The sequence below is a fragment of the Duganella paludis genome (assembly GCF_054461335.1).
The window spans coordinates 5,277,736-5,393,078 of the sequence record NZ_CM136922.1 but is presented as its reverse complement, the minus strand read 5'-3'; the positions used below and the strand labels follow the sequence as shown (position 1 = coordinate 5,393,078).

General features: G+C 64.6%; 76 protein-coding genes and 2 tRNA genes (2 of these 78 only partly in view). 32 read left to right on the top strand and 46 right to left on the bottom strand.

Annotated elements, in window-relative coordinates; translation table 11 throughout:
* From selD to ACXZ1M_RS23735, 3 genes are all read left to right on the top strand, one after another.
* Nucleotides 1-128, top strand: partial view of a selenide, water dikinase SelD gene (gene selD, locus ACXZ1M_RS23745; RefSeq protein ID WP_459050066.1) — the end only. It extends 919 nt beyond the left edge of the window; the window shows 128 of its 1,047 coding nt (coding positions 920-1,047); its start codon lies beyond the left edge, outside the window; its stop codon occupies nt 126-128.
* 355 nt (nt 129-483) lie between these two features.
* Nucleotides 484-2,172 carry a 2-isopropylmalate synthase gene (gene leuA, locus ACXZ1M_RS23740; protein WP_459050065.1) on the top strand — a complete coding sequence of 563 codons (1,689 nt, stop codon included), beginning with the start codon at nt 484-486 and terminating at the stop codon, nt 2,170-2,172.
* Nucleotides 2,173-2,365: 193 nt separating this feature from the next.
* Nucleotides 2,366-3,913, top strand: coding sequence for a methyl-accepting chemotaxis protein (locus tag ACXZ1M_RS23735; RefSeq protein ID WP_459050064.1), 1,548 nt, complete (start codon nt 2,366-2,368; stop codon nt 3,911-3,913).
* Nucleotides 3,914-3,916: 3 nt separating this feature from the next.
* On the opposite strand, the gene ACXZ1M_RS23730 is transcribed toward ACXZ1M_RS23735, so the two are convergent.
* Nucleotides 3,917-4,438 carry an RrF2 family transcriptional regulator gene (locus ACXZ1M_RS23730; RefSeq protein WP_459050063.1) on the bottom strand — a complete coding sequence of 174 codons (522 nt, stop codon included), beginning with the start codon at nt 4,436-4,438 and terminating at the stop codon, nt 3,917-3,919.
* 118 nt (nt 4,439-4,556) lie between these two features.
* On the opposite strand from ACXZ1M_RS23730, the gene ACXZ1M_RS23725 reads away from it, so the two are divergent.
* The gene (locus ACXZ1M_RS23725) at nt 4,557-5,768 is read left to right on the top strand and encodes an NAD(P)/FAD-dependent oxidoreductase (RefSeq protein ID WP_459050062.1); all 1,212 of its coding nucleotides are present in this window, start codon (nt 4,557-4,559) and stop codon (nt 5,766-5,768) included.
* Here the strand turns inward: ACXZ1M_RS23725 and egtB are convergent.
* Nucleotides 5,765-6,955: an ergothioneine biosynthesis protein EgtB gene (gene egtB, locus ACXZ1M_RS23720; protein WP_459050061.1), complete on the bottom strand. Its 1,191-nt coding sequence runs from the start codon at nt 6,953-6,955 to the stop codon at nt 5,765-5,767. The genes ACXZ1M_RS23725 and egtB overlap by 4 nt on opposite strands.
* A gap of 2 nt (nt 6,956-6,957) precedes the next feature.
* Nucleotides 6,958-7,893 carry an L-histidine N(alpha)-methyltransferase gene (gene egtD, locus ACXZ1M_RS23715; protein WP_459050060.1) on the bottom strand — a complete coding sequence of 312 codons (936 nt, stop codon included), beginning with the start codon at nt 7,891-7,893 and terminating at the stop codon, nt 6,958-6,960.
* A gap of 130 nt (nt 7,894-8,023) precedes the next feature.
* Here egtD and ACXZ1M_RS23710 point away from each other — a divergent pair, with 130 nt between their 5' ends.
* The 6 genes from ACXZ1M_RS23710 (at nt 8,024) to ACXZ1M_RS23685 (ending at nt 12,509) form a co-directional block, all read left to right on the top strand.
* Nucleotides 8,024-8,884: a putative selenate ABC transporter substrate-binding protein gene (locus ACXZ1M_RS23710; protein WP_459050059.1), complete on the top strand. Its 861-nt coding sequence runs from the start codon at nt 8,024-8,026 to the stop codon at nt 8,882-8,884.
* 13 nt (nt 8,885-8,897) lie between these two features.
* The gene (locus tag ACXZ1M_RS23705) at nt 8,898-9,716 is read left to right on the top strand and encodes a phosphonate ABC transporter ATP-binding protein (RefSeq protein WP_459050058.1); all 819 of its coding nucleotides are present in this window, start codon (nt 8,898-8,900) and stop codon (nt 9,714-9,716) included.
* Nucleotides 9,713-10,561, top strand: coding sequence for a PhnE/PtxC family ABC transporter permease (locus tag ACXZ1M_RS23700; protein WP_459050057.1), 849 nt, complete (start codon nt 9,713-9,715; stop codon nt 10,559-10,561). Before ACXZ1M_RS23705 ends, ACXZ1M_RS23700 begins: the two co-directional genes overlap by 4 nt.
* On the top strand, nt 10,558-11,364 hold the full coding sequence (gene phnE / locus ACXZ1M_RS23695) for a phosphonate ABC transporter, permease protein PhnE (protein ID WP_459050056.1): 807 nt from the start codon (nt 10,558-10,560) through the stop codon (nt 11,362-11,364). The genes ACXZ1M_RS23700 and phnE overlap by 4 nt, the downstream gene beginning before the upstream one ends.
* The gene (locus ACXZ1M_RS23690) at nt 11,364-12,041 is read left to right on the top strand and encodes an ABC transporter ATP-binding protein (protein WP_459050055.1); all 678 of its coding nucleotides are present in this window, start codon (nt 11,364-11,366) and stop codon (nt 12,039-12,041) included. Before phnE ends, ACXZ1M_RS23690 begins: the two co-directional genes overlap by 1 nt.
* Nucleotides 12,042-12,221: 180 nt before the next feature.
* Nucleotides 12,222-12,509 (top strand): hypothetical protein, encoded by a 288-nt coding sequence (locus ACXZ1M_RS23685; RefSeq protein ID WP_008447145.1) that lies wholly within the window; start codon nt 12,222-12,224, stop codon nt 12,507-12,509.
* A 101-nt stretch (nt 12,510-12,610) separates the two neighbouring features.
* On the opposite strand, the gene ACXZ1M_RS23680 is transcribed toward ACXZ1M_RS23685, so the two are convergent.
* On the bottom strand, nt 12,611-13,213 hold the full coding sequence (locus ACXZ1M_RS23680; RefSeq protein ID WP_459050054.1) for a YdeI/OmpD-associated family protein: 603 nt from the start codon (nt 13,211-13,213) through the stop codon (nt 12,611-12,613).
* Between the two features lie 113 nt (nt 13,214-13,326).
* Here ACXZ1M_RS23680 and ACXZ1M_RS23675 point away from each other — a divergent pair, with 113 nt between their 5' ends.
* Entirely contained in the window at nt 13,327-14,853 is a 1,527-nt protein-coding gene (locus ACXZ1M_RS23675; RefSeq protein WP_459050053.1) for a DUF1800 domain-containing protein, read from the top strand.
* A gap of 10 nt (nt 14,854-14,863) precedes the next feature.
* Nucleotides 14,864-16,036, top strand: coding sequence for a DUF1501 domain-containing protein (locus tag ACXZ1M_RS23670; RefSeq protein ID WP_459050052.1), 1,173 nt, complete (start codon nt 14,864-14,866; stop codon nt 16,034-16,036).
* 6 nt (nt 16,037-16,042) lie between these two features.
* On the opposite strand, the gene ACXZ1M_RS23665 is transcribed toward ACXZ1M_RS23670, so the two are convergent.
* On the bottom strand, nt 16,043-17,749 hold the full coding sequence (locus ACXZ1M_RS23665) for a putative bifunctional diguanylate cyclase/phosphodiesterase (RefSeq protein WP_459050051.1): 1,707 nt from the start codon (nt 17,747-17,749) through the stop codon (nt 16,043-16,045).
* A 46-nt stretch (nt 17,750-17,795) separates the two neighbouring features.
* Nucleotides 17,796-18,032, bottom strand: coding sequence for a helix-turn-helix domain-containing protein (locus tag ACXZ1M_RS23660; RefSeq protein WP_459050050.1), 237 nt, complete (start codon nt 18,030-18,032; stop codon nt 17,796-17,798).
* A gap of 60 nt (nt 18,033-18,092) precedes the next feature.
* Between ACXZ1M_RS23660 and ACXZ1M_RS23655 the strand changes: the two genes are divergently transcribed.
* Nucleotides 18,093-20,414 carry an FdhF/YdeP family oxidoreductase gene (locus ACXZ1M_RS23655; protein WP_459050049.1) on the top strand — a complete coding sequence of 774 codons (2,322 nt, stop codon included), beginning with the start codon at nt 18,093-18,095 and terminating at the stop codon, nt 20,412-20,414.
* Here ACXZ1M_RS23655 and ACXZ1M_RS23650 read toward each other — a convergent pair.
* The 10 genes from ACXZ1M_RS23650 to ACXZ1M_RS23605 form a co-directional block, all read right to left on the bottom strand.
* Nucleotides 20,411-23,038, bottom strand: a complete 2,628-nt coding sequence (locus ACXZ1M_RS23650; RefSeq protein WP_459050048.1) for a hypothetical protein — start codon at nt 23,036-23,038, stop codon at nt 20,411-20,413. The genes ACXZ1M_RS23655 and ACXZ1M_RS23650 overlap by 4 nt on opposite strands.
* A gap of 138 nt (nt 23,039-23,176) precedes the next feature.
* Nucleotides 23,177-23,986, bottom strand: coding sequence for a formate dehydrogenase accessory sulfurtransferase FdhD (fdhD, locus tag ACXZ1M_RS23645; RefSeq protein ID WP_459050047.1), 810 nt, complete (start codon nt 23,984-23,986; stop codon nt 23,177-23,179).
* Nucleotides 23,987-24,041: 55 nt separating this feature from the next.
* On the bottom strand, nt 24,042-24,815 hold the full coding sequence (locus ACXZ1M_RS23640; protein WP_459050046.1) for a GNAT family N-acetyltransferase: 774 nt from the start codon (nt 24,813-24,815) through the stop codon (nt 24,042-24,044).
* Between the two features lie 95 nt (nt 24,816-24,910).
* Nucleotides 24,911-25,456: a hypothetical protein gene (locus ACXZ1M_RS23635; protein ID WP_459050045.1), complete on the bottom strand. Its 546-nt coding sequence runs from the start codon at nt 25,454-25,456 to the stop codon at nt 24,911-24,913.
* A 38-nt stretch (nt 25,457-25,494) separates the two neighbouring features.
* The gene (locus ACXZ1M_RS23630) at nt 25,495-25,869 is read right to left on the bottom strand and encodes a response regulator (RefSeq protein ID WP_459050044.1); all 375 of its coding nucleotides are present in this window, start codon (nt 25,867-25,869) and stop codon (nt 25,495-25,497) included.
* Nucleotides 25,869-28,526 carry an ATP-binding protein gene (locus ACXZ1M_RS23625; RefSeq protein WP_459050043.1) on the bottom strand — a complete coding sequence of 886 codons (2,658 nt, stop codon included), beginning with the start codon at nt 28,524-28,526 and terminating at the stop codon, nt 25,869-25,871. The genes ACXZ1M_RS23630 and ACXZ1M_RS23625 overlap by 1 nt, the downstream gene beginning before the upstream one ends.
* 13 nt (nt 28,527-28,539) lie before the next feature.
* Nucleotides 28,540-29,313, bottom strand: coding sequence for a substrate-binding periplasmic protein (locus ACXZ1M_RS23620; RefSeq protein WP_459050042.1), 774 nt, complete (start codon nt 29,311-29,313; stop codon nt 28,540-28,542).
* A 13-nt stretch (nt 29,314-29,326) separates the two neighbouring features.
* Entirely contained in the window at nt 29,327-30,778 is a 1,452-nt protein-coding gene (locus tag ACXZ1M_RS23615) for a Ppx/GppA phosphatase family protein (protein ID WP_459050041.1), read from the bottom strand.
* Nucleotides 30,779-30,876: 98 nt separating this feature from the next.
* Complete coding sequence (locus ACXZ1M_RS23610; protein ID WP_459050040.1) at nt 30,877-32,061, bottom strand: GGDEF domain-containing protein; 1,185 nt, start codon at nt 32,059-32,061, stop codon at nt 30,877-30,879.
* Nucleotides 32,062-32,073: 12 nt separating this feature from the next.
* Nucleotides 32,074-32,349, bottom strand: coding sequence for a hypothetical protein (locus ACXZ1M_RS23605; protein ID WP_459050039.1), 276 nt, complete (start codon nt 32,347-32,349; stop codon nt 32,074-32,076).
* 93 nt (nt 32,350-32,442) lie between these two features.
* Between ACXZ1M_RS23605 and ACXZ1M_RS23600 the strand changes: the two genes are divergently transcribed.
* Together ACXZ1M_RS23600 and ACXZ1M_RS23595 are read left to right on the top strand one after the other, a co-directional pair.
* Nucleotides 32,443-33,180 (top strand): fused MFS/spermidine synthase, encoded by a 738-nt coding sequence (locus tag ACXZ1M_RS23600; RefSeq protein ID WP_459050038.1) that lies wholly within the window; start codon nt 32,443-32,445, stop codon nt 33,178-33,180.
* Nucleotides 33,181-33,312: 132 nt separating this feature from the next.
* A complete protein-coding gene (locus ACXZ1M_RS23595) occupies nt 33,313-36,165 on the top strand; it encodes a bifunctional diguanylate cyclase/phosphodiesterase (protein ID WP_459050037.1) in 2,853 nt (950 codons plus the stop codon).
* Here ACXZ1M_RS23595 and ACXZ1M_RS23590 read toward each other — a convergent pair.
* Nucleotides 36,077-36,676, bottom strand: a complete 600-nt coding sequence (locus ACXZ1M_RS23590; RefSeq protein ID WP_459050036.1) for an SET domain-containing protein — start codon at nt 36,674-36,676, stop codon at nt 36,077-36,079. The two genes, ACXZ1M_RS23595 and ACXZ1M_RS23590, sit on opposite strands and share 89 nt — an antisense overlap.
* A gap of 106 nt (nt 36,677-36,782) precedes the next feature.
* Here ACXZ1M_RS23590 and ACXZ1M_RS23585 point away from each other — a divergent pair, with 106 nt between their 5' ends.
* Nucleotides 36,783-38,123 (top strand): serine hydrolase domain-containing protein, encoded by a 1,341-nt coding sequence (locus ACXZ1M_RS23585; RefSeq protein ID WP_459050035.1) that lies wholly within the window; start codon nt 36,783-36,785, stop codon nt 38,121-38,123.
* On the opposite strand, the gene ptsJ is transcribed toward ACXZ1M_RS23585, so the two are convergent.
* Nucleotides 38,104-39,408 carry a MocR-like B6 salvage transcription factor PtsJ gene (ptsJ, locus tag ACXZ1M_RS23580; protein WP_459050034.1) on the bottom strand — a complete coding sequence of 435 codons (1,305 nt, stop codon included), beginning with the start codon at nt 39,406-39,408 and terminating at the stop codon, nt 38,104-38,106. The genes ACXZ1M_RS23585 and ptsJ overlap by 20 nt on opposite strands.
* 68 nt (nt 39,409-39,476) lie before the next feature.
* On the opposite strand from ptsJ, the gene ACXZ1M_RS23575 reads away from it, so the two are divergent.
* Both ACXZ1M_RS23575 and ACXZ1M_RS23570 read left to right on the top strand, forming a co-directional pair.
* On the top strand, nt 39,477-40,370 hold the full coding sequence (locus ACXZ1M_RS23575; RefSeq protein WP_459050033.1) for a dihydrodipicolinate synthase family protein: 894 nt from the start codon (nt 39,477-39,479) through the stop codon (nt 40,368-40,370).
* The gene (locus ACXZ1M_RS23570; protein WP_459050032.1) at nt 40,367-41,644 is read left to right on the top strand and encodes an MFS transporter; all 1,278 of its coding nucleotides are present in this window, start codon (nt 40,367-40,369) and stop codon (nt 41,642-41,644) included. Before ACXZ1M_RS23575 ends, ACXZ1M_RS23570 begins: the two co-directional genes overlap by 4 nt.
* Here the strand turns inward: ACXZ1M_RS23570 and ACXZ1M_RS23565 are convergent.
* Nucleotides 41,625-41,894 (bottom strand): KTSC domain-containing protein, encoded by a 270-nt coding sequence (locus tag ACXZ1M_RS23565; protein WP_459050031.1) that lies wholly within the window; start codon nt 41,892-41,894, stop codon nt 41,625-41,627. The two genes, ACXZ1M_RS23570 and ACXZ1M_RS23565, sit on opposite strands and share 20 nt — an antisense overlap.
* 19 nt (nt 41,895-41,913) lie before the next feature.
* Nucleotides 41,914-42,945: a LacI family DNA-binding transcriptional regulator gene (locus ACXZ1M_RS23560; protein WP_459050030.1), complete on the bottom strand. Its 1,032-nt coding sequence runs from the start codon at nt 42,943-42,945 to the stop codon at nt 41,914-41,916.
* Between the two features lie 141 nt (nt 42,946-43,086).
* On the opposite strand from ACXZ1M_RS23560, the gene gudD reads away from it, so the two are divergent.
* Nucleotides 43,087-44,418 (top strand): glucarate dehydratase, encoded by a 1,332-nt coding sequence (gene gudD / locus ACXZ1M_RS23555; RefSeq protein WP_459050029.1) that lies wholly within the window; start codon nt 43,087-43,089, stop codon nt 44,416-44,418.
* Between the two features lie 130 nt (nt 44,419-44,548).
* A complete protein-coding gene (locus tag ACXZ1M_RS23550) occupies nt 44,549-45,322 on the top strand; it encodes a flagellar brake protein (protein WP_459050028.1) in 774 nt (257 codons plus the stop codon).
* Here ACXZ1M_RS23550 and ACXZ1M_RS23545 read toward each other — a convergent pair.
* Nucleotides 45,319-46,389, bottom strand: coding sequence for an alpha/beta fold hydrolase (locus ACXZ1M_RS23545; protein WP_459050027.1), 1,071 nt, complete (start codon nt 46,387-46,389; stop codon nt 45,319-45,321). The two genes, ACXZ1M_RS23550 and ACXZ1M_RS23545, sit on opposite strands and share 4 nt — an antisense overlap.
* Nucleotides 46,386-46,865, bottom strand: a complete 480-nt coding sequence (locus tag ACXZ1M_RS23540) for an acyl-CoA thioesterase (protein ID WP_459050026.1) — start codon at nt 46,863-46,865, stop codon at nt 46,386-46,388. The genes ACXZ1M_RS23545 and ACXZ1M_RS23540 overlap by 4 nt, the downstream gene beginning before the upstream one ends.
* Nucleotides 46,866-46,974: 109 nt before the next feature.
* Between ACXZ1M_RS23540 and ACXZ1M_RS23535 the strand changes: the two genes are divergently transcribed.
* Both ACXZ1M_RS23535 and ACXZ1M_RS23530 read left to right on the top strand, forming a co-directional pair.
* The gene (locus ACXZ1M_RS23535; protein WP_459050025.1) at nt 46,975-48,297 is read left to right on the top strand and encodes a M16 family metallopeptidase; all 1,323 of its coding nucleotides are present in this window, start codon (nt 46,975-46,977) and stop codon (nt 48,295-48,297) included.
* A gap of 4 nt (nt 48,298-48,301) precedes the next feature.
* Complete coding sequence (locus ACXZ1M_RS23530; RefSeq protein WP_459050024.1) at nt 48,302-49,711, top strand: M16 family metallopeptidase; 1,410 nt, start codon at nt 48,302-48,304, stop codon at nt 49,709-49,711.
* Here the strand turns inward: ACXZ1M_RS23530 and ACXZ1M_RS23525 are convergent.
* From ACXZ1M_RS23525 to ACXZ1M_RS23495, 7 genes are all read right to left on the bottom strand, one after another.
* The gene (locus ACXZ1M_RS23525; protein ID WP_459050023.1) at nt 49,689-53,210 is read right to left on the bottom strand and encodes a response regulator; all 3,522 of its coding nucleotides are present in this window, start codon (nt 53,208-53,210) and stop codon (nt 49,689-49,691) included. The genes ACXZ1M_RS23530 and ACXZ1M_RS23525 overlap by 23 nt on opposite strands.
* 75 nt (nt 53,211-53,285) lie before the next feature.
* A complete protein-coding gene (locus tag ACXZ1M_RS23520) occupies nt 53,286-53,651 on the bottom strand; it encodes a hypothetical protein (RefSeq protein ID WP_459050022.1) in 366 nt (121 codons plus the stop codon).
* 117 nt (nt 53,652-53,768) lie between these two features.
* Nucleotides 53,769-53,909 carry a hypothetical protein gene (locus ACXZ1M_RS23515; protein WP_459050021.1) on the bottom strand — a complete coding sequence of 47 codons (141 nt, stop codon included), beginning with the start codon at nt 53,907-53,909 and terminating at the stop codon, nt 53,769-53,771.
* Between the two features lie 191 nt (nt 53,910-54,100).
* Nucleotides 54,101-54,238 carry a hypothetical protein gene (locus ACXZ1M_RS23510; RefSeq protein ID WP_459050020.1) on the bottom strand — a complete coding sequence of 46 codons (138 nt, stop codon included), beginning with the start codon at nt 54,236-54,238 and terminating at the stop codon, nt 54,101-54,103.
* A 126-nt stretch (nt 54,239-54,364) separates the two neighbouring features.
* Nucleotides 54,365-66,220 carry a hypothetical protein gene (locus ACXZ1M_RS23505; protein ID WP_459050019.1) on the bottom strand — a complete coding sequence of 3,952 codons (11,856 nt, stop codon included), beginning with the start codon at nt 66,218-66,220 and terminating at the stop codon, nt 54,365-54,367.
* A 195-nt stretch (nt 66,221-66,415) separates the two neighbouring features.
* On the bottom strand, nt 66,416-67,120 hold the full coding sequence (locus ACXZ1M_RS23500) for an SIMPL domain-containing protein (protein WP_459050018.1): 705 nt from the start codon (nt 67,118-67,120) through the stop codon (nt 66,416-66,418).
* A gap of 79 nt (nt 67,121-67,199) precedes the next feature.
* The gene (locus ACXZ1M_RS23495; RefSeq protein WP_459050017.1) at nt 67,200-86,513 is read right to left on the bottom strand and encodes an Ig-like domain-containing protein; all 19,314 of its coding nucleotides are present in this window, start codon (nt 86,511-86,513) and stop codon (nt 67,200-67,202) included.
* A 185-nt stretch (nt 86,514-86,698) separates the two neighbouring features.
* On the opposite strand from ACXZ1M_RS23495, the gene ACXZ1M_RS23490 reads away from it, so the two are divergent.
* A complete protein-coding gene (locus ACXZ1M_RS23490) occupies nt 86,699-87,202 on the top strand; it encodes a DUF2059 domain-containing protein (protein ID WP_459050016.1) in 504 nt (167 codons plus the stop codon).
* Between the two features lie 3 nt (nt 87,203-87,205).
* Here ACXZ1M_RS23490 and ACXZ1M_RS23485 read toward each other — a convergent pair whose 3' ends face one another.
* The 5 genes from ACXZ1M_RS23485 to ACXZ1M_RS23465 form a co-directional block, all read right to left on the bottom strand.
* Complete coding sequence (locus ACXZ1M_RS23485; protein ID WP_459050015.1) at nt 87,206-87,745, bottom strand: UPF0149 family protein; 540 nt, start codon at nt 87,743-87,745, stop codon at nt 87,206-87,208.
* A 74-nt stretch (nt 87,746-87,819) separates the two neighbouring features.
* Nucleotides 87,820-87,909 (bottom strand) — tRNA-Ser (locus tag ACXZ1M_RS23480).
* A 41-nt stretch (nt 87,910-87,950) separates the two neighbouring features.
* Nucleotides 87,951-88,040: transfer RNA gene (locus tag ACXZ1M_RS23475), tRNA-Ser, on the bottom strand.
* Between the two features lie 69 nt (nt 88,041-88,109).
* A complete protein-coding gene (gene serS, locus ACXZ1M_RS23470; protein WP_459050014.1) occupies nt 88,110-89,399 on the bottom strand; it encodes a serine--tRNA ligase in 1,290 nt (429 codons plus the stop codon).
* Between the two features lie 90 nt (nt 89,400-89,489).
* The gene (locus ACXZ1M_RS23465; RefSeq protein WP_373991471.1) at nt 89,490-89,690 is read right to left on the bottom strand and encodes a hypothetical protein; all 201 of its coding nucleotides are present in this window, start codon (nt 89,688-89,690) and stop codon (nt 89,490-89,492) included.
* 255 nt (nt 89,691-89,945) lie between these two features.
* Between ACXZ1M_RS23465 and ACXZ1M_RS23460 the strand changes: the two genes are divergently transcribed.
* Nucleotides 89,946-90,362 (top strand): hypothetical protein, encoded by a 417-nt coding sequence (locus tag ACXZ1M_RS23460; protein WP_459050013.1) that lies wholly within the window; start codon nt 89,946-89,948, stop codon nt 90,360-90,362.
* On the opposite strand, the gene ACXZ1M_RS23455 is transcribed toward ACXZ1M_RS23460, so the two are convergent.
* Nucleotides 90,359-91,192: an alpha/beta fold hydrolase gene (locus tag ACXZ1M_RS23455; protein WP_459050012.1), complete on the bottom strand. Its 834-nt coding sequence runs from the start codon at nt 91,190-91,192 to the stop codon at nt 90,359-90,361. The genes ACXZ1M_RS23460 and ACXZ1M_RS23455 overlap by 4 nt on opposite strands.
* Before the next feature lie 120 nt (nt 91,193-91,312).
* Between ACXZ1M_RS23455 and ACXZ1M_RS23450 the strand changes: the two genes are divergently transcribed.
* Nucleotides 91,313-91,588: an autorepressor SdpR family transcription factor gene (locus tag ACXZ1M_RS23450; protein ID WP_459050011.1), complete on the top strand. Its 276-nt coding sequence runs from the start codon at nt 91,313-91,315 to the stop codon at nt 91,586-91,588.
* The gene (locus ACXZ1M_RS23445) at nt 91,585-92,166 is read left to right on the top strand and encodes a hypothetical protein (protein WP_459050010.1); all 582 of its coding nucleotides are present in this window, start codon (nt 91,585-91,587) and stop codon (nt 92,164-92,166) included. Before ACXZ1M_RS23450 ends, ACXZ1M_RS23445 begins: the two co-directional genes overlap by 4 nt.
* 172 nt (nt 92,167-92,338) lie before the next feature.
* On the opposite strand, the gene ACXZ1M_RS23440 is transcribed toward ACXZ1M_RS23445, so the two are convergent.
* The 3 genes from ACXZ1M_RS23440 to ACXZ1M_RS23430 all read right to left on the bottom strand — a co-directional run bounded on the left by ACXZ1M_RS23440 (nt 92,339) and on the right by ACXZ1M_RS23430 (nt 96,768).
* Complete coding sequence (locus ACXZ1M_RS23440) at nt 92,339-93,643, bottom strand: replication-associated recombination protein A (protein ID WP_459050009.1); 1,305 nt, start codon at nt 93,641-93,643, stop codon at nt 92,339-92,341.
* Between the two features lie 76 nt (nt 93,644-93,719).
* Nucleotides 93,720-94,352 carry an outer membrane lipoprotein chaperone LolA gene (lolA, locus tag ACXZ1M_RS23435; protein WP_459050008.1) on the bottom strand — a complete coding sequence of 211 codons (633 nt, stop codon included), beginning with the start codon at nt 94,350-94,352 and terminating at the stop codon, nt 93,720-93,722.
* Nucleotides 94,353-94,362: 10 nt separating this feature from the next.
* Entirely contained in the window at nt 94,363-96,768 is a 2,406-nt protein-coding gene (locus ACXZ1M_RS23430; protein ID WP_459050007.1) for a DNA translocase FtsK, read from the bottom strand.
* Between the two features lie 212 nt (nt 96,769-96,980).
* On the opposite strand from ACXZ1M_RS23430, the gene trxB reads away from it, so the two are divergent.
* The 3 genes from trxB (at nt 96,981) to ACXZ1M_RS23415 (ending at nt 99,337) form a co-directional block, all read left to right on the top strand.
* Nucleotides 96,981-97,934 (top strand): thioredoxin-disulfide reductase, encoded by a 954-nt coding sequence (trxB, locus tag ACXZ1M_RS23425; RefSeq protein ID WP_459050006.1) that lies wholly within the window; start codon nt 96,981-96,983, stop codon nt 97,932-97,934.
* 4 nt (nt 97,935-97,938) lie between these two features.
* Entirely contained in the window at nt 97,939-98,610 is a 672-nt protein-coding gene (locus ACXZ1M_RS23420; protein ID WP_459050005.1) for a Smr/MutS family protein, read from the top strand.
* Between the two features lie 91 nt (nt 98,611-98,701).
* Nucleotides 98,702-99,337, top strand: coding sequence for a trimeric intracellular cation channel family protein (locus ACXZ1M_RS23415; RefSeq protein ID WP_459050004.1), 636 nt, complete (start codon nt 98,702-98,704; stop codon nt 99,335-99,337).
* Nucleotides 99,338-99,394: 57 nt separating this feature from the next.
* Here the strand turns inward: ACXZ1M_RS23415 and ACXZ1M_RS23410 are convergent, their stop codons facing one another.
* From ACXZ1M_RS23410 to ACXZ1M_RS23380, 7 genes are all read right to left on the bottom strand, one after another.
* Nucleotides 99,395-102,451, bottom strand: a complete 3,057-nt coding sequence (locus ACXZ1M_RS23410; RefSeq protein WP_459050003.1) for a TonB-dependent receptor — start codon at nt 102,449-102,451, stop codon at nt 99,395-99,397.
* Nucleotides 102,452-102,552: 101 nt separating this feature from the next.
* Complete coding sequence (locus tag ACXZ1M_RS23405; RefSeq protein WP_459050002.1) at nt 102,553-104,109, bottom strand: tryptophan halogenase family protein; 1,557 nt, start codon at nt 104,107-104,109, stop codon at nt 102,553-102,555.
* Nucleotides 104,110-104,433: 324 nt separating this feature from the next.
* Nucleotides 104,434-105,864 carry a sulfatase family protein gene (locus tag ACXZ1M_RS23400; RefSeq protein ID WP_459050001.1) on the bottom strand — a complete coding sequence of 477 codons (1,431 nt, stop codon included), beginning with the start codon at nt 105,862-105,864 and terminating at the stop codon, nt 104,434-104,436.
* A gap of 16 nt (nt 105,865-105,880) precedes the next feature.
* The gene (locus ACXZ1M_RS23395) at nt 105,881-108,298 is read right to left on the bottom strand and encodes a TonB-dependent receptor (RefSeq protein ID WP_459050000.1); all 2,418 of its coding nucleotides are present in this window, start codon (nt 108,296-108,298) and stop codon (nt 105,881-105,883) included.
* Nucleotides 108,299-108,391: 93 nt separating this feature from the next.
* Nucleotides 108,392-109,807 carry an aryl-sulfate sulfotransferase gene (locus ACXZ1M_RS23390; RefSeq protein ID WP_459049999.1) on the bottom strand — a complete coding sequence of 472 codons (1,416 nt, stop codon included), beginning with the start codon at nt 109,805-109,807 and terminating at the stop codon, nt 108,392-108,394.
* A gap of 167 nt (nt 109,808-109,974) precedes the next feature.
* Nucleotides 109,975-110,313 (bottom strand): P-II family nitrogen regulator, encoded by a 339-nt coding sequence (locus ACXZ1M_RS23385; RefSeq protein ID WP_008447011.1) that lies wholly within the window; start codon nt 110,311-110,313, stop codon nt 109,975-109,977.
* Nucleotides 110,314-110,430: 117 nt separating this feature from the next.
* Nucleotides 110,431-112,485 (bottom strand): NAD(+) synthase, encoded by a 2,055-nt coding sequence (locus ACXZ1M_RS23380; protein WP_459049998.1) that lies wholly within the window; start codon nt 112,483-112,485, stop codon nt 110,431-110,433.
* A gap of 92 nt (nt 112,486-112,577) precedes the next feature.
* Between ACXZ1M_RS23380 and ACXZ1M_RS23375 the strand changes: the two genes are divergently transcribed.
* Nucleotides 112,578-113,714, top strand: a complete 1,137-nt coding sequence (locus ACXZ1M_RS23375) for a GNAT family N-acetyltransferase (protein ID WP_459049997.1) — start codon at nt 112,578-112,580, stop codon at nt 113,712-113,714.
* Nucleotides 113,715-113,826: 112 nt separating this feature from the next.
* Nucleotides 113,827-114,420: a Crp/Fnr family transcriptional regulator gene (locus ACXZ1M_RS23370; RefSeq protein ID WP_459049996.1), complete on the top strand. Its 594-nt coding sequence runs from the start codon at nt 113,827-113,829 to the stop codon at nt 114,418-114,420.
* 110 nt (nt 114,421-114,530) lie between these two features.
* Here ACXZ1M_RS23370 and ppa read toward each other — a convergent pair whose 3' ends face one another.
* On the bottom strand, nt 114,531-115,070 hold the full coding sequence (gene ppa, locus ACXZ1M_RS23365; RefSeq protein WP_459049995.1) for an inorganic diphosphatase: 540 nt from the start codon (nt 115,068-115,070) through the stop codon (nt 114,531-114,533).
* A gap of 125 nt (nt 115,071-115,195) precedes the next feature.
* Here ppa and ACXZ1M_RS23360 point away from each other — a divergent pair, with 125 nt between their 5' ends.
* Nucleotides 115,196-115,343, top strand: partial view of an MBL fold metallo-hydrolase gene (locus tag ACXZ1M_RS23360; RefSeq protein WP_459049994.1) — the 5' portion only. The gene runs 914 nt beyond the window's last position; only the first 148 of its 1,062 coding nucleotides appear in the window; it begins with the start codon at nt 115,196-115,198; its stop codon lies beyond the right edge, outside the window.

Sequence of the window (115,343 nt, the reverse complement as noted above, 5' to 3'; positions counted from 1 at the left end):
GCCTGCTGGTCTCCTGCGACGCCGCCAGCGTGGACGAAGTGCTGGCCCTGTTCCACCGCGAAGGCTTCGGCGAAGCCGCCGTCATCGGCCGCATGGCCGCAGGCGCAGCGCGCGTCACCGTCGCCTGACGGCGATACCAAAACGACAACCCGCCAATTTCGCTTGACGACTGCGGCGGGGATCGCTTACATTCTAGGAATGACCTCGCATCTGCACCTATCCGCTTTCCTGCTATCGCCTGCCAGCGCCCTATCGCTAGCAGCGCGTCTACTAGCACGCGTTTAATCCGCGTCCCTGTTGTACCCCGTGCCGGCCACAAGCCGCACCCGCCTCAAACATCCAGGAAAGTTGTACCGATGCTCCCAGCCTTGTCGCTACTGCTAAAACTACCGATCGGTTGCCGCGCCTAGTATCCCGTGGCCGCGCCGCAGCCCTTTGCCACATCGTTTAGCACACCCCCATTTTAGATCCAGGAGCATTCCCATGATGTTGCAGAACCCAGCGAGCAAATACCGCGCCTTCCCCGCCGTCCAGTTGACCGACCGTACCTGGCCGAACGCCATCATCAGCAAGCCGCCGATCTGGATGAGCACCGACCTGCGCGACGGTAACCAGGCCCTGATCGAGCCAATGAGCATCGAGAAAAAACTGCGCATGTTCGACCTGCTGATCAAGATCGGCCTGAAGGAAATCGAAGTGGGCTTCCCTTCCGCGTCGCAGACCGACTTCGACTTCGTGCGCAAGCTGGTGGAAGAAAAGCGCATTCCGGACGACGTCACCATCATCGTGCTGACCCAGTCGCGCGATGAACTGATCCGCCGCACCGTCGAATCCTGCCTCGGCGCCAAGCGCGCCATCGTCCACCTGTATAACTCGGTGGCGCCGGTATTCCGCAAGGTGGTCTTCGGCATGTCGCGCGAAGAGATCACCAACATCGCCACCACCGGCGCCAAACTGGTGAAGGAACTGACCGCGCAACATCCGGACACCGACTGGGGCTACGAATACACGCCGGAATCGTTCTCCACCACGGAGCTGGACTTCTCCAAGCACATCTGCGACGCCGTCATCGCCATCTTCGAGCCGACGCCGTCCAAGAAACTGATCATCAACCTGCCGTCGACCGTGGAATGCAGCACGCCCAACGTCTACGCCGACCAGATCGAATGGATGTCGCGCAAGCTGACGCGCCGCGATTCGCTGATCATCTCCGTCCACCCGCACAACGACCGCGGCACCGCCGTGGCCTCGGCCGAACTGGCCGTGATGGCCGGCGCCGACCGCGTTGAAGGCTGCCTGTTCGGCAACGGCGAACGCACCGGCAACGTCGACCTGGTCACGTTGGCGCTCAACCTCTACACCCAAGGCGTTCATCCTGGCCTGGACTTCTCCGACATCGACGAAGTGCGCAAGGTGGTCGAAGAGTGCAACCAGTTGCCGGTCCACCCGCGCCACCCGTACGTGGGCGACCTGGTATTCACCGCCTTCTCCGGTTCGCACCAGGACGCGATCAAGAAAGGCTTCGCCAAGCAGGTCGAAGGCGCGCTTTGGGAAATCCCGTACCTGCCGATCGACCCGCAAGACCTGGGCCGCAGCTACGACGCCGTCATCCGCGTCAACAGCCAATCGGGCAAAGGCGGCATGGCCTACTTGCTGGAGCAGGACTTCGGCCTGGTGCTGCCGCGCCGCCTGCAGATTGAATTCAGCCGCGCGGTGCAGGCGGTGGCCGACCAGACCGGCCTCGAAATCACCTCCGAAGGCATCTACGACATCTTCAACAAGGAATACTTCGAGCAGAGCTCCCCGTACGCCTACCAATCGCACAAGATGGTGGAAGACACCAGCAGTGACGAGCCGGTGCAGATCGACATCGCCATGATCCATCGCGGCGCGCCACTGGCGCTGCAAGGCGGCGGCAACGGCCCGATCGACGCCTTCGTCGACGCGCTGGGACTGGACATCAAGCTGATGGACTACCACGAGCACTCGATCGGCTCGGGCGCCAACGCCAAGGCGGCCTGCTATGTCGAACTGCGCCTGGCCAACGGCCCGACCCTGTTCGGCGCCGCCATCGACAGCAACATCCTGACCGCGTCCTTCAAGGCAGTCCTGAGCGCGGTCAACCGCCAACTGGTGCGCACCGAAGCGGCCGAAGGCAAAGTAGCAGCCTAAGCATTCGGGGTCAGTTCCGACATTCGGACACGAGCCCTGCCGTAGCGTGCGCTACGGCAGGGCTCGTGTCCGAATGTCGGAACTGACCCCGAACTAACGTCCCGTCCGCGCAACACCTGGCGCAAGACTTTTTTCCGCACCGCACCATTCAAGTTATACTGGTTTCTCGTTTTTTGTGACGAGGAGTCGGTTCATGATGTTCTCCAATCTCAAGATAGGCGCCCGCCTGGGTCTCGCCTTCGGCGCGGTGCTGCTGTTGATGGCGGTGCTGATCGCCACCGGCCTGCAGCGGCTCGGCAGCATCGGCGCCCTCAATCGCACCATCATCGAGGACGACTGGGTAAAGGCCGAAGCGGCGGCCACCGTCAGCACCACCACCCGCGCCAATTCCGCGCTCACGCTCGAACTGTTCACCACCGACCTGCCCGCGCGCACGGAGCAGATCCGCGCCGAGATGGAGGTAAACAAGAAGACCATCTCCACCGCCCTCGACACGCTGGACAAGCTGCTCGTCACCGATGACGGCAAGGCCCTGCTGGCGCGCATCCGCGCCGAACGCAAGGCCTACGTCGGCTCCTTCACGCAAGTGGGCAAGATGCTGGCCGACAGCCAGCGCGACGCCGCCCTTGATCAACTGCGCGCCGACATGCTGCCCAAGCTCACGCGCCTGCAGGATAGCGTGCGCGAATTGAACGAAATGCAGAAAGCCGCCGTCGCCCACAACGGCGAACTGGTGATACACGATATCTCGACCGCGCGCCAGGTGATGGCGTGGCTGGGCGTGGTGGCGCTGGCCCTCGGCCTGGCGTTCGCCTGGCGCGTCACGCGCTCGATCACCGATCCTATCGGCAGCGCGCTGCAGATGGCGCGCGCGGTGGCCGCCGGCGACCTGACGCGCAACATCAGCAGCAAGCAGCGCGACGAGATGGGCCAGCTGCTGCAAGCGCTGGGGCAGATGAACGACAACCTCGCCAACATCGTCGGCCGCGTGCGCAGCGGCACCGGCGCCATCAACACGGCGTCGGCGGAAATCGCCAGCGGGAATATGGACCTGTCCTCGCGCACCGAGCAGCAAGCCAGTTCGCTCGAAGAGACGGCGGCCTCGATGGAGGAACTCACCAGCACCGTCAAGCAGAACGCCGCCAACGCGCATGAGGCCAACGCGCTGGCGCAAACCGCCACCGAAGTCGCGCAGCGCGGCGGCGCGGTGGTGGCGCAGGTGGTGGACACCATGAACGCCATCAACGACTCCTCGCGCAAGATCGTCGACATCATCAGCGTGATCGACGGCATCGCCTTCCAGACCAATATCCTGGCGCTCAACGCGGCGGTTGAAGCGGCGCGCGCCGGCGAGCAGGGACGCGGCTTTGCGGTGGTGGCGACGGAAGTACGCACGCTGGCGCAGCGCTCGGCCAGCGCCGCCAGGGAGATCAAGGCCCTCATCGACGATTCGGTGGACAAGGTGGCGGCCGGCGCGCAGTTGGTCGGCGTGGCCGGCACCACCATGGACGAAGTGCAGGACAGCGTGCGCCGCGTCACCGCCATCGTCGGTGAAATCACGCTGGCCAATCGCGAACAGACCAGCGGCATCGAGCAAATCAATATCGCCATCAGCCAGATGGACCAGGTGACGCAGCAGAACGCCGCGCTGGTGGAAGAAGCCGCCGCTGCTGCGGCGGCCATGCAAGACCAGGCCGGGGAGCTGAACCAGGTGGTCAGCCAGTTCCGCCTGAGCGCCTGAGCATCAGGCTTTCAGCGTGCGCTTGCCGGCGCGCTCGCCCAGCCAGTTGACGACCTTGGTGTCATAACTGGCGGGACTCTTGCGGCCCACGCGCTGCGCCAGATCCAGCAAGGTCTGCTCGGCCAGCGCTTCCTCCATGCGCTGCTGGGCGCTCAGCATCACGGCGTGCACCGCGCAGGTGCCGGTGGTCGCCCAGGCTGGCGGCGCGTCGTCGAACACGGCGCAGCGCGAGCGGATCTCGCGGCATTCGAACAGCGCTTTCTCGCCATCGATGGCGTTCACCACATCCAGCACGCTGATCTTGCCGGCCGCGCGCGCCAGCATGAAGCCACCCTTCACGCCCTCGGTCGCCGCCACCAGGCCCGCCTTGGCCAGTTTGGTGAAAATCTTGGCAAGAAAATCAACCGGCACGCCCTGCAGCTCGGCCAGGTCGCGCACGCTGGCATCGCGGCCGTCACCGGATTCGTCGACCAGGAATAGCAGGCAGTGAATGCCATATTCAACACCTGAACTGATGTGGGCCATATCAAAACTCCAAACTCCGACAAGATTAGTCGCCTATTTTAGCATGACGACCAAAAACTGCTTGCGTTTACAAACTACGACAACTATAGTCGCAGTTTTTAAGCAAAGGAATTTCATCATGAGCAAACAGATTCTGATCATCGGTAGCGGCTTTGCCGGCATGTGGGCGGCACTGGCGGCGGCACGCCTGCGCCACCTAGAGCACCAGCAGGCGGACGTGGAGATCACCGTCATCTCGCCGCAGCCCGAACTGCATATCCGGCCACGCCTATACGAAGCCGACCTGTCGGGCATGGCCCCTTCATTGACGGCCTTGTTCGCGGCGGCCGGCGTGCGCCATATCGCCGGCGCGGTGCAGCAGATCCACCCGCAAGACCACGCCGTGAACTACGTGGACGCCGACGGCCGGCAGCAATCCCTTGCCTACGACAAGCTGATACTGGCCAGCGGCAGCACGCTGTTCCGCCCTGCGATTCCGGGCCTGAAAGAACACGCCTTCAGCGTCGACCAGCTGAGCGAAGCACAAGAACTGGACCGTCACCTGCACGCGCTGGCACAGCGTCCCGCCGGCAAGGCGCGCAACACGGTAGTGGTATGCGGCGGCGGCTTTACCGGCATCGAAACGGCGGCCGAAATGCCGGCCCGCCTGCGCGCCATCCTCGGTGCGGATGCGGACATCGACGTCGTCATCGTCGAGCGCGCGGACGCCATCGGCCCGGACCTCGGCGCCGGCCCGCGCCCGGTCATCGAGCAATCATTGCGCAACAAGGGTGTCGGACTGCGACTCGGCAGCGCGGTGGCGGCGGTGGATGCGCAAGGCATCACCACCGCCAACGGCGAGCGCATTGAAGCGGACACCGTCATCTGGACCGCCGGCGCCCGCGCCAGCGCGCTGGCAACGCAGATTCCCGGCGAGCGCGATACCTTCGGCCGCCTGCACGTCACGCCGGCGCTGCGGGTCGGCAGCTCGGACATCTACGCCACCGGCGACGTCGCGTGCGCCGCCTCGGACGATCTGGGCAACCATGCCCTGATGTCGTGCCAGCACGCGATGAACCTGGGCCGCTCGGCCGGCCACAACGCCATGGCCGATGTCCTCGGCCTGCCGGCCCTGCCCTACGACCAGGTCAACTACGTCACCTGCCTGGCGTTGGGCGCGGACGACGCGGTCTACACCGAAGGCTGGAATCGCGCAGTGAAGATGTCGGGCGCGCAGGCGGCCGAACTGAAGGGGAATATCAACACCGTGTGGATCTATCCGCCGCAAGCCGATATGGCGGAGATCATCGCCAAGGCCGATCCGGCCAGCCGCCCGGTGCAGTATTTCTAACGGCGCGCCAGCCGGATGCCGGTGAACTGCCAGCGCGCTCCGGCCGGGAAGAAGTTGCGGTAGCTGGCGCGCGCGTGGCCTTCGGGCGTGGCGCTCGATGAGCCGCGCAATACATACTGGTTCAGCATGAATTTGCCGTTGTATTCGCCCAGCGCGCCCTCCGCCGTCGAGAAGCCGGGGTACGGCGCGTAGCTGCTGCTGGTCCATTGCCAGCAGTGGCCGAACATCTGCGCCGCCTGGCCTTGCACGGCGGCGTATTCCCATTCCGCTTCGGTCGGCAGGCGCGCGCCGGCCCAATGGGCATAAGCGTCCGCTTCAAACAGCGAGACATGCGTGAGCGGCCGGTTCAGATCCAGAGGCTGCGCGCCATGCAGCGTGAATTCCTGCCACGCGCCCTGCTCGTCCTGGAACCAGTAGATCGGCGCGCGCAGCTGGTTGGCGCGCACCCAGTCCCAGCCCTCGGCCAGCCATAGCGATGCATCGGCGTAGCCGCCGGCGTCGATAAACGCCAGGTACTCGCCGTTGGTCACCAGGCGCGAAGCCAGCGCGAACGGCGCCACGTACTGCCGGTGGCGCGGCAGCTCGTTGTCGAAGCTGAAGCCTTCGCCATCGTGGCCGATGTCGGTCAGGCCGCCATCGAACGCCAGCCAGTCCAGCGGCGCCGCCACCGCCGCGCGCGCCGGCGGCTTTTCCAAATAGGCCGGCAGCAGCAGGCTTTGCGCCAGCAGGTGCTTGAGGTCGGTGAGCATCAGCTCCTGGTGTTGCTGCTCGTGCTGCAGGCCGAGCGTGATCAGCATCGCCAGCTCGCCGCGCCGCGCCGCATCCATGTCGCCAGATAAGTCGAGCAAGCGCGCCACGCGCGCATCGACGTCGGCACGGTAGGCGCGCACCTGCTCCATGGCGGGACGCGTCAGCAGACCACGCTGCGCGCGCGGATGCTTTTCGCCGATGCCGTTGTAGTAGGAGTTGAACAGAATGCGGAAGGCAGGATGGAATGGTGCAAAGCCCTGCTCCATGCGTTCCAGGATAAAGGTCTCAAAGAACCAGGTGGTATGCGCCAGGTGCCATTTGACCGGGCTGGCGTCCGGCATCGACTGTGCGCCGCAGTCCTCGTCGGACAGCGGCGCGGACAGCGCCAGCGTGTGCCTGCGCACCGCCGCGTAGTTGGCCTGGAGCTGGTCCATCATCCTCAGATCACCCTGGCGTGGATAACCGCGAACCACTGCTCTTCATCGGTCCACACGCGCGTGGTGGCGAAGCCGGCGCGTTCCAGCAGGTTGACGAAGGACTGGCGCGTGTACTTGTAGCTGTCTTCCGTGTGTATGCGCTCGCCGCGCGCGAAACTGCGCTCGCCGCCAGGCCAGCGCACCGTCAGCGCGCAACGCGCTTCCAGGTGCATCTCGATACGGCTGAATTCCGGATTGAAGAAGGCGATGTGCTTCCACTGCTCGACATCGAAGTCCGATCCGATCAGGTGATTCAGGTGGCGCAGCATGTTCAGGTTGAAGGCGCCGGTCACGCCCAGCGCATCGTCGTAGGCCGCGTCCAGCACCGTGTGGTCCTTGATCAGGTCCACGCCGATCAGCAGGCCGCCATCGGTGCCCGCGTTGAGACGCAGGCCGCGCAGGAAGGTGATCGCGTGGTCGGGCGAGAAATTGCCGATCGAGGAGCCGGGATAGAAGAACACACGATGGCCGGCGCGCACGCTATCCGGCAGTTCAAAGCCGCTGGAAAAGTCCAGGCCCAGGGCCGTCATTTCGATGTGCGGAAAGCGCTGCTGCAGCTGCGCCACCGCGCCCACCAGGAAGTCGCGCGAGATATCGACCGGCACGTACTGCGCCGGCTGCAGCAGCGGGAACAGCGCGGCGGCCTTGGCGCAATTGCCGGCCCCGAGGTCGATCAGCGTGGCGCCGTCGCCCACCGCGCGCGCCATCTCGGCGCCATGGGCGGCGAAGATGGCCGCCTCGGTGCGGGTCGGGTAGTATTCGGGCAGCTCGCAAATGGCTTCGAACAGCTTGGAGCCGAGGCCGTCGTAGAGAAATTTGGGCGAGGTGTAAGCGGCGGCCGCCATCAGGCCTGCGCTGATTTCGGCGATGACCTCCGGACTGCCGTGGGACAATTGCATACGCTGCTCCGCCTTTTCTTGGTGATCACCCCGCGAGGGGATAGTGATTTTTGCTATGATAGCTGAATATGCATTTTGCAGCGCGTTGGCAAATCTTCCGTGCGTCTTTTCACACTCAAGGGTAAATACAATGAAAATCTCCTTCAAATCCGTCCTGGCCGCCGGCCTGATGCTGGCAGCCTCCTGGTCGCACGCGCAGTCCGCCGACAACGTGTTCCGCGTCTCGGCCATCCCGGATGAAGCGCCGACCGAACTGCAGCGCAAGTTCAAGCCGTTGGGCGAGTACCTGGAAAAGAAGATCGGCATGAAGGTCGAGTTCACGCCGGTGACCGACTACGCCGCGTCGGTCGAAGCCCTGATCAACAAAAAAGTCGACATGGTGTGGTTTGGCGGCTTCACCTTCGTGCAGGCGAACGACCGCAGCAAGGGCGCCATCACGCCGCTGGTGCAGCGTACAGAAGATGAGAAATTCCGCTCGGTGTTCGTCACCACCAACAAGAGCATCAATAGCCTGAATGACCTGAAGGGCAAGACCCTGAGCTTCGGTTCCGAGTCCTCGACCTCGGGCCACCTGATGCCGCGCTTCTACCTGCTGCAAGCGAAGATCAATCCGGACACCGACCTGAAACGCATCGCCTTCTCCGGCGCGCACGACGCCACCGTGGCCGCCGTCGCAGGCGGCAAGGTCGATGCCGGCGCGCTGAATATCTCGGTATGGGAAAAACTGCTGGAAGCGAAAAAGGTCGATCCAGCCGTGGTGCGCGTGTTCTACACCACCCCAGGCTACTACGACTACAACTGGTCGGTGCGCACCGACATGAACGCCGACCTGAAGAAAAAACTGACCGACGCCTTCCTGGCCCTGGACCCGTCCAAGCCTGAAGATAAGGTCATCATGGACCTGCAGCGCACCATCAAGTTCATCCCGACCAAAGTCGAGAACTACAAGAACATCGAAGCCGCAGCCAAGAATGCCGGCCTGCTGAAGTAATTCGACGTCCTCAATGTTGAACTATCAACTGCAAAACCTGACGGTGCGCCATCTGAGCGCGCCGTCTACCCCTGCACTGCATGCGATCAACCTGACCATCAATCAGGGCGAGCAACTGGCCCTGATCGGCCCTTCCGGCGCCGGCAAGACCACGCTGCTGGCCACCCTGTCCCTCTCGCACAAACCGGCCGAAGGCAGCTTCCAGGCCTTCGGCGTCGACCCTTGGGCGCTCGGTGAGGCCGAACGCCATCGCCTGCGCGCGCAGTTGTTCCTGGCGCCGCAAACGCCGCCGCTGCCGCCGCGCCAGCGCGTGGTGACGGCGGTGCTGGCCGCGCGCCTGCCGCAATGGAGCGCGTGGCGCGCGCTGGTCTCGCTGTTCAAGCCCGCCGATCCGCAAGCCGCATGGCAGGCGCTGTCGCGCTTCAACCTGGGCGACAAACTGTATTCCCGCGTCGACCGCCTGTCCGGCGGCGAACGCCAGCGCTGCGGCCTGGCGCGCCTGCTGCTGTCGCCGGCCAAGTCGCTGCTGGTCGACGAGCCGCTGTCCGCGCTCGACCCGGCGCTATCCGAACTGACCTTGACCACGCTGCGCGAAGAAGCCGCCGCCCGCAACGCTACCCTGATCTGCAGCCTGCACCAGGTGGACCTGGCGCTGAGCCACTTCCCGCGCATCGTCGCCCTGCGCGACGGCCGCATCGAATTCGACCTGCCGCGCGACCAGGTCACGCCGCAGATGATCGCCGCCCTGTATCAGGGCGAGCAGCCGGCCGCCAGTCCGCCGCCGCACGACGAACTGATGGCGGTCAAGCTTGGCGTAGGCGCCTGCCTGTGAAGACTGCCGCCGCAGCCGCCGTGGCTCCGAACATCCGGCGCGATCCGGCCCTGCGCGGCCGCATCCTCGCCATCGTGGCCGCGCTGGTCATCCTGTGGCCGGTGCTGGTTATCAGCGAATTCACGCCGTGGATCCTGCTCGACGCGCAAAGCCTGAGCGCCACCGGCCGCTTCCTGGCCGACTTCCTGGTGCCGGCCCACAGCGCCGAATTCCTCGAGATGCTGCTGCGCGAAACCTGGAACACCATCGCTATCGCCACCGCCGGCCTGGCGCTGGCACTGCTGGGCGCCATCCCCGCCACGCTGATCATCAACGAACAACTGTCGATTTCCGCGCTGGGCACCGGCCGCATGCGCCTGGCCGCGCGCGCCGTGCGCCAGAGCATGCGCTGGCTGCTGGTGATACTGCGCTCGGTGCCGGAACTGGTGTGGGCGCTGCTGTTCGTGCGCATCATCGGCCTCGGTCCCACGGCCGGCGTGCTGGCCATCGCCCTCACCTACTGCGGCATGCTGGGCAAGGTCTACGCCGAAATCCTCGAATCGTCCGACGCCCACGCCAGCGACACGCTGCTGGCCAACGGCAGCGGGCGTTTATCCGCGCTGCTGTACGGCGTGCTGCCGGAATCCGCCGCCGAACTGATGTCCTACACCGTCTACCGCTGGGAATGCGCGATACGCGGCTCGGTGGTGATGGGCTTCGTCGGCGCCGGCGGCCTCGGTCAGCGCATGGACGAATCGATGAAGATGCTGGCCGGCGCCGAAGTGGCGTCGATGCTGCTGGTGTTCGTGCTGCTGGTGGCGCTGGCCGACCAGTTCTCGAAAGTGCTGCGGAGGCGCCTCGGATGAAATCGAACCTATCCGCCGCCCACATGCCCAAGCCGCCGGCCCGCGACTGGACCGTGCGCATCCTGATGCTGCTGGTGACGGTGCTGATCGTCACCAGCTTCGCCACGTTGCCGCTCAAATGGCGCGACTTCTTCACCATGGAAGCGGTCAACAGCACGCTGGAACTGCTGGCCGGCTTCGCGCCGCCGGAGACCGGCCTGCCCTTCCTGACCAAGACCTTCTGGGCCGCGCTTGAAACGCTGGCTATGTCCGGCCTGGGCACGCTGCTGGCCGTGATCTTCGGCCTGGCCTTCTCGCTGCCGGCCTCGGGCCGCTTCGGCGCCGCGCCGCGCGCCGCCATGCGCGCAGTGCTCAATGTGCTGCGTTCGATCCCGGAACTGGTGTGGGCCTCCATCATGCTGATCGCCGCCGGCCTCGGGCCGCTGGGCGGCACGCTGGCGCTGGCCGCGCACACGGCCGGTGTGCTGGGCCGCCTGTTCGCCGACTCGCTGGAAAACGCCGCGCCGCTGCCGGAACAAAGCCTGCGCACCAACGGCGCCGGCGCCGTCAGCGCCTTCTTCTACGCCACCCTGCCGCAAACGCTGCCGCAAATGATGTCATACACGCTGTACCGCTGGGAGAACAATATCCGCGCCGCCGCCATCCTCGGCGTGGTCGGCGCGGGCGGCTTGGGCCAGATGCTCAAATACCACCTGTCGCTGTTCCAGATGCCGCTGGCCGCCACCGTCATCCTCGCCATGCTGCTGCTGGTGGCGCTGGTCGATGGCATCAGCTTCGCCATGCGCCGCGCGCTCACACGCTAATGCTCGAACTCCGCGAACTCTCCAAATCCTATGGCGGCCGGCCGGTGCTGGACCGCCTGTCGTGGAACTTCAAGGCCGGCGAATTCGTCGCCATCATGGGCGACTCTGGCGTCGGCAAGTCCACGCTGCTGAACCTCATCGCCGGCCTCGATACGCCCGATCCCGCAGCCCAATCGCCCATCATCGTCGACGGCGTCGCCATGTCCGGCCTGGACGACGACGCGGCCACCAGGCTGCGGCGCGCGCGCATGGGTTTCATCTTCCAGGCCTTCCACGTGCTGCCGCATTTAACGTTGCTGCAGAACGTCGCCCTGCCGCTGCTGTTGAACGGCTTGCCCACCAAGCGCGCGGCCGAGATGCTGGAAGAAGTCGGCCTGGGCGGCCGTGGGCACGACTTCCCCCATCAAATTTCCGGCGGGCAAATGCAACGCGTGGCCATCGCCCGCGCCCTGGTGCACCGTCCGGCCCTGGTGCTTGCCGATGAGCCTACCGGTAACCTCGATCCGGATACCGCCGACGCCATCCTCACACTGTTGCAGCGCGAAATTAAAGCCACCGGTGCAAGCGCCATCATGGTGACACATTCGCAACTTGCTGCCAAAAAGACAGACAAAATCCTACATTTATCGAAGAACGGGCTACAAGAAACAACAATCGTCAACCCGTTTGCGCAATAAACAAGATAATTTAATTGTCAAACCCTGCACTTTTTTTTTAACCGTAGTATTATTGAAAATAACTTGCATGGTTATTAAGAATGTTGAGTCGCGTACCACATTCAGGACCTAAAAATGTGGGCGCTAGCCTTGCCAGGAAACGTAGTCAATTTAACGTTTAGAGCAAAGGAGGAGCAAACCATGAACGTTCGGCAAAAAAAGCTTGAGCTGATCGAAGCCATGAATCGTGCGCGGGCCCTGGAGCCATCCAGTTTTGTCCCAAACAAGCTTCTTGACACTTTGATTGAAAAAATGAATCTGAAGAACGATGCAGAGTTGTGTCGGGTGCTGGAAGTTCAGCCACCGATCATCAGCAAGATCCGGCACCGGAAGCTGGCGGTTGGTGCGACGATCCTGCTGCGCATGCATGAAAAATCAGATATCAGCATTCGCGAGCTGAAAGATCTGTCCACCGCGTCGATGCATTGATAGTGCTACATCAGTCATGCCATGCCGGCGCCGGCATGCGGTATCCGGCGCCACTTAAGCGCTTTAGCGTCCAGCCCAAACCCCGCTGATCGCTATCCCTCTTAGCATTTCTCGTATTTCCAATTTCTCGACTTGCCCTCAGCGATCCATTCGACGGCTTGCTCGCGCCTGCGCGCGCGCGTCGCATCGGTCTTGGCTTCGCTCAGCCACTCGGCGTAGTCACGCTGCTTGCTTGGGCTGAACGCGTCGAAGTGTTCGCGCGCGGCCGGCACGGCGTCCAGCGCGGCGTTCAGATCATCCGGAATCTCCAGCGCGCGCGGCGTGGCCGGCTTCGCGCGCGCCGGTGCGGCGACGCCGTCGTCATTGAGCTTCATCGCCTGCTTGATGTACCCGGCCAGCACCTTCTTCGCCGGCAGATCCTTGATCGACGTGATGCGGCCGAAGTGCCCCATGGCCTCGCGCTTGACCTCATCGTCCGCCATCAGCAGCTCGGCCTTCCAGAAGCCGAAGGCGCAATGCGCCTTAAACGACGCCATGCTGCACATCATGCCCTTGTACATAAAGTGCGGGAAGCTCCACTTCATGGTCTCTTCCACCTCGGGACAAGTGGCGTGCACCACGGCGCGCAGGTGCTCCAGGATGGGCTGCGCGAAGTCGGCGGATTTGGCGATGTAGGCGTCAACGCGCGGATCGATGGTGGGCATGTCTGTTCTCGCTAAAAAATAGTACGCCAGCTATTGTAGACGTTTGTAACATTTCGTTGCACGATACATATAGTCGATATACCAAACCGGGCAATCTGGCATATGCTCCGGCTATGGATACCCGACACCTCGCCCGCCGTATCGCCCTGCCGCTCCTGCTGCTCAGCGGCTGCGCCACCACGCCACCGCCGCCGGCCGACCCTGCGGCCCTGAGCAGCGCCTTGAACCGCATCAGCTGGGGCGTCAACCAGAGCACCTACCAACAGGCCGAGAAGATGGGTTACACAGCGTGGCTGGATCAGCAGCTGCATCCCGCCCCCGCCGTGTTGCCGGCCGCCGCGCAGGCGCAGATCGACGCCATGACCATCGCGCAGACGCCGTTGCCGCAACTGGTACGGCAGATGGAGGACCAGCGCCGCGAATCCGACAAGACCGTGGCCGACGACGACGCCAAGAAAGCCGCGCAACGCGCCTACCAGCAGGAACTCGGCCGCCTGGCGAAGGAAGCCGCCACCCGCTCGCTGCTGCGCAACCTCTACTCGCCCAACCAGTTGCAGGAGCAGATGACCTGGTTCTGGCTGAACCACTTCAACGTCCACCAAGGCAAGAGCAACCTGCGCGCAATGGTGGGCGACTATGAAGAACAGGCGATCCGCCCGCACGCGCTGGGCAAGTTCCGCGACCTGCTGTCGGCGACGCTGCGCCACCCGGCCATGATCCGCTACCTGGACAACGAACAGAACGCCGCCAACCGCCTCAACGAAAACTACGCGCGCGAGATCATGGAGCTGCACACGCTGGGCGTGGATGGCGGCTACAGCCAGGCCGACGTGCAGCAGCTGGCGCGCATCCTCACCGGCGTCGGCGTCAACCTCGGCGACAAGACGCCCAACGTCCGCAGGGACAAGCTGGACCAGTACCGGCGCGATGGCTTGTTCGAATTCAATCCCAACCGCCACGACTACGGCGACAAGGTCTTCCTCGGTCAGCCCGTGAAAGGACGCGGCCTGGCCGAAGTCGACGAAGCGCTCAACCGCCTGTGCCGCCACCCTTCCACCGCGCGCTACGTCAGCCGCAAGCTGGCGGTCTACTTCGTGGCCGACGAACCGCCGCCGCAACTGGTGGAGCGCATGGCCGCGCGCTTCCAGTCCAGCGACGGCGACATCGCCGCCGTGCTGCGCGTGATGTTTACCTCGACCGAATTCACGCAATCGCTGGGCCGCAAGTTCAAGGACCCGGTGCACTACGTGGTGGCCGCCGTGCGCCTGACCTACGACGACAACATCATCCTCAACACGGGACCGATGCTCAATTGGCTGAACCGCATGGCCGAACCGCTGTACGGCCGCCAGACGCCGGACGGCTATGCGCTCACGCAATCGGGCTGGGCCAGCCCGGGCCAGATGACCACGCGCTTCGAGATCGCCAAGGCCATCGGCGGCGGCGCGGCCGGCCTGTTCAAGAGCGAAGGCGCGCAGCCGCAGGAGCGCCCGGCCTTCCCGCAATTGGCCAACGCGCTGTACTACCAATCGCTGAAAGCCTCCCTGGCGTCGGCCACGCAACAGGCGCTGGCACAGGCCACCTCGCCGCAGGAATGGAACACGCTGTTCCTGTCCTCGCCGGAACTGATGCACCGCTAGGAGAAACCCCATGCAACGCCGCACCCTGCTCAAGTCACTGACCGCCCTGCCCGCCGCCGCCATGGCCGGCCAGCTCTGGGCCGCGCCGGCCAGCAAGACGCGCCTGCTGTTCGTCTTCATGCGCGGCGGCTACGACGCCGCCAGCCTGCTGGCGCCCATCTCCAGCCAGTATTACTACGAGGTGCGGCCCAACATCGCCATCCCCAAGGCGACCGCGCTGCCGATCGACGCCGACTGGGGCCTGCACCCGGCCCTGCGCGACACCATCCACCCGCTGTTCACCGCCGGCCAGGCCGCCTTCGTGCCGTTCGCCGGCACCGAGGACCTGTCGCGCAGCCACTTCGAAACGCAGGACAGCATCGAACTGGGCCAGGCCCTGGACCGCAAGCGCGACTTCCGCTCCGGCTTCCTCAACCGCCTGGCGGCCACGCTGAACACCGACCGCGCCAACCCCATCGCCTTCACCGACCAGCTGCCGCTGATCATGCAGGGCGGCCTGCAAGTGCCCAACACGGCGCTGCGCAACGTCGCCAAGCCGGCCATCGACGCGCGCCAGGCCAAGCTGATCGCCGCCATGTACGAGGGCACGGCGCTGGCGCAGCCGGTGCGCGACGGCTTCACCGTGCGCGAAGACGTGATGAAGGAAATGATCGGCGAGATGGACGCCGCCAACCGCAACGCCATCACCGCCAAGGGCTTCGAGCTGGAAGCGCGCCGCATCGCCAAGGTGATGAAGGAGCGCTACAACATCGGCTTCATCGACGTCGGCGGCTGGGACACCCACGTCGGCCAGGGCAACGCCAGCGGCTACCTGGCCAACCGGCTGGAAGAACTCGGACGCGGCCTGTCCGGCTTCGCGCAGGAGATGGGACCGGACTGGAAAGACACGGTGGTAATCGTGGTCAGCGAATTCGGCCGCACCTTCCGCGAGAACGGCAATCGCGGCACCGACCACGGCCACGGCAGCGTGTACTGGGTGCTGGGCGGCGGCATCAACGGCGGCAAGGTACTGGGCGAACAGGTGCGGCTGGAACAGGCCACGCTGTTCCAGAACCGCGACTACCCGGTGCTCAACGAATACCGCGCCATGTTCGGCGGCCTGCTGGCGCGCATGTACGGCCTGAACGCCGGCCAGGTGGAAAGCATCTTCGGCACCAAGGGCCGCGACCTCGGCCTGGTGTAAGCCGCGTTAAGCGTGCGTCAGTAGCCAGTCGGTGGCGTCATCCACCGACAAGGGCCGCGAGTACAGGAATCCCTGGAACACGGCGCAACCAGCCTGGTTGAGGAACTCAGCCTGCGCCGCGCTCTCCACTCCTTCGGCAATCACATTCAGGCGCAGGTCCTGCGCCAGCTGCACCACCGTGCGCACCACCGCGTCGGCATCGCCGTGATCGGGCACATCGTTCAGGAAGCTCTTGTCCAGCTTGATGGTGTTGACGCGCAGCGTGCGCAGATAACTGAGCGAGGAATAACCGGTGCCGAAGTCGTCCAGCGACAGCCGGAAGCCCTGCTCGCGCAGTTGGTCCACCACGTTGCTGCCGCTGCGTTCCAGCTCGATGGCGTCGCGTTCGGTCAGCTCGATCTCCACCATCGCCGGCGTCAGGCCATGCTCGGCCAGGCCGCTTTGCAAATGCGCCAGATAGCTCGCATCCTGCAGCTCGTTGGCGCAGGAATTGACGCAGATGCGCAGCCCGCGCACGCCCACCGCCAGCCAGCGCTCCATCTGCTCGCAGATCTTCAGGAAGATGGCCTGCCCCAGCTGGGGCAACAGCCCGGTCTCGCGCGCCAGGCCGATGACGTATTCGATGGGTTGCTGCCCCAGTTCGTCCGGCAGCCGCAGCAAGGCCTCCATCGCCACCGTGTGGCCGTGGTCGTCGACGATGGGCTGGTAGGCCAGGTAGAAGGTATCGCTCATCAGGATGCGCTTCAACTCGGCATGGTCGGCATTCTTGCGGTGCGCGATCATGTCCAGCTCTTCGGTGTAGTAGTGATAGCAATTGCGGCCGGCGTTCTTGGCGTGGTACAGGGCCAGGTCGGCTTTCTTCAACAGGCTGTCGGGCGCGTTGGCGTCGACCGGGCAGACGGCGATGCCGATGCTGGCGCTGATCTTGACCTCGCGCTCACCCAGCTTGAACGGCCGCGCCAGCTCGGCCAGCAGCTTCTCGGCCAGCACGCCGCCGTCGGCCGGCGACGGCGCATACAGCTGCAGCAGCGCGAACTCGTCGCCGCCCAGCCGGGCCACGAAATCGCTCTCGCGGCTGGCGGCGCGGATGCGCTGCGCGGTCTGCTGCAGCAGCAGGTCGCCGGCCTGGTGGCCCAGCACGTCGTTGACTTCCTTGAACTGGTCGAGATCGATCATCAGCAACAGCAGCAGCTGGCCGGTGCGCTCGGCCAGCGCCACCATCTCGGAACGGCGCGCATCGAAGGCGGCGCGGTTGGACAGGCCGGTCAGCACGTCGATGGTGGCCAGGCGGCGGATCTCGTCCTGCGCCAGCTTGCGGTCGGTGACGTCGCGCAGGATCTTCAGGTAGCCGACCGGTTGCTGTTGGCCGTCGCGGATCGGCGTCAGCACGCCGTCGGCCCAGAAGCGCGAATGGTCCTTGCGCAGGTGCCATCGGTAATCGGCGGCGCGGTCCCAGCGCTGCGCGGTGGACATTTCCACCAGGTGCTCGCCGGCCAGCCGGTCGTCGATGGTAAACAGGCGCTCCATGCCCTGGCCTATCATCTCCTCCGGCCCATAGCCGAAGATAAGCTCGGCCCCCAGATTCCAGCTGGTGACCCGGCTATCGGTTCCGATGGTAAAAATCGCGAAGTCCTGCACGTTCAGGTATATCTGCCGCAGCAGCAGTTCGGGGCTAATTTCTGGGGCAATCACGGTTCCAAGTGGTGGCGTCATGGCTCGATATCTCAAAACAGGTTGGACCGCCACCCCGGTCCCAAGTTCAACCCATCATATCGGCCGCCAGCGCCCGTCCGTCCGGACTAAAATGGACGGTGCCGGTGATGCCGCCGTCGTCGAGCTCCAGCGTCACCAGGCCGGCCTCCTCCAGCAGCGTCAGTTGGCGGCGCAGCACGCTCATGGGCAGGCCGGCCTGTTTGCTCAGCCTGGCCAGCGAGCAAGGCTTGTCGGGCCGCTCGGCCTCCAGGCGCCATAAGGCCACAATCAGTTCATCAACCATCGCAAAGACCCTTAAACTAAAAATACAATATACTCGCAGAAAATATTACTGGACCGCAACATGAACAAAAAGCCCGAAGGCCACATCGAACCTTACACCCATCCGGCCGCCGGCTGGGGGGCGTTGAAACAGGTGGCCATCAACCTGGTGCGCGAGCGCGTGGCCGGCGGCAACTACAAGACCCTGCTCAAGCAAAACCAGCCGGACGGCTTCGACTGCCCGGGCTGCGCCTGGCCGGACCGCGAACACGCGTCCACCTTCGAGTTCTGCGAAAACGGCGTCAAGGCGGTGGCGGCCGAAGCCACCAGCAAGCGCGTGCGGCCGGAATTTTTCGCCGCCCACACCGTCACCGAACTGCTGGCGCAATCGGACTACGAACTGGAACAGCACGGCCGCCTGACCGATCCCATGGCCTACGACGCCGCCAGCGACAAATACCTGCCCATCGGCTGGGACGACGCCTTCGCGCTAATGGCGGCCCACCTGAAGTCCCTGCCGCATCCGGACCAGGCCACCTTCTACACCTCCGGCCGCACCGGCAACGAAGCGGCCTTCCTGTTCCAGCTGTTCGCGCGCATGTATGGCACCAACAACTTCCCGGACTGCTCGAACATGTGCCACGAGCCGACCAGCCGCGGCCTGCCGGGCACGGTGGGCATCGGCAAGGGCACGGTCACGCTGCAGGACTTCGAACACGCCGACACGCTGCTGATCTTCGGCCAGAACCCGGCCACCAACCACCCGCGCATGATGGGCGAACTGCGCGACTGCGCCAAGCGCGGTGCGACGATCGTCTCTATCAACCCGCTGCGCGAACGCGGCCTGGAACGCTTCACCAGCCCGGCCCACGCGCTGGAAATGCTGACCGGCGCCAGCACCGTCATCAGCACCCTGTTCATCCAGCCCAAGCTGGCGGGTGACTTCGCGCTGATCAAGGCCATCGCCAAGCGCCTGGTGGAACGCGACGACGACGCGCAGGCCGCCGGCCAGGCCAGCCTGCTGGACCGCGACTTCATCGAGCGCCACACCAGCGGCTACGCCGCCTTCGAACAAGACCTGCGCGCCGAGAGCTGGGACGTACTGCTGGCCGAATCCGGCGTGCCGCGCGCGCAGATCGAGCAGCTCACCGACATCTACATCCAGGGCAAGAACGTCATCTGCACCTGGGGCATGGGCCTGACCCAGCACAAAGGCGCGGTGGCGACCATCCAGATGCTGTCCAACCTGATGATGATGCGCGGGCAGATCGGCCGCCTCGGCGCCGGCCTGTGCCCGGTGCGCGGCCACTCCAACGTGCAGGGCGACCGCACCATGGGCATCGAGGAAAAGCCGACGCCGGCCTTCCTCGACCGCCTGCAAAAAGTATTCAAGTTCGAGCCGCCGCGCGAACATGGACTGGACACGGTCGACAGCATCCAGGCCATGCTGGACGGGCGCGTGAAAGTGTTCTTCGCCATGGGCGGCAACTTCGCCATGGCCACGCCGGACACGCCGCTCACCTTCGAAGCGCTGCGCAAGTGCGACTTGACGGTGCACGTGGCCACTAAGCTCAATCGCAGCCATCTGGTGACGGGCAAGCAGGCGCTGATCCTGCCGACGCTGGGCCGCACCGAGATCGACCTGCAGAACGGCGTGCCGCAAGGCGTGACGGTGGAAGACTCGATGAGCATGGTGCACCTGTCCTTCGGCATGAACAAGCCGGCCTCGGACAAGCTACTGTCGGAAACCGCGATCGTGGCGCGGCTGGCCCACGCCACGCTGGGCAGCGACAAGGTGGACTGGCTGGCGCGCGGCACCGACTATGCGTCCATCCGCGAAATGATCGAACAGGTGTTCGACGACTTCCACGACTTCAACGCGCGGCTTGCGCATCCGGGCGGCTTCCATCTGCGGGTCGCCTCGCGCGAACGTGAATGGCGCACCGCCAGCGGCCGCGCGCAGTTCGTGCCGCATAAGGTGGACCTGGACACGCCGATCCACCGCGCCCGCGCGCTGCACGGCGAGCGCCTGATGGTGCTGATGACGGCGCGTTCGCACGACCAGTACAACACCACCATCTACGGCCTGGACGACCGCTATCGCGGCGTGTTCGGCCTGCGCCGCGTGGTCTTCATCAACAAGGCAGACCTGGCGATGCTGGGGTTGAAGAACGGCGAGCACGTGGACATGGTCAGCGTCTGGGACGACAACGTCACGCGCCGCGCCGAGCGCTTCCTGCTGGTGGAATACGACATCCCGCGCGGCTGCCTGGGCGCCTACTTCCCCGAGACCAACGGCCTGGTGCCGCTGCACAGCACCGCCGACGGCGCCGGCACGCCAACCTCCAAATCGATCCCGGTGCTGCTGGAACGTCATGAACGCTCCAGCAGTACCGCCGCCTAGTGCGGTGCGGGCAGCACGAGGCGCCGCATCAGCTGCGCCTTGGCGCCTGAAACGGCTGGGATAGGTACCGCCAGCATGGCGCTGTCGCCCAGCAAGAACAGGGTCTTGCCGTCCGGGCTGATGGTGCCCAGCGCGCGCGTATCGCATCCATAGTCGCTGGTCTTGCAGGTCGGATAGTCCTGCAAATCGAAAGAACCCAGCAGCGGAAGGTCGGTGCTGGTCACCATGCGCGTGCTGCTGTCGAACACATAAACGCGCGGCTTGCTGGTCGAAGTGGCATACAGGCCGGAGCTGTCGTAAGCCATCACGTACAGGCGCTTACCATCGGGCGAGAATATCGGCGTGCGGCCGAAATACTCGCGGTCCGGAATCGCCACTTTGCCGATCATATTGAAGTCGCGGTCCCATACGATATATGTGCCTTCCGCAAAACGCTCGCCACGCAGGCTTTGGGCGGCCTCGTACCAGAAGTTCAGGCCGCCGGGGGCGACCTTGGACGCCAGGTCGTTACTGTCCAGCGACACCATCGGCGGCGCCGGCGAATAGCTTGCCGATTGCACGATATTGATGTGCGATCCATCACCGGAGGCCACCGCCCAACCGAAGTTGAAGGCGCCGCCGATGTTGCCGAAACGACGCGTGGACAGGTCGAAATACGCCATATAGCCGCCATCGTCCTGCACGCCGGACGAGCCGTTGAATAGCACTTTACCGTCGTTGCGCACCGCAATGCGCGGCAGGTTGTTGAGCGTGTCGCCATCCACGTAGCCGGCTTTAAAGCTGCCCTGTTCGGCCAGCGTGGCCGGATCGAACAGCTTGATATGGCCGGTCGTGACGGTCACCACCAGGCTCTTGCCATCGGGCGACATCGCTACCGCGTCGGCGCTCGTCACCGGAACGCTGCTGACATCCCAGCCCGTGACGGATTTGCTGAAGCGCATCAGCGAACCCAAGGTTTTATTGACCGTGTACAGGGCCTGCCGCTCGGGATCGAACACTATGCCGCCTTTGCTGCCTTGCGCGGCCACCGCCGCGTAGCCGATCGCCGGTTGCGACAGGGTCTTCAGAATCAGCGTCCCGGATGAGGCCCCGAGGCCATTCGACAAAGCCACGGAGGCGGTGCCGGTCGCCGCCGGCAAGGTCAGCTCGAACTGCGTATCGTTGACGCGCACGATCGCGGTGGGCGTGGTGCCGGTCACTTGCAGCACCTGGCGCAAATCCGCAATCGCATCGAAGCCGCGTCCGCGCACGATGTATTTGCCGGACTCGCCGGGAAGCCGGGTATGGGGGCTGATGTAATTCAGCTCGGGCAGCTTCTTGTTCAGCGTGACCGTGAATTTCGTCGCCGCCGTGACGCCGCTGGCCAGGCTGACAGTGATGTCGGCCGCGTGCAACTGGTTGTTGGCCAGCTTCAGCATTTCCGGTACATTCACGGACAAGCCCAATTTATCGGTGCGCAACGAGCCGCTATTGCGCGACAACACCAGCCAGCTGGCATTGCTGCTGGCCTGCCAACCCTGCACCGGCAGATTCGGGATGTCGATGCTGATCTGCCCGCTTAGGCTGCCTGCGGTGCTGGCCGCGTCAACCGTGAGCGTGGCGGCGCCGCTGATACTCCAGTCAGCCGGCAACACATTCAGCGTGACCGGCACGCTGACTGACAACACCTCGGGGCCGCCGCTCAGCACCACGTCGGCGCGGTAAATGCCGGGACTGAGCTTGGCTGCGGAAGCCACCAGATTCAAGCTGCCGCCCGCGCCTGGCGTGACCGCCAGCCAATCGCCATCGCCGCCGTACTGATAGCGTACGCTATTGCCCAGGGCCTGCGCCCACGGCGGCAGCGTCACCTTCAACTGCTGGGCGCCGCTGGCATAACCGGTGGGTGCGGAAAAGTCCAGGCTGGCGCGCTCTGGGGTAATGCTGGTCACGGAGGCCGGATCGGCGCTGACCACATAGTTGACCGCCAGCGAAGTCTGGCGCTCCCCCGCATTGATCATCAACACGCCGGAATAATTGCCCGGCGCCTTGGACGAAGCGACCACCGTCATGCCGCTGGCGGTGATATTCTTGGCCTGCAGCCAGGGCACGCTGCTGGTGACGGAGAAACTGCTGGCACCGGTCGGCAACTGCACCGCCACTGCGGCGGAGGCTGTGGCGCCGCCCAACGCCCGCAAATCCAGGCCAAGCGGCGTGACCTTCAAACCCTTGCTGATGCTGATCGTATACGCGACCTCGACCGGTGAACCTTTGAAGTGCTGGGCGCACTGCGTATCGGCGCACATCATCAGTTTCAGCGTGCCGGCGTACTCGCCCGCCGCCAGCTGCATTTTCGGGTACACATAAAACTGCGCTTGCGTACCGTTGATACGGGCCTCCACCCGGTCGATGGCGGTGCCGAGATCCTGGCCGCCGAAATAAGCCGTGGTCGGAACATTGGTGCCGCTGCCGGTGCCCAATATGACCTGAGGCGCGAGCACGCTGCCTTCATCGCCGGCGAAGCGCAACTGGGTGCGGTCGATACTGACCGAAAATCCCGGCGAGGGATCGGGCGTCGGTGTAGGGACGCTGGACGGAGCGCCGGCACTGGTGCCGCCGCCGCCGCCGCCGCACGCGGTAAGCAACAATGACAGGCCCAAAGCTGCCGCAAGCGACAATCGGTTATTCTTATAGTTAAACAATCAGTTCTCTCTAGAAATTCTTAAAAAGACAATTTTACCTTACCAGCGGCAATTCAGAGAGAGCCCGATTGCGGCAGACGCGAATCAGGTGTATTCAACGCAGCCGTCGTGGCGGCAAAAGCTTACCAGCTTGATGCCCGCTTCGGCGGCGATGTCGATCGCCAGCGTGCTCGGGGCGGAGATGGTCGCCAGCATGGGGATGTTCATGCGCGCGGCCTTGCGCACCAGTTCATAGCTGGCGCGGCTGGACATGAAGACGAAGCCGTTTGGCATGTCTACGCCTTCCAGCGCCAGGTGGCCTATCAGCTTATCAAGGGCGTTGTGGCGGCCGACGTCTTCGCATACGCGAAGCACGGCGCCGCCGGCATCGCACCATGCCGCCGCGTGCACGCCGCCGGTGGCGCGCATCAAATGCTGATGCTGGCCGAGTTCCGCCGCCGCGCGGGTGATCGCCGGTTGCAGCGCGCCTTCGCCGTGCAATGCGGCGGCGGCGATGCGCTCCGGTTGCAAATCCAGTAGCTCCAGGCTTTCGATGCCGCACACGCCGCAGCCGCTGCGGCCCGCCATCGACCGGCGCTGCTGCTTGAGCTGCACGAAGTCCTCGCTGGCGATGGTGATGTCGATCTCGAAGCTGCGCGCATGCTGGCGCACTTCGATGTCGAAAATGTCGGCGGCCTTGGCGACCAACCCTTCGGTCAGGGCGAAGCCCATGGCGAACGGTTGCAGGTCACGCGGCGTGACCATCATGACGGCATGCGAGATGCCATTGAAAACCAGCGCCACCGGGACTTCCTCGATGACGCGGTCGGTGGTGCGAACGGCATCCGCGCCGCGATGGCGCGTGGCCGGGCGTTCCTGAAACCCCGCTTGGTCCGACTCCAGATCCAGCTTCATACTGCCCCGCGAAATAAGCACAACGACTTATTCTACACGGGGCCGGGCAACACCGTTATGCAGCCAGCTGCGCTTCACCCACGCCGTAGTGGCGGGCGTAGCGTGCGTCCAGATTCGCCAGAGGCATCAGCAGGAACAGGTCGGCGCTTTCGAAATCAGGATCCCAGGCCGGTTCGCCGCAGATCCAGGCGCCCGAACGCATATAACCTTTCAGCAGCGCAGGCACTTGCGGCTTTTGCGCGGCTTCCAGTTTGGAGAACGGGAACGGCAGGTGCGGCGTAACGCGGTACTCCAGCGGCGCCATGTTCTTTTCGATCAGCTGCTGGTACACGGCGACGGCATTGTGACCGCCATCGGCCAGGCTGATGCTGGCGCAGCCGACCAGGAATTCGGCGTTCTCGCGGGCCATGTATTCGGCCAGGCCGGACCACAGCAGCATGATGACGCTGCCGCCGCGATAATCAGGGTGGATGCAGGCGCGGCCTGCTTCGACGATGCGGCCACGGATGTTGTTCAGGCGGCCCAGGTCGAATTCGCCTTCAGAATACAGGCGACCCAGCTTGCGGGCGCGGTTGGCGCTCAGCAGGCGGTAGGTGCCGACCACCATCAGCGAGTTCGCGTCGCGCACGATGAGGTGGTCGCAGTGTTCGTCGAATTCGTCGCTATCGAGGCCGTCGGCGCGAACGAGCGCGCTCAGGCCCATCGATTCGATGAACACCTTGTAGCGCAAGCGCTGAACTTCGCGCAGTTCTTCCGGCGTGCTTGCCATACTGAGTACCAGCTTGCCGGACGATGCTCGTACGTCCGCTTGTATGATCGAGGTTTGCATGCTTCATCCCTTTTGTGTGGAAGACGAAGCAAGCGTAACGATCGAATACTTCAAGAAAATGACAGAGAAATGTCATTTTCGTGACATGTTGTTTTTTAATCAGGCTTCTTTGGACGGCCGGTTTTCAGCTGCGGCAGGCCGGCCAGCACGTTCTTCAGGGTCGCCAGGTCGATCTGCGAGATCAGGGCTACGCCGACGCGCAGCAGTTCGCTTTTCTTGACTTCGAAACCGGCTTTCAGGGCGGCTTTCTTCACATGGCCCAGCACCGCGTACTCGGATTCCGGCATGGTGAAGCTGTCGCGCACCAGTTTTTCTTTTGGCGCTTTTTTCACTTCCGGTGCGGCTGGCTTGGCAGCGGCTTTCGGCTTGGCTGCGGCCTTAGGCGCCGGCTTGGCTGCGGCGGCCTTCGGTGCGGCTTTAGGTGCGGCCTTCGGCGCCGGCTTCGCAGCTGCTTTTGGCGCAACTGCCTTCGGCGCCGGCTTGGCGGCTACCTTCGGTGCGGCGGCTTTCGGTGCAGGTTTAGCGACTGCCTTCGGCGCTGCGGCTTTCGGCGCGACCTTCACGGCTGGCTTGGCGGCCGGCGTGGCTGGCTTGGTTGCGGTGGCGGTTGCGGTGGTTTTAGGGGTTGCCTTGGTGACCATACTCACTCCAATTTAATCAATAATATAAACAGTATATATCATTTCAGATGCGCAGCCACGCGGCTGAACAATTGATCTGGATTAACAGGCTTGCGTAAAAAGTCCACCGCGCCGACGCTGCGCCCCAAAGCCTCGTCTTCCGGCAGGCTTTTCGCGGTCAGGAACACCACCGGAATCGCCGCGCTGGCGGGGTCCGCCTTGAGCCGGCGGCAGGTCTCGATGCCATCCACGTCCGGCATCATGATATCGAGCAGGATCAGGTCAACCTTGGACGAGGCCACGATCTGCAAGGCCGTCGCGCCGTTGGTCGCCACCTTGGTGGTGTACTTGTCCTTCAACAGACTCGATAGCAAGGTGATATTGTCCGGCGTGTCGTCCACGATCAGCACGGTGCGTCGATTATTATTGTTCATCATGTCTCCTGTCTTCCAATAGCGGCGGCCAGCACTTTGCCGGCCGCTTCGAATTCATACTGCTCCATGTGATGGCTGAGTCGCGCCATCTCCGGCGCCGACAGCGCCGCCGCCAGGCAGGCGTGCGCCCGCTCGAAGTAATCCATGCTCTCGCCGCTGAACTCCGCCAGCAGCGCCGCCAGGTCCTTCATCGCCTGCCGCGCATCGGCGGCGCTGGCGCAGGCCACGCCGTCGCCACTTTCCAGCGCCTGCGGCAGCGGCGGCACCGGCGGTATCACCTTCATCGACATGCCCAGCCAGCGCGATAGCACGCCATACAGGCGCTGCGGATCGATAGGCTTGGCGATATAGTCCTGCATACCCTCCTCCAGGCAGCGCGCCCGCATTCCCGCCAACGCGTTCGACGTCACCGCGATGATCGGCAGCTCGCTGAAGCGGCTGTCCATGCGCAGCAGGCGCGTGGCCTCATGGCCGTCCATCACCGGCATGCCCAGGTCCATCAGCACCAGGTCATAGGCGCGCGGACCGGCCTCCAACAGCCGCGCCACCGCCTCGCGGCCGTCGTTCACCACCTCCACGTCCAGCCCCTGCAGCTCCAGCAGCTCGCGCGTCACGTCCTGATTGTCTGCGCTGTCCTCGGCCAGCAGCACGCGGGCCGTGCGGCGCGGCGATGCGTCCAGCTGCAGGTCGCCCGCCACGCCGTGCTGCACCGCCGAGTGCACCGCCAGCGCGGCCGCGTCGGACAAGGCAAACGGCAAATCGAAACGGAACACCGAACCCTGCTCGATCTCGCTTTCAACCTCGATATTCCCGCCCATCAGACGCACCAGCTGCTGCGAAATCGACAGCCCAAGGCCGGTGCCGCCGTAGTGCCGCGTGGTCGAGCCGTTGGCCTGGCTGAAGGCGCGGAACAGCCGCGATTTCTGTTGCGGCGTCATGCCGATGCCGGTGTCGCCGACCGAGAAGCGGATCACCGTTTTATCGTCCGCCTGCCCGCGCAGTTCGCAGCGCAATTCCAGCTTGCCTTCCAGCGTAAACTTGACGGCGTTGTTGACCAGGTTGATCAGCACCTGCCCAAGCCGCAGCGGATCGCCCACCAGATAGCGCGGCACATCGTGCGCGGTGTTGATGACATAGGTCAGGTGCTTGTCGGCCGCGCGCTGCGCCGTCACGCTGTTCACATTGACCAGCACATCCTCCAGCGAGAACGGAATCGCCTCCACCTCCAGCCGTCCCGCCTCGATCTTGGAAAAATCCAGGATGTCGTTGATGATGCCCAGCAGGTTCAGCGCCGCGCGGTGGATCTTGCTGATGTAATCGTGCTGCCTGGCCGTCATCTCGGTGCGCAGCGCCAGGTAGGCCATGCCGATCACGGCGCTCATCGGCGTGCGGATCTCGTGGCTCATATTGGCCAGGAACTCGGACTTGGCGATGTTCGCCGCCTCCGCCATCACATTCGCGCTGACCAGTTTCTGCTCGCGCTCGCGGCGTTCGCTGATGTCGCGGATAAAGGCGCAGAACTCGAAGCTGTCGCGCTCCTCCATCTTCACCTGCGTAATCGCCAGCTCGATCGGGAATTCCTCGCCATTGCGGCGCAGGGCGTACACCTCGATGCGGGTATCGAGCACGCCGCCACCGCCACCGCCGGTCAGGTAGCGCTGCATGCCGCGCTTGTGGTCATAGCGGAAGCGCGGCGGAATGATGGTCTTGTCCAGCTCCAGCCCCAACGCCTCCTCGCGCTGCCAGCCGAAGATCACCTCCGCCTGCCTATTCCAGCCGACGATGCGACCCTCCACGTCCATGCGCACCACCGCATCCAGCGCCGTGTCGACGATGTTCTGCAGCTTGGCCTGGCTGTCGCGCGCCAGCTGCATGCTGCGCGTCAGCTCTGCCGTGCGGTCGACGATGCGCTGTTCCAGGTCCGCATTCAGGTCGCGCAGTTCGCGCTCGGCGTCGCGCAGGCGCGTCATGGTGTCGCGGAAGCGCAGCACGGCGTCGGACAGCCGCCCCACCTGGTCGTCGCGTCCCACGCCGGAGAGCTTGATGTCGGTCTCGCCGCGCGTCAGCTTTTCCAGGCCGACGCGGATGTCGGCGAACGGCCGCGCCGCGCGCCGCCCGACGATGAAGATCGACAGCACGATGCCCAGCGCCAGCAGCAGGTTGGCCGCCACCGTGTTGACGATCTGGCGCTGCAAATCCAGATCCATCTGCTGGCGCGAATACGCCAGGTCGATGGAGCCCACCGGATAGCTGCGGCGCGCGTCGCTGAACTGGATCTCGCGCCGCACGCGGATCGACGACACCGGCTCCCTCATCGGCGACACATAACTGGCCAGCTCCGCACCGCCCGGTCCCAGCACGCGCAGCACCAGCACCTCCGGCGTGGCGCCGGAAGCGTCCACCACGCTGGAGACGGCCGCGCTGTTGATGTCGAACAGCGGCCGCGCCAGCGCCTGCGACAGCACCGCAGCCAGCCGCTCGGCGCGTTCGCGCAGGTTCTGTTCGGCCTCGCTGCGCAAGGTCTGCATCACATAGGTGGTATAGATGGCGGTGGAAATCGCCACCGCCAGGAAGATGCCGAAGCCCAGCCGCAGCAGGATGTTGCGCCGCCAAGCCAGCCGCAGCTGCGACAGCGGGCCGCCGCCGTCGCTCAGCAACCTGTCCTGCGTGTCAATGACGGACTCCCTCGGCCAGCGCCAGCTTCTTGTATGCCGTGCTGTTGCGGGCCTGCTCCATGGCTTCCCAGATGCGCGCCGCCAGTTGCGGCTTGGACGCCACCAGCGCGTGCGACAAAATCAGAAAGTACGGTTTTTCGATGATCGGCACCGGCAGCTGCTCCAGCTGCGCGCCCAACGGGCCGCGCATCAAGCCGGCGGCGTCGCTGCCGCCCACCGCAGCCGCCGCCAGGCGGCCGGCGATCAGCTTGCGCGCCAGTTCGTCGGCGCGCTGGCTGCCCTCGTCTACTTCCAGGTTCTGCGCGCGCAGCACGTCGCCCACCGAATAGCCGAGCTGGAAACCGATCGCGCCGTCCAGATTGCTGAACTGTTTTCCGTCCCAAGCTACCTTGCTGCCTTTGCGGCGCAACACCACGTAGCGGTCGATGTGCATGCGTTTGCTGGCGTCGACGTTGTCGCCGCCGGGATATTCGCCCAGCTCGCGGCGGTCAGGCTTGTAGCTGACGGCGAAAGCGCCATCGACAGCGTTGGACTTAAGCTGCGCCAGGCAACGCTTCCACGGGATGCTCTGGAAATCGAAATGGATGTCGAGCCGCTGCTCGACCAGCTTGAGCAACTCGAAATTCAGGCCGCCGCCGTTTTCCGTGCGCCAGGGCCGCACATCCTGCGCCTCGTAGCACAGGGTCACGGTTTCCCTGGGCGCGGCAACGACAGGCAAGGACAGGGCCAGCAGCATGGCGATGCAGCAGCGTCTGATCCTGTCGTTCATGGCGTTTTCCTCGCTAAGTGGTGCGGATGGTGAAGTCTACACCGACTTCGTCCCACTGCTCCTGTTCCTTCTCCAGCCAGTAGGACAGGGTCGGATGCTCGGCCACCCACTCGCGCCGGATCTCCAGCTCGACGCGGCTCTTGAAACGCAGCTTGATCTGCGTGAAATCGATGTCGATCCGCGAGTGCATGAACAGCACGGCCAGCCGCAGCGCCACCACCGCCTTGATGAAGTCAGGCTCGCCCAGCACCTCCACCACCTTGCGCAGGTTGCCCTTGTGCGCCAGGATCAAGCGGCTCATGACGCGCTGCTCGCGCGATGTGAAGCCCGGCAGGTCGGCATTCTCGATGATGTAGGCGGCATGCTTGTGATAGCCGGTGTGCGACACCACCATGCCCATCTCGTGCAGCAGTGCGCTCCAGTACAGATGGCGCTCGTACTGGTCGGCGGCCGGCTTGGTCTGGGCGTACAGCGCCAGCGCGTCGTTGGCCACGCGGTTGGCGCGACGTTCGTCGACGTGGAAGCGCTCCACGCAGGCCAGCACCGACTGCTCGCGGCGATCGCGCTTGGTCGAGCGCAGGTGCAGGTCCCACATCACGCCCATGCGCAGGCCCGCCTCGATCGGCTGCACCACCGGCACATCGAGCTCGCGCACCAGGCCGATCAGGATCGCCAGCCCGCCGATGATGGTGCCGGCGCGGTCCGGCTTCAGGCCCGGCATGTCGATCTTGCTGACATGGCCGCACTCGATGAAGCACTGTTTCAGCGCCTCCAGCGTCTGCGCATTGACTTCGCGGCCGATGCCGTTCTTGACAATGATGTCGGCGATGGTGCGCGCGGTGCCGGACGAGCCGTAGCACTGCTTCCAGAACTGCGGCCGGTACGGCGGCGCGGCGTCCTCGAAATGGCTGCGCGCCGACAGGATGGCCGCCTCGAACGACGGCCCGTCCACCCGGCCGCCGATGAAGAAGGCCAGGCTTTGCTTGACCGTGCCGACGCTGAACGATTCGACCCGCTCGATCTCCTGCCCGCGCCCCAGGATCAGTTCCGTCGAGCCGCCGCCGATGTCGATCACCAGCCGGCGTTCGCCGGGCAGCGCCACGGCGTGCGCCACGCCCATATAGATCAGGCGCCCCTCCTCCTCGCCGGAGATGATCTCGATCGGGTAACCGATGGCCAGTTCGGCCTGCGGCAAAAAGGCGGCGGAATTGCGCGCCACCCGCATGGCGGAGGTGGCGACCACGCGCACGGCGTCCAGCTTGTAGCCGGCCAGCACGGTGCGGAAGTTCTTCAGGCAGTTGAGGGCGGCCTGCATGGCGGCCGGCGTCAGGTCGCCGTTGGCGTCCAATCCTGCGGCCAGCCGGATCGGCTCGCGCACGCTCTTCAGGACGCGTATGGCCTCGCCATCATGCTTGCCGATGTGGAGGCGAAAACTGTTGGAACCCAGATCTACTGCTGCATACATATAATTGGAAGGCTCCGTGCAAAATAACCAGCTGAAATCAAACTAAACGGTTTATACCATTATAAGCAAGATAAGCCCGCTATATGACCGCTTGATGACTAGGCTTCCACATTTCCGTTGTTAATCGCCTCAACCACGCGATTACTGCCGCCCAGCTTGGCCGCCTGCAACGCTTCGTCGGCCCGTTTGAACAGGCTGACGGTGCTGTCCTCGGCGCGGATCACCGTCACGCCCAGGCTGGCCGTCATGCTGATCACGGCTTTTTCCGCCTTGACCGGCAGCGCCGCCACCGCGTTGCGGATGCGTTCGGCCACCATGCCGGCATCCTCGAGCGAGGTGCGCGGCAGCAGGATGGCGAATTCGGCCCCGCCCAGGCGGCCCATCTGGTCCGAGTCGCGCAACTGCTTCTTGCAGACGTCGACCATGGCCTTCAGCACCATGTCGCCGGCCGGATGGCCGTAGCTGTCGTTGACGCGCTTGAACTGGTCCAGGTTCAGGATGATCAGCGCGGTGCTCATGCCGGGACGGCGCGACAGCGCGATCCACGGCGTCAGCGCCTGGTAGAAGCCGCGCCGGTTCGGCACGTCGGTCAACGGATCGACCACCTCCAGCCGCGCCAGCTCGGCCTGCGCCTGTTCGCGCCCCAGCAGCAGATAACCGAAAGCGTTGCCCAGCATCATCAAATAGAAAGCCGCGATGCCGGCGCCCTGCACTGCCAGCGCGCTGACGCCGCTCACGTCGGCCGACAGCAGCGACCACAAGCCGCGCGCCACCACGGCCGCGCTCAGCAACAGCATCAGCAGCACCAGGTAGCGCCGCAAGGCGCTGCCGTTGCGCCAGCCGCGTCCCAGCGCGGCCGCGCCGGCGACGAAAAAGAAGGCCGCCGCCACCGAGCCGATGGCGATGCGGCTGCCGGCCGGCACTTGCAGCAGCCAGGCGCCGACGTACACGCCGATGGCCGCACCCAGCGCCGGCAGCAGGTATTGACGCCATACGCGGCGGCCGGCCTGCTCCCACAGCGCGGCGGCGTCGAGCGCGAAGCCGGCGAACAGCACGGCGTTGGCAAACGGGATGGTCAGGAAATCGGGGAGGTCACCACGGAAATACAACAGGGTCCAGGCCACGGCCTGGCACTGCTTGGCCCAGGTCCAGGTGGCGTGGGCGCGCGCGCGGTCGGCGACAGGGCCACCGCTGCGGCGCGCTTCCAGCCCATAAAAGAACAGCGCCGCGCACAGGCTCAGATTGCCCAGCGCCAGCGCCAACAGCAAGGTTTTTATATCCATCACCGCAGCGGGTCAGACCTCGTGTTCGACATTGGTGCTGCCGTCGCCCATCTTGCTGCACCACGCTTGCGTGAAGAAGGCTTTTTCGTCCTCGGTCGGGGTGTCATGCCAGAACACGATCAGCGTGCCCTTGTGGTCGTGCATCTGGCTGACTTTTTCGATAAAGGTCTGCTTGCCGGCCAAATCCGCCAGCGCCGCCACGTAACCGTAGACGCGGCCCAGCCGCTCCAGGCGGTCCGGTTCGGTGAAGCTGTTGGTGGCGGTAAGCGTAGGGTGATCTAAAAACATCGTATCTCTCTCCAAGATGGCTGCCGGAGGGCGGGCCTGTGCTATCGCCATGCTACTATAAATTCCCTAGGTAAATCCACAATACAACAAAACTTGGCTCCCCCAACCGCCCAACAACCGAAGGTGCGCACGCTGGGCAACACCCGCCTGCTGGAGTTCCAGCCCGGCATGGTGCAAAGCGAGATGCGCCTCTCGCGCCCCGACGACCTGGTGCTCAGCTACGCCCGCGCCATGATGTGCTTTGTGCTGTTTCATCCACAGCCCGAGCACATCGTCATGGTCGGGCTGGGCGGCGGCTCGCTGGCCAAGTTCTGCTACCGCTATTTGCCGCACTGCCGCATCACCGTGCTGGAACTCAATCCCCAGGTGATCGCCCTGCGCGAGCAGTTCGCCATCCCGCGCGACAACGCCCGCTTCCGCGTGATCGAGGCCGACGCGGTCGACTATATGCGCAAGCTAGACAACAGCGCCGACGTGCTGCTGGTGGACGGCTTCGACGCCGACGGCCTGCCGCCGCCCTTGGGCAGCGCCGCCTTCTACGCCGACTGCCGGCGTGCCCTGCGGCCCGGCGGCGTGATGGTCACCAACATCTTCAGCTACGACCCCCACTACGGCGCCATGCTGCGCCGCCTGCGCCACACCTTCCAGGGCCGCATCTGCTGGTTTCGCGGCATCGCCGGCAACAACCGCATCCTGTTCGCAGTCAAGGATGGCAAGCCGTCGCCGGCGCTGGCCATGCAGCAGAAGGTGGCGCGCACCCACGGCCTGCCCCTGCCGCTGCTGAACCGCCTGATGGCGCACTGGACCGTGCTGAAGATGCGCTGGTCCTGATCGTCTTGCCGAACGTGGTGTTTTAACAAATGCATCTGTCGCCACGGCATTTTTTGTGACACACTAGCTATCATCCCTGCGGTCCCCGCCCCTGTCCGCATTCCGCCATTCCATCCCTTCGGAAAGCGCGTCATGCCGTCTTCCCGCAAGTCATCCCGGATCTCCCTGGCGGCCATTCTGACCCTGCTGACCGGCTTCGCCGTCACCGGCATGCTATTCGTGGCGGTCAGCGCACTGGAATACAGCAAGATGGAACTGAGCTTCCAGCAGCGCGGCCATATCCGCGCCGCCGCGATCCGCCGGGGCATGGACGACACGCTGGAACTCGTTACCATCCTCAACGGCCTGTTCAAATCGGTGGGCGTGGTCAGCCGCGAGCAGTTCGCCAACTTCACCCAGCCGCTGCTGGCACGCTACCCATTCGTCCAGGCCTTCAATTACCAGCGCGTGATGGACGACGCCACCGCCCGCCGCCACGAGGCCGAAACGCAAGCACAGCATCCCGGCTACCGCCTGCACGACGGCGGCAACCAGCCCATGCTCTCGCGCCCGCAACACGTCATCGTCGACTACCTGGAACCGCTGGAAGGCAACCAACCCGCCTTCGGCCTGGACGTGGCCTCGCTGCCGGCCATGGCGCGCGTGGTGTTCGATGCGGCCGACAGCGGCCAGCCGCGCACCACCGCGCTGATGCGGCTGGCGCAGGAACAGGGCCGCCAGCAAGGCTTCGTGATGATGATGCCGGTGTACCGCCCGGGCGCCGAACTGGGCACGGTGGCCGAGCGACGCGCGGCGTGGCTGGGCAACACCAGCGCGGTGATCCGCTCCGCCGACCTGATCCAGAAGATCCTGCTGGCGGCCGACCTGCTGGACGACCGCGAGCTGATGGTGCAGGTGTATATCGGCGACGACATCCGCCCGGCCAACCTGGTGTACAGCCTGGGCCAGCCGGCCGACGCGCCGCCGGCGCCGCGTCCGCTGCAGCGTTGGCTGGCCTTCGACTACCGCGAGCCTTATGTACGCACCTTCAACGCCGCCGGCAAATCCTGGCATGTGCAGGTGACGCCGCTGCCGCGCCCTTTCCTGCCACACCACCTGGGTTCGCTCTCGACCCTGCTCGGCGGCCTGCTGTTCTCGCTGCTGACGGCGGCCTTCGTCAACTCGCTGGCCCGCCGCTCCTCCCGCGTGCAGCGGCTGGTCGACGAGCGCACCGTGGCGCTCCAGCTCAGCAACGAAAAACTGGCCGAGGACGTGGCCGCCCGCAAGCGCACCGAGGAAGCCTTGCAGGAAAGCGAGCACCGCTTCCGCCGCCTGCTGGCCTTGTCCTCGGACTGGTACTGGGAGCAGGACGAGGAATTCCGCTTCACCAATATCACAGGCGGCTTCTTCGACAAGGGCAAGCAAGACCCCCAGCGCTTCCTCGGCAAGACCCGCTGGGAGCTGCACCCGGAGATGTGGGACAACCGCTGGGGCCGCGACCACCGCACCGTGCTCGAATCGCACCTGCCCTTCACCAACCTCGAATACGCGCTGCCCGGCCACGACGGCCAGACCCACTGGTTCAGCACCAGCGGTGAGCCAGTGTTCGACCGCGAGGGCAAGTTCAAGGGCTATCGCGGCACCGGCACCGAGATCACCGAGCGCAAGCAGGCCGAGCAGCGCATCCAGCACATCGCCCACCACGACGTGCTGACCGGCCTGCCCAACCGCGTGCTGCTGCAGGACCGGCTGAGCCAGGCCGTGGCCTTCGCCAACCGCAGCGGCAAGCCGCTCTGGGTGATGTTGATCGACCTCGACCGCTTCAAGTTCGTCAACGACAGCCTCGGCCACAAGGCCGGCGACCAGTTGCTCAAGACCGTGGCCCAGCGGCTGCAGGACAGCGTGCGCGAAAGCGACACCGTGGCGCGACTGTCGGGCGACGAGTTCGTCGCCATCCTCACCGAGTATCCGGAGGAAGCCACGCACGACATCGCCCAGCGCATCATGCGCGCGGTGACCCAGCCGGCCATGCTGGAGGGGAAGGAATTCTTCGTCACCTGCTCGATCGGCGTGGCCGTGTACGGCGCCGACGGCACCTCGGCCCAGCGCCTGATCGAACACGCCGACATCGCCATGTACCGCGCCAAGAAGCTGGGGCGCAACAACACCCAGTTCTACGAACCGGCCATGAACGAGGAAGCGCGCGAACGGCTGCGCATCGAAAGCGCGCTGCGCAAGGCGCTGGAGCGGCAGGAATTCGTGCTGCACTACCAGCCGCAGGTGGACTTGCAGAGCGGCCGGGTGGTCGGCATGGAAGCGCTGTTGCGCTGGCAGCATCCGGAACTGGGCATGGTGGCGCCGAACCGCTTCATCGGCCTGGCCGAGGAAACCGGGCTGATCGTGGAAATCGGCGCCTGGGTGTTGCGCGAGGCCTGCCGCCAGGCGCGCAGCTGGATGGACGACGGCCACGGCATGCTGCGCATCGCGGTCAACCTGTCACCGCGCCAGTTCAGCGAGCCGCAACTGCTGTCATCGATTTCGCAGGTGCTGCTGGAGACCGGCCTGCCGCCGGCCTGCCTCGACATCGAACTGACCGAGGGCCTGTTCATGCACGACGTGGCGCAGGCGGTGGAGCTGCTGCACAAGCTCAAGGCGCTGGGACTGGCGCTGTCGATCGACGATTTCGGCACCGGTTACTCCAGCTTCTCCTACCTGCGCCACTTCCCTATCGACGTGCTGAAGATCGACCGTTCCTTCGTCAGCGACATCAACGAAGACGACGACGCGGCCATCGTGGTCTCCATCATCGCGCTGGCGCACAATCTCAAGCTGCGCGTGATCGCCGAAGGCGTGGAGACCGAAGGCCAACTGGCCTATCTGCGCCGCAACGGCTGCGACGAGATCCAGGGCTACTACTTCAGCCCGCCGCTGCCGGCTGCGGACTTTGCCCTGCTGCTGCGCCAGGGACGGGATCTGCAAACAATGCTGGCGCCGGTCGTGGCGTAGCGCGCCGCTTGCGCGGCTTGGGCGCCAGCATGGTGCCGGTGCAGTTGACGGCGCCGCAGCGGCAGGCGAACTCGCGCTTGATGGCCGGCGTGTGGCGGCCTTCGTAAATCAGCGGATAGGAATAGCTGAGTTCTTCATCCTGTTTGATGTCGTACAGCGCGTAGATGAAGATGCGGCCGTCCTCTTCCTCGATGGCCTCGCAATTGGGCTCGCAGGAATGATTGATGAAGCGCGCCTCGTTGCCGTGGTCGCCGCCGTCGACGACGTTGCCGTTGGCTAGGCTGAAGAAGAACGTGTGATTGTGCGGGCCGCCCTGGATTTCGGCGCGGATCTGCGCTTCATCCCAGGAGATCTCGCGGCCTGCATATTCCACGATGCGTTCACCGGGTGCGATATCGCGTTGTGCGAACACGCCATTGCCGTGTACCGAAGAACGTTCGACACGGAAGGCGGGCTGGTCTTGCTGGGTTTCTGGTTGGCTGGCGCTGGACATGGCAATCGATAAGGTCAACGATCTTTGATTAAACCACAGCCACCAGCACCACACAAATCGTATCGCAATCGTACCGGCAAATTTTATCTAGACTATTTCTTCTAGATGGCATACAGTGCCCTGCATGAGAACCCTCTACACACTTGGACTATCCCTCGCCGCGCTGTTCGCGCCCGCCGTCAACGCCGCGCAGACACAGGAGCCGGCCGCCGCCATCACGGCATTCCTGCAAAGCGAAATGCAGGAGCGCCAGATACCTGGACTACAAATCGTCGTCATCCAGCACGGCAAGCCGGTGCTGTCCAAGACGCTGGGCGTGGCCAGCATTCAGTACGGCGTGCCGGTCAGCGCCAGCAGCGTGTTCTCGATTAATTCCGCCACCAAGTCCTTTACCGGCGTCGCCGTCATGCAGCTGGCGCAGCAGGGCAAGATCGATCTGCAGGCGCCCGTCTCGCGCTACATCGACGGCTTGCCCGCCGCATGGCGTGCCATCAGCGTGACCCAGCTGCTCAACCACACCTCCGGACTGCCCGACATCCTCGACCCCGCCAGTTCGGCCATGCTGGCCAGCACCGAGGAAGCGGCGTGGAAAGCCGTGCAGGCCTTGCCGATGGAGTTTGCGCCCGGCGAGCGCTTCAGCTACAACCAGACCAACTACGTGCTGCTGCAAAAAATGATCACGCAGCTCAGCGGCCAGCCCTACCTGCAATTCATCCAACACAAGCAGTTCGATGCGGCGGGTATGCCGGACACCGGTTTCGGCGACAGCCTGGATGTGGTCAAGAACAAAGCCAACTCCTACCGCCTGGGTGCGGACGGCGTCACCTTCAACAATGTGATCGAGGACTTCCCGGTCTATACACGCGCCGGCGCAGGCATCAACAGCAACAGCCAAGACCTGGCCCGCTGGATCATCGCCCTGCAACAGGGCCGGCTGCTGGACCAGGCCAGCCTGCGCCAGTTGTGGGCGCCGACCGCATTTGCGGACGGCAAGCCGGCGCCTTGGGCGTTGGGCTGGCCGGCGATACGGCGTGACAAGCATCGCGCCGTGGCCGGCATGGGCGGCGGGCGCTCGGCGTTCTATGTCTACCCGGACGATGACCTGGCGGTCGTCATCCTCACCAACCTGGCCGGCGGCCAGCCACAACAATTGATGGATTCGGTGGCGGGATGGTATCTGCCCGAGCTGAAGAAAATCAGCAGCGGTGCGCACACGCTGTACCGCCTGCGCCAGCGCGTCGCGCAATCGGGCTATGGCGACATCGACCAGAAGCTGCAGCAGGTGATGCAGCAATACGCACTGGCGCGGCCGTCGCAAAACGATTTGAACAACTGGGGCTATCGCCTGCAGGGCAGGCATCAGAACCAGACGGCGCTGGCCGTGTTCGAGCTGGCGCTGCGCCTGTATCCGGACAACACCGACGCGGTGGAGCAACTCAAGACGCTCAAAGCAAGCAAGCTTTAAGGTCGCGCGCAAACTGCGCCGCCTGTCCATCCTGCATATTGGAGACGGTGATGCGGATCGCCTGCGCGTGCGGCTGCGAGTTGGCTTGCACCGCGTAGGCGCTGCCCAGGCGCACCAGCCAGCCTTTTTTCGCCAGCGCGTAGGCCAGGTCTTTGGCGTCCTGCGCCACGGGTATCCAAATATTCAGGCCGCCGTCCGGACGCGGCGCGGCGATGCCCTGCTGTTTCAGCGCCGCGTGCAGTTCGTCGCGCCGCGCCGCATAGCCGGCGCGCGCCGCCTGCACGGTGTCGCGCACCTGTGCCGATTCCAGGCAGGCCGCCACGATGGCTTGCAGCAGATGGCTGACCCAGGTCATGCCCGGCGCCAGGCGGATGCGCAGGCGGGCGGCGGTGTCGGCGTCGCAGGCCACGAAGGCCAGGCGCAGGTCCGGGCCCAGCCCTTTTGATACGGAGCGCAGCAGCGCCCAGCGCTTGGTCGAGGCTGGAATCACGGAGTGGTATGGCGTGTCGGCCAGCAAGGCGAAGTGGTCGTCCAGGATCACCAGCACATTCGGGTGCCCGGCCAGCACCCGCTTCAGCTCCTCGGCGCGGCGTTTCGACAGGCTGCAGCCGGTCGGGTTGTTGGCGCGCGGCGTCAGCAGGACGGCACGCGCGCCCTCTTCCAGTGCACGCGCCAGTCCTTGCGGCTGCATGCCCTCGTCATCGATGGCCACGCCCACGGCCTGCATGCCGCCGATGCGCAGCGCGTTGATGCTGCCGAGGAAGCACGGATCTTCCACCGCCACCTTGTCGCCCGCCACCAGGTGCGCGACCGCCAGGCGCTCGATGCCATCGACCGCGCCGTGGGTCAGCTCCAACTCCCAGCCGGCCGGGCAGTCCGGCGTCATCCACACCTTGCCCCACTCACGCAGCGCCGGCAGGATGGTGTCCTCGCCGTAGAGGAAAGGCTTGGCCATGCGGCCGGCCAGCAGGGTCGATACGTCGGGCAGCCAGTCGGCGTTCGGATTGCCGTGGGCGAGGTCGATCAGTGGCGTGTCGGCGCTCAGGCCTTCCTGCTCGCCGGCGCTGGGCGGCGCCACGATGGAGGTGCCGAGCCTGCCTTGCGCCACGGCCAGGCCCGCCTTGGTCAGGCGCTGGTAGGCGGCCGCCACGGTGTTGCGGTTGACGCCCAGCGTCTCGGCCAGTTCGCGCACCGGCGGCAGCGAGGCGCCCGGCTGGTAGTGACCGCTCTGCACCAGGGCGCGTATGCAGTCGGCAATTTCAATAGCGGTGCTTCCAGAGATCATTGACTTTGTCCTAGGACATAATTTACTATGATCCAGACATTCTACCTTACCCCCTCAGGAGCGACACCATGTTCAGCGGTCTCAGCGGTTTTCCCATCACCCCCATGAATGAAGATGGCATCGACGAGGCGGCTTATGTCGGCCTGGTGCAACGCTTGGCTGCAGCCGGTGTCGATTCCATCGGCGCGCTCGGCTCGACCGGGGTGTACGCATACCTGGGCCGTGAGGAGCGCGCGCGGGTGGCGCGGCTGGCGGTGGACGCGGCCGGCGGCGTGCCGGTCATGGCCGGCATCGGCGCCTTGCGCACGCGGGATGTGCTGGCCTTGGCGGAGGATGCGCAGCGGGCCGGCGTTGGCGCGCTGCTGCTGGCGCCGGTGTCGTACCACAGCCTGAATGCGGCCGAGGTCTACAGCCTGTTCGAGACGGTGGCGCGCAATGTCTCGGTGCCGCTGTGCGTGTACGACAATCCCGGCACCACGCGCTTCGATTTCAGCGACGAGCTGCACGGGCGGATTGCGCAGCTGCCCAATGTAAGCTCGATCAAGATTCCCGGCGTGCCGGCGGAGCCGGCTGCGGCGGCCGAGCGGGTGGCGCGTCTGCGTGCCTTGGTGCCGGCGCACGTCAGCATCGGCGTCAGCGGCGACAAGTTTGGCGCCACCGGCATGAGCGCGGGATGTGAGGTGTGGTATTCGGTCATCGGCGGCATCTTCCCCAAGACCACCTTGGCGATTGCCCGCGCGGCGCAGACCGGCAATGCGGCGGAAGCGGCGCGGCTGTCGGAACGGCTGGCGCCGTTGTGGGAATTGTTCGGCAAATACAACGGCAGCCTGCGCGTGATCGCAGCCGCCGCCAACCTGATGGGCCTGGCGCAGCAGCCATGCATCCCGCTGCCGCTGCAAGCCATCGAAGGGGCCGACCGCGAACATCTCGCCCAACTGATCGACACGCTGGAACTGGCGTGACAGCCGAAGCGCCGGGGCGCAGCGCCAGCGACGCGATCTCGACGCCAGCGGCAGCGGCCCGGCCGGTCATGACCGCAGAGGCGTCGGCGACATCGGCGGCGACAGCCGGGCGCGGCAACCTGGCGCGCTACGTCGTCGCGGCCTCGCTGGCGCGGCTGGGCGATGGCGGCGGCGTGGTGGCAATCGTCCTGCTGGCGACCATGCGCGGTGATGGCGGCGCCACGGCCGGCCTGCTGGGCGCCTGCCTGACCGCGCCACACCTGCTCGGCCCCTTCGTCGCGCGCCGCATCGACCTGGCCGCCGACGGGCGCAAAGTCATCGCCACCGCCTGCGCGCTCTACGCCGCAGCGCTAATCACCGCAGTCACGACCTACGACCACATCCCGCTCGCGCTGACCGGCATGCTGCTGGCCCTGGCCGGCCTGTGCGGCCCACTGCTCACCGGCGGCATCAGCACCCGCCTGCCGGCCATCGCCGGCAAAGACCTGCGCCGTGCCCAAGGCTGGGACATCGCCACCTACGGCATCGGCGGCACCGTCGGCCCGTCCATCGTGGCCGCCGTCTCGGCATGGGCCACACCTGCCCTGGCGGCGCAATGCCTCGCCACCGCCGTCTTCGTGGCCGCCTGGCTGGTCATGCGCCTTCCCTACGCCGCGCCGGAACACGGCGGCAATCCGCACACGGTGCCCAGCGCCTGGCGCACCATCCAGCTGATCACAAAAGAAGGAAGGCTGCGCCGCACACTCTACATGACCATGCTGGTCGCCTTCAGCATGGCCGCCCTGCCGATCACGGCGGTGCACATGACCGGCACGCTCGGCATCTCGCTAGCCGGCGCGGCGGCCATGACGGCCGCCTACGGCATCGGCAATCTTTCAGGATCGGTCGGCATCATGCTACGCCCCTTGCGCGGCAGCCCGGACCAATTGATGACGGGATGGGCGCTGTGCGCGGCCGCCGGCCTGTGCGCCATCGTGCTCAGCCCCGGCTGGCTGATCGCAGTAGGATTGTTCTGGCTATCCGGCGCGGTGAACGCCTTCTTCTTCGCCGCCACGCTGGCGGCCCGCACCGAATACGCCCCGGCCAACGCGCGCGGCCAGATCTTCCTCTGGGTGGCGGCCATGAAAATCACGGCCGGCTCCGCAGGCACCGCCGTGGCCGGCATGCTGGCCGGCTGGAACCCCCGCCTGCCGCTCCTGCTCGGCATCACCCTGATCGCCAGCGCGGCGCTGCTGTCCACGCTGGACCGCAAGCTCAATCGGAAGGCGGCCTGAACAAGTCCTCCAGATCGGCGCGGGTAGTCGGTTTGCGCACCACGCCCTTGCGGCCGGTGAATTCCTCTTCGATGTTATCGCGGTAGTAGCTCCAGGCCGCGCCGGAGGTCGACAGCTTGCGCCACACCTCATTGCCGACGCCCGAGTAATCCATGGCGCTGCCGTCGTCGAACTCCACGCGCAACAGCTTGTCTCGTGCGTCATAGCCGATGGCCCGCAATTTTCCCGCATTGATGCGCTTCATTTCCATGCCGGCCTCCCTCAAAGGTTTAGGTGCTGCCACGCTGGATCAGCTGGAATCCGGTATCGGTCAGGGTGCTTACCGCCTTGCCCTCCAACCGGTCCAGTATCGCCTGCGCCGCCACACGACCGATATTAGCCCCATCGACGCGTACAGTCGATAGCGGCGGATAAGTACGCGCCGCAAAATTCAAATCGCCGAAGCCCAGCACCGCCAGTTGTTGCGGCACCGCCAGTCCCCGGGCGATGGCCTCCGTCAGCACGCCGTGCGCCAGGGTGTCGGAACTGCACACCACCGCATCCACGTCCGGACAGCGCTCCAGCAACAGCGCCAGGCCGTCCCGCCCCAGCGCAAAGGTGGACGGCAGCGGCATGACCTGGATCGCCGCCACCTGCACGCCATGCTTGGCCAGCCCGGCCTGCAAGCCCTGGTTGCGCCGCGCCGCGCGCGGATCTTCCACCGCCAGGATGGCGATCCGCTTGTAGCCGCGTTCCAACAGATGCTGGGCAATCGCATGCCCCACCTCCTCGTGCGAGAAGCCGACCATCATATCGATCGGCGACGGCGTCAAATCCCATGCCTCCACCACCGGCACCTGCGACGCCTGCAGGCGCCGCCGCGTGGAATCCGTGTGCAGCGAGCCGGTCAGGATCACGCCGTCCGGACGGCGGCTGAGGATGGTCTCCACCAGCATCTCCTCGCGCCACGCCTCGTAGCTGGACAGGCCCAGCATCACCTGATAACCGGCGGCGGTCAGCTGATCGCTGGCGGCCTGCACCATGTCGGCAAAGATCGGCGTGGAAATGGTCGGCAGCACCAGCGACACCAGCCGGCTGCGGCTGGACGCCAGCGCGCCGGCCATCATATTCCGCACATAGCCTGTCTGCTGGACCGCCGCCTGCACCTTGGCAACCGTATTCGGCCGCACCAGATGCGGCTGGTTCAGCGCGCGCGACACCGTAATCGGCGACACGCCCGCCACCTTGGCCACATCCACCAGTGTGGCGCCGCTGACACTGACTTCGCCGCCGGCGGTACGCAAGGTGCGCAGTTCGCTCATGGAGACCTCGATATAAAAAAATAGGCCATTGTAGCACCGCACATCATTTTCAATCATTTTAAAATCGCAGGTTTACCTTGAAATACCCAGTAAACACCGCTACCATCAGAAATGACAGCGCAATCATTTAAAGGACTTATCATGCAAGACACCCCACGTATTGTTGCCATGCGAGTAGTTCCGGTAGCCGGCCACGACAGCATGCTGCTGAACCTCAGCGGCGCCCACGGCCCCTACTTCACCCGCAACATCGTCATCCTGACCGACAGTGCCGGCAACACCGGCGTGGGCGAAGTACCGGGCGGCGAGAAAATCCGCCAGACGCTGGAAGACGCGCGTCCCCTGCTGCTGGACCAGCCGATCGGCAACTACAACGCCATTCTCAACGCCGCCCGCAGCGCGTTCGCCGATCGCGATGCCGGCGGCCGTGGCCTGCAAACCTTCGACCTGCGCATCGCCGTGCACGCCGTCACCGCGCTGGAAGCGGCGCTGCTCGACCTGCTCGGCAAGTTCCTCGGCGTGCCGGTGGCAGCCCTGCTCGGCGAAGGCCAGCAACGCAGCGAAGTGGAAATGCTCGGCTACCTGTTCTACATCGGCGACCGCAAGGCCACCACCCTGCCCTACGCCGACACTCCGTCCGACGCCGGCGACAACTGGACCCGCGTGCGCAACGAAGCCGCGCTGACGCCGGAAGCCGTGGTGCGCCTGGCCGAAGCCGCCTACGAGCGCTACGGCTTCAACGACTTCAAACTGAAAGGCGGCGTGTTCCGTGGCGAAGAGGAAATCGAGGCCGTCACCGCCATCCACGAACGCTTCCCGCAAGCGCGCGTCACGCTCGACCCGAACGGCGGCTGGCTGCTGAAGGACGCCATCCGCCTGTGCCGCGACAAGGGCGATGTGCTGGCCTACGCCGAAGACCCATGCGGCGCCGAGAACGGCTACTCCGGCCGCGAAGTGATGGCCGAATTCCGCCGCGCCACCGGCCTGCTGACCGCCACCAACATGGTCGCCACCGACTGGCGCGAAATGCGCCACGCGATCCAGCTGCAATCGGTCGACATTCCGCTGGCCGACCCGCACTTCTGGACCATGCAGGGCTCGGTGCGCGTGGCGCAGATGTGCCATGAATGGGGCTTGACCTGGGGCTCGCACTCGAACAACCACTTCGACATCTCGCTGGCCATGTTCACCCACGTGGCGGCCGCCGCGCCGGGCAACATCACCGCCATCGACACCCACTGGATCTGGCAGGACGGCCAGCACCTCACCAAGAACCCGTTGCAGATCAAAGGCGGCATGGTGCAGGTGCCGAAGCAGCCGGGCCTGGGCGTGGAAATCGACATGGACGCCATCGAAGCCGCGCACCGCCTGTACAACAACATGGGCCTGGGCGCGCGCGACGACGCGGTGGCGATGCAGTTCCTGATCCCGGGTTGGAAGTTCAACAACAAGATGCCTTGCATGGTTCGCTGAAAGTAGCAAAGAGCAGCAAAAGCCACCGTTTCACATTGCGCAAAAGAGGTTGCTTTTAAGAAATTCGTGTTCTATGATGAGTTTACAGACCTAAACCTTGTCTGGAGTTGTACTTATCAAGAAGAACGATATGCTTCTCGAAGAACACATTGGGGTCATCATCCGCAAAGGGCCGCCACGGCCCCAGGATGCGATCGCAACGATTCCGGCCTCGGCCAGCTCGTATGAGATGACGAGCGAGGACGATATCGGCGACGCCCTGACGCAACTCGCCACCCACGGCGACGCCATCACCTTGTACGTGACCGGCAGCCGCGAACCGGTGCTGGCGCGCATCCTGTCGGTCGATCCCGAGCTGCCGCATTTCGTGCTGGAATTGAACGAAGGGCTCGAACTCCCACCCGGCAAGATCACCTTTGTTGCGGTGCTGCCCAAGGCAAAGATTCAATTCCGCCTCACCAGCCAGGACTGGAAAACGCTGCCCGGCCAACCGCACCTGATCCCCCTGACCTTCCCGGAAACCTGCGCGGTGCTGGACCGGCGCGCCGTAGAACGTGTGGAAACGCCGCTTGGCGACAACTTCACGGCCTCGCTCGACATCCACGGCACCATCCACGAATGGTCGATCTACGACTTCTCGCTGGGCGGCCTCGGCCTGCGCTGCTCGAAGATCGCGGCCAAGGGCCTGATCAAGGGCCGCAAGCTGCCGGAAGTGCATCTGGAGCTGGACGGCGAGCTGGTCATCGTCGCCGAACTGGAAGTACGCTTCACGCGCGGCTTCCGCTCCTTCCTGGCAGGCGAGCAAATGCACATCGGCTGCCAATTCGTCAATCTGAAGCCCGAGGCGGCAGCCGAAATGAAACTCCTGATCGACCAGATCAACAACGCCCCAGGGCACCGCTAGTCACGCGCCAGCGGTCGCACATATTCCAGCAGGCTGACCAGGGTTTTGCCCGGCTCCTCGAACTGGACCAGGTGCGACGAGTTTTCAAACCATACGGCGCGCTTGTACGGCGCTTTGACTTTTGCCAGCCACGCCGCCGTCGGCTCCGACGGTGTGGTGTAGTCATGGCGGCCCATGAACATCACCACCGGCACCGGGAATTTGGCGACCGGCTTGAAGTCCACTTCCAGCCACTCCTTCAGCACGCTATCGAGCGTCAGCAGGCTGCCTTGGTCGATGGCTTGCACGGCCTTGTCGTCATATTCGGGCGATAGCAACGGCGCGTTGAAGTAGTAGGAGAAATCGCTGCGGTAGGCCGCCAGTCCGCCGTAGTTCTGCGCCCAGGTGCGTTCGATCACGATGCGTTCGCGCGTGATCGGCGTGTTGCCCGGATAGGGCGCGATCGATTCCAGCTCCTTGATCGCCTTCGCGTTGTTTTCCTTGCGCGCCTGCGCCATGGCGAAGTCGAAGCTGACTTTTTCGTTGTCCAGCATGCTGATGACCTGGCCGATGCCAACGTAGGCATGGAACAACTCCGGATGCGCCAGCACCGCGCGCATGCCCACCACCGTGCCCCAGCTGTGGCCAACCAGGATCACCTTGCGCTTGCCGTAACGTTTGGAGATGGCCTGCGCAATCTCCACCGCATCATCGACGAAGCGGCCGATGCGCAGCGTTGGCCGCACGGCTTCCACATCATTGTCCAGGTAGGTGCGGCCGGCGCCACGCTGGTCGTAGTTCACCACCGTGAAATACTCCTCCAGCGGCCGCTGGTACAGCCACATGGTCGGCGCGCTTGGCGAGGCCGGCCCGCCGTGGACGAACAGCAGCACCGGATTCTTGCGATCCTGCCCACGTGTGTAGATCCACTGGTCGATGCCGCCGATGCGCAGCTTGAAGTTTTCCTGCACGCCGTTCGGCGCGACGATGCGGCCGACATCGCCGATCACTTCGCGTGCCGTCGGCTGTGCGGCCAGCGCGCCGGCCATGGCCACCGTCAGTGCGGCAGCAACGGCGAGGCGCTTCATTTCTTGCGGTTGCCGTGCACCATCTGGCGTGCCTGCTTGCGCAGCAGGGCCTGTTCCCAGCGTTGTTTCTGTTCTTCGGTTTCCGGCACCAGCTCCGGCACTTCCACCGGCTTGCGGTGCGCGTCCACCGCCACCATGGTGAAGTAGCAGCTATTGGCGTGGCGTACCAGGCGCTGCTGGATATTTTCCGTCACCACGCGGATGCCCACTTCCATCGAGGTGCGGCCGGTGTAGTTGATCGATGCCAGGAAGGTCACCAGTTCGCCCACGTGGATAGGCTGCAGGAACATCACCTGGTCCACCGACAAGGTCACCACGTAGCTGCCCGAGTAGCGGCTGGCGCAGGCATAAGCCACGCTGTCGAGATACTTCAGGATGGTGCCGCCGTGGACGTTGCCGGAGAAGTTGGCCATGTCCGGCGTCATCAATACGGTCATGCTCAGTTCATGCGCTACCCAGCTCATCGGTTTTTCCATTGCATAGCTCCCAGTTATATTTAGCATCATGCTATCCGCTAAGCTTGTCATTCGCAAATAGTTATCAAAAAGCTGTATGCTTTGCGCTGACATTTTTGAAGGAGCGCTCATGAAATGGAAAGTCCTGGCCGCCAGCCTGATGCTCGGCATCGGCATGGCCGCCACCACGCAGGCCGCCGTCAACGCCAACGAGGTGCAAACCTTCACCCTGGCCAACGGCATGAAGTTCATCGTGCTCGAATCGCACGGCATCCCCAACGCCAATATGTACACCTTCTGGAAGGTGGGCTCGCGCAATGAAGCGCCCGGCATCACCGGCCTGTCGCACTTTTTCGAGCACATGATGTTCAACGGTTCGAAGAAGTTCGGGCCGAAGATGTTCGACCGCACCATGGAAGCCAAGGGCGGCTCCAACAACGCCTACACCAGCACCGACCTGACCGTGTACCAGGACTGGTTCCCGGCCTCGTCGCTGGAAACCATCTTCACGCTGGAGAGCGATCGCATCGCGCATCTGACCATCGATCCGAAGATGGTGGCCAGCGAGCGCGGCGTGGTGCTGTCCGAACGCAGCACCGGGCTGGAGAACTCGAACATGCGCATGCTGCGCGAAGAGATCAACAGCGTGGCCTTCCTGGCCCATCCCTATTCCTGGTCGGTGATCGGCAACGAGTCCGACATCAAGGCCTGGACCCAGGAAGACCTGGAACGCTACTTCCGCACCTATTACGCGCCCAACAACGCGGTGGCGGTGATCGTCGGCGACGTCAAGGCCGACGAGGTGAAGAAGCTGGCGACCAAATATTTCGGCGCCATTCCCAAGCGCGACCTGCCACCGGCGGTCCGCACCGTCGAGCCGCCGCAGAAAGGCGAGCGGCGCGTGTTCGTGGCCAAGGAATCGGCCACCTCGGCCAACCTCACCGTGGCCTACAAGATCCCGCGCGCCGACAATCCCGATTACTACGCGCTGGAAGTGCTGCAAAGCCTGCTGGCCGACGGCAAGACCTCGCGCCTGTACAAGGCGCTGGTGGAGAAGCAGCTGGCGACCCAGGTCAGCGCCAATAGCCTCGATGGTTTCGATCCGGGCCTGCTGTATGTTTCGGCCGTGGCCGCCGCCAAGGTCGAGCCGGCGCAGCTGGAACAGGCGCTGCTGGCCGAACTGGACAAGCTGGTCAAGGATGGCGTGAGCGATGAGGAACTGCAAAAGGTGAAGAACCAGAAGCTGGTCAACCTCTACCGCGAGCAGGAAACCATCAACGGCAAGGCTCAGCAACTGGGCAACTATGAAGTCTTCTTTGGCGATTATCGCAAAATGTTCGACGCCCCCGTTGCCTTCCAGAAGCTGACGCCGGCCGACATCCAGGCCGTCGCCGCCAAATACTTGAAGAAATCGCAGCGCACCGTCGGTGTGCTCGCCGCGAAGGAGGATTGATTACATGACCCCGACCATCACCACCACGCCGATGCGCGCTGCGGCCGCCGCGCTCGCCGCCGCCCTGCTCGTCCTCGCGCCGGCGCACGCGGCCGAGTTCCGCCTGCCGGAGTTCGATACCGTCACCCTGCAAAACGGCCTGACCGTCTACCTGATGGAGCGCCACGACGTGCCGCTGATCTCGGTGCGCGCGGTCGTCAAGGCCGGCGCGGTCAACGACGGCAAGCAGCCCGGCCTGTCCAACCTGACCGGCGACGCCCTGCTGCTCGGCACCAAAACGCGCGACAAGGCCGCCATCGACCAAGCCTTCGACTATCGCGGCGCGCGCCTGGCCGGCGGCGCCGGTGCGGAAGCCAGCACCGTGCAAGCCAACTTCGCCAAGGCCGACAGCACCGCCCTGCTGCCGCTGTTTGCGGAAATCGTCCAGCAGCCGGGCTTCAACGAGGCCGAACTGGCCAAGCTGCGCGAGCGCAAGGTGAACGGCCTGAAGCAAGCCAAGGAAGCGCCGCGCAATGTGGTGCAGACTTATTACCGCGCCATGCTGTTCGGCGACAGCCCTTATGGCATCCCGGCCAGCGGCACCATCGGTAGCTTGAGTGCGCTCAAGCAGAACGACGTGCAGCGCTATCACCAGCAGTACTACCGTCCGGACAACGCCGCCATCATCGTGGTGGGCGATTTCCAGAAGGCCGAGATGCGCAAGCAGATCGAGTCGCTGTTCGGCGCATGGAAGGCCAGCGGCCCGGCCCCGGCCGCGCAGGACAACGGCAAGGTCAAGGCCGACAAGGCCCGCGTGCTGCTGGTCAACAAGGCGGACGCCATCGAGACCACCTTCCTGATCGGCGGCGCCGGCATTGCCCGCAACGATCCGGACTACGTGCCGCTGCAGGTGATTAACACCGTGCTGGGCGGCCGTTTCACCTCGTGGCTGAACGACGAGCTGCGCGTGAATTCCGGCCTGACCTACGGCGCCAATAGCCAGTTCGCCATGCTGTCGCAGACCGGCACCTTCGCCGTCAGCAGCTTTACCGCTTCAGCCAAGACGGAAGCGGCGCTGGCGTTGGCGCACAAGACCTATCAGCGCCTGTGGGACAAGGGCATCGACAAGGCGACGCTGGAATCGGCCAAGGCTTACGTGAAAGGCCAGTTCCCGCCGCGCTACGAAACCGGCGAGCAGCTGGCGGCCCTGCTGGGCGAGATGTACGCCAACCAGGTCGGCCGCGAGCAGATCGACAACTTCATGCGCGATGTCGATAGCCTGACGCCGGAACGCGCCAAGGCGCTGGTGGACAAGCACTTCCCGCGCACCAATCTGCAGACCGTGTTGATCGGCAAGGCTGCCGATATACGGGGCGTGGCGGCCAAATATGGCGAGGTGAGCGAGCTGGAGATTACTGCCGACGGCTTCCGCTAGTAGCCGCGAGTAGCTGGTCGATGTCTTCGGCGACTGCGGGGCAGGCGTCGAGGACCAGTTCCAGCGGCGGCCAGTCTTCGGCGTCCTGTTTGAGGGCGCGTTCGGCCAGTTGGCTGAGCGCGGCCAGGCGGTCGGCGCCGACGGTGCCGGCCAGCCCTTTCAGCGTGTGCAGGGCCAGCAAGGCGCGAGCGCTGTTCTGTTCGCCGCGCGCGGCTTCCAGCTCGGCGCGCAGCTTTTCCGCTTCCGCGACGAAGCTGCGCAGCGCGATCAGGTAGACCGACTCCAATCCACCCAGCCGTTTCAACGCGGCCGCGCTGTTCAGGCCGGCGTCGGGCAGCGGCATGGCGCCGCCGTCGTCGGCCGTTCCGGCGGCTGCGCCCCCGCCCCCCGCCGGTGACGCCGACGACGTGGTCGCCGCTTCCGCCGACGCTGCGGCCCCTCGCGCGCCCATCGCGCTTATGGCCGCGACTGCCCCCGTTGCCACGCCCGCCGCCTCCAAAGCGCGCTGCGTGCCATGCGTCAGGATCACCGCAATCAGCTGCTCCAGGTCGAACGGCTTGCCGATGTGATCGGCCATGCCCGCCTCCAGCGCGGCGATGCGGTCGGCCATCATCGCGTTGGCCGTCATCGCCACGATGGGCGGCGTGGCCTTGCCCAGCCTGGCCTGGATCGCGCGCGTGGTCTGATAGCCGTCCATCTCCGGCATCTGGATATCCATCAGGATCAGATCCGGCAACGCCCCGCCCCGCGTCACGATGGCCAGCGCCATCTGCCCCGAACTGGCCACCTCCACCTGCGCGCCTTCATGACTCAGCAATTCGCTGGCCACCTGCTGGTTGGCCGGATTGTCCTCCACCAGCAACAGCCGCATGCCGCACAAGCGCTGCTGCGACGGCGCCGACACCGATGCGAACGGCTTGCGATTGTCCAGCCGCGCATCGGCCACCGCATCGAACAGCATCGACGCCGTCACCGGCTTGACCACGAAACCGTCCAGCACCGGCGTCATTTCACAGTGCCGCTGCGCCAGCAGTTCGCGGTCGTGCGCCGTCACCATCACGATCAGCGGCGTCTTGCCCTCGGGCGCCAGCTGGCGGATGCGGCAACTGGTTTCCCAGCCGTCCAGCGCCGGCATGCGCCAGTCGATGAACACCACGTCGTACGCCTTGCGCCGGCCGAGCTGCGCGGCGATCGCGTCCAGCGCCTCGTAACCGTCCGCCGCCACGTCCACCTTCCAGCCGAACGAGGTCGCCATTTCGCGCAACACCGTGCGCGCCACCGGATTGTCGTCGACCACCAGGCAGGACAGCCCGCGCATCAGCGCGTCCTGCTCCGCCAGCAGCGTGAAGGCGTCGGCCGCCGGCTGCTGGCCGGATTTGCCCAGCTCCACCGTAAAGTCGAACACGCTGCCGTGCCCCGGTTCGCTGACCACGCGCAGCGTGCCGCCCATCAGCCGCACCAGGCGCTGGCTGATCGCCAGTCCCAGGCCGGTGCCGCCGAAGCGTCGCGCGGTGGAAGCCTCGGCCTGCGAAAAGCCGTCGAAGATATGCTCGCACTGGTCGGCCGCGATGCCGATGCCGGTGTCGCGGATGGCAAACGCGATCGACAGGCTGTGCTCGCCCTGCGCCACCAGCTGCGCCGACACCACCACCTCGCCGCGTTCGGTGAACTTGATGGCGTTGCCGGCCAGGTTGAGCAGCACCTGCTGCAGCCGCAGCGCATCGCCCACCACCATCGCCGGCAGCTCCGGCGCGATGCGGAACAGCACCTCGATATTCTTCGCTCCCACATTGGCCGACAGGATCACCGCCAGGTCGCGCCACAGCTTGTCGAGCCGGAACGGATGCGGATCGAGCATCAGCTTGCCCGCCTCCACCTTGGAAAAGTCCAGCACGTCGTTAAGCAGTCCCAGCAAGGCGCTGGCGGCGGCATGCGCCTTGTCGACATAGTCCTGCTGGCGCCCGCTCATATCGGTCTGGCGCAGCAGCTGCAGCATGCCCAGCACGGCGTTCATCGGCGAGCGGATCTCGTGGCTCATATTGGCCACGAAGTCGGACTTGGCGCGGCCGGCCTGGTCGGCCGCCTCCTTGGCCTGCAACAGCGCGGCGTGGCCGGCGCGCAATTCGGTGCTGTCGGTGCTGCTGCCCACCCAGCTCAGGATGCCGCCGGCGGCGTCCTTCTGCGGCAGGGCGTGGTTGTCGAACACGCGCCACTCGCCGTCGTGGCGGCGCAGGCGGCAATCGCAGCGGAACTGGTCGCCGCCCAGCAGCGCCTGCTGCCAGGCCGCCGTCACCACCGGCATGTCGTCCGGATGGATCACGCGCGACCAGTCGCCGCTGGCGATCAGCTGCGCAGCCGGGATGCCGCTGAAGCTTTCCCAATGATGGCTCAGGAAGTCCAGCCGCAGTTCCGGCGTGGCGGTCCACACCATCTGCGGCAGCCCTTCGGTCAGCGAGCGCCAGCGCGATTCCGACGCCGTCAACTTGGTCAGCGAGGCTTGCAGCGCGCGGTCCGCATCGACCAGCGCCTGTAGCGCCTGGTACTGCTTGCGCAGGCCGTAGCGCACGCCCAGCAGCAACGCCACCGCCAACCCGATCAGCAGCGACAGGAAGGCCACGGCGTTGCGCACCTCCCTGTGCCATGGCGCCAGGAAGTCCTCGCTGGCCAGGCCGGCCACCACAAACACCGGATAGGCGCCCACCTTCTCCACGCTGAGGGTGCGCTCGCGGCCGTCGCGCGGACTGACGATGGTGTAGCTGGCGCGCGCCTGCTTGCCGTCGAGGATGTCCTGGGTGATCGGGTTGACCCGGATCACGCTGCCAAACTCCATGCCTGGCACCTCGGGATAACGGTGCAGCACGCGCTTTCTATCGTCGAGCAGCACCAGCGAGCCGTTCTTGCCGATGTTCAGCCCGGCAAACGATTCGGTGATGTGCGAGCTGTTCATCAGCACATAGGCGGTGCCGCCAAAGGTGCCGTTCGGCAGGGTCAGCGGATAGACCAGCGGCAGCACCCATTCGCCGGTGATGCGCGACTTGACCGGCACGCCGAAGATCAGCTGGTGTTCGTCGCGCGCGCGGGTAAAGAATTCGCGGATGCTCAAGTCCTGCGGCTTGGCCAGGTCGATCTGCTCGCCGTACAGCACCAGCCCGGCGGCGTTCGAGCCGCGCACCGCCTGGGCCTGCGGCAAGCGTTCCTTCAGGCTGCGCAGGAAGGCGCTGAACTTCTCGTCCGTGTAGCGGCCTTCCAGATGCATGGTGCGGAATTCCAGGTCGGCGCGGCGCATGGCCAGCTCGACCTCCTGGAAATGGGAGTGCAGGAAATTTTCCAGCAAGACGGCCAGGTTGTGCGAGGTTTCCTCGGCACTGGCGTAGTAGCGCAGCCGGCTTTGATTGAGCACGTGGGCCACGAACAGCGACACCACCAGCAGGCCCAGCACCACGGCCGCCACCAGGACACCGAATAGTTTGCGAAACTTTTGCAGTGTGGCGAATCTCATGAAGGGCCTGGGCGCTTTTGTTCTGGTTTAAGCTCTACATTACAACAAAAAAAACGCTCCGGAGGAGCGTTTTTATCAGTAGCCTTGTTTAATGATGTCTTCCAGCGACTCGCGTCCCTTCTCGCTGATTTCGAAGCCGCCCTCGGCGCGCTCGACGATGTGGGATTTTTTACCGAGGAACATGGCGACGTCGGCGTCGATGGCGGCGCCGGCCTGCTCGGCCAGGGCGCGCAAGGCCAGCACGCAGCGGCGCAGGAAAATGGTCTGCTCGCCTTTTTCGGTCAGCGAGATGCGGCCGTTGTGGGCGATGCTGATCAGTTTCAGGCCGGACAGGCGCTTGGTGTTGCGGCCGATGCACGCGCTGACACGGTCACCCTTGATGCCGCGTTTGATTTCGTTCAGGGCGTCGTGCTCGTCCTGCGTGAATTTTTCGTTCTTCATTGCCATTTTATCCATAAAAGACTGCTGCGGCCCTCATGGTACGCGCACCCGGCCCGCGCGGCAAGCCGAAGCGCTGCCGACGGGACCCGTCCAAGGACGACAATGGCAATAAAGATTTTACTGGAACGCTCGGATGATCAGCCACGCCAGGCCGATGCTGGCGAACGCTGCGATGCAAATCAGGGCTTGTACACGCTTGGTGTTCAGTGCGACGCTGCGACGACCAAGGTAGATTTTGTTGTGTAATGAATTGCCCATGATTTGCTCTCCGTGAACAGAAACCGATGACATGACTAAATTATAGAAACTCTTTCATTGCAGCTGTGTGACAGGGGCCACAAAAAGCAAAAAATATATCCAGACAGCAACAATATAGAGCGTGGAACTAGAATACCGTCCGTTCCACACAACGGACGGTGCGCTGGTTCACACAGCAACATAATTAATCGTCAAGTTTTAATCGGCGGCTTGGGCGCCGTCGGTTCTTCGATGGGCGCCTGGTCCGGCAAAGGCTGGTTATCCGGCGGCGGATCTTTCTCCGGCTCGGGTGGCGGCAGGTCGGGGTCGGGGGTGGTGTGCAGATGCATGCTGCTCTCCTTGGGATGGCTTAGTCTTCAGTGTCGGACAGACGGCGCCATTCGCAAAGGACGAAAAAAACCCCTGCGTGCGGCAGCACACGCAGGGGCCGGATCAGGCCTTAGATGATCGTGGCACTAGATGATCGATATTGCATCAATGAACTGGTAGTCCATCAGCGTCGTGGCAGGGTTGCCGGTGATGATGGCGATCTGGGTCAGCTCGCCCGCCGACACCAGCGCGTCCGTGCCGCTGGACTTGAACAGGTAGACATAGCTGGCGCTGTTGTTGTCCACCACGAACAAGGTCTGCTGGCCCAGCGTGAAGCCGCTGTTGGCCGAACCGATCACCAGCGCGGCGGCGGCGGGCGTGATGCCGCCGCTGTTGGACGAGAAGATCACCAGTTCGGCGTCGGCCGCAAAGCCGCCGGGCGCCGCGCGCAGCACGCCACCGTCCACCTGCGCATCGCCATTGCCGATCGTCAACGCCGCCTGGCTGATGGCGAGCTTGTCGAAGCCCTTGGCGACGCTGTTGGCGAAGTCGGTGATGGTGTCGACGCCGGTGGCGCTGTTGAGCACAAAGGTGTCGTTGCCGACGCCGCCGGTCAGAGTGTCGTTGCCCAGGCCGCCGGCAAGGGTATCGTTGCCAATACCGCCGTTCAGCTTGTCGGCGCCGGCGCCGCCCTTGATGTCGTTGTCCAGCGCATTGCCGGTCCCGGTGAAGGCCGCCGAGCCGATGTAGCGCAGGTTCTCGACGTTGGCCGCCAGCGTGTAGGTAGCCGCCGTGGTCTGCACCAGGTCGGTGCCGCCGTTCAGCAGTTCGGTCACCACGTCGCCGGCCACGTCGACCACGTAGACGTCGTCGCCGTCGCCGCCGATCAGGCTGTCGTTGCCGGCGCCGCCGATCAGCGTGTCGTTGCCGAGGCCGCCGGTCAGCTTGTTGGCCACGGCGTTGCCGGTCAGCGTATTGTCCAGCTCATTGCCGACGATGCCGATGGCCAGCGTGCCGGTCACCGTGCCGTTTTCCACGTTGGCGCCCAGCGTGTAGCTGCCCGCCGCCGTGTAGGCCACCTGCACCAGGTCCGTGCCCTCGTCCGCCAGTTCGGTGACCACGTCGCCGGCCACGTCCACCACGTAAATGTCATCGCCCTCCCCGCCGCTCATCACGTCGATGCCGCCCAGGCCGTTGATGATGTCGTTGCCGGTCGTGCCCACCAAGGTATCGGCGCCCGGGCTGGCCGCATTGTCGATCAGGTCCGCCAGCGCCTTGTCGCCATCCGCGAAGTGCACGGTCTCGACGTTGCGGATGGTCAGCGACTCGCCGGTCGCTGCGTTGACCAGCTTGGTTTCCGTAACGCTGACCCGGCTGCGGGTGTAGGCGGCAAAGTTGCCCAGCACCGTCACCAGGTCCGTGCCCGCGCCGCCGTCGATGACGTCGGCCGCGCCGGTGCCGGCCGACATCGAGTCGTCGCCGTCGCCGCCGAGCAGGCTGTCGTCGCCGGCGCCGCCGGTCAGGGTGTCGTTGCCGCCGCCGCCGCTCAGCGTGTCCTTGCCGATGCCGCCGGTGATGATGTTGGCGAGCGCATTGCCGGTGCCGGCAAACGCTGCCGTGCCGGTGTAGCTCAGGTTCTCGACAAACGCGCCCAGGGTGTAGGCTGCGGCGGTAGTTTGGACGAGATCGGTGCCGGCGCCATCGGCTTCGGTGACCACGTCGGTGGCCACATCGACCACGTAGACGTCGTCGCCGCTGCCGCCCACCATGGTGTCGTTGCCGGCGCCCCCGATCAGCGTGTCGTTGCCCTCGTTGCCGATGAGCGTATTCGCCACGGCGTTGCCGGTCAGGACATTGCTCAACGCATTGCCGGTCAGGTTGGTGGCCACCGTGCCGATCACGGTGGCGTTTTCCACGTTCGCGCCCACAGTGTAGGTCTGGCCGGCCGTGGTGTAGGCCACGTTCACCAGGTCGGTACCGGCGTCGCCGCCTTCGGTCACCACGTCGCCGGCGATATCGACGGTGTAGGTGTCGTCGCCCAGGCCGCCGGCCATGGTATCGGCGCCGGTGCCACCGTTGATGTTGTCGTTGCCGTCGGTGCCGGTCAGGTTATCGCCGGCCAGCGAGGCCACGTTATCCTGCACCTGTTCCAGCGTCTTGACCACGCCGTCGAAGGAAAAGCTCTCCACGTTGCGCACCGTGATCACCGCGCCGCTGGTGTGCGTGAGCACGGTATCGGTGGCGTTCGGCCGCGAGACCTTGTAATTGCCGAAGGCTTCCAGGCCGGCCAGGGTGTCGACGTCGCCGCCGCCGTCGATCACGTCCTTGTCGCCGGCGCCGCTGGTGCCGGCGTCCAGCGTGTCGTTGCCGAGGCCGCCGACCAGGCTGTCGTTGCCGACGCCGCCGGTCAGCTTGTTGGCCAGCGCATTGCCGGTGCCGGTGAAGGCGCCGGTGCCCAGGAAGACCAGGTTCTCCACATTCGCGCCCAGGGTGTAGCTGGCCAGCTTGGTTTGCACCGTATCGGTGCCGCCGTCGGCCAGCTCGGTCACGACATCGCCGGCCACATCGACCACGTAGACATCGTTGCCGGTGCCGCCGGTCAGCTTGTCGGCACCCGCGCCGCCGTCGAGCGTGTCGTCGCCGGCGTCGCCGATCAGCGTGTTGGCTGCCGCGTTACCGGTCAGCACGTTGTTCTGTGCATTGCCGGTCAGGTTGACGGCGATGGTTGCCGCCGCAGTGACGGTGGCGTTGTCCACGTAGGACGACAGCACGTAGGTGCCGGCCGCCTTGAAGGCCACGTTCACCAGGTCGATGCCGCCGCCGTCGAGCTCCGTGATCGTGTCGGTGGCGACATCGACCTCATAGGTATCGTTACCTTCCAGGCCGATCATCAGGTCACTGCCGGTACCGCCGTTGATGGTATCGGCGCCGCTGGTGCCGGTCAGCGTGTCGTCGCCGACGCTGACCAGGCCGGCGTTGACCTCGTTGATGGATTTCAGCATGCCGTCGAAACTCACCGTTTCCACATTGCGCAGGATGATAATTTCGCCGGTGGAGGCCTTGACCAGCTTGGTGTCGGTCGCGTTCGGACGGGAACGCACGTAGTCGGCGAAATCGCCATCGAGGCTCAAGATGTCGTTGCCGCCGCCGCCGTCGACCACGTCGCCGAGCAGCGCTGTGCCGGCGTTCAGCACGTCGTTGCCGTCGCCGCCGAGCAGGCTGTCGTCGCCGGCGCCGCCGGACAGCGTATCGTTGCCGGCGCCGCCGTTCAGGGTGTCCTTGCCGGCGCCGCCGATGATTTCGTTGTCGAGCGCATTGCCGTTGCCGGTGAAGGCAAGGGTGCCGATCGCCGTCGATTTCAGGTTCTCGATGTTGGCGCCCAGGGTATAGCTGGCCAAGGCGGTTTCCACGCTATCGGTGCCGCCGTTGAGCGCTTCCGTCAGCACATCACCGGCGACGTCCACCACATAGACGTCGTTGCCCGCGCCGCCGATCAGGGTATCGATGCCGGCGCCGCCGATCAAGGTGTCGTTGCCCGCGCCGCCATCAAGCTTGTTGGCCAGGCTGTTGCCGGTGATGATGTTGTCCAGCCCATTGCCGGTGACGTTGGTTGCCACAAGGCCGGTGACAGTGGCGTACTCCACATTGGCCGCCATGACGTAAGTGCCGCCGGCGGTCTTGAAGGCCACCTGTACCAGGTCTATGCCGGCATCTTCGGCTTCCACCACCACGTCGGTGGCCACGTCCACTGCATAGATGTCATCGCCCAGCAGGCCGGTCATCGTGTCGTTGCCGGCGCCGCCATCGATGGAATCGTTGTCGTCCGTACCCATCAGCTTGTCGTTGCCGACGCTGGCCAGGTTGAAGTTGATGTCGTCAACGCCCAGGGTTTCCTCGGACGAGGTGAAAACGAAGGTTTCGACATTGCGCGCAATGACCGACTCGCCCGTTGCACCATTCACCAGCTTGGTATCGGTGGCGCTGATGCGGGTCCGCACATAGTCCTCGAAGACGCCGGACAGCACCAGCGTATCGCTGCCAACGCCGCCATCGGCAACGTCGCCGGCGCCGGTGCCGGCGTACAGCACGTCATCACCTTCGCCGCCGAGCAGGCTGTCGCTGCCGTCGCCGCCGTAGATGGTGTCGTTGCCAGCTCCACCGCTCAGGGTGTCGGCCTTGGTGCCGCCGTAGATCTCATTGTTCAACGCGTTGCCGGTGCCGCTGAAGCCCACCGTGCCGTTGAAATACAGCACTTCCACATTGGCGGCGAGCGTGTAGCTGGCCATCGCGGTCTGCACCGTGTCGAAGCCGCCTTCCACAGCTTCGGTCACCACGTCGGTGGCCACATCGACCACGTACACGTCATCGCCGTCGCCGCCGATCAGGGTATCGCTGCCGGCACCGCCGTTGAGCGTGTCGTTGCCTTCCAGGCCGGTCAACTTGTTGGCGGCGGCGTTGCCGGTGAGTACATTGTCCAGCATATTGCCGGTGACGCCGACCGCCAGCGTGCCGCCGACGATGGCGTTCTCCACCTCCTCGCCCAGGGTGTAGGTGCCGGCCGCCTTGAAGTCGACCTTGACCGTGTCGTTGCCTTCATTGGCATTTTCAATGATCACATCGCCGGCCACGTCGACGATGTAAGTATCGTCGCCGTCAAAGCCGATCATGGTGTCGGCGCCGCCCTTGCCGTCGATCTCGGCGTCGTTGCCGAGCGTACCGATCAGCATGTCGCCGAAGTTGCTGACCTTGTTGAGGATGGTTTGCCCGTAGGTCCGGAGCTCGCCGTTGAAGTTGAATGCCTCGATATTGCGCGCCGTGATGTTCTCGCCGGTGCTGGCGTTCACGAACACCAGGTCGGTGGCGTTCGGACGGGTGATGGCGTAGCTGTCGTAGTCGCCCAGCAGCTCCAGCACGTCGTTTTCGCCGGTGCCGCCGTCGGCCACGTCGACGCCGGTGCCCGCGTTCAGCAGGTCGTCGTCGGCGCCGCCCAGCAGGCTGTCGTTGCCGGTGCCGCCGAACAGCGCATCGTTGCCGGCGCCGCCATCGAGCGTATCCGCGCCCGCGCCGCCGCTCAGCGCATCGCCGCCGCCCATGCCGGACAGCTTGTCGCCCAGCGCGCCACCACTGATGAGGTTGCCAAGGTCGTTGCCGGTGCCGGTGAACGCCACGCTGCCATTGAATTCAAGAATCTCCACCTGGGCCGCCAGAGTGTAGCTCGCCAGCCCGGTGACGACTTTGTCCAAGCCGCCGTCGGCCGCCTCGGTCACCACATCGCCGGCGTCGCTCACCAGGTACTGGTCGTCGCCGTCGCCACCGATCATGGTGTCGTTGCCGGCGCCGCCGATCAGGGTGTCGTTGCCGGCATTGCCGGTCAGCGTGTTGGCGGCGGCGTTGCCGGTCAGCGTGTTGGCGAGGTCGTTGCCGATCAGATTGACGGCGGCCGCGCCGGTCACTTTGCCGTTTTCGACGTTGGCGCCCAGGGTGTAGCTGCCGGCTGCGGCCAGGTTGACCTCCGCCGTGTCCATTCCCTCGTCGGCCAGTTCCTGGATCACGTCATCCTTGTTGTCGATCTTGTAGACGTCGTCGCCCAGCGAACCGGCCAGGGTATCGGCGCCGGCGCCGCCATCGAGCACGTCGTCGTTGACGGTACCGATGATCAGGTCGGCGCCGGGGCTGGCGCTATTGGCGATCAGCTCGGCCAGGTCGTAGCTGCCATTGCCGAACGTGACATGCTCGACGTTGCGGATAGTGACCGTTTCGCCGGTGGCCGCGTTGACCAGTTTGGTGTCGCTTTCGGTCACGCGGGTGCGGGTAAAGCCATTGAAGTCGCCGATCAGGACCACGGTATCGTCGCCGCTGCCGCCGTCGACCACGTCCACGCCGCTGGCGCCGCCCGACGGCATCAGCACGTCGTCGCCCTCGCCGCCCAGCAGCGAGTCGTTGCCGGCGCCGCCCTTGAGGGTGTCGTTGCCGCCATTGCCGATCAGCGTATCGGCGCCGATGCCGCCTTCGATCAGGTTGGCGCCGGCGTTGCCGGTGCCGGTGAACGCCAGGCTGCCCGTGTATTTCAGGTTCTCCACATTGGCCGCCAGCGTGACGGCGCCAAACGCGGTCAGGACCGTGTCATCGCCCTCGTCCGCCAGTTCGGTGACCATGTCGCCGGCGGCGTCCACCACGTAGGTGTCGTCATCGCCGCCGCCGGCCATGGTGTCGTTGCCGGCGCCGCCGTTCAGGGTGTCGTTGCCGAGGCCGCCGTCCAGCTTGTTGCCTGCGCTATTGCCGGTCAGCAGATTGCTTTGGTCGTTGCCCTCAAGGTCGATGACCACCGTGCCGGTCGCGATGGCGTTCTCGATATTGGCGCCCAGCTTGTAGGTGCCGGCCGCAGCGAACGCCACCTGCACGGTATCGACGCCGTTATATTTCTGCTCGTTGACCACGTCGCCCACCGCGTCGACCACATACGTGTCGTCGCCGTCGCCGCCGCCCATCGTATCGTTGCCGGCGCCACCGTTGAGCGTATCGTTGCCGTCGTTGCCCAACAGGATGTTGTTGAGCGCATTGCCGGTCAGCGCCGTGCTCTGATCGACGGTCAGCTCGGCATTTTCGACGTTCGCCGCCAGCGTCAGTGTCACCGCCGTGCGCACCGTATCGTTGCCGCCGCCGACTGCCTCGGTGATGGTGACGCCGGTGTTGTTGACGATGTAGACATCGTCGCCGCCGCCGCCCACCAGGGTATCGTTGCCGCCGGCGCCGTTGAGCGTGTCGTTGCCGTCCAGGCCGTTCAGGGTCTGGGCGTTGCCGTTGGCGCCGCGCGTAATCCAGTACGCTTCGCCATCGGCGCCGGCGGTGCCGGCGATGGCGCCGTTGATCGCCACCTTGAAGATGGCGCTGGCCGCGCTGGCCTTGCCGAACATGTCGGTCACCACCGCCGTCAGGTCATGGTTGCCGTTGCCCAGCGCCTTGACGTCGAGCGCCCAGCGGCCGTCGTCGTCCACCAGCGCCGTGCCCAGCACGGTGGCGCCGTCCTTGACGGTGATGCTGGAACCGAGCGCGGCGGTGCCGCTGACCACCACATGGCTGTTGCTGACGCTGGCGCCGCTGGTCATCGGCGCATCCTTCAGGTAGTAGGCCGCGCTCGGGTAGGCCGGGTCCAGCACCGGCTGGGCGCCGCCGACCACGGTTTGCACGGTCAGCACCGGCGCGACCGGCTTGACGGTCGAGGAATCGCCGGCATAGAACAAAGGCGCACCGTTGAAATCGATGACCTGCTGGTAGATGCCGCCGCTGGAGGTCAGCTCGGCCATGCCTTGCGTGCCCCAGGCGACGACCACTTTGCCATCCTGGAATTCGCTCAGGGTCGGGAACAGCTTGGTCCCTGCGGTGGCCGTGTTGCTGATCTTGAACTCGCCCGTCAGCGGGCTGTCGTCGCTGCCGTAGCGGCGGCCCATGATGGCCGAGCTGCCATCTTTATTCTCAGCGTCCCACACCACCATATAGCTGCCGTCGCTCAAGCCCAGCACCGAGGCCGAGTATTGATAGCCGGCGCTGGCGACCACCATGGCCTCGCCGGTGGCCGCGCCGGTAGCGTCGTAGTGACGCACCATCACCACGTTTTCGCCGGCGCCGGCGCCGTCGGCGTCGTAGATCCAGCTCAGCACGTGGCCGCCGTCGGCCGTGCGCGTGCTGTGCACCACCGACAGCTGGGCGGTCGCGTCCGGGGTGGTGAACACCACGTTCTCGCCGCCGACCTTGTTGCCGCCGCCATCGAAGCGCTGTTCGATGAAGCCGTAATGGCCGTCCTGCGTGATGCCGGACCAGGTGACCACCGCGCCGGCGTCGTTCTGGGCGGTGATCACCGGGCCGCTCTGGTTGTAGTCGCTGGTGACGCCGACCTGGATTTCCGGCCCCATCGGCTGGCCGGCGGAATTGAACATGCGCGCATACACCGCCAGATGGCCATCCTCGCCGGCCTGGGCCGACTGCCATGCCACGGCAAAGCCACCGTAGTTGAGACCGGCGACGCTCGGCAGGCGCTGCGCCACGCCGGCCGTGTTGCTGACGTTGACCGGGGCGCCGACCGGATTGCCGGCGTCGTTGAGGACCTGCACCATCACGTCCCAGCCGTGGTCGTCGTAGGCGGCGCCCAGCGTCGGATTGCTGTGGTAGGCCACCACATAGCCCTCGAACTCCAGGCTGGCCACCACCGGCGCGCGCTGGTCGCCACCGGTATTGCCGGCGTTGATCAGGATGTTGCCGCCCTTGGGATTGCCATCTTCATCGAAGGCCCGCACATACAGGCCGTCGCCGCTGCCGTCGCTGGCGCGGAACACCTCCACGAAGCCGCCGTCGCGATACCAGTGGGCCGCCGTGCTCTGGTAGATCTGGTAGCCGCCGGGCGCGCTGCTGACGACCTGGTCGACCGCCTTCAGGTCCATGGTGCCGTCGGCGAATTTCAGGGTGCGCACGCCGGTCAGCGTGTCGGTGCCATCGAGCGTGCTGCCGGTGGTGCGCTTGTCCTGCACCTTGACCGAACCGTCGCTCTGGGTGCTGACGATGTAGTCGGCCTTGTTGCCCCGATAAACGGCGGTGTCGTTGCCGCCGTCGCCGTACAGGGTGTCGTTGCCGCCCAGGCCCACCAGCGTGTCGTTGCCCAGCATGCCGCCGAGGATGTCGTTGCCGGCGCTGCCGGTCAAGCTGTCGTTGCCGCCGCCGCCGCCCAGCGCTTCCACATTGCTGAAGTGGATGGTGCCGTCGCTGCTGCTGCCGGTGCCGGTACTCAGGCTGCCGGTGAAGTTGGCCTGGCCGCCATAGATGACGGCGTCCACGCCGGCGCCGCCGTCGATGGTGTCGTCGCCGCCATGCGAGTAGAAATCTTCATCGGCGGCGCTGCCGGTGAAGCTGTCGGCGAACTGCGTGCCCTCGATGTGTTCGATGCCGCCGATGCTGCCGGCGTCGCCGTAGCCGTTGTCGAGGATGGCGCCGGTCGCCAGGTTGATGTTCACGCCATGGGTGGCGCCCGGGATGGCGGTGTAGAGCGTGTCCTCGCCGCCGGCGCCGCCCAGGATGGTGTCCTGGCCGGTGGACAGGTTGAAGAAGTCGCGCCCGGCGCCGCCGTCCATCAGGTCGTTGCCGCTGTCGCCGAGGCCGCCGATGAAGAAGTCGTCGCCGTCGCCGCCGTACTCGACGTCGTTGCCGACGCTGCCGTCGAAGTTGTCATTACCGGCGTTGCCGTACAGCGTGTCGTCGCCGACCAGGCCGTTCATGTACTCGCCGCCGCTACCGCCGCGCAGGACGTTGTTCAAGTCGTTGCCGATCAGGCCGCCGGCGGCGTTGCCGGTAACGGTCAGGTTTTCCACGTTGTCCGGCATGTAGGAGCCGTAGCTGGAAACGATGGTGTCTGTGCCCTGGCCGGCCGCTTCCTGGATCACCTCGTCGCCGTTGACGATGATGTAGGTGTCGTTGCCGGCGCCGCCGTCCAGGGTGTCCTGGCCGCCGCCGCCGTTGAGCGTGTCGTTGCCATCGCCGCCGTTCAGGGTTTGCGCGCTGCTGTTGGCGCCGTTGGCGTTCCAGTAGGCGGCGTTGTCGTCGCCGCCGGTGCCCTCGATGACGCTGTTCTGCACCGTCAACTCGAACGCCGCGCTGGCCGCGCTGGCATGGCCGAAGGCGTCCGTCACCACCGCCTGCAGCTGGTAGACGCCGTCGGCCAGCGACTTCAGGTCGGCCGACCACAGGCCCTGGTCGTCGGGACGAACCACCAGCAGCACGTCGTCGCCCGAGTAGATGGTGACCGTGGTGCCGAACGCGGCCGTGCCGCTGAGGGCCAGGTGCTGCACGCTGACCCGGTCGCCGCTGTCGAGCGCCGCCCCCAGCAGATAGTGGCCGGTGCTGTCGGTCAGCGCCGCGTCGCCGCCCGGGACCGCCTTCACCGTGAAGCTGGTGGCGTCCGGCGTGGCGCCGGTATCGAAGGTGCCGTTCTGTGGCTCGCCGTAATTGTTGATCACCTGCTGATACACGCCGCCGCTGTCGCCGTGGATCGCATTGCCCTGGATGTTCCAGCTCACCACCACATCGCCGTTGCCCGACGAACTGAGGGTCGGATACACCACGTTGCCGCCGTTGGCATGGTCGCTGATCAGGTACAGGTCGCCGGTCGGTTCGCCGCTGTTCACGTTGAAGTTGCGGCCGACGATGGCGCTGGAGCCGTCGGCGTACTGGACGTCCCACACGATCATGACGTCGCCGTTGTCGCACAGGATCAGGTCGTTGCCCAGGTAGTGGTCGCCCGTTGCCACGGTAAACGCGGCTGCGCGGGCCGAGCCGTCGTTGTTGAAGGTGCGCGCCATCACGGCGCCGCTGCCGTCGGCCAGCGTCATCACCCAGGACAGCACGTAGCCGCCGTCCACCATGCTCTGGTGCACGAAGTTCATCAAGGCGCCGGCCGGCGCCACGTAGGCGATCTGTTCGCCGCCGATCTTGTTGCCGGAGCCATCGAACTGCTGCTGGGCCAGGCCGAAACTGCCGTTCGACAGCTGGCCTTGCCACACGGCGACCAGGCCGCCGTGGCTCACGCCGTCTTCATCGGCCACGCCGAGCGTCTGGCGCACCAGCGGATACAGCTGGTTGCCGGCCACCGTGGTGTTGATCTGCACCTCGCCGCCGACCTTGTTGCCAAAGTAATCGAATTTCTGGCCATAGATGCCGGCATTGGCGCCACCGCCCTCATGGCGCGACTGCCACACCGTCATGAAGCCGTTGTCGAAGGTCGAAACCACCGACGGGAAGCGTTGCTGGGAAGCGGTGGTGGTGTTGACGTCCACTTCGCCGCCGAGCTTGTTGCCATCGGCGTCGAAACGCTGCAGCTTGATTTCCACCAGGCCGGGATTGGTGTACACGCCGGCTTCCGGCGTGCTGTCCCACATCACGACAAAGCCGCCGTTGGTCAGCGCCGAAACGACAGGCGCGCGCTGGTCGCCGGTGGTGGTGGTGTTGACCAGCAGATCGCTGCTGCGGGCGATGCCGTCGGCATCGAACAGGCGCACATAGATGCCTTCGCCATTGGCGTCGGCCGCGCGGAACGCCGTCACATAGCCGGTGCTGGCGCCGCCGCCCGTGCCCAGCAGCATGGCCGAGACGTTGAAACTCTGGTGGCCGGTCAGCGTGCTGCTAACGGCCTGCTCCTGCGCCACCGCCACCACCTGGCTGTCGGCGAACTGCAGCGTCTTGACGCCGCGCACGGTGTCGGTGCCGTCCGGCGAGCCGTCACGATTGTCCTGCACCAGGGTGTCGCCGTTGGCCAGCGTGGTCAGCGTGTAGTCCGCGCGGTTGCCGCTGTAATACGCCGTGTCGTTGCCGGCGGCGCCGATCAGGGTGTCGTTGCCGCCGGCGCCGGTCAGCTGGTCGTCGCCGTGGAAGCCCCAGATGATGTTGGCGCCGTCGTCGCCGGTCAGCGTGTCGTTGTTGTTGCTGCCTTCGATGTTTTCAAAGTTGATCAGCACGTCGTTGCCGTCGGCGCCGCTGCTGGTGCCGGTCGCCAGGTTCACCTCGACGCCGCTGCCGCCGTAGGTGACGAAGATGTAGCCGGTGGTGTCGCTGCCGCCGACGCCGCCGTCCAGGGTGTCGTTGCCGGCGTTGCCGTACAGGGTTTCATTGGTGTCGGCGCGGCCGGTGATGATGTCGGCGTAACCGGAGCTGCCGGAGATGCGCTCGATGCTGCTCAGGTGGTCGATCTTGCCGCTGCCGTCATCGGCCGTGCCGGCCTCCAGGTCGACCACCAGCTGGCCGGCGCTGCTGTAATACGTGACGCGGTCATTGCCCTCGCCGCCGTCCACCGTATCGGAATCACCGCCGCGCACGTTGATGAAGTCGTTGCCCGCGCCGCCGTTGACGACATCGGCGCCCTTGCCACCGGTAAGCACATCGTTGCCGCCAAAGCCGTTGAGCGTATCGCCGCCATTGGTCGCAACGAGGTTGTCAGCACTATCGGTGCCGTTGATGATTCCCATAATTTTTCCCTGAGTGTTGGTTTGCGCGCCAAATCTACTGTCCGGCAACGTTTCCGCCACCTTCTTTGGGTGGTCGGACGAGGTGCCAAGCTAACATTTTGATGGCCGATTTACCAACGAAAATGGTGCGACTTTCAGGAAAATATAAATTTCTCTATAAAAACAACAGAGGAAAAAGCAAGTTTGCCTATTCGCTTACTTTATGCGGAAAATCATGTCCACCGTTTGCGTCCAGCGCAGTACCTCGATGGCCAGGAAATCCTTGTCGGCGGGGGCGGTATCGACGCTGCGGTTGCGGGCATATAAATCGCCCGGCATCAGGCCCACCGCGTGGGTCAGGTTGCGCAGCTGGCCGGCGGAGACGGCCGTGACCGCCCCCACCTTCTTGCCGAAGCCGCCGGCCATGCCTTCGGCGCGGCGCTGCGCGTCCTTGACGGCGGCGGCCATCAGCTCCTGCTCGGAGGCGAGGCGATCGCTACGGCCAAAGCTGGTCGCCATGTAGTCGATGTTGGGCATGGCCAGCAGCGCTTGCATGATGAGACGCCACTTGCCGAGGTCGCGCACCACGATGTGGACCGAGCTGCGGATATCGTAGTCGGGCACGGCGGCGGCCTCCGGGCGCTCGGCCTTGCGCATTTCCTTGCGCATGTTGTGGATCTCGGCGCTGGCGTCCGCATCGGCCAGCACGGCGCGCACCTGCTCCGCGCGCTCGGCCACCAGCGCCACGGCGACGGCCGGATCGGCGTCGTAGGCGCTGATGTCGAAGTCGATCTCGCCCAGGTCCGGCACCACCATCACGAACGCCTCGCCGGTGGCGTGGATGAAGGGATACGCCGGCAGGCCGGACGCCTGGGCGAGGCATGGCAACAAGGCGGCGGCAAAGACGAGCGATTTCAGCATGGACGTATTCCTGTGATTGAAAAATCACAGTATCGATTAAGTAGACAAGTATGTCTACTTAATCTTTACGCCACAAACTTTATGCCACGAACAGATAGTCCCCCACGGTGGTTGCCGGATTGCCGGTGAGGATGGCGATCTGGGTCAATTCGTCGGCCGACACCAGCGCGTCCGTGCCGCTGGACTTGAACAGGTAGACATAACTTGCGCTGTTGTTGTCCACCACGAACAAGGCCTGCTGGCCCAGCGTGAAGCCGCTGTTGGCTGAACCGATCACCAGCGCGGCGGCGGCGGGCGTGATGCCACCGCTGTTGGACGAGAAGATCACCAGTTCCGCATCGGCCGCAAAGCCGCCGGGCGCCGCGCGCAGCACACCACCGTCCACCACCGTGTCACCGTTGCCGATCGCCAGCGCCGCCTGGCTGATGGCGAGCTTGTCGAAGCCCTTGGCGACGCTGTTGCTGAAGTCGGTGATGGTGTCGACGCCGGTCGCGCCGGCGAGTACGAAGGTGTCGTTACCCGTACCGCCGGTCAGGGTGTCGTTGCCAAGGCCGCCGGTCAGCGTGTCGTTGCCGCCAGCGCCGTCCAGCTTGTCATTGCCAATACCGCCACGGATGTCGTTATCCTGCAGGTTGCCGACTGCGGTAAAGGCAGCCGTGCCGGTGTAGATCAGGTTCTCGACATTGGTCGCCAGCGAGTAGTTGGTGATCACGGTGCGCACCACATCCGTGCCGCCGTTCAACGCTTCGGTCACCGTGTGGCCGCCCACAGCGATCACATAAACATCGTCGCCATCGCCACCGATCAGGGTGTCGTTGCCGCCGCCTCCGCTGATCAGCGTGTCGTTGCCGGCATTGCCGGTCAGCTTGTTCGCGGCGGCATTGCCGGTCAGGACATTGTCCAGCTCGTTGCCGACGATGCTGATCGCCAGCGTGCCGGTCACCGTGCCGTTTTCCACGTTGGCGCCCAGCGTGTAGCTGCCCGGCGCCGTGTAGGCCACCTGCACCAGGTCCGTGCCCTCGTCCGCCAGCTCGGTGACCACGTCGCCAGCCACGTCCACCACGTAGGTGTCGTCGCCCTCCCCGCCGCTCATCACGTCGATGCCGCCCAGGCCGTTGATGATGTCGTTGCCGGTCGTGCCCACCAAGGTATCGGCGCCCGGGCTGGCCGCATTGTCGATCAGGTCCGCCAGCGCCTTGTCGCCATCCGCGAAGTGCACGGTCTCGATGTTGCGGATAATCAGCGACTCGCCGGTCGCTGCGTTGACCAGCCTGGTATCCGTGACGCTGACACGGGTACGGGTGTAGGCGGCAAAATTGCCCAGCACCGTCACCAGGTCCGTGCCCGCGCCGCCGTCGATGACGTCGGCCACGCCGGTGCCGGCCGACAGCGAATCGTCGCCGTCGCCGCCGAGCAGGCTGTCGTCGCCGGCGCCGCCGGTCAGGGTGTCGTTGCCGCCGCCGCCGCTCAGCGTATCCTTGCCGATGCCGCCGCTGATGGCGTTGGCCAGCGCATTGCCGGTGCCGGCAAACGCTGCCGTGCCGGTGTAGCTCAGGTTCTCGACAAACGCGCCTAGCGTGTAGGCCACCGCTGCGGTTTGCACGCTGTCGGTGCCGCCGCCATCCAGCTCCGTGACCACGTCGGTGGCCACATCGACCACGTAGACGTCGTCGCCGCCGCCGCCGACCATGGTGTCGTTGCCGGCGCCGCCGATCAGCGTGTCGTTGCCCAGGCCGCCGCTCAGCATGTTGGCGGCGGCATTGCCGATCAGGGTGTTGTCCAGCGCATTGCCGATCAGGTTGACGGCAACCGTTGCGGTCACCGTGGCGTTCTCGATGTTGTCGCCCAGCGTGTAGCTGCCGGCGGCGGTATAGGCCACCTGCACCAGATCGCTGCCCTGATCCGCCAGCTCGACCACGATATCGCCCGCCACGTCCACCACATAGATGTCGTCGCCGGCGCCGCCGGACATGCTGTCGGCGCCGGCGCCGCCGTTGATGCTGTCGGCGCCATCGGTGCCGACCAGCGTGTCGCTGCCGGTGCTGGCGGTGTTGTCCTGCACTTCCGCCAGCGTCATGCTCACGCCGTCGAAGGTGAATTGCTCGACGCCGCGCACCGTGATCACCCCGCCGCTGATGTGCGTGAGCACGGTATCGGTGGCGTTCGGCCGCGAAACCTTGTAGTTGCCGAAGGCTTCCAGGCCGGCCAGCGTGTCGACGTCGCCGCCGCCGTCGATCACGTCCTTGTCGCCGGCGCCGCTGGTGCCGGCGTCCAGCGTGTCGTTGCCGAGGCCGCCGACCAGGCTGTCGTTGCCAACGCCGCCGGTCAGCTTGTTGGCCAGCGCATTGCCGGTGCCGGTGAAGGCACCGGTGCCCAGGAAGACCAGGTTCTCCACGTTGGCGCCCAGCGTGTAGCTGGCCAGCTTGGTTTGCACCGTATCGGTGCCGCCGTCGGCCAGCTCGGTGACGACATCGCCGGCCACATCGACCATGTAGACATCGTTGCCGGTGCCGCCGGTCAGCTTGTCGGCGCCGGCGCCGCCGTCGAGCGTGTCGTCGCCGGCGTCGCCGATCAGCGTGTTGACTGCCGCGTTACCGGTCAGCACGTTGTTCTGCGCATTGCCGGTCAGGTTGACGGCGATGGTTGCCGCCGCCGTGACGGTGGCGTTGTCCACGTAGGACGACAGCACGTAGGTGCCGGCCGCCTTGAAGGCCACGTTCACCAGGTCGATGCCGCCGCCGTCGAGCTCCGTGATCGCGTCGGTGGCGACATCGACCTCGTAGATATCATCGCCTTCCAGGCCGATCATCAAGTCGCTGCCGGTGCCGCCGTTGATGCTGTCGGCGCCGCTGGTGCCGGTCAGCGTGTCGTTGCCCGCGCTGACCAGGCCGGCGTTGACGTCGTTGATGGCTTTCGCCACGCCGTCGAAGCTGACCGTTTCCACGTTGCGCAGCGTGATGCTTTCGCCGGTGACGACATTGACCAGCTTGGTGTCGGTCGCGGTTGGACGGGAACGCACATAGTCCTCGAAGGCGCCCAATACTTTCAGCGTATCGCTGCCGTTGCCACCATCGACCAGGTCGCCGACCACGGCCGTGCCGGCGTTCAGCACGTCGTTGCCGTCGCCGCCGAGCAGGCTGTCGTCGCCCGCGCCGCCGGACAGCGTGTCGTTGCCGAGGCCGCCGTTGAGCGTGTCCTTGCCGGCGCCGCCGGTGAGCTGGTTATCCGACGCGTTGCCGGTGGCGCTGAAGTTGGCGCTGCCGGTGTAGACCAGGTTCTCGACGTTGGCCGCCAGCGTGTAGGTGGCCAGAGCGGTCTCCACGCGGTCGATGCCGCTGCCGGCGCCCGCCGCCTCGGTCACCACGTCGCCGGCCACGTCCACCACGTAGACGTCGTCGCCCAGGCCGCCGACCAGGGAGTCGTTGCCGGCGCCGCCGATCAGCGTATCGTTGCCGGCGCCGCCATCGAGCTTGTTGGCGACGGCATTGCCGGTGAGGACGTTGTCGAGCGCGTTGCCCGTGATGCCGATGGCCACCGTGCCGGTCACCGTGGCGTTTTCCACGTTGGCGGCCAGGGTGTAGGTGCCGGCTGCGGCAAAGGCCACATTCACGAGATCGATGCCCTCGTCCGGATTTTCCGTCACCACGTCGCCGGCGACATCCACCGTGTAGGTGTCGTTGCCAGCGCCGCCCACCATGGTATCGCTGCCGGCGCCGCCGTTGAGGCTGTTGGCGCCGCCGTCGCCGACCAGGTAATCGCCGAAGATGCTGACCGAATTGACGATGGCTTCGCCCAGGGTCTTCATGCCATCGGCGAATTTCAGCTGCTCGACATTGCGCAGCGTGATGTTCTCGCCGGTGGCGGCGTTGACCAGCACCACGTCGGTGGCGTTCGGCCGGGTGATGGTGTAGCTGAGGAAGTTGCCCAGCAGTTGCAGTTGGTCGCTGCCGGCGCCGCCGTCGATCACGTCGACACCGGTGCCCGCGCGCAGGGTATCGTTGCCGTCGCCGCCGGCCACGCTGTCGTTGCCGAGGCCGCCGAACAGGGTGTCGTTGCCGGCGCCGCCAATCAGCGTGTCGTTGCCGGCCAGGCCCTGCAGGCAGTCGTCGCCGGCGCTGCCGGTGAGGCTGTCGTTGAAGGCGCTGCCGAACACCTCTTCAATGCTGATCAGCTTGTCGGTGCCGCCGAGGCCGTCGGTCGCCGTGCCAGTGGCCAGGTTGACCACCACCGCCGCCTTGGAACGCTCGTAATCGATGACGTCGTAGCCGCCCCGGCCATCGACCACGTCGTTGCCGGCGCCGCCTTCGAACAGCTCCATTTCGCCGTCGCTGCCATTGAGCGTGTCGTTGAAGGCAGAGCCGCTCACGCCCTCGATGTTGAGCAGCGTGTCGGTGCCGCCCATGCCGTCGGCCGCCGTGCCGGTCGCCAGATCGACCAGAACGGCGGCCGTGCTGGTGCCGTACTCGACCCGGTCGTAGCCTTGGGCGCCGTCGATGGTGTCGTTGCCTTCGTTGCCGACGAAAATTTCCATGTAATCGTTATCGGCGTTACCGCCGGTAAGCAAGTCATTGCCCCAAGAGCCGACCACGCCCTCGATGTGCCGCAGCGTATCGGTGCCGCCATAGCCATCCATGGCTTCGCCCGTGGCCAGGTTGACCACCACGCCCGCGCCGGTGTGCTCGTAATGCACGAAGTCGAAGCCCGCGCGGCCGTCGATGGTGTCGTTGCCACCCATGCCGTTGAAGTGCTCGATCAGTCCGCTGTCGGAACCCAGCAATTCATCATCGGAGTAGCTGCCGACCACATAGTTGATGTTGAGTAGCGTGTCATGGCCGCTGTCCTCGCCGTCGGCAGTGCCGGCCTGCAGGTCCACCGCCACGCCCGAGCCCATGTCTTCGTAGCTGACCTGATTGTTGTTTTCCTGCAGCGGGCCGGTGATGGCGCCGCCATCGATCGTATCGTCGCCGGCGCCGCCGCCAAAAATTTCCAGGACCGGCGCGGTGCTGCCGACCAGGGTGTCGTTGTGGATCGAACCCCAAACGATGTTGATGTTGATGAGTTTGTCCGTCCCGCCCTGGCCATCCTGGGCCACGCCCGTCGCCAGGTTGACCGAAACGCCGACCGTCGCCTGATCGTACCCGACCAGGTTGCTGTCGGTGAAATTGATGCGATCGGTGATGGCGCCGCCGTCGATGGTATCGTTGCCGGCGCCGCCCCACAGGTAGTCCCGCTCCTTGCCGCCGTTCAGCACGTCGTTGCCGGCGCCGCCATTGATGAAGTCCCAGCCGTCGTCGCCGGACAGGCTGTCGTTGCCGTTGCCGCCGTCGAGATTGTCCCAGCCGGCGGCGCCGCTCAAGGTATCGTTGCCGGCGCCGCCCGTCAGTACGTTGTTCAACTCGTTGCCGACACCCTTGAAGCTGCCGCTGCCGGTATAGCTGACTTTCTCGACGTTGGCGCTGAGCGTGTAGCTGGCCAGCGCGGTCAGCACGCTGTCGTTGCCGGCGCCGGCCAGTTCGGTGACCACGTCGCCGGCGGCGTCCACCACGTAGACGTCGTCGCCGGCGCCGCCGCTCATGCTGTCGTTGCCGGCGCCGCCGTTCAGCGTATCGTTGCCGCCGTTGCCGGTTAGGACGTTGGCGCCGGCGTTGCCGCTCAGCTGGTTGGCGAGCTCGTTGCCGATGATGCCGGCGGCCGCCGTTCCCGTCACGGTCGCGTTCTCGATGTTGGCCGACAGCGTGTAGACGCCGGCCGCCGCGAAGGCGACCGACACCTGGTCCGTGCCCTCGCCCACATTTTCAATGATGACGTCGGCCGCCACGTCGACCACGTAGCTGTCGTCGCCGGCGCCGCCGGACATGGTGTCGGCGCCGGCGCCGCCGTTCAGCGTGTCGTTGCCGCCGTCACCGACCAGCACGTCGCCGAAGATGCTGGTGATGTTGGCCAGCGTTTGGGCCAGGGTCTTGACGCCGTCGTTGAACTCGAACTGCTCGACGTTGCGCACCGTGACGCTCTCGCCCGTGATGCCGTTGACCAGCAACAGGTCGGTGGCATTGACCCGCGTGCGCGCATAGTCGGCAAAGTTGCCGAGCAGGGTCAGCACATCACTGCCGGCGCCGCCGTCGGCGACATCGGCGCTGCCCTTGCCTGCGACCAGCGCATCATCACCATCGCCGCCCAGCAGGCTGTCGTTGCCGGCGCCGCCGTCCAGCAGGTCCTCACCGGCGCCGCCGGACAGGGTGTCGTTACCGGCCATGCCGGACAGGTAGTTGACGCCGGCGTCGCCGCTCAGGCTGTCGTTGAAGGTAGAGCCCACGACCTGCTCGATATTGAGCAGGGTGTCGGTGCCGCCTTCGCCGTCGCTGGCCACGCCGGTCTGCAGGTTGACCGTGACGCCCGCCTTCGATAGCTGGTAGTCGACGCGGTCGACACCGCCCCTGCCGTCGATATGGTCGTCGCCGGCGCGGCCTTCGAACGATTCATAGGCGCCGTTGCTGCCAAGCAGCGTGTCGTTGCGGGACGAGCCGCGCACCAGTTCAATCTGAAGCAGCAGGTCCGTGCCGCCCAGCCCGTCCAGCGCCGTGCCGGAACTGAGGTCGACGTTGACGCCGGCCGTGCTGGTGCTGTAGTCGGCCAGGTCGTAGCCCGCGCCGCCCGAGATCAGGTCGCTGCCGCCGTTGCCGACAAAGATGTCGTTGCCGGCGCCGCCGAACAGATTGTCATTGTGGGACGAGCCATACGCGCCCTCGATGTTCAGCAACTCATCGAGACTGCCATCGCCATCCACCGCTATGCCCTGGACCAGGTCGACCATCACGCCGCTGCCGGCGCTATCGTAGTGCACCATGTCGATGCCACCGCGGCCATCGATCACGTCGATGCCGCCGCGCCCCTCGAATTCCTCGCGCAGCGCGCTGTCCGATCCCAGCAAGGTATCGTCGTAATTGGAGCCGCGCACCTGGTTGATGTTGAGCAGCGTGTCGTGGCCGGTGCTTTCGCTGTCGGCGGTGCCGGCCGCCAGGTCCACCACCACGCCGCCCGATGAGAACGTGTAGGTGACAAGGTTGTTGCCCTGCTGCCCGAAATCAGTGATCGCACCGCCGTCGATGGTGTCGTCGCCCTCCAGTCCTTCAAAAATTTCCAGCAGCGCCGCCGAACTGCCGACGATGCTGTCGTCGTGGATGGAGGCCTGCACGTAATTGATGTTGGTGAGCTTGTCCGTGCCGCCCAGGCCATCGAGCGCCACGCCGGTGGCCAGGTTGACCGAGATGCCAGCCGTGGCGCCGTAATAGGTGATGAAATTGAGGTCGCTATAGTTGAGGCGGTCGGTGATTTCGCCGCCGTCGATCGTGTCGTTGCCGCTGCCGCCGGACAGCAAGTCCCCGCCGGCGCCGCCGTTCAGCACATCGTTGCCGTCGCCGCCATACAGCGCATCGTCGCCGATCCCGCCGCTCAGGCTATCGTTGCCGCCACCGCCCTGCAGGTAGTCATTGCCGGCGTTGCCGGCCAAGGTGTCGTTGCCGATGCCGCCGCTGATGTTGTTGTTCAGTTCGTTGCCGATGCCGTTGAACGCGCCGCTGCCGCTGTACACCAGGGCTTCCAGGTTGGCCCCCAGCGTGAAACTGTTCAGCGATGTGTTGACCAGGTCGCCGCCCTCATCGGCGAGCTCGGTAATCACGGCGCCGGCCGCGTTCACCAGATAGACGTCGTTGCCGGCGCCGCCGGCCAGGCTATCGTTGCCGCCGCCGCCGATCAGCATGTCGCTGCCGTCGCCACCCAGCAGCGTGTCGTTGCCGGCGCCACCCAACAGCGTGTCATTGCCGGCGTTGCCGCTCAGCTTATTGGCGGCGCCGTTGCCGACCAGGTAGTTGTCCAGCCCGTTGCCCGCCAGGTTGACGGCCACCGTGTCGGCCGAGGTGATGGTGGCGTTTTCCACCTTGTCGGCCAGCGTGTAGGTGCCGGCGGCGGTGTAGGCCACCTCCACCAGGTCGACGCCGTCGCCCGTTTCGATCACCAGGTCGCCGCTGTTGTCGACCACATAGGTGTCGTCGCCCAGTCCGCCGGACATGGTGTCGGCGCCGGCGCCGCCGTCGAGCCTGTCATTGCCATCGGTGCCGGTGAGCACGTCGGCGCCGCTGCTGGCGCTGTTGGCGATCAGCTCCGCCAGGCTGTGTGTTTCATCCGCGAACTGTACCGTCTCAACGTTGCGGATGGTGATGGTTTCGCCCGTCAAGGTGTTGACCAGTTTGGTATCGAAGTCGTTGACGCGGCTGCGTGCGTAGTTGGCGTAATCGCCCAGCGCCACCACCAGGTCGGCGCCCGCGCCGCCATCGACGAAGTCCACGCCCACACCGGGGTTCAGCACATCGTTGCCATCGCCGCCCAACAAGCTGTCGTTGCCTTCCCAGCTCCACAAGGTGTCGTTGCCGCCGCCGCCGTTCAGCGTGTCGTTGCCGGAGCCGGCGTACATCACATTGGCCAGCGCGTTGCCGCTGCCGTTGAAGGCCAGCGTGCCAACATAGCTCAGGTTCTCCACATTGGCCGCCAGCGTATGGCTGGTCGCCGTGACGGACACCGTGTCGATGCCGCCATCGGCCGCCTCGGTCACCACATCGCCGACCGCATCGACCTTGTAGAAATCGTTGCCGGCGCCGCCGATCATGGTGTCGTTGCCGCCCTCGCCGGCAAGTGTGTCGGCGCCATCGTTGCCGATGAGGACATTGGCGGCCGCATTGCCTTGCAAGTAATTGTCGAGCGCATTGCCGGTCAGGTTGACCGCCGCCGTCGAGGTGACGACGGCGTTTTCGACATTGGCCGACAGCACGTAGGTGCCGGCCGCAGTGTACGCCACCCGCACTTCGTCGCTGCCGCCGCCGGCGCCTTCCTGGACCACGTCGCCCGCGACGTCGACCACATAGGCATCGTTGCCGGCGCCGCCGGCCAGGGTGTCGGCCCCGGCGCCGCCGTTCAGTGTGTCGTTGCCGCTGCCGCCGGTGATCAGGTTGTTCAGCGCGTTGCCGATGCCCTGCAAGCCGGGGCCGTCCGCCAACACCAGGTTTTCCACGTTGGCCGCCAGCGTCAGGCCGGTGATCGAGGTCACGACCGTATCGGTGCCGCCGCCGGCCGCCTCGGTGATGACGACGCCGGCGTCGTTGACGTAGTAGGTGTCGTCGCCGGCGCCGCCGATCAGGGTGTCCTTGCCGCCACCGCCATCGAGCGTGTCGTTGCCGGCCTGGCCGTTGAGTGTCTGCGAAGTATTGTTGGCGCCGGCGTTGTACCAGTAGCCCAGGCCGTCGGCGCCGGCCGTGCCGGTCAGGCTGCTATTGCTGAGAACCAGGTTGAACGCCGCGCTGGCGTCGCTGACCTTGCCGAACACATCGCGCACGGTGGCCGTCAGCGCATGGTTGCCCGGCGCCAGCTGTTGCAGGTCCAGCACCCAGCGGCCGTCGTCGTCGGCCGCCGTCGTGCCCAGCACGTTGGCGCCGGACTTGATGGTGATGACCGAACCGAACGCCGCCGTGCCGCTCAGCACCAGGTGGCTGTTGCTGATGCCCGCGCCGTTGTTCAGCGGAGCGCTGACCAGGTAACTGTAATTGTCACCAAATTCCGGCAGTTGGCCACCGGTCACGGTTTGGACCGTGATCGTGGTGGCGGCCGGCTTGGCGGTGGAACTGGTGCCGGCGTAGTACATCGGGTTGCCGTCGAAATCGATGATTTGCTGGTAGACGCCGCCGCTGCCCGCCATCGCCCCCGAGCCGTCGCCGCCCCAGCTGACGACAATCTCGCCATCCTGGAATTCGGTCAGCGTCGGGCTGAACTTGATGCCCAGCACGGGCGACTGGCTGATCTTGAACTCGCCGCCCAGTGGACTATTGTCGCTGCCGCTGTAACGGCGGCCCATGATGAAGGACTCGCCGTTGGCGCCCTGCACGTCCCACACCACCATGTAGCTGCCATCGCTCAGGCCCAGCACGTCCGCGCCCAGATGCGAGCCGCTGGCCACCGCGAATGCGGCGCCGACGGGATTGCCGCTGACATCGTAGTTGCGCACCATGACCTTGTCCTGGCCTTCGATTCCGACATCCTGCACCCAGCTCACCACGTGGCCGCCGTTGCCGGTGGCGGCGATTTGCTGCGTGGCGAAGTAGACCTGGCCATTCGGGTCGCTGATCTCGTGGACCAGCTGCTGGTCGCCTATCTTGTTGCCGTATTCATCGAAGTACTGCTGCATCAGTCCCGTCGATCCGGCGCTCACCTTGCCGCTCCAGAGGATCACATAGCCGCCGGGCAGCGCTGCGATCGTGGGCTGGGCCAGGTGGCCGACGGCCGAAATGCTGACCGGCACTTCCGGACCAAGCGGCTCGCCGAAGGCATTGAAGGTGCGCGCATAGATGCTGGTGTAAGGACCATCGTCCTGCTGTGTCGACTGCCAGGTGACGACGAAGCCGCCGTCCTCGAGCGCCACGATCGCCGGCAGGCGCTGCGAGCCGTCGGTGGTGGTGTTGACGGTGATCGGGCCGCCGAGCAGCTGGCCGGCGCCATCGAGCAACTGCACCTTGACCTCCCAGGCGCCGTTGTTGCCAAAAGCGCCGGCAACCGGATTGCTGTGATACGCCACGGCGAAACCGCCGCTTTGCAGCGCGGTCACCACCTGGCCGCGCTGCTCGCCGCCGGACTCGGCGCCGATGGCGAAGTTGCCGCCGAGCGGATTGCCGTCACGGTCGAACAGGCGCGCGGACAGCTTGTCGCCGCCGTTGTCGATGTTGCGGAAGAGCTGCAGGATAACGCCGTCGAGGCCGCTGCTGGCGGCCGACACCGGCAGCACCTCGAAGTTGCCCGCCGCGCTGCTGATCACGCGGTCCACCGCCGTCAGCTCGACCGTGCCGTCGGCGAACTGCAGCGTCTTGATGCCTTGCACGTTGTCGATGCCGTCGGGCGAACCGCCGCGCAAGTCCTGCACGCTGACCGCGCCGTCGGCGTTGGTGCTGATGCTGTAGTTGGCCTTGTTGCCGCTGAAGACGGCGCGGTTGTTGCCGGCGCCGCCGATCAGGGTGTCGTTGCCGCCGCCGCCGGCCAGGGTGTCGTTGCCGGCCAGGCCGCGCAGCACGTTGGCGCCGCCGTCGCCGGTCAGCACATCGCCCTCGATGCTGCCGGTCAGGTTTTCCACGCCGCTGAACTGGGTGGTGCCGCTCGCATCCGTGGCCTGCCCGTTGGACAGGTTGGCGACCACGGCGTCGTCGCCGAACATCAGCGTGTCGTTGCCGCCGCCGGCCTCGATGGTGTCGTTGCCGCCGTGGGTGAGGAAGGTTTCGCCGGCGTTGCTGCCGATGATGTGGTCGCCGAAGCGCGTGCCCATGACCACTTCGATGCCGCCGATGCTGCCGCTTTCGCCGAAGCCGTTGTCGAGGATTTCGCCGCTGGCCAGGTTGATGGCCACGCCGTGTACCTGGTCCGGGTTCGCGGCGTACAGGATGTCCTTGCCGGCCCCGCCCTCCAGCGTGTCGTGGCCGCGTCCCATCAGCAGCCAGTCGTTGCCGGCGCCACCGTCGAGCAGGTCGTCGTCCGCGCCGTTGTCGAACAGCACGTCGTTGCCGTCGTTGCCGTACAGCGAGTCGTTGCCGTCGCCGCCACCGATCATGTCGCCGCCGCTGGTGCCGTTCAGCACATTATCGAGCGCGTTGCCGAACAGGGCCTGGCCGTTGGGGCCGTTGACGGTCAGGTTTTCCACGTTGTCCGGCAGCGTCATGCCGAAGCCGGCGATGATGGTGTCGATGCCGCCGCCGGCCGCCTCGATCACGGTTTCGTTGGCACGCAAGATGTAGAGATCGTTGCCGTCGCCGCCGTTCAGGGTATCGTTGCCGCCCCGGCCGTCCATGGTGTCGTCGCCGGCGCCGCCGTTGAGTACTTGCGCATCGCCGCTGGCGCCCTGGTCGGCCCAGTAAAGCGGCGCGTCGTCGCCGTCGCTGCCGTTGAGCACGCTGTTATCGACGGTCAGCAGGAACGGCGTGCTGCCCGGTCCCTCCACGCCCTGCGCGTTGCGCACGCTGAGCACGAACGCATGCTCGCCATTGGCCAGCGCCTGCCAGATGCCGATGCTCCAGTGGCCGCTGTCGTCGACGCCGGTACGGTATTCCTGCTCGCCGTCGCGCGCGATGATGGTTTGTCCGAACACGCCGGTGCCGCTGAGCACCACGTAACCATTGCCGACGGCCGCGCCGCTGCTGAGTGGATCGTGCAGCATGATCTTGCCGCCGAAGCTGGTATCCGTGTACTGCGCATCGCCGCCGCCGACGATCTGCTGCAACAGGAAGGCCGGCGCCGCCGGCGGCGTCTGGTCCGAGCTGCCGCTGAAGAATTCCGGGTGACCGTTCCAGTCGACGATCTGCTGGTACAGGCCATTGTTGGCCATGGCGTCCAGCTCGCCCCAGCTCACCAGCAGCTTGCCGTTGTCGAGGATGGTCATGACCACGCCGGTCGGATTGCCGCCGGGATCGCGCTGGTTGACGCGGAACGGCTCGCCCGCCGCCGCGCCATGTTCATCGTACCGTTGCACCAGCACCGACTGGCCATCGGCGTAGTTCTCCCAGGCGACCGCAAAGCCGCCGCCGGGCAGGCCCACCACGCTGGGGACGCCGCCAAAGTCGCTGTTCGGCACCACCATGGCGCTGCCGGCGGGCTGACCCTGAGCGTTGAAGCTCTGCACCATGACGTTGTTCGGTTCGATGCTGTAGTTGGTCCAGGCCGCAACAAAGCCGCCGTCGGCGGTGGCGGCCAGATCGAGCTGGCTGGCCGAATACGTGACGGCCCCCGGATAGGTGAACAATGCCTGGACCGCGCCGACCTTGTTGCCGGCCATGTCGAAGCGCTGGGCCCGGATGTCGCTCAATTCGGACCAGGCGATGACGTAGCCGTCCGCCACAGCGACGATGTCGTACACCGATTCGTAGATCGCATAGTCGATGGCGCCGGCTTCGTGCTCGGTGCCGATCTTATTGCCCTGCTCGTCGAAGCGCTGCGTGTACAGGCCGCGGTGGCCGCTGGACGGCTGATACGATATCCAGCTGGCGACGATGCTGCCATCCTTCAGCGCGGTCACCATCGGGAAGCGCTGGGAGTAATCGGTGGTGGTGTTGATGATCTGCGGTTCGCCGATCTTGTTGCCGGCGGCGTCGAAGCGCTGCAGGTAGTTTTCCCAGGCCCAGTCGTTGAGCACCACGCCGGCGGTAGGATTGCTGTTGTAGGCCACGAAGAAACCGCCGTCGCCGGCGCGCACCACGGTCACGCTGCGCTGGTCGCCCACCACGTCGCCCACCACGATGTTGTCGCCCAGCGGCACGCCCTGCTCGTTGAACACGCGCAGCGACACGCCGCTGCCGGACACGTCGTCGTCGCGGAAGGCGATCACGTAGCCGCCGCCGTCCAAGGCGGTGACGTCCTGGTGCCACTGCGGCCCGTCCGGGCTGGACGACACCACCGCGTCGGTCGGCGTCAGGTCGAGCACGCCGTCGGCGAAATGCAGCTGATCGATGCCGCTCAGGTGGTCGGTGCCGTCGGGACTTTCGCCACGCTTGTCGCTCACCACCACCACGCCGTCCGCGCCGCTGGTGATGGTGTAGTCGTCCTGGTTGCCGCTGTAGTAGGCTTGGTCGTAGCCGGCGCCGCCGTTCAGGGTGTCGTCACCGCCGCCGCCGCGCAGGCTGTCGTTGCCCCAGAAGCCGTCCAGCACGTTGGCGCCGTGGTCGCCTTCGAGGAAGTCGTTGCCGCTGGAACCGATCACGTTTTCAAAATTGCTGATGAGGTCCTGCCCCTGCGCGCCGCTGACCACGCCCGTTTGCAGCGAGACCTGGACGTCGCCGCCGAACGGCGTGTAGTAGCTCAGCAGGTCGGTGCCGGCGCCGCCGTCGAGCGTGTCGTTGCCGCCGCCGCCGAGGATCAGGTCGTCGCCGTCGCTGCCGGTGATGCTGTCGGCAAAGGCGCTGCCGGCCACGTATTCGATGTTGAGCAGCGTATGGCTGCCCTGGCTGCCGGCGTTGGCCGTGCCGGTTGCCAGGTTGACCGTCACGCCGTTGCCGGCGCCGCTGTAGTCGGCCCAATCCTTGCCGGCGCCGCCGTCCAGCGTATCGTTGCCGTGGCCGACCAGGGTATCGCTACCCAGGCCGCCGCTCAGCAGTTGCGCCTCGGGGCCGGCGCCGTGCGCGGCCCAGTAGGCGGCATCGTCGTTGCCATTGGTGCCTTCGATCTCGCCGTCGTACGCGGTCAGGTTGAACACCGCGCTGGCGGCGCTGGCCACGCCGTTGACGTCGCGCACCACCGCCGTCAGGTGGTAGGCGCCGCCGGCCAGATGGTTCAGCTCCAGCACCCACTTGCCACTGTCGTCCACGCCTACCGTGCCCAGCACGGTGGCGCCGGACTTGATTTCCACCGTGCTGCCGAAGGCGGCCGCGCCGCTCAACACCAGGTGGTTGCTGCCGACGGTGGCGTTGTTGCTGACGCTGTGGGTCAGGTATTGCGGCACCGGCGCGGCCGGGTCGTACTGCGGATGGTCGCCGCCGTCCACCGAGGCCACCGTGATGGTGGTGGCCGGCGTCACGGTCACTGCCGCGCTCGCCGTTTGGTACATGGAGTTGCCGTTGTAGTCGATGCTTTGCTGATAGATGCCGCCCCCGCCGGCCAGCCCCGGCAGGTTGCCGGTCTCCCACAGCACGGTCACGCCATTGCCCGTGTCCACCAGCTCGGGCAGCAGCTTGTCGCCGGCGGCGGCGCTGCGGCTGATCGCGAACGCCGGCCCCGCCGCCACGTAGCTCACGTCGTAGTGCCGGCCCATCACCACCGACTGGCCATCCTTGATGCCGCTCCACACCACCATGAAACCACCGTCGTACAAGGCCTTGACGTTGACGCTGGTGGCGTGGAAGCCGTCCGCCACCAGCAGCGCATCGCCCAGCGCCGTGCCATCGTGGCTGAAGGCGCGCATCATCACCTGGCCGTCGCCCTGGCCTTGCGCGTCCTGCACCCAGGCCATCAGCACGCTGTTGTCGTACTGCGAGGTCGATTGCGCAAGCGCGCCCAGCTTCAGCTGGCCGCCGGCATTGTCCAGCTCCGCCACCACGATCTCGCCACCGGACGGCTGGCCCTGCCAGTCGAAGAACTGCGCCGCGTAGCCGACGTGGCCGGGACTTGTTTCGCTTTGCCAGGCGATGGTGTAGCCGTCATAGGCCGTGCTGATCGACGGCGCCACCTGCTCGCCGGCCGTGTTGCTGTTGATATGCACCTCCTCGCCCATGCGCTCGCCGCCGCTGGTGAACGCCTGCGCGTAGATGCCGTTGCCGCCGCCATCCTCCTGCTGCGACTGCCAGGTGACGACATAGCTGCCGTCCCCGCGCACGGTCAGCGCCGGCGCCACCTGGGCACCGACGGTGTTGCTGCTAATGAGGGTAGGCTCGCCCAGCGGCGCGCCGTTGGCGTCCAGGATCAGCTGCATCACGTCCCAGCCCGGATCGTCCGCGCTGGCGCCGGCCTGCGGGTTGGTCTGGTAGACCAGCACAAACACATTGTTCCAGGTGAAGGCCAGCGACAGCTTGCCCAGCGTGCCTCCTTGGGTCAGCACCAGCTGGTCCGTGCCCTGCGGGATGCCTTCCGCATCGAGCGCACGCACATACACGCTGTCGCCGCCGCTGCCGGGCTGGCGGTAGCCGATCATCAGGTTGCCGTTGTTCAGGTTGACGGTGAGGGCGGCGTCGGTCTGGGTGCCTGCGGTATTGCTGGTGCTCACATGGTCGAGTACCTTGAGCTCCACCGTGCCATTGCTGAACTGCAGCTTGTCGATGCCGCGCAGGGTATCGGTGCCGTCGGGCGAGCCGCTGCGCTTGTCCTGGACGGTGATCGAACCGTCGGCGTTGGTGCTGATGGTGTAGTCGGCCTTGGCGCCGCTGTAGACGGCGGTGTCGAGGCCGCCGTAATCGAAGATGTAGTCGTTGCCGCCGGCGCCCTTGTAGAGATCGTCGCCAGCGTTGTCGTAGAAGGTGTTGGCCTTGGCGTCGCCGGTGATGTTGTCGTTGAAGGCCGAGCCGTTGACGTTCTCGATATTGCTCAGGCGGTCGTTGCCGGCGCCGCCGCTGACCACGCCGGTGGCCAGGTTGACGGTCACGCCGCCGGCCGCGCTGTCGTAGCTGGTGCCATCGATGCCGGCGCCGCCGTCGATGGTGTCGTCGCCTTCGATGCCGATCAGATAATCGTTGCCGGCGCCGCCGGTGATCTTGTCCGAGAATTTGCTGCCGACGACGTACTCCATGTTGCGCACGGTGTCGGTGTCGACCCCGTCGGTGACCAGGCCGGTGGCGAGGTTGATGGTCTGCGCGCGCGGCGCGTTGCGGTAGGTCAGGTAGTCGTAGTCCGCGCCGCCGTCCATGGTGTCGGAGCCGGGGCTGTAGTTGAAGCTGTCGTAGCTGGCGCCGCCGCTCTGCGAATCGTTGCCGGTGTCGTTGAGGCTGCCGAACTGGTCGTAGCCGTCGCCGCCGATTTCGACGTCGTTGCCGGCGCCGCCGTCCATGCGCGCGCTGTTGTTGCCGCCGATGATGGTGTCGTTGCCGCCCATGCCGTAGAAATCGCCCGACGCGCTGCCGGTGATCACGTTGGCCAGGTCGTTGCCGCTGGCCTTGAGGTAGTACTGGGAGCCGCCGAGGTCGAGGTTCTCCACGTTCTGCGGCAGGTGGTAGTCGTAGATATCGGTGCGCACCGTATCGACGCCCTCGCCGGCCGCCTCGTTGACCTGGGTTGCGTAGTCGCGGACGATGTAGACGTCGTTGCCGGCGCCGCCGTTCAGGGTGTCGGCGCCGCCGGCGCCGTCCAGCGTATCGTTGCCGGCGCCACCGTTGAGGGTCTGGGGGGCATCGTTGGCGCCCTGGTCGAGCCAATAGGCCGGACCGTCGTTGCCCGCCGTGCCTTCCAGCACGGCGGCGCTGGCCACCGTGATATCGAAAATATCCGATGATGGGCTGGACAAGCCGCCGATATCGGTCACCACGGCGCGCAGCTGGTACGGGCCTTCCGCCAGATTGCGCAGGTCGGCGCTCCAGTGGCCGCCGTCATCCACGCCGACCGTGGTCAGCACCTGGTCGCCGGACAGCACGGTAACGGTCGAACCATAGCTGGCGTTGCCGGACAAGGCCAGGTGGCCGAGGTACACCACCGCGCCGTTGCCCAGCACTTCGTGCAAGGCATACTGGCCGAAGGCGTCGGCGACCGGCTGGTTGCCGCCGACCACCGTTTGCACCGTGAAGCTGGCCGGCGGCGGCGGCACGTCGTCGGCAAATACGCCCAGCTCGACCTGACCGTCGGGGCTGATTACTTGCTGGTAGACGCCGCCACTGTCGCGCAACACCGCGTTGCCGGTGCCGGCCCAGTTGACCTGGATGCCGCCACCGCCAGCGAGGCTGAGCACGGGATTTGTCAGCACACCACCCTGGTCATCATCGCTGACCACAAACTGTGCGCCGGCCGCCGTGCCGTCGGTATTGAAGTTGCGGCCGACAATGGTCGAACCAGCCTGGCTGGCGTCGCCCCAGACCAGCATGAACTGGCCGGCCTGCGATTCGATCACGTCGACACCGTTATAGATCCCCCCGCTGGCGACCACGATGGCCTCGCCCTTGGGCGTGCCATCGCTGTTGTAGAAGCGCGCCATCACGCTGAACTCGGCGCTCAGGGTGCGCACGGTCCAGGCCAGCGCGTACTCGCCGCTATTGATGGCGGTCGCCGTGCGGACCGTGCTCAAGATGGCGTTGCTGTCGCCGGCCGGCAGGACATACACAATTTGCTCGGCGCCGAGCTTGTTGCCGCCGCCATCCAGCAGTTGCTGCGCATAGCCGGTGCTGCCATCGGCCAGCGTGCCGCTCCATGCCAGCACCAGCTTGGTGTCGGTCGGGTTGTTGGCATTGAAGTCGATGAACGGTGAGTACTGCTCGCCGTTCACTGTGCTGTTGTAGCGCACCTCGCCACCCACCTTGGCGCCGCTGGCGTCATAGCGCTGGCCATAGATGCCGCTGTCGGCGCCGCCATTATCCTGGCGCGAAGACCACACCACCAGATAGCCGCCATCGCGCAGCGGCGTCACTTGCGGCGTGCGCTGCCCGCCGGCGATCGTGGTGTTGACATCGACCTCGTCGCCGACGGCCTGGCCGTCGGCATCGTAACGCTGCAGCTTGATGTCCCAGGCGCTACTGGCGGCCGCCAGGCCAGTGCCCGGATTGCTTTCCCACACCACCACAAAGCCGCCGTCGTACAGGGTGCTGACGGCCGGTGCGCGCTGGTCGCCGGCGGTGGTGGTGTTGACCGGGATGTTGTTGCCGACCGGATTGCCTTCGCGGTCGATGCGGCGCGCATAGATGCCTTCGCCGTTGTCGTCATTGGCGCGGAACACCACCACGCTGCCGTTGTTGCCGGCGCCGCCGATGCCGGTCAGCAAGGCGGTGGCCGGCGCGGTCTGGTGGCCGGCGGGATTGCCGCTGACGCCGAGCGCCAGCGGCAGCATGTCGAGCGTGACATCGGCAAACTGCAGGGACTGGATGCCGCGCAGCAGGTCCGTGCCATCGGGCTGGCCCTCGCGCACATCGGTGATCTGGGTGTCGCCGTTGGGCTGCACATAGATCAGGCAATCGCTGCGGTTGCCGCTGTAGACGGCCACATCGTTACCGGCGCCGCCCTGCAAGGTGTCGTTGCCGCCACCGCCGACCAGGGTGTCGTTGCCGCTCTGGCCGGAAATCAGATTGTCATCGTCGTTGCCGATGAGGAGGTCGTCGTAAATGCCGCCGTCGATGCCTTCGAAATTGCTCAGCACATCCACGCCGTCGGCGCCGCTGCTGCTGCCCAGCGCCAGGCTGACGCTGACGCCGCCCTGGGCCGAGCCGTAGCCGACGACATCGAATCCGCCGCCGCCATCGAGGGTGTCGTTGCCGCCGTTGCCGGACAGCGTTTCATCGCGGTCGCTGCCGGTGATGTGGTCGGCAAACATCCCGGTGCCATTAACGCGCTCAATGCTGATCACGGTATCGAGCTGGCCGCTGCTGTCGTCGGCCACGCCGGTGGCGAGGTTGATGGTGAGCGGGCCGACGTTGCTGCCGGCATAGCTCAGGCGGTCGATGCCCTCGCCGCCGTTGATCGTATCCGCGCCGGGGGAATAGCGCAGGAAGTCGTCGCCGGCGCCGCCGTCCATCGAATCATTGCCCTTGTCGTTGGGACCGCCCATGATGAAATCGTTACCGGCACCGCCCAGTTCCAGGTTGTTGCCTATGCCGCCGAGAATCGAATCCGGCCCGCCGGCGCCATCCAGCGTATCGTCGCCCGTACCGGCGTTCAAATAGTCGGCACCCGCCGTACCGGTGATCAGATTTCCACTCATTTTGTAGCCCCTGGGTTTGGTTTTATGTGCCCAGTCTGCCGCCGGGCGACGATGAAGAAATTAAAAAAATTTCATTATTAGCATTTAATTTTATCAACAGCAACCCAGCCCTTCATCACCTAATTGGGTGAAAGCTTTTTTATTTTTCAGGCTAGAATGCGGGAAAGTTAATGAGGAGAACCAATTTGAAGTCTTTTACCGCATTCCTGGCCACGACCCTGCTGGCCGGCGCCGTTCACGCAGCCACGGCAAACCCGGACGCCGCGCAAATCAAGGCCGCGCATGATCTGATGGCGTCCATGCAGGCAGAGAAGATGATGCGCATGACGGCCGGCATGAGCCAGTACGCGTCGCCGGAGCAGCGCAAGCAAGTGATGGATAAGGTGATTAAGTTGCAGCCGGAATTCGTGTACACGAAGTTGGCCACGCCGGTGGCCAAGCTGCTCAGCACCGAGACGTCGGTGGAGATGACCAAGTTCTATCAGTCGAGCTACGGCAAGAAAGTCCTGCACGATACCTACAACAGCAGCGCGCAGCTGTACCAGACCGCGCCGAAGCCGACGCCGGCCGAACAGGCGGAACTGAAGAAGCCGGCCTACGTCAAGGCCAACCAGGAGTTCAAGGCCAACGAACAGGCCATTCGCCACGAAACCTTCGTGCTGCTGAAGGAAGTCGTCAACGGCAAATAAGCCTTAGCCGCAGCACTTCTTGAACTTCTGGCCGCTGCCGCAGGGGCAGGCGTCGTTGCGGCCGACCTTGGCCGGTTTGGCGTACGGCGCGTGGAAGAAGGCGTTGATCTGGATCACGGATGGCGCCACCTTGGCCGGGTTGACCGGCGCCGCAAACGGCACCAGCAGCGCCGGCTGCTGCGCGCGCAGCGGCGCCCAGGCCTCGGCCGCCAGCTGCACGCCGGCCGTGAAGCCCGCGCACCATGCATCGGCGGTCCAGTTGCCGCCACACTCATAGATCGGCTCGAAGCTGGCCGGATCTTTCCGCATCCAGGTTTGCATGTAGGCGTGATGGCGCAACACCAGCGCCTGCGCTTCGGCACTGCCTTGCGCGCCGCCCCACACCAGCGGCAGCCACCTTGCCTGCTCGACCTCCACCGGACCGACGATCAAGGCGGTCAGCAAACCTTCCAGCCTGGCCACATCCATCGATTGCGGGCCGATGGCCAGCAGCAGCTCGTCGAGTTGCTCGTATTCGTCGTCGTTCAATGGGGCGTGGCTCATGGCGGCTGTTGGATTGAAGATGGGTGGATCGGAAAATAAAAAAGCCTCCTTGCGGAGGCTTTTTTACTGAATATTGGCGGAGAGGGTGGGATTCGAACCCACGGTAGGGTCGCCCCTACGCTTGATTTCGAGTCAAGTACATTCGACCACTCTGCCACCTCTCCTGGTGAAACATTTTTACTGCTTTTTCTCACATCCAAACAAATGGCGGAGAGGGTGGGATTCGAACCCACGGTAGGGTCGCCCCTACGCTTGATTTCGAGTCAAGTACATTCGACCACTCTGCCACCTCTCCGTTTTTCCCACCTGCTGCTGCGAGAAGGCAAGATTATAGCAGGTGGTTGAGAAAATGGAAGGGCTAAATTTACGCTTTCAAATGGGTCAGTCCACCCATGTACGGACGCAGCATTTCCGGGATCTCGACCGAGCCGTCGGCCTGCTGGTAATTTTCCAACACAGCGACCAGGGTGCGGCCGACTGCCAGGCCTGAACCGTTCAGCGTATGCAGCAGTTCCGGCTTGCCCTGGGCGTTGCGGAAGCGCGCCTGCATGCGGCGGGCCTGGAACGCTTCGCAGTTCGACAGCGAGGAAATTTCACGGTAGGTGTTCTGCGCCGGCAGCCACACTTCCAGGTCGTAGGTCTTGGTGGCGCCGAAGCCCATGTCGCCGGTGCACAGCGACATCACGCGGTACGGCAGGCCCAGGCGTTGCAGGATGGTTTCGGCGTGGCCGACCATTTCTTCCAGCGCGGCGTAGGAATGATCCGGATGCACCACCTGCACCATCTCGACCTTGTCGAACTGGTGCTGGCGGATCATGCCGCGCGTGTCGCGGCCGTAGCTGCCCGCTTCCGAGCGGAAGCATGGGGTGTGCGCGGTCATCTTCAGCGGCAGCGCGTCGGCGGCCAGGATCTCGTCGCGCACGATGTTGGTCAGCGACACTTCCGAGGTCGGGATCAGGTAGAAGGTCTCGCCCTCGCCTTCGGCGCCGCCCTTCTTCACCGAGAACAGGTCGGCTTCGAACTTCGGCAGCTGGCCGGTGCCGCGCAGCGAATCGGCGTTGACCATGTACGGCGTGTAGCACTCAGTGTAGCCGTGCTCGTCCGTGTGGGTATTTAGCATGAACTGCGCCAGCGCGCGGTGCAGGCGGGCGATGCCGCCTTTCATCACCGAGAAGCGCGAGCCGGTCAGCTTGGTCGCGGTGTCGAAGTCCAGGCCCAGCGGGGTGCCGACGTCAACGTGGTCCTTGATCTCGAAATCGAAGCTGCGTGGCGCGCCGACTTTGCGCACTTCCACGTTGCCGGTTTCATCGTTGCCTGCCGGGACCGATTCGTGCGGCAGGTTCGGGATGGTTTCCAGGAACCCGGCCAGCTTGGCCTGCAGTTCCGCCAGTTTCACTTCATTGGCCTTGAGCTCGTCGCCCAGGCCGGCCACTTCCGCCATCAGGGCGGTGGTGTCTTCGCCCTTGCCCTTCATCATGCCGATCTGCTTGGACTGCGAATTACGCTTGCCTTGCAGCTCTTCGGTGCGCAGCTGGATCGCTTTGCGTTCCGACTCGAGGGCGTTGAACGCTTCCACGTCGAGCTTGAACTTGCGGGCCGCCAGGCGCTCGGCGACGGTGGCGATGTCTTTACGGAGAAGTTGGATGTCAATCATGGGAACGATGCCGTTTGTATCGAAAACGTCAATTGTACCAAGACGACGCCACTTCCTAGCGAGTTTTGCGCAGCCCGCCGGCTGCCGCCATTACAGCGCGGCTTTTTCGGCGGCGGTCAGGCGCTTGGCGCTCACGGTCACGGTCGGCATGTCGGCCTTGGCGACGACGGCGACTTTGGCGGCCGGCATCGAGAAGTCGGCGCGGTCGTCGGCGGCGGTGGCGAAAGTGGTAGCGCCGGCGATAACGGTGGCGGCGACAAAGATGATTTCCATGTGTTTAGCGATGCTCATGATGTTCTCCTTCAGGTGGTTGGTTTGATTAAGTGCTGCGGTATGGTTGTACTGTACCTAAAGGCGTTCTGGCATGCGCGGGGGATGCGATGAAGCGCCAAAAACGGCACCTGAAATGCAGAAAACGGGGGAAATACGTGCGCGCTGGAATCCGCCGCCCGCACTGTAGGATTTCTCCTACGCAACTAATCGTGCGCCACGCAATGCGCGGAATTTGTACTATGTATTCAACAGAACATTAATCAAGGAGAAGAGATGAACAACCATATCCAGAAAATTGCAGCGGCTGCCGCCGTGATGCTGATCGCAACCGGCTGCTCCACCATGGGCGGCTCGTCGCAGAGCAATGAACCGCCGCCGCCGGTGAATCCGAACTTCGCGGCCGAGATGAACAAGTTCAACGCCCAGTTCCCGAACGACAAGGCCACCAAGTACGAGGAAATCTCGCTCAACTTCAATAATGCGAAGAAGCTCGATGAGCGCGGCAACTGCCACGACCTGTCGCGCCACCCGGTGGTGATCGTGCTGACGCTCGACGCGGCCGGCAAGGTCACCCGCACCACCACCGACGTCGAAGGCAAGAAAGCCGAATGCTTCCGCCAGGCGTATGCCGACGCGCAGCTGCCGCCGCCGCCGTTTGCCCCCTACCAGAAGCCGATCCGCCTGCGTTAAGCGGCGTCTTCCTCTTCCGGGCTGCCATCATTCTGGGCTGGCTTGTCCAGCCAGTTGATGACGATATCGTTGAAGCGGTCCGGCGCGCGCAGCATCGGCCAGTGGTCGGTTTCCAGCGCGACCACTTTGCAGCCTTCCTTGGCCGCCATGTTCTCGGTCCATTGCGGCGAGTGGAACATGAAGGGCTTGTTGGTGCCGTAGATGTACAGCATCGGCACTTTCGGCACGAACGGCACCAGCGAACTGTAGGAGCCGGCCGCGCCGCCCGTCAGGATGTAATACGGATAGTTCATGCCGGAGCTGATGTACTGCTTCGGCGACGGTGCGCCCAGCATGCGCACCATGGCCTTGGTCATCGCATTGCCGATCGGGCCGCCGATGGCCCAGGCCAGCGCCAACGTGCTTTGGTAACTGCTCACCATCATCTTCTGGCCGACCGAGCGCGAGCGCGACGTGGCCTTCGATTGCGCATCGCCGATATCGACGCCGACGATGGCCGACACCAGGCCTTTGTTCCGCATGTAAAACTCATAGCCGAACACGCAGCCCCAGTCGTGCAGCATCAGGATCACCTTCTGCTTCTGGCTGACGCTGTTGACGATGTGCAGCAGCACGCGCAGCATGGCGTTCAGCGTGTAGGAGCGGCGTGGCTGGTTGATATCGAAGCCCGGCAGCGTGAAGCGCACGCAGCGGTATCGACCTTTCAGCTCGGCGACCTGCGCGTCCCACAAGCGATAGGTATCCGGCCAGCCATGAATCATGACGATCGTCTCGGCCCCCTCGCCTTCGATATACACGTCGACCCCGTCGACCACCATTGCCGGCTGCATGCTGTTCCTCTGACCTGCGAATTCGTTAATCTTCTATCTTAACAACTTTTCACAGCCCTCGCCTAGGCTCAGCCTGCAACACACTTGACTTCATTTAGATGATTAGCTAAATTACGAAATATGAGCCAGGTATTCAAAGCCCTTTCCGATCCGACCCGCCGCCAGGTGCTCGCCCTGTTGCGGGACGGCCCGCTGACGGCCGGCGAACTGGCCGATCATTTTGACGTATCGAAGCCGACCATGTCGGCGCACTTTGCCGTGCTGCGCGAAGCGGACCTGATCGCCTCGACCAAGCAGGGAAAAACCGTGGTGTACTGCCTCAAGCTGTCGGTGCTGGAAGATGCGCTGCTGGGATTCGCCGAGCTGCTGGGCATTCAAATGAAGGGGAAGCAATGAAGACCATGTCTGACAAGCGGCTTTTCATCCTGGCGGCGGCGTCCACCGCCCTGGTGGCCCTGACCGCCGGCTACCTGTGCTACCTGAATCCTGACCATCCGGGACGTTACCTGCTGGCGATGGCGGTGATGGTCGTGGCATGGACATTCCGCTACGTCGTGCGTCCCCGCGTCGCAGACGGGGTGGACGCTGCAACTGCGGCAACGCTGATGCCGGCCTGGCGCAAGGTCACGCAATCGATCGCCTTTGCCGGCCTGTTGCTGAGCGCGGCACTGATCACGCGTCTGGGCATGGACCAAGGCTACATCGAACTCGGCTCACGCATCAACGGCATCCTGGCGGGGGTGATCGTCGTCTTCTTCGCCAACACGATACCCAAGCAGGTAACATCCGCGCGCTTCCTGCCGATGTTGCGGATTGCCGGCTGGGCGCTGGTACTGGGCGGCCTGGGCTTCTCACTATCGTGGATCGTACTGCCGCTGGCCTACGCCAACGACGTCGCGTTGCTAACGCTGCTGATCGCCATCAGCTACGCCACCCTGCGCATCATACTGTCGCTGCGCAAGCATTACTCCTAAATTCAGGGTCAGCTCTGTCATTTGGACACTCAGCGCAGTTCTTTGATCTTTATCAATACGTAAAAACTTCCAAATTTGCGTATTGAGATAAATCATACAATTGGTTTGGCTGTCCGAATGACAGAGCTGACCCTGAATGCCAGTAGCTGCTCTCGCGCAGGCGGCCTCTCCGCTAACTCTTGCCGGCATCCTCATCAAGCTTGCGCAGGAAGGCCATTTTGTCGGCGATCTTCGATTCCAGGCCGCGCGGGACGGGTTGGTACCAGCCCGGTTCGCGCATGTCGTCGGGGAAGTAGGTTTCGCCGGCGGCATAGGCGTGCGGTTCGTCGTGGGCGTAGCGGTATTCGTGACCGTAGCCCAGTTCCTTCATCAGCTTGGTCGGCGCGTTGCGCAGGTGGACCGGCACTTCGCGCGATTTGTCCTTGCGCACGAACGCCATCGCCTGGTTGAAGGCGTTGTAGCCGGCGTTGCTCTTGGCCGCGATCGCCAGGTAGATTACCGCCTGCCCCAGCGCCAACTCCCCTTCCGGTGATCCGAGCCGCTCGAAGGTGGTGGCGGCGTCGTTGGCGATCTGCATGGCGCGCGGGTCGGCCAGTCCGATGTCTTCCCACGCCATGCGCACGATGCGGCGCGACAGGTAACGGGCGTCGGCACCGCCATCGAGCATGCGGCACAGCCAGTACAGGGCCGCGTCCGGATTCGAGCCGCGCACCGATTTGTGCAAGGCCGAGATCTGGTCGTAGAAGTTGTCGCCGCCCTTGTCGAAGCGGCGCGCGTTCAGGGTCAGCGCGTTCTGGATGAACTCGGCCGTGATCTTGTTGGTCTTGGCGGCGTTGGCCGCCATGCTGGTTTGCTCCAGCAGGTTGAGCAGCCGTCGGCCGTCGCCGTCGGCGTAGCCGATCAGCGTGTCGATGGCGGCGTCTTCAAACTCCAGGTGCGTCAGCACCTTTTCGCGCGCGCGGTCGACCATTTGCCGCAGCTCGGCCTCGTCGAACGATTTCAGCACGTAGACCTGCGAGCGCGACAGCAGCGCCGAGTTGACCTCGAACGACGGGTTCTCGGTAGTCGCGCCGATCAGCGTGACCAGCCCCGATTCCGCATACGGCAGCAAGGCATCCTGCTGCGATTTGTTGAAACGGTGGATCTCGTCGACAAACAGGATGGTGTGCTTGCCCATGTCCAGGTTGTGCTGCGCCTGCTCCATCGCTGCGCGGATATCTTTCACGCCCGAGAACACGGCCGACAAGGCGATGAACTCGCACTCGTAGGCATTGGCCGTCAGCCGCGCCAGCGTGGTCTTGCCGACGCCCGGCGGGCCCCACAAAATCATCGAATGCGGCTGGCCCGACTCGAACGCCAGGCGCAGCGGCTTGCCCGGCCCCAGCAGGTGGCGCTGGCCGACGACGTCGTCCAGCGTCTTGGGCCGCAGCGCTTCGGCCAGCGGCTGGCGCGGTTCGGTGGAAAATAAATCTGCCATGGTCTGAAATGGAAAAACGCCGCAGCGTCGCAGCTGCGGCGTTGAAAATCGGAATGACCGACTTAATTATTGAGAATTAATTATTGAATACGTCTGCGCCCTTGGGCATGACAAATTTAAAACTAGCGGCATTCAACGCCGGATTTTTTTCAATCTTGGTGAACTTCAGCACCGAGGTCTGGCCGAACGAATCCTTCAGCTCCATCGCTTCCGGCAAGCCGTTGCGCAGGCCGATGGCGATTTGCTCGAAGCTGGTGTCCTTGGCTTTCGGCAGTGCTTTCAGCCACTCCAGGCCGTCGCGCGTGCCACCTTCCGACAGCGTGAAATTCTTTTCCAGGTCGTTGCTGCCGAACAGGATCGCCGCCGGCGACGAGCCCAGCGCATCGCCCAGCTTCTTGGTGGTGACCTGGTTCAAGTCCTTGTCGAAGATGAACAGCTGGTCGCCATCGGCCTGCAACACCTGCTCGTAAGGCTTGGTGTAGGTCCAGATGAATTTGCCGGGACGGGCGAACACGAAGGTGCCGCTGGCCTGGGTCGAGACTTTCGGCGTTTCGCCGGTGGTGCTTTTCACCTGGCGCTGGGTGAACTCGCCCTTGGCCGCCTTGGTGGAGGAGACGAAGGACTTGAACTGCTCCAGCGCGCTGGCGTGGGCGCCGCCAGCCAGCAGCAGCCCTGCGGTCAACGCCGCGATCACTTTGAAACGGGTCATAGAATTCCTTTTATTCTGCACTGGCAGTGGGCGCGAGGATCTCGCGGTTGCCGTTCGATTGCATGGGTGAGACCACGCCGCTATTTTCCATTTGTTCCAGCAGACGCGCCGCGCGGTTGTAGCCGATGCGCAGGTGACGCTGCACCAGCGAGATCGAGGCGCGGCGGTTTTTCAACACCACCTGCACCGCCTGATCGTACATCGGATCGGCTTCGCCACCGCCCTCGCCCGCCGCCGCGCCATCGGCGCCGCCACCCTCGCCTTCCAAGGTGCCGCCCTCCAGGATGCCGTCGATGTAGTCCGGCTCGCCCGTGGTCTTCAAGTGCTTGACCACGCGGTGCACCTCTTCATCCGACACGAAGGCGCCGTGCACACGCACCGGTAATCCGGTGCCCGGCGGCATGTACAGCATGTCGCCCATGCCCAGCAAAGCTTCCGCACCCATCTGGTCCAGAATGGTCCGCGAGTCGATCTTGGACGAGACCTGGAACGCGATACGGGTTGGGATGTTGGCCTTGATCAGGCCGGTGATCACGTCTACAGATGGGCGCTGCGTCGCCAGAATCAAGTGCAGGCCGGCCGCACGCGCCTTTTGCGCGATACGGGCGATCAGCTCTTCCACCTTCTTACCAACGACCATCATCAGGTCGGCCAATTCGTCGATGATGATGACGATGGTCGGCAGTTTTTCCAGCGGCTCCGGCGAATCCGGCGTCAGGCTGAACGGATTTGGAATGTGTTCTTCGCGCTTCTTGGCTTCGGCGATCTTGGCGTTGTAGCCGGCCAGGTTACGCACGCCGAGCTTGGACATCAGCTTGTAGCGGCGTTCCATCTCGTTCACCGCCCAGTTCAGCGCGTGGCCGGCCTGGCGCATGTCGGTGACCACCGGCGCCAGCAGGTGCGGAATGCCTTCGTACACCGACATCTCCAGCATCTTCGGATCGATCAGGATCATGCGCACATCTTTAGGATCGGACTTATACAGCAGCGACAGGATGGTGGCGTTGATACCCACCGACTTACCGGAGCCGGTGGTACCAGCCACCAGCAAGTGCGGCATCTTGGCCAGGTCGGCCACCACCGGCTTGCCGGCGATGTCCTTGCCCAGCGCCACCGTCAGCGGCGACGGATTGTCGTTGTAGACCTTGGAACCGACGATCTCGCTCAGGCGCACGATCTGGCGCTTCGGATTCGGCAGCTCCAGCGCCATGTAATTTTTGCCCGGAATGGTCTCGACCACGCGGATCGAGGTCAGCGACAGCGAACGCGCCAGGTCGCGCGCCAGATTCACAATCTGGCTGCCCTTGACGCCGGTGGCCGGCTCGATTTCGTAGCGCGTCACCACTGGGCCAGGATAGGCCGCCACCACCTTGGCATCGACGCCGAAGTCGGACAGCTTCTTCTCGATCAGGCGGCTGGTGAATTCCAGCGTTTCGATCGGGATGGTTTCCTGCGTTTCGGCCGCTTCATCCAGCAGCGACAAGGCCGGCAGCTGGCCGTCGCCGGCAGGCATATCCTGGAACAGGTTGGCCTGGCGTTCTTTTTCCACGCGTTCGGACTTGACCACGGTGACGATCTGCGGCTCGACCTTGATGGTCGGCGCCGCCACCGGATGCTTCTCCACGTGCTTGGCACGCTCGTGCACCACCACTTCCTCTCGCTTGACGGCGGCCACTTCACCCTGGCGGCGGTCTTCGCGATAGTGGTAGCGCTGCACGAACCAGTCGATCGCATTCTCGATGCCGCCGCCGATACGCTCGGCCACCGCCAGCCACGACACCTGGAAGAACAGGCTGAAGCCCAGGCCGAACAGCAGCAACAACAGCAAGGTGGCGCCGGTAAAGCCGAACGCGACATGGGCCGAATGGCCGATCAACTCGCCCAGGACGCCGCCCGAAGCGCGCGGCAACTCGGCGTGGCTGGTCAGGCTGCGCATGCGCAGGAACTCCAGCCCCACGCTGCCGATGAACAGCAGCACGAAACCGATGGCGCGGATCAAGCCTTCCTGCGCGTGCTCGGGCTCCGGCTCGGTCGACAGCACGTATTTATTAGTCAGGCCGCGATAGCCCTTCCACACCACGCGCAGCAGGCAAAACGCCCACCACCAGGCGGAAATGCCAAAAATATACAGCAGCAGGTCGGACAGCCAGGCGCCGGTGCGGCCGCCCATATTGGCCACCTTGGGCACCAGCGTCTCGTGCGACCAGCCCGGATCGGTCTTGGTGTAGGTGGCCAGAATCAGTACGAAATACACGCCCAAGACGGCCAGCGCCAGCCACCGCGCTTCCGACAGCAGCCGCACCAGCCGGTTCGGCAGGGGTTGGCGCTCGGTCGGAGTACGGGTGTAGCCGGACGATGCGGAAGCACTCGCCGCACTGGTGCGCGGCGCGCGTTCCTGAACTTTTTTACTACTCATAGGTATCTAGGTGGTGCAATGTTGGCGGTCAGGAAATATTCCTATAGCGGTATTCTAAGGCATAAGGGCAACAACCGGCCCCACGATTCGTCCTGATTCCCTGCTTGCACTATAATCTTGTATTGCTTGCGTGATTGCAATAGGGACATACCTTGTCGCCCTTGCTTACGCCCCCACATTCGGATTAATCCAACATTACACAGAAATCTGCCATGACCACTCCTAAACACGCCCGCGTACTGATTCTTGGCTCCGGTCCTGCCGGTTATAGCGCCGCCATCTACGCCGCCCGCGCCAACCTGAAGCCGATGCTGGTGACCGGCGTCGAGCAAGGCGGTCAGCTGATGACCACCACCGACGTTGAAAACTGGCCGGCCGACCCGATGGGCGTGCAAGGCCCGGACCTGATGCAGCGTTTCCTGCAGCACGCCGAGCGTTTCAATACCGAGATCGTGTTTGACCACATCCACACCGTCAAGCTGCAGGAAAAACCGATTCGCCTGATCGGCGACAGCCACGAGTACACCTGCGACACGCTGATCATCTCGACCGGCGCCTCGGCACAGTACCTGGGCCTGCCGTCGGAACAGGCGTTCATGGGCAAAGGCGTGTCGGCCTGCGCCACCTGCGACGGTTTCTTCTACCGTGGCCAGCAAGTGGCCGTGGTCGGCGGCGGCAACACCGCCGTCGAGGAAGCGCTGTACCTGTCGAACATCGCCACCAAGGTCACCCTGATCCACCGCCGCGACAAGTTCCGCGCCGAGGCGATCCTGATCGACCGCCTGAACGCCAAGGTTGCCGAAGGCAAGATCGAGATCAAGTACAACCACACCCTGCACGAAGTGGTGGGCGATGACGGCGGCGTCACCGGCGTCAAGATCCAGTCGACCGAAACCGGCGCCATCACCGACGTGACCGTGCACGGCCTGTTCGTGGCGATCGGCCACAAGCCGAACACGGGCATCTTCGAAGGCCAGCTGGACATGCACAACGGTTACATCAAGACCAAGACCGGCACCGAAGGTATGGCCACCGCCACCAGCGTCCCGGGCGTGTTTGCCGCCGGCGACGTGCAGGATCACATCTACCGTCAGGCCATCACCAGCGCCGGCACCGGTTGCATGGCCGCGCTGGATGCACAGCGCTACCTGGAAGGCCAGGAGTAATAGCGTGGGCTTGAAAGACTTCGCCGACCTGAAATCCTTGAGCAAACAGCTCAAGGAACAGGCTGACGCGCGCGCCATCGCCGACGCAGAGCGCGCCAAGCAGGTCAAGAAACAGGTGGTGGAAGCCAATCTGTTCCAGTCGCAGCTCGGTGGCGTGAAGCGCATGCCGGTCTCGGACCGCTACGTGCCGCCGACGGTGCCCAAGGGTATCGCCGACACCGTCGCGCCGGCCCGCAAGCTGACCCAGGCCGAGGACGACGCGGCCGTGCTGCGCGAATCGCTGTCCGACCTGTTTGAAGTCGATCATTATCTGGAAGACGATCCGGCGCTGAACTATTCCGCGCCAGGCGTGGGTCCGGATGTGATGAAGAAGCTGCGCAAGGGCCACTGGCCGGTGCAGGATGAGCTGGACCTGCACGGCATGAACCGCGACCAGGCGCGCGATGCGCTGGGTGCGTTCCTGACCAAGGCCGGACAACGCAACCACCGCTGCGTGTGCGTGATCCACGGACGCGGCTTCGGCTCGCGCGGCCAGGAGCCGGTACTGAAAACCATGGTGCACAGCTGGTTGGTGCAAAAAGGCGTGGTGGCGTTCTGCCAGGCACGCAACAACGACGGCGGCGAAGGCGCCCTGATCGTTCTGCTGCGCGCCGCGTTGCAACCGCAACGCTACTAAGCTTCCTCTTCGTTACCATGTTGCAACAGACCTACCCGTCGCGGGTAGGTCATGTTAACCTATGGACATTGCAACCTTGTCCATAGACCACATGAAGCCTGTCCCCGTCCACGTCTCCCTGATCACCATCATTGAAATCGTGGCAATCCTGGTCGGCGCGCTGTCTGGCTTCGTGGAAGCGCGCCGCAAGCGCATGGACATCGTCGGCGTCTTCACGGTCGCCTTCATCGCCGCTTTCGGCGGCGGCACGCTGCGCGACATCCTGCTCGACAAGCGCCCGCTGTTCTGGGTACAGCACGAGGGCTACGCCATCCTGATCTTCGTGCTGGCCCTGGTCGCCACGCCGCTGATGCGCACCGTACGCCAGATTATTTCCGAACGCGTGATCGTGGTGGCCGATGCCATCGGCCTCGGCCTGTTCACGGTGGCCGGCGTATCGCAGGCGCAGGCCGCCCACATGCCGATCTTCATCGCCTCCATGATGGGCGTGATCACCGGGATCTTCGGCGGCGTGCTGCGCGACATCGTCTGCAATGAAGTGCCGATGGTGTTCCGCGACGGCAAACCCTACGCCATCTGCGCCTTCTTCGGCGCCTGGCTCTACATCGGCCTGCAATACACCGACGTCGCCGACGATACGGCGCTGTGGACCAGCGCCGCCTTCATCACCGCACTTCGGCTGGTGACCTGGAAATTCGAACTGCACCTGCACTATCACAAACAATAAAGCACAAAAAAAAAGCCGCCGGGCTTTGCGGCCAGGCGGCTTTTTGCATCCAGCTGATTAGAACGCGTAGGTTGCGCGCACGCTGTAACGTGGACCGCTCATGAACACCTGACGGGTGAAGTCACCCGAATGCTGCTCCATGATCTGGCGCGTGTAGGCATTGGTCAGGTTGGTCGCTTCCAGGCCGATACGGAGCTTGTCCGTGAAGTCGTAGGAAATCGAACCATCCAGCTGGCCATACGAAGCTTGGTAAAGCGGCAGACCGAATGCCTGATCGTTGACGGTGGTCGGAATCAGGTATTTGTCTGCAGGAGCGGCAGGGTTCGTGTTCAGGCCGTTGTTACCACGGCTGCCCCACTGGTTGACGCCCAGCAGGTAACGCGAACGCCAGTTGTATGCCAGGCGCATCGACAGGCCGTTTTGATCGTACATCAGCGCCAGGTTGACCGTGTTGCGCGACAAGCCTTGCAGCGGCGTCTTGCCGAATGCACGTCCGTCGGTATCGCAGCCGTTGATGCTCAGGTTGAAGTTGGACGATGCGTCGTTACCCGAGCACCATGCTTCGAACACTGGATTCTTCAGCGTGCGCTCGCTCTTCACGTAGGTCCAGCTGGCTTGGCTGCCGAGGCCGCGCAGCCAATCAGGCACGAAATCGTAGTACTGCTGGTGAGCGATTTCGAAGCCGCGAGCATAACCCTTGGCGCCGTTGACTGGACCGGTGACCACGAAGGTCTGCGGCTTGCCAGCGGTGTCCTTGGCGGTGTACGAGTAGTTCTGCGTGGTGATGATGTCCTTCAAGTCCTTGTTGAACACCGCCATGGTCAGCGAACCGGCCTTGGCGAAGTACCACTCGGCGGTCAGGTCGACGTTGGTCGAGGTGGTCGGCTTCAGCAATGGATTGCCGTCGCTGGTGCCGGTCAGGCTGGTGCCGTTGAACTGCACACCGGTGGTGTTGCCGGCTGCATCCTTGATGGTAGTCTGCTGGTGCTGGGCGCTCAGCGTGGTCTGTACCTGCAGCTGGTTGAAGTCAGGACGCGACATGCCCTTGCCCAGAGCAAAGCGGAACTGCAGCTTCTCGTCGGCCTTCAGGCGCAGATTCAAGCTTGGCAGCCAGTTGTCGTACGAATTTTTGTACGACTGCGCTTCCGCGAACGCGCCAATGCTGATCAGCTTGTCCTGGCCGGTGACGTTGGCGCCGGCAGGAATCGATGGCACCGATGGCGGCGTGAACGAAACATAACCACGGCCTTCGCCCCGGGTACGGACGTAGCGGACGCCGACGTTACCGTCGATCGGATACTTCAGGTCATCCCAGCCGAAGCGCAGTTGGGTGTAGGCCGAACGAGTCTTCTCCTGCTGCGTGTTGGTGGCGGCCGGATCGTTGAAGGTAGCTGCTTTCCATGGATCGCAGGTCGAGCCTTTTTCCGCGCACAGCACATCGTGGTAAGCGTGGATCTTGCTCCATTGGTCAGGGAAGCCGCGCACGGTCGCTTCATCGGCGAACAGCATCGGTGGCAGGTTGTATTTGCCGCCGAAGAAGTTGTCGATGGTTTGCAGCGATGCACCGCCGGCAAAGCGCGGATCGTTCAAGCGAGCCACGCCATTGATCTGCCAGCCTTCCATCCACGGGAAGGTAATGGCCTGCCAGTTGTAGAACTTCTGAGCCTTGTGGTTTTCGCCTTCGCGATCAGCCATGCGGACACCGAAACGGACGTCGCGCAGCACCGGATCGTCGAAGACGAACTTGACGTCGGACTTCCAGGCTTTCTGGGTGGCCTTGGCGTTATCCAACGCTTCCTGGGTGTAGGCCCAGTAGTAGTTTTTCGGATCGGCCATGTAGGCCGCCGAACCCAGGCCAATCTGCGGCACCTTGCCGGTCATGTCCATGGTCTGGTTCGGCAGGATGAAGCCGGTCGAAACGTCGGCGTCGAAGCCTTCAGTGGTCGAACGCACGTGCTGGAAGTCATTGGTCCAGGTCAGGTCCGGCGAGATGCGCCACTGGACGTTCAGGGCCAGGTCACGGGTGCTCGATTCACGCGTGTTGATGCGCTGCGAGCTGTTGAACGGCGAGCCGCCGTAGGTCGGGTTCGAGATGGTGCCGCTCTGGAAGGCGCCGTTTTTGTCGAACACCGAATTGGCGCTGGCCACCTGCTGGTACCACTTGTCCTCGGACGACGCGACGACGTGCTCGTCCAGGTCTTCCTTGTAGTGGGTCTTGAAGTAGGTCAGCGCGGCGGTCACGTCTTTGTTCGGGCGCCACTGGAAGGCAGCGTAGTCGCCGCGACGGGTGCGGTCGAAGTCCTGCGAGCGATAGCCCACGCCCAGCGGAATCCATTGCGTCTTGCTGCGGTCATACTTGGCCGGATCGGTGGAGTTCACGTGCGGGAAGTAAGGGTCGACGCCCACGCCATCCGAACGGCTCGGGCTTTCCGCATGGGTGAAGTTGATCAGCGCGCCGAATTCGCCGAAGTCCGTGGCCCAGCGGTTCGACAGCAGGATGGTGCCGGTCGGCGATGGATTGCCCTTGCGCAGCGTGGAATACGATTCCGACAGGCCCATCACGCCTTTGAAGCCTTTGTAGTCGAACGGCATGGCGGTACGCAGATTGACCAGACCGGCGACAGCGCCTTCGATCTGTTCAGCGGACGGATTCTTGTAGACATCGACGCCTGCCATCATTTCCGGCGCCACGTCGGCGAAGCCGAGCGAGCGGCCGCCGCCGGCCGAGAACGCGTCGCGGCCATTGATTTCGGAACGCACGTAAGTCAGGCCGCGCACCGATACGCCGGAGCCTTCGACCGATTGACGGTTCGGGTCGCCCGCCATGTTGCGGTCGATGGTCACGCCGGCGATACGCTGCAGCACCTCGGTCACCGAACGGTCCGGCAGCTTGCCGATGTCTTCGGCGACGATCGAATCGACGACTTCGTCGGCGTCCTGTTTGAGTTTTTGCGCCGATTGCAGTGCGGCGCGCTGGCCGCTCACGACAACGACATTGCCTTTAGCCGGCTCGGCGCTGGTGGTATCCGCCGTTTGCGCCCAAACCGGGCTGGTGTAAAGCACGACGACCTGTGCGACCGCTGCGGCGATCGCAGTTTTCTGTAGCTTGTTCAATTGCTGTCTCCCTCTCTTATAGGTGTTTTTTACTTCGTAAGTCCTACCGCCAGTGTTGGAAAGTTTCTACCTCCATAAATTTTGTGATGAGATAACACATGTCATGCGGCGGCGCGCGATGGCGCATTGGCGGCTGCCGCTTGTTCTGCTACATACGCACCGTGATCCGGCATCCGGGTCACGGCCTTGGCAATGAGGTCGCGCAGTTCGGCGAAATGGCCGTGCACCACGCGGATGTCGACGCGGTCGGCCAGCGGGTCGTAGCGCTTCGGCACCACGCCCAGGCCCATCATCATCGCCACGTACGACGGCTCGGCGAAGCCGGCGCGATCGATGATCGCCACGCGTCCGGTCTCGCGGAACAGCTCGATCTGGTGGTGCAGCGCATCGGGGATCGCCATGTTGGCGCAGTAGCGCCAGAATTCCGAGTCGTCGCGCTTGGTGAGCTTGTAATGCAGGACGATGAAGTCGCGCACCGATTCGTAACGGGTGCTCATCACGCGGTTGAATTCGTCGGCCAGCACCGGGCTGCAATCGCGGTCCGGAAACAGTTCCACCAGCTTGCCGACCGCCGTTTCGATCAGGTTGATGCTGGTTGATTCCAGCGGCTCGATGAAGCCGGCCGACAGGCCGATCGCCACCACGTTCTTGACCCAGGACTTGCGCCGGCGCCCGGTGACGAAACGCAGCTGGCGCGGTTCGTCCAGCGCGGCGCCGTCGAGGCCTTCGAGCAGCACGCTGCTGGCCCGCTCGTCGGTGGTGAAGCCATTGCTGTACACATAGCCATTGCCGGTGCGATGCTGCAGCGGTATGCGCCACAGCCAGCCCGCTTCCCTGGCGGTCGAGCGGGTGAATGGCGTCAACTGTTCCACCGAGGCGCACGGCACGGCCTGCGCGCTGTTGCACGGCAGGTAGTTGCTCCAGTCCTCGTAGCCGGCCTTCAGCGTGCCTTCGATCAGCAGGCCACGGAAGCCCGAGCAGTCGATGAACAGGTCGCCTTCGAAACGGCGGCCGTCGCGCAGTTTGATGGCGGTGACGAAGCCGGTCTCGGGATGCTGCTCGACATCGACGATCATGCCTTCGATACGCTGGACACCGCGCGCCACGGAATAGTCGCGCAGGTATTTGGCGTACAGGCCGGCGTCGAAATGGAAACCGTAGGAATAGGCGTCGGTCATGCCCGGCGTGTCCTCGTTCGGCGGAACGAATTTGCCGTGGCGCGCCATAACCGATGGCATCGACCAGTTTTCCAGGTCAGGCATCTTGTCGAATTGCTGCGCCAGGCGCATCCAGTGCTGGTGCGCGCTGATGCCGCCCAGCGCCGGGCCGAAGTCGCCGAACTGGTGGAAGAAACGGTTGCCGACGTGGCCCCAGTCCTTGAATTCGATGCCAAGCTTGAAGCTGGCCTGGGTCTTGGCGATAAAGTCGGCGTAATTCAGGCCCAGCGACTCGTTGTAGACGCGGATCGTCGGCAGGGTTGCCTCGCCGACACCAATGGTGCCGATCTCGGGCGATTCCACCAGGGTGATTTCGCATGGCTGGGTCGGATGGCGTCCCAGGCGCTGAGCCAAGGGGGCCGCAGTCATCCAGCCGGCCGTGCCGCCACCGACGATAACGATCCTGCGGATCGTGCCGCCCTGCTTGTCGTTGCCACTCATCTCGTCTCCTGTAATCGTTTTCAAGGATTTGATCAGAATAGACAAGCTATGACAACGTTTTCATAGTCGTCATGCGACGGCCGTTCGGCGTATTTGTCGTGGACAAAGCGAGTTTTGGCGCGGCCATGGCGATGGCCTGTGTCTGCAGCGGTATCAATTGCGTCTCCGTTTTTTTGTATGTCCGGTATCGAGTCCGGTACTGTCAAGCTATCATTAATTCGATCAACGAACAAATAGATGTTACGAAATTGTTGCTGTTTAACCGCGTTGCCTAAACAAGGAGAACACAAATAAAAACCTCGCCGAAGCGAGGTTTGTCGAATATTAGTCTGGGATCTTCCCCGCCGGCGGAACTCCGTAACGGTCAGCCTGCACATTACCGCTGACACCGTGGGTACGTACTTCTGTTGTGATAGGGAGCATTTCCCGGTCCCATGCTTCCCACTGCGTCTTCAGTTGACTGAATATGTCCGGATGACGACGTGCCAGATTGGCCCGTTCACGCTGATCCTTGACCACGTCGAATAGAAACTCGTTGCCGTTAATGCGCAAATACTTCCAGTTACCGGAGCGCACCGCACGTTGCGCGTTGGCTTTGTAGCGCCATAACAACGTCCGCTCGTTGTTGGCCGCCTGACCAGTGACTATCGGCAACAAGTTCTGGCCGTCACTCGGGTATTGCGGATCGGGCGCGCCGCCGGCGGCGGCCAGCAGCGTCGGCAGCCAATCCATGGAAATCGCCACCTGGTCGCTCACCTGCCCCGCCTTCACCCTGGCCGGCCAGCGCAGGATAGCCGGCACGCGGATGCCGCCTTCGAGCAGCTCGGTTTTCTGGCCGGTGAGCGGCCAAGTCTTCGAGAAGCGCTCGCCGCCGTTGTCGCTGGTGAAGATGACGATGGTGTTGTCGGCCAGGCCCTTGGCTTCCAGCGCCTTCAGCACGCGGCCGATCGAGGCGTCCAGCGACTCGACCATGCGGCCGTAGGTTTCCAGGTCGCCGCCGTCGTAGTGGAAGATATTGTCGATGTTGCGCGAGATGGCTTCGTCGCCCGGCCCTTCCCACGGCCAGTGCGGCGCCGTGTAGTGCAGCGACAGCAGGAAGGGCTTGCCGGCTTTCTGCTTGTTGACGAAATCGACCGCGCGCGCGCCCAGCAGGTCGGTGTAGTAGCCGATCTGCTGCACCGGCACTTCGCCTTCGTACAGGTCTTCCTTGACGTTGGGGCCAACGCCCGGCTTGTGGGTGAAGTAGTCAATGGCGCCGCCGTAATTGCCGAAGAAGCTGTCGTAGCCGCTCTTCAGCGGGCCGAAGGTCGGCAAATAGCCCAGGTGCCACTTGCCGATCAGGGCCGTGCCGTAGCCCTGCTTCTTCAGCAGCGACGGCAGGGTCGGATGCGAAGGCGGCAGGCCCAGCGTGTCGGAGGCGCCGGCCAGCGGCTCCTCCAGCCCGCCGCGCAGGCGATACTGGTAGCGGCCGGTGATCAGCGCGAAGCGCGTGGCCGAGCACACGGCCGAATTGGCGTAGGCCTGGGTGAAGCGGATGCCTTGCGCCGCCAGCCGGTCCAGGTGCGGCGTCTTGATATCGGTCTGGCCGTAGACGCCCAGGTCGGCGTGGCCGAGGTCGTCGGCCAGGATGAAGATGATGTTCGGCTGATCCTTGCCTGCGGCCAGCGCGGACGGCAGGACGTTGGCCAGCGCCAGCGCCGGCAGCGATTGCAGAATGCGGCGGCGGGCGCTGTTGTGCGCGTTCTTGTCAGTCATGTTGCGGGTCTCCGTATTAGAAATCTGCGCGGGCGGTCAGGCCCACGGTGCGCGGCGTGCCGATCACGGCGTTGTAGGCGCCGAAGCTGGTGTTCCACAGGCTGGTGTAGTACAGCTTGTCGAAGGCGTTCTTGGCCCACAGCGACACGTCCCACTTGGCGCCGCCGGCCTTGAAGCGCGCGCCGGCCGACAGGTTGGTCAGGGCGTAGGCCGGGATCCTGGCGTACTTCGAGGCGTCCAGCGTGCCGAACACTTCGGTGCGGTACGAGGTGTTGACGTTGAAATAGCCTTCCACGCCATCGGCCACGGCGTGTGCGTACTGCGCGCTCAGGCTGGAAGTCCAGCGCGGTGCGTTGACCAGCGCGGCGCGGCCGGACAGGTTGCACGAGGTCGCGGTGATCTCAGGCGGGCACGGCGCGTTGTTGTACTTGAGGTATTTCACATCGTTGAAGGCGCCGTTGGCCCCCAGCGTCAGGCCTCGCGCGATCAGGAAGGTGGTTTCCAGTTCCACACCACGGCTGCGCACGTCGCCGGCGTTGGTGATGTAGGACGACAGCGTCGATGGATCGTAGGCGTTGTTCTGGTAGCCGCGCACCACGTTGGCGAACACGCTGGCGTTGATCTGCGCGCGGCGCTCCCACAGGTTGCTCTTGACGCCCAGCTCAAGGTTGTTGGCCTTCTCGTTGTCGATCTTCAGCGAGGAGATACCGGCTGCGCCCGGCACGGTCAGGTTGATGCCGCCCGATTTCTCGCCGTGCGACAGCGTGACGAAGCCCAGCACATCGGCATCGGCCTTGTAGGCCAGGGTCAGCAGACCCGACGGGCTCAGGTTGTTCAGCTTGATGTCGCCGGAATCGAAGGCGCCGTAACGGGCGTTGCGCGAAGCCAGCGCCGCGCCGGTGACGGCCGCGCCGCCGGTCGGCGCATAGCGTACTTCATAGGCGCGCTTGTCTTCATAGGTGGCGCGCAGGCCGGCGGTCAGATCCCATTGCGGATCGATGTGCCAGATCGACTGGCCGAACAGCGCATAGCTGTTGACGCGCAGGTGGCCGTCCGCCAGGCTGGTGATGTTGCTCCAGGCGCCGGCGGGCGTGGCGTTGAACTTGTCGGCCAGCGGGCCGTTGTAGGTGAAGTTGGTGTTGTCCAGATTCTGATAGTAGTAGTACGCGCCCACCACCGATTCCACCGCGCCGCCCTGCGGCGTCGCCAGCCGCAGCTCCTGCGTGAACTGGCGGTGACGCGCCAGCGCGCCGACGTTCAGGGTGACCGGCACGTCCAGTCCGTCGTCGTTGCGCGGCGTGAAGTTCCAGAAGCGGAAGGCGCTGATCGAGGTGAACTTGTAGTCATTGGCCAGCTTCCAGTTGGCTTCCGCCGACAGGCCGCCCTGGTGCACGCTGACGTGCGAGCCGCTGTCGAGATTGACCTGATAGGCGGCGGGATTGTAGATCGCCTTGCCACCGACGGCGGCGGCCTGCGTCAGCCAGCGTCCGCTCGGGCCGACGCTGTACAGCACCATGGTGCCGTTGTTGGATTCTTCTTCGTTGTAGTCGGCGATCAGGCGCGCACTGAAACTGCTGTCCGGCTCCCACAGCAACTGGGCGCGCGCACCGGCGCGATCGCCGCCCTGCACTTTGTTGCCGTTGTAGACGTTGGTGATATAGCCGCCCTCATGCGTCTTGTAGACCGACAGGCGGCCGGCCAGCGTGTCCGAGAACGCGCCCGAGATGCTGGCCTTGCCCTGCACATAGTTGTCCTGGCCAACCGAGATCGAAGCCGTGTTCTCGCTGCGGAACGTAGGCTGCTTGGTGGTGATGTTGAGCACGCCGGCGGTGGTGTTCTTGCCGAACAGCGTGCCTTGAGGACCGCGCAGCAGTTCCAGCTGCTGCACGTCCAGCGCGTCGAACGCGGCCATGCCGGGACGGGCCAGGTAGACGTTGTCCAGGTAGAGGCCGACGCTGCCTTCCAGGCCGTCGCTGGCGGTGTTGTTGCCAAGGCCGCGCACGGCAAAGCTCAGCTGGCGGGCGTGGACGAAGTTGACGGTGGTGCTGGGCAGCAGTTGCTGCAGATCCTGCACGCGGTAGACGCGGTTGTTTTCCAGCGTTTTGTCGTCCAGCACGCTCATGGTGGTCGGCACGCTTTGCGAGGTTTCATTGCGGCGGCGGGTGGAGACGGTGACGCTGGCGATCACCTGCGATACATCGGCGCCAACCGTGGCGGCGGCGGAAGCACCGCCATCCTGCTCGGCTTCTGCCGCAGCCGATACCGAAGCCGCAGCGGCAGCCACCACCGGCGCGGCGGCGCTGGCGGAAACCGCAGTGTCCGAAATGGCGGCAATCGCCAGCGCGGCGGCGTTCTGTGCCTGCGCCGATGGTGCATAAGCGAGGGCGATGCCGTAGGCCGCAGCAATGGCGACGGCGAGTTTTTTCTGTTGCATGGTCAGGCTTTCATCTGAAAATCGGGCGTGAGCGGCCCCGCACTCCGGCCTCGCAGGCTGGAGTGTGCTTGTTATAGTAGTCGTGTTTGGCGTTTAGTTTGTGGCTATGCGGAATTTCCCTGGCTCCGGTGGGGTCACCGCTTTCTCGGAGCGCGGCGTGCCTTCCGGCACCCAGTCATACGGCACCGGTTGGGCGCGGTACAACCAATTGCTCAGCACCGGCTTGCCCGCGCCGGCAACCGGCGTCGGGGCGAAGTACGGGCTGATGTATTCCCAGGCGATGTCGCCCTTGTTGGTGACCTGGAAGATGCGGCCGTTCATGCCTTCATCGATCAGGGTATTGCCGTTCGGCAGACGGCGGGCGCTGCTGATGAAGGAGCTGTAGAAGCCCCAGTCCGGCCCGTTCGAATCGCCGCCCGTGTATTCCCACACGATCTGTTTCTTGACCGGATCGATCTCCAGCACCCGCGAGCGCGGCTGCACGCCGACGCTGACGCGCGGATAGCCGGCCTCGCCCTGGTTGTCGAACACCAGGATATTGCCCGCGCCCGGCAGGCCCGGCTCGATCAGGTGGGCGTCGTGCTGGCCGACGATCTGGTCGACCGGCCGTGGCAGCACGCGCGGGCCGCGCGCCTGCGCCGGATAGTCGGGACCGAGGTTCCACACCACCTTGCCGGTCTGCTTGTCGATGATGACGATGAAATTGGCTTCGCGCGAATCGATCAGGATGTTATCGGGATGGAAGCGCTGGTCGCCGGCGTCGAACCACTTGTTGGGGCCGAGCACAGACATATTATTGATGTGCAGGTAGTCGAACGGCGCGCCCGGGCCGCGCGGCGACGCGCCCTCCTTCACCAGCTTGAGCGACGCGGCCGAAAAACCGAATTCGTTCAGGTGTTCCGAGGCCACCCATTTCCACACGATGTCGCCCTGCTTGCCGACTTCGTAGATCACATCATCGAGCACCTGCGGCGCGCGGAAGCCGGCCACCGGGTGCACCAGGTTGGCCAGCACCAGCGTGTTGCCGTTCTTCAGGCGGCGCCAGTCGTGGTGCTGCTTGGCGCTGCCGCCGGGCACTTGCGCGTCGGCCTTGCCTTCAGCCGGCGCGGCGTAGGCATCCTGCGCGCTGGCGGCCGAACCCCATTGCCACACCACCTTGCTGTTCCAGTCCAATTCGCCAATCGCTTGATTGCGCAGGCCGTTGCCTTCGTTCGACGTGCCTGCCACGCTGGCCAGCTGTACCAGCACATTGCCGCGCCGGCCGCCGGTCAGGGCCGGATCGAGCAGCACCGGCGGGAAGCCTTCAGCGTCCCAGCTGTGCACCTCGTTGCCATTCATGTCGATCAGATGGGTTTTCTTGTCCTGCCCGCTAAAGATCACATAGCTGTTGTGGGCGGCGGCGGTGTCGTAGCGGGTCACGCCGGTGGGATAGACGCTGGGCGCAGCGCTCAGGTTGGCGGCGAGGGTCAGCAGGGATAGGGCGGCGATCTTATGGGTATAGTTGGTCATAACGCGGGCTCTCAGGGGTAGACAGTTTGCCTATATTACTAATCCACCTAGAAAGTCCGAACTAATATATCCAATCATGCATATGCAAAAATTGCCTTAATCGCTTTAATCGTTAAAGGACAAAAAAAATGCCGGCTGAGCCGGCATTTCGAATAAGGCGGGGTCGCTTAGACAGCGTCTGCGCCGGTCTCGCCGGTACGGATACGGATCACCTGCTCCACGTTTTGCACGAAGATCTTGCCGTCGCCGATCTTGCCGGTGCGCGCGGCCTTGATGATGGCGTCCACCACCTGCTCCGCCACGCCGTCATCGACCACGACTTCGACTTTGACCTTCGGCAGGAAGTCCACGACGTATTCCGCGCCGCGATACAGTTCGGTATGACCTTTCTGACGGCCGAAGCCTTTGACTTCGGTCACGGTCAGGCCGGTGACATTCACCTCGGCCAGTGCCTCACGCACCTCGTCCAGTTTGAACGGCTTGATCACAGCGGTAATCTGTTTCATGACTTCTCCTTATATCTCAATCGAAAATGCGGGCGCAGCTCACTGCAAGCTTTGGTTCTATTGTAATCGACAGGCGCGCGCTGTCCATGCACATAAGCTTATTCTTTGCGCGCGCCTTTACTCTTGCACCGGAATGGAGCGCAATTCCTCCAACCATACAACGCTTTGCGCGTCACTCGGCGCGCGCCAGTCGCCACGCGGCGACAGCGAACCGCCGCTGCCCACCTTCGGTGCATTCGGCACGCAGCTGCGTTTGAACTGGCTGGTGCGGAAGAAGCGGTCGAGGAAGATGCCGAGGTTCTTCTTGATCGCCGCCAGGTCGTATTGATTGCGCGTGACGTGGTCGCCGTCCGGCCAGCGGCCCTGCTCCTTGTCCTTCCAGGCGCTGTGCGACAGGAAGGCCACCTTGGAGGGATTGAAGCCGAAGCGCAGCACGTAGTACAGGTTGAAGTCCTGCAGCTCATACGGGCCGATGGTGCTCTCGGTGCGCTGCTCCGGCTGGCCGCCGGCGGTGCCCGGCACTAGCTCGGGACTGATCTCGGTGCCGAGGATGTCGAGCAGCACCTGCGCGTCGTTGCGGCCGATCACGCCGGACTCGGCGACCCAGCGCACCAGGTGCGAGATCAGCGTCTTCGGCACGCTGGCGTTGACGTTGTAGTGCGACATGTGATCGCCCACGCCGTAGGTGCACCAGCCCAGCGCCAGCTCGCTCAGATCGCCGGTGCCGATCACCAGGCCGCCGTGGTGGTTGGCCAGGCGGAACAGGTGGTTGGTGCGCTCACCGGCCTGCACGTTTTCAAACGTGATGTCGTACTGCGCCTGGCCTTCCGCGTAAGGATGGTTCAGGTCTTTCAGCATCTGCTCGCAGCTCGGGCGGATATCGATTTCCTGCGCGCTGCAGCCCACAAGTTTCATCAGCGCGTGCGCCTGCTTGAGGGTGCGCTCGCTGGTGGCGAAGCCCGGCATGGTGTAGGCCAGGATGTTGGTGCGCGGCAGTTTCAGCTTATCCATCACGCGCGCGCACACCAGCAGCGCATGCGTGGAATCGAGGCCGCCGGAGACGCCGATCACCACCTTCTTCAAGCCGCTGGTGGTCAGGCGCTGCGCCAGCGCTTGCACCTGGATGTTGTAGACCTCGTTGCAGCGGTCGTCGCGGCGGCGCGCATCGGCCGGCACGTAGGGGAAGCGTTCGACGCAGCGCTTCAGCGCCAGCGGCTGCTCGCGCTCGATCTCCAGGTGGAAGAACACGGTGCGGAATTTCCCCACCTCGGCCGCGTGGCGCTGCACCGATTGTGCGAAGGTGTTCATGCGCATGCGTTCGCGCGACAGGCGCTCCAGGTCGATGTCGGCAAAGGTCAGCGACGCTTCGTCGATGAAGCGCTTCGGCTCGGCCAGCAGCTCGCCGTTTTCGTAGATTACGCCCTGGCCGTCCCACGCCATGTCGGTGCTGGACTCGCCGCCACCCGAGGAGGTGTACAGGTAGGCGGCAATGCAGCGCGCCGACTGCTGTCCCACCAGCTGGTTGCGGTAGTTGGCCTTGCCCACCAGCGCGTTCGAGGCCGACAGGTTGACCAGCACCGTGGCGCCGGCCAGCGCGGCAAACGACGACGGCGGAATCGGCACCCACACATCTTCGCAGATCTCGACGTGGAATTTGAACAGCGGCAGGTCGCCCACTTCGAACAGCAGGCCGGAACCGAACTGCACGCGCTCGCCGAGCAGGTCGATCTCGGAGGCGACGGCGTAATCGCCGCTGCTGAACTGGCGCGCTTCGTAGAACTCGCCGTAGTTGGGCAGATAGCTCTTCGGCACCACGCCCTGGATCTGGCCGTTGGCAATCACCACCGCGCAGTTGTACAGCTGGTGATCGACGCGCAGCGGCGCACCGACCACCACGGCCATCTTCCATTGCAGCGAGGCATCGAGGATCGCGGTCAGGCCGTCGAGCACGCCGTCGAGCAGCGCGCGCTGGTGGAACAAGTCGTCGCAAGTGTAGGCCGACAGGCCCAACTCGGGAAAGGCCACCAGGGCCGCGCCCTGTGCGGCGGCCTGCTCGGCCAGCAGGATGGTCTGTTCGGCGTTGTAGGCGGGATCGGCAATGCGGCACACCGGCGCGGCAATGGCCACGCGGGCGAAGTCGTGGGTGTACAGATTGAAGAAGTTCGAAGCCATGTCGCTCTTTCGGGCACGCAAAATCAAATTATCGCACGGGCAAAGCCCGCCCGCATGCGCTAGACTGGCACATCATTATGCAAGGAGGCAGTGTGGCGGAAGCAGAGTTATCGATCATCGACTCGTTGGCGGACATCGATCCGGCGCAGTGGCAGGCGCTGGCCGGCGACAACCCGACGCTAGCCTACGCCTTCCTGCACGCGCTGCACGAAACCGGCTGCGCCTCCAGCAACACCGGCTGGTCGCCGCGCTACCTGATTCTGCAGCGCGACGGCGTGCTGCACGCGGCCATGCCGCTGTACCTGAAGGATCACAGCCGCGGCGAGTACGTGTTCGACCACGCCTGGGCCGACGCCTTCCACCGCAACGGCATCCCCTACTACCCCAAGCTGCTGTCGGCGGTGCCGTTCACGCCGGTAACCGGCGGCCGCCTGCTGGCCCACAATGCGCAAGACCGGCAACTGCTGGCGCGCGCCGCGCTGCAGGTGGCGCAGCAACTGGGCACCTCCTCGCTGCACATCCTGTTCCCCGACGACCAGGACAAGCAGGCGCTGGCCGACGCCGGCTACATGCTGCGTGAAGGCGTGCAGTTCCACTGGGAGAACCAGGACTACGCCGACTTCGACGCCTTCCTCGCCAGCATGAAGATGGAAAAGCGCAAGAAGATCCGCCAGGACCGCAAGCGCGTGCAGGAAGCCGGCATCCATTTCGAGCACCTGGCCGGCGCCGCCATCACGGACGAGGTGTTGCGCTTCTTCTACCAGTGCTATGTGTCGACCTACCAGGCGCACTTCTCCAAACCGTATCTGTCGCTGGCGTTCTTCCGGCGCCTGCTGGCCGAGACGCCGGACAGCCTGATGATCGTGCTGGCCAAGCGCGACGATGTGCCGGTGGCGGTGGCGCTGAACCTGGTGGGCGGCAATGTGATGTACGGCCGCTACTGGGGCACGCAGGAATTCGTCTCCGGCCTGCACTTCGAAACCTGCTACGTGCAATCGATAGACTACTGCATCCGCCACGGCCTGGCGCGCTTCGAGGGCGGCGCACAAGGCGTCCACAAGATGTCGCGCGGCCTGGTGCCGACGCCGACGTGGTCGGCGCACTGGGTGGCCGATCCGCGTTTTGCCGACGCCATCGCCGACTTCCTGGCACAGGAAACCGCCGCCATGAACGACTATATCGACGAACTGGCCGAACATATTCCCTTCAAGGCCATAGAAACCTCGTAAGGGGAACCCGTATTGAGGTTACAATAGGGTCGATATTGTTTCCTGGTAATATGGCAAAAATAGCATGAATGCAGATTTCATAAAACAGCGTAACCGCTTTAAGTCCGCCACGATGAAGCGGATCGACGTGAGCGAAGAGTCGTTCAACAGCGTCACCAATATTCTGGCGACCATTGCCAAGCCCTTCCATGTGCGCAAAGGCGAGTACCTGCAGCGTGCCGGCACGCCGGCGACGCAGGTGTACTGGCTGGCCAGCGGCGTGGCGCGCAGCGGTTTCTTCAACCGCGAAGGCGTGGAGATGACCTTGCGCTTCTACCGCGAAGGCGAATCGGCCACCACGCTGACCGACCTGCTCAACGGCGAGACGGGCCAGCCTGCGATGCAATTCCTGATTGCTGAAACGCCCGTCCACGGCTTCACGCTGGACTGGAAGCGCTGCTCCGAGCTGCGCGCGCAGAGTGAGGAGATGCAGGACTACCACATGCACATCGCCATGCACGGCCTGCAAACGCTGGCGCAGCATGCCTACAGCAACGGCGAAACCTCGGCACAGGAGCGGCTGGCGGCCTTCCGCGAAGAGTATCCGGGCCTGGAGGCCCGTATCTCGCAGCGCGCCATCGCATCCTATCTGGGCATCACGCCGCAATACATGTCGCGCCTGCGCCGCGAAGCCGAAGCAGCGTCGGGCGAACCGCGCGCGGCATAAAAAAATCCGGGGTCAGGTCCTCCATTGCTACACGAGCTCTGCCGTAGCGAACGCTACGGCAGAGCTCGTGTAGCAATGGAGGACCTGACCCCGGATTTAAACTTGGCGGCTTAAGCTGCTTGGTCTTTCTGGTAGTTGGCGACGCCGGCCAGGATTTCTTCCTTGGCGGCCTCTGGACCATGCCAGCCTTCGATCTTGACCCACTTGCCTTTTTCCAGGTCTTTGTAGTGCTCGAAGAAGTGCTGGATCTGGCGCAAGCGCAGTTCGTTCAGGTCTTCCGGCTTCTGCCAGTGGCTGTAGATCGACAGGACCTTGTCGACCGGCACGGCCAGTACTTTGGCGTCTTCACCGGCTTCGTCGGTCATTTTCAGTACGCCGATCGGGCGGCAACGCACCACTACGCCTGGGATCAGCGGGAACGGGGTGATCACCAGCACGTCCACCGGGTCGCCGTCGGCCGACAGGGTGTTCGGCACGTAGCCGTAGTTGCATGGGTAGTGCATGGCGGTACCCATGAAGCGGTCAACGAAGATCGCGCCCGACTCTTTGTCTACTTCGTATTTGATCGGATCGGCGTTCATCGGGATTTCGATGATGACGTTGAAGTCGTTAGGCAGATCTTTGCCGGAAGATACTTTGTTCAAGCTCATGGATTTTCCTCGGTTAGCGGGCTGTGTTTAACCGCGACATTATATCGAAGTACAGCCTGCTTGTGCGGCGCAACACCGCTGAACGTTTGTTATGATGAAGGCTGTTCTTATTCAGATAACGAATTATGATTTTCCGCCAACTGTACGACCACACCTCCTCCACCTACACCTATCTGCTCGGCGACGGCGGCGAGGCGGTGCTGATCGACCCGGTTTATGAGCAGGTGCCGCGCGATCTGGCGCTGCTGGAAGAACTCGGCCTGAAGCTGGTGG

Bases quoted from the DNA above. Each gene is read 5' to 3' on its own strand.
- leuA (WP_459050065.1), top strand. From the start codon at position 484: ATGATGTTGCAGAACCCAGCGAGCAAATACCGCGCCTTCCCCGCCGTC.
- ACXZ1M_RS23735 (WP_459050064.1), top strand. From the start codon at position 2,366: ATGATGTTCTCCAATCTCAAGATAGGCGCCCGCCTGGGTCTCGCCTTC.
- ACXZ1M_RS23730 (WP_459050063.1), bottom strand. From the start codon at position 4,438: ATGGCCCACATCAGTTCAGGTGTTGAATATGGCATTCACTGCCTGCTA.
- ACXZ1M_RS23725 (WP_459050062.1), top strand. From the start codon at position 4,557: ATGAGCAAACAGATTCTGATCATCGGTAGCGGCTTTGCCGGCATGTGG.
- egtB (WP_459050061.1), bottom strand. From the start codon at position 6,955: ATGATGGACCAGCTCCAGGCCAACTACGCGGCGGTGCGCAGGCACACG.
- egtD (WP_459050060.1), bottom strand. From the start codon at position 7,893: ATGCAATTGTCCCACGGCAGTCCGGAGGTCATCGCCGAAATCAGCGCA.
- ACXZ1M_RS23710 (WP_459050059.1), top strand. From the start codon at position 8,024: ATGAAAATCTCCTTCAAATCCGTCCTGGCCGCCGGCCTGATGCTGGCA.
- ACXZ1M_RS23705 (WP_459050058.1), top strand. From the start codon at position 8,898: ATGTTGAACTATCAACTGCAAAACCTGACGGTGCGCCATCTGAGCGCG.
- phnE (WP_459050056.1), top strand. From the start codon at position 10,558: ATGAAATCGAACCTATCCGCCGCCCACATGCCCAAGCCGCCGGCCCGC.
- ACXZ1M_RS23690 (WP_459050055.1), top strand. From the start codon at position 11,364: ATGCTCGAACTCCGCGAACTCTCCAAATCCTATGGCGGCCGGCCGGTG.
- ACXZ1M_RS23685 (WP_008447145.1), top strand. From the start codon at position 12,222: ATGAACGTTCGGCAAAAAAAGCTTGAGCTGATCGAAGCCATGAATCGT.
- ACXZ1M_RS23680 (WP_459050054.1), bottom strand. From the start codon at position 13,213: ATGCCCACCATCGATCCGCGCGTTGACGCCTACATCGCCAAATCCGCC.
- ACXZ1M_RS23675 (WP_459050053.1), top strand. From the start codon at position 13,327: ATGGATACCCGACACCTCGCCCGCCGTATCGCCCTGCCGCTCCTGCTG.
- ACXZ1M_RS23670 (WP_459050052.1), top strand. From the start codon at position 14,864: ATGCAACGCCGCACCCTGCTCAAGTCACTGACCGCCCTGCCCGCCGCC.
- ACXZ1M_RS23665 (WP_459050051.1), bottom strand. From the start codon at position 17,749: ATGACGCCACCACTTGGAACCGTGATTGCCCCAGAAATTAGCCCCGAA.
- ACXZ1M_RS23660 (WP_459050050.1), bottom strand. From the start codon at position 18,032: ATGGTTGATGAACTGATTGTGGCCTTATGGCGCCTGGAGGCCGAGCGG.
- ACXZ1M_RS23655 (WP_459050049.1), top strand. From the start codon at position 18,093: ATGAACAAAAAGCCCGAAGGCCACATCGAACCTTACACCCATCCGGCC.
- fdhD (WP_459050047.1), bottom strand. From the start codon at position 23,986: ATGAAGCTGGATCTGGAGTCGGACCAAGCGGGGTTTCAGGAACGCCCG.
- ACXZ1M_RS23640 (WP_459050046.1), bottom strand. From the start codon at position 24,815: ATGCAAACCTCGATCATACAAGCGGACGTACGAGCATCGTCCGGCAAG.
- ACXZ1M_RS23635 (WP_459050045.1), bottom strand. From the start codon at position 25,456: ATGGTCACCAAGGCAACCCCTAAAACCACCGCAACCGCCACCGCAACC.
- ACXZ1M_RS23630 (WP_459050044.1), bottom strand. From the start codon at position 25,869: ATGAACAATAATAATCGACGCACCGTGCTGATCGTGGACGACACGCCG.
- ACXZ1M_RS23620 (WP_459050042.1), bottom strand. From the start codon at position 29,313: ATGAACGACAGGATCAGACGCTGCTGCATCGCCATGCTGCTGGCCCTG.
- ACXZ1M_RS23615 (WP_459050041.1), bottom strand. From the start codon at position 30,778: ATGTATGCAGCAGTAGATCTGGGTTCCAACAGTTTTCGCCTCCACATC.
- ACXZ1M_RS23610 (WP_459050040.1), bottom strand. From the start codon at position 32,061: ATGGATATAAAAACCTTGCTGTTGGCGCTGGCGCTGGGCAATCTGAGC.
- ACXZ1M_RS23605 (WP_459050039.1), bottom strand. From the start codon at position 32,349: ATGTTTTTAGATCACCCTACGCTTACCGCCACCAACAGCTTCACCGAA.
- ACXZ1M_RS23595 (WP_459050037.1), top strand. From the start codon at position 33,313: ATGCCGTCTTCCCGCAAGTCATCCCGGATCTCCCTGGCGGCCATTCTG.
- ACXZ1M_RS23585 (WP_459050035.1), top strand. From the start codon at position 36,783: ATGAGAACCCTCTACACACTTGGACTATCCCTCGCCGCGCTGTTCGCG.
- ptsJ (WP_459050034.1), bottom strand. From the start codon at position 39,408: ATGATCTCTGGAAGCACCGCTATTGAAATTGCCGACTGCATACGCGCC.
- ACXZ1M_RS23575 (WP_459050033.1), top strand. From the start codon at position 39,477: ATGTTCAGCGGTCTCAGCGGTTTTCCCATCACCCCCATGAATGAAGAT.
- ACXZ1M_RS23565 (WP_459050031.1), bottom strand. From the start codon at position 41,894: ATGGAAATGAAGCGCATCAATGCGGGAAAATTGCGGGCCATCGGCTAT.
- ACXZ1M_RS23560 (WP_459050030.1), bottom strand. From the start codon at position 42,945: ATGAGCGAACTGCGCACCTTGCGTACCGCCGGCGGCGAAGTCAGTGTC.
- gudD (WP_459050029.1), top strand. From the start codon at position 43,087: ATGCAAGACACCCCACGTATTGTTGCCATGCGAGTAGTTCCGGTAGCC.
- ACXZ1M_RS23550 (WP_459050028.1), top strand. From the start codon at position 44,549: ATGCTTCTCGAAGAACACATTGGGGTCATCATCCGCAAAGGGCCGCCA.
- ACXZ1M_RS23545 (WP_459050027.1), bottom strand. From the start codon at position 46,389: ATGAAGCGCCTCGCCGTTGCTGCCGCACTGACGGTGGCCATGGCCGGC.
- ACXZ1M_RS23540 (WP_459050026.1), bottom strand. From the start codon at position 46,865: ATGGAAAAACCGATGAGCTGGGTAGCGCATGAACTGAGCATGACCGTA.
- ACXZ1M_RS23535 (WP_459050025.1), top strand. From the start codon at position 46,975: ATGAAATGGAAAGTCCTGGCCGCCAGCCTGATGCTCGGCATCGGCATG.
- ACXZ1M_RS23530 (WP_459050024.1), top strand. From the start codon at position 48,302: ATGACCCCGACCATCACCACCACGCCGATGCGCGCTGCGGCCGCCGCG.
- ACXZ1M_RS23525 (WP_459050023.1), bottom strand. From the start codon at position 53,210: ATGAGATTCGCCACACTGCAAAAGTTTCGCAAACTATTCGGTGTCCTG.
- ACXZ1M_RS23520 (WP_459050022.1), bottom strand. From the start codon at position 53,651: ATGAAGAACGAAAAATTCACGCAGGACGAGCACGACGCCCTGAACGAA.
- ACXZ1M_RS23515 (WP_459050021.1), bottom strand. From the start codon at position 53,909: ATGGGCAATTCATTACACAACAAAATCTACCTTGGTCGTCGCAGCGTC.
- ACXZ1M_RS23510 (WP_459050020.1), bottom strand. From the start codon at position 54,238: ATGCATCTGCACACCACCCCCGACCCCGACCTGCCGCCACCCGAGCCG.
- ACXZ1M_RS23505 (WP_459050019.1), bottom strand. From the start codon at position 66,220: ATGGGAATCATCAACGGCACCGATAGTGCTGACAACCTCGTTGCGACC.
- ACXZ1M_RS23500 (WP_459050018.1), bottom strand. From the start codon at position 67,120: ATGCTGAAATCGCTCGTCTTTGCCGCCGCCTTGTTGCCATGCCTCGCC.
- ACXZ1M_RS23495 (WP_459050017.1), bottom strand. From the start codon at position 86,513: ATGAGTGGAAATCTGATCACCGGTACGGCGGGTGCCGACTATTTGAAC.
- ACXZ1M_RS23485 (WP_459050015.1), bottom strand. From the start codon at position 87,745: ATGAGCCACGCCCCATTGAACGACGACGAATACGAGCAACTCGACGAG.
- serS (WP_459050014.1), bottom strand. From the start codon at position 89,399: ATGATTGACATCCAACTTCTCCGTAAAGACATCGCCACCGTCGCCGAG.
- ACXZ1M_RS23465 (WP_373991471.1), bottom strand. From the start codon at position 89,690: ATGAGCATCGCTAAACACATGGAAATCATCTTTGTCGCCGCCACCGTT.
- ACXZ1M_RS23460 (WP_459050013.1), top strand. From the start codon at position 89,946: ATGAACAACCATATCCAGAAAATTGCAGCGGCTGCCGCCGTGATGCTG.
- ACXZ1M_RS23455 (WP_459050012.1), bottom strand. From the start codon at position 91,192: ATGCAGCCGGCAATGGTGGTCGACGGGGTCGACGTGTATATCGAAGGC.
- ACXZ1M_RS23450 (WP_459050011.1), top strand. From the start codon at position 91,313: ATGAGCCAGGTATTCAAAGCCCTTTCCGATCCGACCCGCCGCCAGGTG.
- ACXZ1M_RS23445 (WP_459050010.1), top strand. From the start codon at position 91,585: ATGAAGACCATGTCTGACAAGCGGCTTTTCATCCTGGCGGCGGCGTCC.
- ACXZ1M_RS23440 (WP_459050009.1), bottom strand. From the start codon at position 93,643: ATGGCAGATTTATTTTCCACCGAACCGCGCCAGCCGCTGGCCGAAGCG.
- lolA (WP_459050008.1), bottom strand. From the start codon at position 94,352: ATGACCCGTTTCAAAGTGATCGCGGCGTTGACCGCAGGGCTGCTGCTG.
- ACXZ1M_RS23430 (WP_459050007.1), bottom strand. From the start codon at position 96,768: ATGAGTAGTAAAAAAGTTCAGGAACGCGCGCCGCGCACCAGTGCGGCG.
- trxB (WP_459050006.1), top strand. From the start codon at position 96,981: ATGACCACTCCTAAACACGCCCGCGTACTGATTCTTGGCTCCGGTCCT.
- ACXZ1M_RS23415 (WP_459050004.1), top strand. From the start codon at position 98,702: ATGAAGCCTGTCCCCGTCCACGTCTCCCTGATCACCATCATTGAAATC.
- ACXZ1M_RS23405 (WP_459050002.1), bottom strand. From the start codon at position 104,109: ATGAGTGGCAACGACAAGCAGGGCGGCACGATCCGCAGGATCGTTATC.
- ACXZ1M_RS23400 (WP_459050001.1), bottom strand. From the start codon at position 105,864: ATGACTGACAAGAACGCGCACAACAGCGCCCGCCGCCGCATTCTGCAA.
- ACXZ1M_RS23395 (WP_459050000.1), bottom strand. From the start codon at position 108,298: ATGCAACAGAAAAAACTCGCCGTCGCCATTGCTGCGGCCTACGGCATC.
- ACXZ1M_RS23390 (WP_459049999.1), bottom strand. From the start codon at position 109,807: ATGACCAACTATACCCATAAGATCGCCGCCCTATCCCTGCTGACCCTC.
- ACXZ1M_RS23385 (WP_008447011.1), bottom strand. From the start codon at position 110,313: ATGAAACAGATTACCGCTGTGATCAAGCCGTTCAAACTGGACGAGGTG.
- ACXZ1M_RS23380 (WP_459049998.1), bottom strand. From the start codon at position 112,485: ATGGCTTCGAACTTCTTCAATCTGTACACCCACGACTTCGCCCGCGTG.
- ACXZ1M_RS23370 (WP_459049996.1), top strand. From the start codon at position 113,827: ATGAAGCGGATCGACGTGAGCGAAGAGTCGTTCAACAGCGTCACCAAT.
- ppa (WP_459049995.1), bottom strand. From the start codon at position 115,070: ATGAGCTTGAACAAAGTATCTTCCGGCAAAGATCTGCCTAACGACTTC.